Below are 115,343 nucleotides of genomic sequence, written 5' to 3' on the forward strand. Positions count from 1 at the left end.
TCGTACGAGGGATCGCGAGCGGCGAGCGCCTTGTGCCAGAGAATGCGATCGGGGAAGCCCGAGTCCGCGAGGTTCTTCCACGTGACGTCATGAAACGCCTTGGATCGATTCGCCGTGCCCATGCCGTCGATCTGCACGACGATGAAGCCGAGGTCGGCCTGTGCCTGCATGCCGATCGCTTTGTCGCCGCCGGAATGGAAGTCGAACGGCCAGAAGCTCTTGGGCACGAAGCTGTCGTGCGGGCCGGCGTAGATGTTTTCGAGCACGGGATATTTCTTCGCCGGATCGTAGTCGCGAGGACGCACGATCAGGCCCCAGATGTCAGTTGAGCCATCGCGTCCTTTGGCCACGAACGGCTCGGGCGCCTTCCAGCCAGCGGCGGTCAAGCGTGAGATGTCGCCGCGCTCGAGCGTCGTAATCAGCGTGCCGTCGGCGCGGCGAAGCTCGGACACCGTCGGCAAGTCCACGCGCGAATAGGTATCGACATAGACGGACAGGTCCGGCGCAAAGCGCACCTCGTGAGTGGCGTCTGCCGTGGTCAGTCGGGTGAGATTGGCGCCGTCGAAGTCGATGCGGAACACGTGTTTGAAGTATGGATCCTTGCCAGCATCCATGCCGCTCGCCGAGAACCAGATGTGTCGCTTGGCGTCGTCCACTTTGAGCACATCGCGCACGATCCAGGGGCCGCGAGTGATCTGCTTCAGCGTGCCCGTCGCAGTATCCGCGAGATACAAGTGCCGCCAGCCATCGCGCTCGGAGATCCAAACGATTTCTCGAGCGTCGTCGCCGACATCGTGTCGATAGCGACGGTCCGCATAAACAAAGGTTGTGGCGTCTTCGGTGATTGCAGCCCTCGGTACGCCGCTGCGAGCGTCCACCTCGATGACTCGTGCCTGGCTGTGCCCGCGTCGTTCGTAGTCGAAGACGAAAGTGCGACCATCCTTGCGCCACTCAGGCTTGGACATCTCATAGGGATTGGGAAACAGCGCGTTGTCGATCTCGATCCGGCGGCGTTCGGCGACATGAAACAAGACCGGTTGTTCGACGTCGACCGGATCGCCGGGCTTGGGATAGAGCTGCGTGCGCAACGCCGGTTGCAGTTGATTCGACGGCGCCGCTTCGACCCGAGTCACGATGCGGTGAAAGCCCGGTCGCACACGATAGGCGATGAGTCGGGTCGAATCGGGTGACCAGGCGAGCGTTTCAGGATCATAGAAGTCGCCGGGCGTTCCGTCGGTGCTGAGCGCGGTCGCATCCTTCGAGCCCACGGCACGGACCACGACATTGTCATCTTCGACAAATGCTTCCCACTTTTCGTCGGGCGACTTGTGCGGACGATTGTCGGCTGGCACGTCCAGATCGCGGACCACGCCGAATGCGCGCGGGCGATTGGTGTCCGCGGGTTCGGCCTTGTGGCAGGCATAGCTCACGATGCCGCACGTCCAACGCTCCTCTCCAATCGTTACAGTGATCGCGCGGTTCTCATCGGCGTATTCGAAGCTGTCGAACGGCAGGCGCAATGGTTGATAGCTCTGCTTGGTTGCGTCGCTCAGCGCGACCGCCAGCTTGCCCGCGTCGAAAGGTGCGCGCCGTTTCTGCGTGCGTGCATCGATTTCAACGAAAGCGAAACCGCCCTCGACCGTCTTGCGATAGTGAAACCGCTTGCCCTCATGCGACCACTCGGCGGGATCGGCGAGGTCACGAGTGAGATACATCCAATCGTCGCGAAGCGAGAGCGAGCGATGAAGCGCCGAGGGGTCGGATGCGGCGATCAGCGGTGTGGCTAGCACAGCGGCGAGCGAGACGATGACGAGGGTTCTCATGGATGTATATCGTATACTATTGCCCCGGCCGGCGTGCGATGTGTGAAGATCCTTCGACATTCATTTCGGGACGATCGAATGCGCGCATCGATGAATAGGCGGACCTTCGTGGCGGGGACGGGCGCGGTTGCCCTGGTTGCTTCAGGCAAAATCCCTGCGGCCACGAGCTCCGGTGAAGCCTGGGAGCGAGCCGCCGACATCGCTCGGAACGTGAAACCGCCGACCTTTCCCGATCGCGTCTTCGATATCACCCGATTTGGCGCCGTCGCCGATGGCACGACCTTGAACACCGCAATGATCGCAAAGGCGATCGAGGCCTGTGTCGCGGCCGGTGGTGGACGGGTGCTCGTGCCGGCGGGCAAATTTCTCACTGGTGCGATTCATCTCGAGAGCAACGTCGAGTTGCATGTCGCCGAGGGCGCGACGCTGAGTTTCGACACGAACCCGGCGAGTTATCCGCTCGTGTTCACGCGCTGGGAGGGCATGGAGCTCATGAACTATTCCCCGCTCATCTATGCCTTCGAGCAGAACAACATCGGCATCACCGGTAAAGGCACTCTGGACGGCCAGGGAAGCGCCAGGCATTGGTGGCCGTGGAAAGGGAAGTGGGGTGGCACCCTCGATCATGGCTGGGTCGATGGCATGCCCACGCAGCTCGAAGCGCGCGCCCGCCTCTTCAACATGGCTGAGGCCGGCGTGCCGCCGGAGAAGCGCGTGTTCGGCGAGGGCGGTTATCTGCGTCCGCCGTTCATCCAGCCCTATCGGTGTCGGAACGTGCTCATCGAAGGCGTTCGTTTGCGCAACTCGCCGTTCTGGAACATTCATCCCGTGCTGTGCCGGAACGTGACGGTGCGAGGCGTGGATGTCTTCGGGCACGGACCCAACAATGACGGCATGGATCCCGAGTCGGTGGATCACATGCTCATCGAGGATTGTTCGTTCGATACCGGCGACGACTGCATCGCTGTGAATTCAGGGCGTAACGCGGATGGGCGACGTCTCGACGTGCCATCGCAGAACATCCTGATCCGTAATTGCCGGATGAAGGCAGGGCACGGCGGCGTGGTGGTCGGCAGCCAGATCTCGGGCGGCGCGCGCTGGGTGTTCGCCGAGCAGTGTCACATGGACAGCCCCGATCTCTGGTACGCGATCCGGTTCAAGAACAACGCGCTGCGTGGCGGGCTGCTGGAGAATTTCTATTATCGTGACATCGACGTGGGGCAGGTCGGTCGCGCGGCAATCACCTGTGACTTCAATTATGAAGAGGGCGCGAATGGCGCGTTCACCCCGCAGCTGCGCAACGTCGTGGTGGAGCGGATGCGGGTCGCGAAAGCCGGACGAGTGCTGGACTCACAAGGCTTGCCCAAGGCCCCGGTGGACGACATCACTCTCAGAGAGTGTGAGTTCAACCAGGTGACCCAGCCCAGCACCATCAAATACACGCGCAGCGTGCGGCTGGAAAACGTCCGGGTGAACGGCGCATTGGTGAAGTCGCTCGGCTAGGGCCTGTTAACACTCATTGGATGGGCTGCGACGAGCTATTGCGGTTCAGGGCTAGGCGGGACGACCGCCGTGTACTCTCTGTACATAAGGGAGGAGCAACGACGGCCTGAACCGCAATAGCTCGTCCCATCAAATGTATTTATTCATTATATGGGTTGCGCCTCGAATCGCCCACAGCCGCGTTACAAAGCTTGCCCATATCGACATATGGGCTGCGCTTTGCGCCTTGCTGCAGGCGATTGGAGGCGCAACGCAGCCCATCCAATGAGTGTTAACAGGCCCTAGTTCACGGCGGCAGTTTCAGTTGCCGCCGGTGGTTCTTCGCCTTGCCGCCACAGCGTGTTTATTTCTTCGATCAAGCCATCGATCATCGAGTCCGAGTAGCCCCGATGGATCGATGAGATTTTGCCGTCGCGACCGATGATCACCATGTGCGGAATGGCCTTGACCTCGTACTGCGCGCCGATGTCGCCCAAGGAGTCACTGAGCAACGTCAGGCTCACGTCCTTCAAGTTGCGCTGAAGCCGCCGGAATCGAGCAGCGGGTTCTTTCCAGTTGATCGAGAACACACGGACCTTGTCGGCGCCCGCGGTTTTCTGAAGCGCGTCGAGAACGGGCAGTTCTTTTCGGCAGGGCGGGCACCACGCGGCCCAGAACGAGACGATGACGATCTTGCCGCGATGTTCGCTGATGCGAACCGGTGTGCCATTCGCGTCCTTACCCAGAGAGTCCGGCGGCTCCATGCCGGCTTCCAGCTTGCCCGCGAAGGCGGGCATGCCGAATATGACCAGGCTCAGCAGGAGAAGCAGGTGGCGTCCGATCCGTGGGCGGTTCATCTGAATGTCCTGAGCTTGTCGATGAGTGCAGTATAGGCCGCCGCCCGCTCGGCTGGCCCGTTCCATCCCAGCCATTCGAAAGCCGGCGACCGCAAGCCCCTCTCGCCACGGCAATTCCTGCCGTGGTTGCGCTAACAAGCGCTCCGGTCGCACAGGATTTAGAGGCTGGGTGTTGTCTCAAAGACACCCCATCGACGACAAATACATGACTGAAATCGATTGCGGATGATTGATTGCCTCCATACCTCGTGTTAAAAATCGCATCGCTGATCGATAACGATCAATGCCAATAAGATTTGATCACGAGCTACACCGGGGGGTTCGATGCAAGCTCAGTCACTGTCTTCACTGGCCGGTCGGCCAGTGCTCGCCGCCGTTCGTCCGCAATCCGCGCTACGCCTGGCCATCGTCGCGGCGCTGGGCTTGGGCGCGTCCATCGCGTCGGCGCAGGAGAAAGCGCCCAGCACCAACGAGCTGGAAGAGATTCTGGTTACCGGCACGTTGATCCGGGGCGCCGCGCCGACCGGGTCGGATCTGGTCACTGTCTCGCGCGATGTCATTGAAGCTACAGGTGTAACGACGACGGCGGAGTTGTTGGCAACCGTGCCGCAGGTGACATCGTTCAACACGATGCCGGTCGGTACTTCCGATTTCTCGCAACCGATCACGCCGCCGAATCTGCGCGGCATCGGTCTCGGCGCGACGGCGACACTCGTGCTGGTCAACGGCCATCGCATGGTCGGCGCTGGCGTCTTGCAGACCATTCCCGATCCATCGGCGATTCCCACGTCGGCCATCGAGCGGGTCGAAATCATCGCCGACGGTGCTTCGGCGACCTACGGTTCCGATGCGGTCGGCGGCGTCATCAATATGATCCTGCGCAAGGACTTCGACGGCTTCGAGACCACCGCGCAATACGGTTATGGCGATGGCTTCGACACCATGGACTTCAACACGGTGTTCGGTACCACCTGGGGCAGCGGCTCGATGATGATCGCGTATGAATACGCCGGTCGTAACAATCTGCAAGGCCGCGAACGAGACTACGTGACCAACGATCTCACGTCGCAGGGCGGCGCCGACAGCCGGAGCACGCTGTGCTACCCGGGCAATGTCACTTATAACAATGTGAACTACACGTTTCCGGGCCTCACGCCCGGTCTGAACCGCTGCGACAACACGCAGTACACCGACTATCTCTCCGCTGAACATCGCAATAGCGTGTACGCGACGCTACGGCAGGACGTGACCGATAACGTCGAGTTCTTCAGCGAGGCATATTACTCGCAGCGTAAGTCGACACCCCTGAACGCGCAGCCCGGCGCGACGTTCGTCATTCCCATCACCAATCCGTACTTCGTCGCGCCGCCGGGCGGTGGGTTCGCGCCGTTCGAGGTGGTGCAGTATTCGTTCGTGCGCGAGTTCGGGCCCAACGTCGAGAATCCGCAGGAGCTGACCGCGGGCGGTCTGGTGGCCGGCGTGAATGTGAAATTGCCGGGCGACTGGGCGATGGAACTGCTCGCCAACTATGGAATCGGCACCACCGAAACCACCGATCGTTCCCTGAACGCAGCGGCGCTGAACGCGGCTGCGGCCGGCACGACGCTGGATACGGCGCTCGATCCATTCGGCGGGCGGACCAATCCCGCGGTGCTGGCGGCAATCCGCTCCGGCGGCACCTACAACGACGCCGATCAGGAGCTGCGCGAGATTTCGCTGAAGTTCGACGGCCCGCTGGTGTCCCTGCCTGGCGGCGCGCTGCGCATGGCGGTGGGCGCGCAATATCATTACGAAGAGATCGATGCGAAGACGTTTTATATCCAGCCCAACAACCGGCTGGATCTGGTCGCTCCGTCGTACGGCGATCGCTCGGTCCGCTCGGCATTCGCGGAATTGAATCTGCCCCTCGTGGGCAGCGGCAACGCGTTCACCGGCGTGCGGGCGCTGACGCTGTCCGCCTCGACGCGCTATGACGATTACAGCGACTTCGGCGATACCACCAATCCGAAGTTCGGCCTCAACTGGACCGTGGTCGATGGTTTCTCGCTGCGTGCGAGCAGCGGCAAATCGTTCCATGCGCCGAGCCTGGCGGATTCGAATGTTGCGACGGTGGATTCGCGCCTGCAGATCCTGCCCTTCTTTCCGTTCTTCCCGCCGGGCGCGCTGCCGGGACCGGCCGTGGTCATTGCCGGCGGCCAGCCGAATCTGAAACCGGAAAAGGCCGATACCTGGTCGGTGGGCTTCGATTTCAATCCGGCCGCGCTCGACAGCCTCAACGTCAGTGCCACGCTGTACAACATCGACTTCCGCGACGTGCTGGGCATTCCGTTCTGGACCATCGGTCTGTTCACCAATCCGGCGCTGTCCCAGTACTACACCTATCGTCCGAGCGCTCAGCAGCTCGATGCACTGTTGAACTCAGGCATTCGCATCGACGGCACGCTGACACCGGCGCTGCGTGCGGCCATCATCGGCGGCGGCGAGATTCTCGATCTGCGTCGTCGCAATCTCGCGCGACAGGAAGTGCAGGGCGTGGACTTCAACGTCAACTACAGCTGGAACACCAGCTCGGGGCTGTTCTTCGCGGGTCTCGCCGGCCAGCGCGAGTTGAAGTTCGACCTCACCGCGGCGCCTGGGGCGGCCGCCGTGGATCAGACCGAACGCGGTCGCGTGAAATGGCGCGCCCGAGGTACATTCAACTGGATCGGCGCGCAGTGGAGTACGGGTGCCTTCATCAACTACACCGGCAAGTACAACAATCCCAATCTGCTGACCCAGGAAGTGGATGCGTTCGTGACCGTCGATGCCCATGTGACTTACCGGCCGAAGGCCACCGGCTGGCTCGAGGGTACGCAGGTCAGCCTGCTGGCCGACAATGTGCTCGACGAGGAGCCGCCGATGTATCTATCGTCACCGGGCTTCGATTCCGCGAACTCCTCGGCGCTCGGCCGGGTGGTGTCGATCAACGTACGCAAGTCATGGTGAGCATGAACTATCGTTGCGCGTCGAACTGGTTTGGTCTCGCGCCGTGCTCGATGGCAGCGCGGCTGCGGGTTCTATGCTTGATCGCAGCCGCGTCGTTCACGACGCAGGCGTTCGCAGCGACACCGCAGGAAGTTGCAATCTGGCCCGGCGTCGCGCCGGGCTCGGAGAAGGCGGAGCAGAAGGAACAGGTCTCGCCGTTTCCCGGCGGCAAGTTCAATGTCGTGCGCAACGTGACCAGGCCGACGCTCACGGTCTATCTGCCGGACCCGTCGAAGGCGACGGGTACCGGCGTGATCGTCGCGCCGGGTGGCGCGTTCCGCATGTTGACCATTGACGCGGAAGGCAACGATGTCGCTCGCTGGCTGGTGGAGCGGGGCATTGCCGCCTTCGTGCTCAAGTATCGTTTGATAGAAACACCCGGCAGCGATGCGTTGATGTGGACGCAGTTCATGGCTCGCATGGCTGCCGCGAAAATGTCGGGCACAGCTTCCTTCGCCGACGATGCGAAGCTCGGGATCGCCGATGGTATTCAGGCAGTGAAGGTCGTGCGCGCTCACGCCGATGAATGGAACATTGCACCCGATCGCATCGGTTTCGTCGGCTTCTCCGCCGGTGGCATGGTCGCGAGCTTCGCCATGCTGACGCCCGCCGAAGCCGCCCGCCCCGATTTTGTCGCGCCCATCTACGGCGCGCCGCTGGGTGAGATACCGAAGATCCCGTCGAAACTGCCGCCGGTGTTTCTTGCCTACGCAAGCGACGACGGTCTGATCGCCGAGCGCGTCGATGCCTTCCACGGCGCGCTACGCAAGGCCGGACATCATCCCGAGCTGCACATCTATCGCAAAGGCGGTCACGGCTTCGGCATGAACCAGCAAGGGCTCAGCAGCGACTACTGGATCGAGGATCTGTATCACTGGATGGAGTCGCTGGGCTATACGCGTGCGACGACCGAGTGAGAGAACATCGATGGGGCGAACATTGAGGTCCGGGACCAGATTCGACGCCAGTTCGACATTGCCTTCGGTTGTCAGCAAGCGCCGCAGCTCGAGCATGCCCTGGCTCGGCGCGATCGCTGGCCGACGAAAGGCTTCACGTGGCTGGCGTGCCGGCGCTCTCGCTGCCTTGGCAGTGCTCGGAGTGACGGCAGCGCGCATGGCGCCATCTCTCGCCAGCACCTCGGCGTCGACACCCCATTCCCTGAAAACCGAATATGCCGGCGAGTTGCTGGGCACCGACGTGGAACGGCCCCGGTTGTCCTGGCTTTTACCGGCAGGCTTCAACGGTGCGCAGACTGCATATCAGATCCGCGTCGCCGCCTCTCGCGATCAATTGACCGCGCCGCTGTGGGACAGCGGCAAAGTGAAGTCGTCGTCCATTCATCACATCGAGTACACCGGCCCGGCGCTGCAATCGCGCCAGCGCTATTACTGGCAGGTACAGGCTTGGGACAGCCGCGATCGCGCGACGGGGTGGAGTGAGCCGTCGTGGTGGGAGATGGGCCTGTTGAGTGCAAGCGACTGGCAGGCCCGCTGGATCGGCGGACGACAGGCCGTCGATCACGACTGGAGTGATGCCAGCGTCAGCTATCAATTCAGCTTGCTGGGCTCGACCGTGGACTTTCTGTTCCGTGCCCGCCCGGTCGGCAAGACTTATGGCGAAGCCTACGCGTGGCGGCTCACCATCGAAGGCGAGCAGGCCGTGCTCATTCCACAAGTGCGTCGCTACACCGGCCAGTTTCCGCGTCTGGTCGAGACGACCGTACTCAAGAAAGTGCCGCTGTCGATGACCGAGGCGCAACTGCGAGCCAAGTCGCATCGTCTGACGATCGAATATCGCGGCAATACCATCACCACTTCGCTCGACGGTCGCAAGGTCGACACGCTGACCGACGGCGTGCAGACGTCGGGAACCATCGGCGTCAGTGCCGGCGGCACTCAGGCGGCGGTCTTGCACGAGGTCACTGTCGACGCCGGCACCAATTCGTTCCAAACAAAGTTCGAGCGTAACGACAATCCATTCACCGGCGGCAGCGTTCGCGCCGACGGTTTGCTGGTGGCAGCCGGCGTGCCGAATAAAGATATCGTCCTGCCCATCGGTGCTCCCGCGCCGCTGCTGAGGAAGAGCTTCAGCGTCGATGCGACCGTGCGGTCGGCTCGCATCTACGTGGCCGCGGGCGGCTTCCCGAAAGTGAGTTTGAATGGCGAGACGATCAACTCAGCCATCGCCGACGGCGTGACCGCCTACGACAAGCGGGTGCTCTATCGCGCGCTCGATGTCACCAAGGCCGTGCGCCAGGGAGCCAATGCCATTGGCGTCGAGCTGGGCCGCGGCTGGTATGGGTTGACCGAGCCGAACGAGTGGTACTGGCATGCCGCGCCCTGGCGGGCTGCGCCCACCGTCAAGTTGCAGCTCGAAATCACCTTCGCCGATGGACGCCGGCAGCTGGTCGCCAGCGACGACAGCTGGCGAACGATCGACGGACCGACGCTGCATGATTCGATCTATTCCGGCGAACGTTACGACGCGCGTCGCCTGCCGAAGCATTGGAACACGGCGAGCTTCGACGCCTCGCAGTGGGCGACGGCCAGTGTCGTCGAGGGACCCAGGGGCGTGCTCGACGCGGCCGAGCAAGAGCCGATCGCAGTCGTCGATACGTTGAAGCCGCGCTCTGTGCGCGAAGTGCAGCCGGGCGTGCATGTGTTCGACTTCGGCCGCATCTTCGCCGGCCGGCTCAGCCTGCGGGTCAACGGCCCCGCCGGCCAGACGGTCTCGCTGATTCAAACCGAAAAGCTCAACAAGGACGGCACGGTTCAGATCGCTAGCGGCCTGGTCGACACCCAACTGCAAACGGATCGCTACACGTTGGCGGGCGGCGGCGAGGAAACCTGGTCGCCGTCGTTTGGCTACAAAGGCTTTCGCTATGTACAAGTGGAAGGCTATCCGGGCACGCCGACGCTTGAGACACTGACGGGGGAGATATTGCACTCCACAGTCGCATCGCTCGGTTCGTTCGAAAGCGCCGAGCCACTGGTGAACTCGATTCATGCCGCGGCTCGCAACACCATCCTCAACAATCTGCACGGCATGCAAACGGATACGCCGACCTACGAGAAGAACGGCTGGACGGGCGACGCGCACGCGTCGTCGCTGGCGGCGGCAGTGAATTTCGATGTCGCGCGCGTGTGGACCAAGTGGCTCGGCGACTATCGCGACGCGCAGTCCCCGAAGGGAGAGATTCCCGAAATCGTCCCGTCGACGCCGCTCTATGGTTACGAGGGCACGCCGGGTTGGAACATGGTTCGTGGCCCGATCCCCTCGTGGGATGCGGCAACGTCGGTCCTGCCTTGGGATCTCTACGATGAAACCGGCGACCTGCGGCTGCTCGCACAAATGTATGAGACGCAGCGGAAGCTGGTCGACTACACCGGGACCTTCTTCACGCCGGGCACTCACATCTATGCGAACCCTGACAACCCCTTGCTGGCGGAGTACGCGCTGCCCATGCCGGAAGGCCCGTTCGTCATGCCCGCGTGGGCGCGTCCGGATTTCGTGCCGCCGCCACCCGGACCCAGCGACAACGACTCCGTGGCGAGCGCGTATTACTACTTGATGATCGATCTGCTCGCGAACAGCGCGACTCTGCTGGATAAGAAGGACGACGCAACGAAGTATCGAGCGCTGGCCGATCAGGTGCGCGCTGCTTACAACGAGCGCTACTACGATGCGGCCAGGAAGATCTACCGCACGCCGGCTGCGGACGGTCAGACGAAGTATCTGCAGTATCAGAACGTGCTGCCGGTGGTGTTCGGGCTTGCACCGGCCGCGGACCGCGCGGCCATCGTCCGTGCCCTCAACGATGACCTGGTCGCGAACAAATATCACCTGTCGAGCACCGGTGTGTTCTCCGGCCGTTATCTGCCGCTGTTACTCAGCGACTTCGGCTATGGCGAGACGGTTTACAAGCTGGTCACGCAGACCAGCGCGCCGAGCTGGGGCCATTGGATTCAGAACGATCTGCAGACCATGCTGGAGAACTGGTCGTTGCAGACGCGCTCCTACGATCACCATTACTGGGGCTCGATCAGTTCCTGGTTCTATCAAGGGCTCGCCGGCATCCGGCCGGCCGCGCCGGGCTATCGCTCGATCGTCATTCGTCCGATCACCCCGGCGGGGCTCGAGTGGGCACGCGGCAGCGTCGATACGATCGTGGGCCGCGTCGAATCGAAGTGGCAGCGCTCGGGCGAGAAGCTGTCGCTGGATATCACCATCCCGCCGGGAGCAACTGCGGAAGTGTGGTGTGCCGGTCCGCGACGTTCGGTGCCCGCGGGGGCCACCTTCGTGCGGGAAGAGCAGGGTCATGCGATCTATCGCGTCGAGGCGGGCCAGCGCCGGCTCGAATGCTCGGCGTCGAACTGACAGACGAATGGGCGAGAGGACGACAATGAAGCGGGATGCTGTTTCAACACCTGAATCACAACTCGGGCTGCGCGACTCGAAGCAGGGCGCGGTGGGATTCGCTCGTAACGATGGGCAACCAGCGGCCCGGCAATTGCCGGTTGCCGCGCTGTTGGCTCTCTCCGCAATATTGTTGCCGCTCACGAGTTACGCGGCGACTTGCGAAAGTCTGAAGTCGCTGGCGATCGCCGATACCACCATCGATTCCAGCGCCGCAGTCGCTGCGGGTTCATTCAAAGATCCTGCCGTGCCATGGGCACCGCCCGCTCAGTTGCCCGAGCACTGCCGCGTCATCGGCACCATCAAGCCCACGCCGGATTCGAATATTCGTTTCGAAGTCTGGTTGCCGCAGCCGGGCAACTGGAACGGCAAACTTCAGGGCGCGGGCAACGGTGGGTTCGCGGGCTCCATCAACTATCACGGCGGGCTGGTGGAAGCCGTGCAGCGTGGCTATGCCGGCGTCAGCACCGATACCGGTCACACGGCCGCCAACAATAACAATGAAGATGTTTCCTGGGCGAAAGGTCATCCCGAGAAGCTGGTCGACTTCGGCCATCGCGCCATTCATCTGATGACGGTCAACGCCAAGGCCATCATCCAGGCCTATTACGGCGCCGGCCCGAAACGTTCCTATTTCGCGTCCTGTTCCAACGGCGGCCGGCAGGCGCTGATGATCGCGCAGCGCTATCCCGACGATTACGACGGCATCGTCGCCGGCGCGCCCGCCAACGACTGGACCGGACTGATGCTCGGCTTCCTGTGGAACTCCCAAGCGATGCTGAAGCCGGATGCATACGTAACACCCGCTCACTCCCCGGCGTTGGAGGCGGAGGTCAATGCACAGTGCGACACACTCGATGGTGTGAAGGATCAGATCGTCGGCGTGCCGCGAGCATGTAACTTTCAGCCGCAGAAGCTGCGCTGTTCCGACAAGGTTTCAAAATGGTGTTTGACCGATCCGCAGATCGGCGCGTTGCAGGCCATCTACCAGGGGCCGCGCACCGCATCGGGTACGCAGCTGTTTCCAGGGTTCACCCCTGGCGCTGAAGTGGGCAGCGTGCCCGGTCTGGGTTGGGACGGCTGGATCTTCGGCCCCAAGGCGGCCGGCGGCACGCAAGGCCGCTTCGTTGCCAACTTCATGCGCAGCGTCGCGGTGGGCGATGACAACTGGCAGCCCGGTTCGTTCGATTTCACTCGCGAGGCACCGGCGTTCATCGAGCGATATGCACCCATCCTCAACGCCACCGATCCCGACCTTTCTCGTTTCGCGGCGCGCGGCGGCAAGGTGATCTTGTTTCATGGCTGGGCCGACGCGGCCGTGCCGCCGTTGAACACCATTAAATATTTCGACGCGGTCGGCGAGAAGATGGGCGCGCAACGCGAGCAGGTCGTCAGGCTGTTCATGGTGCCGGGCATGCAGCACTGCCTGGCGGGTCCCGGGCCCAGCACGTTCGGTGGCTTGAGCGCCGCCGTGCAGCCGTCGAATCCAACGATCGATCTTTCATCGGCGCTGGAGCAGTGGGTGGAGAAGGGTGTCGCGCCGGAGACCGTCAAAGCCGTGCGGCCCAAGAATCTGCTGGCCGCGCTCTACGATCCGACGCAGGGTGGTGTCGATCGCAGTGCTTTGCTATGCGCGTACCCAAAGCAGGCCAGGTTCAAGGGTGGCGATCAGAACGACGCCGCCAGTTACGTTTGCGAGATGCCGGGTGAGTGACATGGATCGAGATATGAGAACGTTCGTCACGTCGTCTGCGAATGCGCCGTCTGGCCGGCCAACCCGCTATAAGAACGCTGCCACCACGACCGTGTTCGCATCCGTCGTAGCAACTGTGTTGCCTATGCCAGTCTTCGCGTCCGAACCTGCGGCGGCTCGCGACATCGAGCAGCGCGTCGAATCTCTGCTCGGGCAGATGACGCCGGAGGAGAAAATCGACCTGCTCGGCGGCGTCAATCTGTTCGACGTCCGCGGCGTTCCTCGAATCGGCGTGCCTCCCATGGCGACCGGTGACGGCTTCTTCGGCGTGCGTCGCTGGTCGCGCGCCAACGTCATGCCCGGCGGTATCGCGCTTGCGGCCACGTGGAATCCGCAGCTCGCGAATAGCTTCGGCACTCAGATGGGGCGGGACGCTCGTGCGCGCGGCGTGCATTTCTATCTCGCCCCTGGCGTGAACATGTATCGCTCGCCTCTGAACGGACGCAACTTCGAGTATCTCGGTGAAGACCCCTTCCTGGCCACACGTATTGCCGTGCCGTTCATCCAGGGCGTGCAAAGCCAGGGTGTGGCTGCCACCGTCAAACATTTCTTCGGCAACAACTCCGAGTTCGCGCGACACGCGACCGATTCGGTCATCGATGAACGCACCGCGCGGGAGATCTATCTGCCCGTGTTTGAAGCGGCGGTGAAAGAAGCGAACGTGGCTGCGGTCATGGGCAGCTACGGCCTCGTGAACGGCGAGCACATGTCGCAGAGCCGGTACTACAACATCGACGTCCTCAAGCGCGAATGGGGCTTCAACGGCGTGCTGATGTCCGACTGGGATGCCACCTACGACACGCTCGGTGCGGCCAATGGCGGGCTCGATCTGGAAATGCCGTCGGGGAAGTTCATGAATCGCTCGGCGCTGCTGCCTTTGATCAAGGAAGGCAAGGTTGAGCAGGGCACGATCGACGACAAAGTCCGTCGCATTCTGCGCACGGCCGCGCAACTGGGCTGGCTGGATCGGCCGCAGCTCGATCCCACCATTCCTCGCTACAACGCGGCGGGTCGCGAAGTCGCGTTGCAGACTGCACGCGAAGGCATCGTGCTCTTGAAGAACCAGAACGACGTGCTGCCTTTCGACCGGACCAGGATTCGTTCCATCGCCGTCATCGGTCCGACCGGTTATCCCAATGTACTCCACGGCGGCGGCAGCGTGACCGTGGTGCCGTTCGATTCGACCAGTCTGTTCGAGGGCCTGTCCAAAGAGCTCGGCACGCAAGTCGACGTGCACTATCTGCGCGGCATCGTCGACTACTCGCGCGCCGCGAATGCCACGAAGTTCCAAACCGCCGCGTCCGGTGGCAAGGCCGGCGTGAACGTCGAGGTGTTCGACAACATCGAGCTGAATGGAACGCCCTCGGTCACTCGTATCGATCGCGCCATCAATCAAGGCGCGCCGCTGGATTTCACGCCGTTCGCCACCGGCGAAGCCGAGATCGATTTCATGGCGATGGCCGTATCGAAACGACTCTCGGCGCGCTGGACTGGATACTTCACGCCTGCGCAGGCGGGCCCGTACGATTTGTTCGTTCAACTCGGCGGCTTCGCACGCATCTACGGCAGTCGTCTGTACATCGACGACAAGTTGGTCGCCGACCACTGGGACAGCAAACATGTCGCCATCGATCAGCACCGGCTCGAGCTGGAAGCGCGGCCCTATAAGATCGTGCTGGAACATCGCACCCAGACTGGCGGCCTCGACGGGCCCACGCCGTTCGTGCGGCTCGGTATCGTGCAGGCCGGGAAGTGGGTCGATCCAACGGCAACGCAGCTGGCGGCGAAAGTGGATGCGGTGGTGATCGCGGCCGGTTTCGACAGCAGCAGCGAGACCGAGGATTGGGATCGCAGCTTCGCGCTGCCGCCGGGGCAGAACGAATTGATCCAGGCCGTCGCGGGCGCCAATGCCAAGACCGTCGTCGCAATCACCGCCGGCGGCGCCGTCGACATGCAACCCTGGTTCGAGCGCGTGCCCGGGCTGGTGCAGGCCTGGTATCTCGGTCAGGAAGGCGGTCATGCGCTGGCGGATGTCCTGCTCGGCAACGTCAATCCATCGGGTCATCTGCCCGCGACGTTCGAGCGTCGTTGGCAGGACAATCCAACCTTCAACAGCTACTACCCCGCCGCGGGCAAGCACGATGCGCGCTACTCAGAAGGCGTGTTCGTCGGTTACCGAGGCTACGACAAGCAGGGCACTCAACCGCAATTCGCCTTCGGTCACGGCCTGTCTTACACCACGTTCAAGTTCGACGGCCTGACCGTGAAGCCCGGTACGGAAGACGACCAGCTGTGCGATGTTTCTTTCACGGTGACGAATACAGGCAAGCGCGCTGGCGCCGTGGTGTCGCAACTCTATATCGGCGATCCGAAGGCCAGCGTGCCGCGGCCGGCGAAAGAGTTGAAGGGTTTCGCGAAGGTCAGCCTGCAGCCCGGCGAATCGCGCTCTGTCACGATACCGCTGGACGCGCGCTCGTTTGCGTTCTATGACGTCGCCAGGAAACAATGGCGTGCTGAAGCTGGTACGTTCCAGATCATGGTCGGCAATGCATCCGACAACATCGCGCTGCGCGGGGAATGGCGACTGCCGCGCGACGTGACGGTCCGCTGACAGGGGGAAGCGACATGAGACCATGGCAATGTTTGATCGCCGGCGCGATCGTGAGCATGACTTTGTCCGCGCAGGCCAGTACGAAAGCCGGTTCGGTGCGCATCGATAGCGGCGAGTTGGAAGGCGTCGTCGCGGGCGACATCGTCTCGTTCAAAGGCATTCCCTACGCAGCGCCTCCCGTAGGGCAATTACGCTGGCGCGCGCCTCAGCCGGTTGCGGCATGGAGCGGCGTACGCAAGGCGGATCAGGTCGGTGCTCTATGCATGCAAAAGATCAACCCGACCGACAACGGCGTCGGTCCGCCGCCCGCGAGCGAGGACTGCCTGACGTTGAACGTGTTTGCTCCGGCCGCGAAGCCGGCCAAGCCGTTGCCGGTGATGTTCTGGATTCATGGCGGCGGATTCTCGAACGGCTCCGGCACGGCGGCGCTTTACGACGGCACGGAGCTGGCCAGGCAAGGGGTCGTGGTCGTCACCATCAACTATCGGTTGGGCCGATTTGGATTCTTCGCGCATCCGGCGCTGCTGAGGGACGCGCCAACCGAGCCGCAGGGTAACTACGCGCTGCTCGATATGATTTCGGCGCTCCAATGGGTGAAGCGCAATATCGGCGCGTTCGGCGGTGACGCTGGCAATGTGACGATCTTCGGCGAGTCGGCCGGCGGCGCGGCGGTGAATACATTGATGATCGCGCCACCTGCGCGGGGCTTGTTCCATAAAGCCATCTCACAATCGGGGCTCGGTCGCGAGCGTCGCGTGCTGCTCGATCGCAAGTCACCGGAGGGCCGTCCATCGGCTTTGGACGAGGGCGTTCAATTCGCCGAGCGCCTCGGCGTCGCCAATGGTGACGCGGCGGCGCTCCGTGCGCTTTCGGCGGAAGCTATCTTGAACGGGACCGAGCCGTTCGCCGACACCAGCCCGATCATCGATGGCAAGGTGCTGCCCGAGCATATCGACGTCGCGTTCGCCGCCGGGCGGCAGGCGCCGGTGCCTTACATCGCCGGTAGCAACGCGCTGGAATTTCCGTTCTATGCGGACTCGATGCCGGGGGCGATCGGTGAGGCGATGCGCTTCACGCCCGAACAGCGCGCTCGGCTGATCGCTGCCTATGGCAGCGAGGACAACTTCAAGACCAACGTGTTGAGCGATGTGCTGTTCACCGAGCCGGCGCGAGCGCTGACCCGGTTGCATGTGAAATCGAAACATCCGGCGTATTTGTATCGGTTCTCGGTGCTCTCGGCCCACGCGCCACCCACCACCAAGGCCACCCCGCACGCGCAGGAGCGGCAGCATGTGTTCAAGACGTTGGACACCTCGCCGTGGAAAACGGATGCCAACGACGAGCGCGCGGCGGATCTGATGAGCGCCTACTGGGTCGCGTTCGCCAAGACGGGCGATCCGAATGGCGGCGGCCGGCCGACGTGGCCGCTCGCAACGCCGGACGCTCGCGTGTTCGAGTTCACCAACGACGGTCCGGTCGTCAGCCAGCAGCCAAATACAGCGGCGCTGGATGCGATAGCGGCCCGGTACTGAGCGGCCCGCAGGTAATGACGACCTGAGCGGACGTTTCTGCGGAAACGCGGCGGCGCATTTGCCGGCCGCCGTTTCGTGTCGTAGGAATTTTCAGCGCTGCGATGAAGCGCCCCGCCAGTGCGACGAGTGACGAACCGACTCGTCACGACCGTCCGCTGTCCGTCCCGCGAGCCGTCGTGTCATCACATTTTTCTGGGCGGCGCGCGCTCGCCTGATTATTCGAGGCTCACCTGATGGAGGAGGTGAGTCTCATGATCCCGACCAAGCGCTGCTACGTGACATTTGTCTTACTGAGCATCGGCGTTGCCGGCTGCACGCCCGCCAACTTCATTCAGAGGGTTCGGCCGGCGCCGCCCTGCGATGTGCGGATCTGCACGATCCTGGGGGCAGGTCAGGCGCGCTGTAATTGCCAGACGCACGAGCAAGTAAAGAGACAAATCCGGGAGACGTACGGGCGGCCAGCCGAGTGAGCGGGCCTGCCGCATCCCCAAAAGAAGGGCGGCAGCTCAGGTGAGCCGCCGCCGAGGGGGAATTCAGGAGCCGATCGACAGCAACTTCGCGTTGCCGCCGGTCGCGACGGTGTTCACCGTCAGCGTGCGCTCGGTCGCGAAGCGGAACAGGTAGTGCGGGCCGCCGGCCTTCGGGCCAGTGCCTGACAGACCTTCGCCGCCGAACGGTTGTACACCGACGACCGCGCCGATGATGTTGCGATTGATGTAGATGTTGCCGACCGCGGCCTCGGCGACGATTTCCTGCCACACGCTTTCGATGCGAGTGTGGACGCCGAGCGTCAGGCCATAACCGGCTTCGCGAATCGATGCGAGTACGTCGCTATGCAAGTTCTCGCGCTTGTAGCGGACCACGTGCAGGATCGGGCCGAACTCTTCGCTGGTCAGCTCGCGTGCGTTGTTGAGCTCCAGCATGCGCGGCGCGAAGTAGCTGCCCTCGGTGCGCACCTGATTCAGGTCGCACTGCTTGAGCAACTTCACGCCTCGCTGCGCGACCTTCTTGCTGTAGTCCTCGAGCTTCGACGCGGCACCCTTGTTGATGACCGGGCCGACGTCAGTGGACGGCTGCGCCGGATCGCCGATGTGCAGCTCGTTCATGCCGCCGGCGATCAGTTCGATCAGACGGTCCGCGATCTCTTCCTGCACGAACAGCAAACGCAGCGCCGAGCAGCGCTGGCCAGCGGACGTGAAGGCCGAGGTGAGCACGTCGTCGGCAACCTGCTCGAGCAGCGCCGAGGAGTCGACGATCATTGCGTTGATACCGCCGGTTTCGGCGATCAACGGCACGATCGCGCCATCGCGGGCGGCCAGCGCACGATTGATGAACTGAGCCGTCGAGGTCGAGCCGGTGAAGCACACGCCGCCCAGCGCCGGATGCTTGAGCGCGACTTCGCCGAACAGCTTGCCGGCCGCCGGAACGAAATGCAGAACGTCATGCGGCACACCCGCTTCGTGCAGCAGTCGCACGGCCAACGCAGCGACCAGCGGCGTCGCTTCGGCAGGCTTCGCAACGACGCTGTTGCCAGCGACCAGCGCAGCGGTCACCTGACCCAGGAAGATCGCGAGCGGGAAGTTCCAAGGGCTGATGCACGCGAACACACCGCGACCGCGCAGGCTCAGCTTGTTCTCTTCACCCGTCGGGCCGGGCAGTGCGGTCGGCTCGGCGAAATGCGCGCGAGCTTCGGCTGCGTAGTAACGACAGAAATCTTCGGCTTCGCGGACTTCGGCGATCGCATCCGGCAGCGTCTTGCCCGCTTCCTTCACGAGCAGTCTCACCAGCTCGGTGCGATGTGCGCGCAACTTGTCCGCCGCGGCAACCAAACAAACCGCACGATGCGTGGCGCCGGCGTCGTCCCACGCCTTGCGGGCTTGAGCAGCCTTGTCGAAAGCCAGTGCGATGTCTTCCTTGGTGCCGACGCTCACGTAACCGACCAGCTCGGCGAGGTTCGCCGGATTGCGTACTTCGTGTGGCGCTTGAGCCCCGCCGGCCAGCGTCGACGGCACGGCACGCGGCAGCTCGCCGGAGTTTTGCAGCGAGGCGATCTGCTCGGCCAGCTGCTGAGGATTGCCCCAGTCCACGCCGGAGGAATTTTCACGGGATGCGCCGTACAAGTTGTTGGGCAAGGGAATATGCGGGTTGGTCATGCTGTCTGCCGCTTGCAGGGCTGCAATCGGATCCTCCACTACGGTGTCGACGGGGACGCTTTCATTCATGAATCGGTTGACGAACGAGCTGTTCGCGCCGTTCTCCAGCAAGCGGCGCACGAGGTAGGACAACAGGTCCTCGTGGGGGCCGACCGGCGCGTAGGCGCGAACGCGCGGGAAACCTTCGATCTGACGCTTGGCTTCGGCGTGCAACAGCGCGCCCATGCCGTGCAGACGCTGGAACTCGAACTTCGCTCCGGGCGGACGCAGCTCCAGCACGGCGGCGATGGTGTGCGCGTTGTGAGTCGCGAACATCGGATAGATCACGTCGCGATGTTTGAACAGGCGCTCGGTGCAGGCGAGATAGGAGATATCGGTGGACATCTTTCGAGTGAACACCGGATAGGACGTGAGGCCGCGCTCCTGAGCGCGCTTGACCTCGGCGTCCCAATACGCGCCCTTCACCAGGCGAATGCAGATACGACGGCCCGTCTCACGCGCCAGCGCGGCGACCCACTCGATCACATAGGGGGCGCGCTTGCCGTAAGCCTGGATGACGATGCCCAGGCCTTGCCACTTCAGCGTCTGTGGGTCGCGAGCCAGCGCTTCGAACACATTCAAGGACAGGTCGAGACGATCGGCCTCTTCGGCGTCGATGGTGAAGCCCACATCGGCCGCGGCCGCGCGACGGGCCAGATCGGTCACGATCGGTGCCAGGCGTTGCATGACCAGGCCTTGGTGCATCAAGTCGTACTTGGGCTCGAGCGCGGACAGCTTTACCGACAGATTGGAGCGGTCGTCGATGGGCGTGCCTTTACGCTGCGTGCCGATGGCGTCCAGCGCTTGCTCATACGACTTGCGATACTTCTCGGCATCCGCCCAGCTGCGCGCGCCTTCGCCCAACATGTCGAACGAACACAGCGACAGCTCGTCCGTCTTGGCCGAGCGCTCCAGTGCTTCCTGAATCGTGCGACCGACCACGAATTCGCCACCGATGATGCGCATGGCCTGACGGAACGCGGTACGCAGCACCGGCGCGCTGATCCGGCGCGACAGGCCCTGCAGCCAGTTGCTCGTCTCCTCGCGGGCCTGCTTCGGCGGTTCGATCAGCTTGCCGGTGAGCATCAGGCCCCAGGTCGACGCATTCACCCAGGTCGAATGCGACTGGCCGGCATGTGCGCCCCAGTTGCCCGACGCGATCTTGTCGGCGATCAGGCGGTCGGCGGTCTCGTCGTCGGGAATACGCAGCAGGCCCTCCGCCAGACACATCAGCGCGACGCCTTCCTCATTGGACAGCGCGAACTGTTGCAGGAAGGAGTCGAGCAGCGGCCGTTCCTTTGACCGGGCGCGGGCACCGGCCACCAGCTGGGCCGCCCGGTTCTTGGCGCGGGCCCGCGCATCGAGCGACAGGGTCGAGCTCTTCAGCAGGGCCTTGATGCAAGTGGCCTCGTCTTGCAGCGTCGCGCTCCGCATCTGTTCACGGAGCTGTTCGAGCGACGGGGTCGAGGGGATGGCGGAGGATTGGGCGACCATGTAGGTTGTCGTAACTGGGGCGAAAGCACTATTTTATTGAGCTGTGAGCCGTCGAAACGACCTGAAAATGGGGTGTAATCCGTGAAATCAACTGGCTCGAATGCGGTAACCGTCCTGGACAAGATCGACCAGCGCATCCTGGTCCGGCTGCAGGAGGACGGGCGGGTGTCGATGGCGCAGCTCGCCCGGGAGCTGCACATCAGCGTCACGCCGTGTGTGGAACGGGTGCGCCGGCTGGAAAAGCAGGGCTACATTGTCGGCTATCGCGCCGACCTGTCGCCGACGCAACTGGGGCAGAACCTGCTGGCGTATGTGCAAGTGGCACTCGATCGCACCACGCCCGAGGTGTTCGATCGTTTTCGCACGGCGATGGAAGTGCTGGACTTCGTGCAGGAAGCCAACATGGTGGCGGGCGGCTTCGATTATCTATTGAAGATCCGCGTGCGCGACATGAAGGAATATCGCAGCGTGCTGAGCTCGCACATCGCCTGTATCAAAGGTGTGCAGCAGACGCATACCTACTTCGTGATGGAAGAGGTCAAGAGCTCGAGCAAGGTACGGGTGCAGGCCCGCTAGCGTGAGATCCGAATCAGGAATTGGCTGGACTGGCTCGCAGCAAGGGTGGTGTCGTTGGTAATGATCAATGAGTAGTCGCCAGGCGCAATACGCGGACTGTCGAGGTAGATCCTGACCATGCCATCGCTGTTTGCCGTCAGATCTTTGATCTCGGCGAGCTGCTCTTTCCTGTTGTTGGCGTCGATTCGCGCCAAGGCGATTCGATAGTGCGAGTTGGGTGCGGCGAACTCCGGCAGCACTCGCAGCTCGATGGCGTCGGCAGCGGCGGGCAACGTGACTTCCGCGTCGAAGAGGCTGCCGCGACGGCGCAGTACAACGTGTGAGCTGGCGACTGTCGTCGGCCCGACGAGCGCGGACAAGTTCGCGGCGATCAACGGCGGTGTGGGTGTGCGGATGTAGAACGCGGCAGCGATAATGATGATGACGATCGCCGCCACCGCCAGATAGCGCCCTCGTGCATACCAGGGCGTCGGCTTCATCAACGCGGCCAGCTCACCGCTGGCTTGCAGTTGCGCCAGGCCGGCCTTGAAGCGCGCCGTCGCGTCGATTTCCCGCAGGATTTCGGGATGTTCGAGATAGTAAGCCTCGAACGCTGCCCGCTCGGTGTCGGTCAGCTGATCCGCGAGATATCTCGGAACGATGTGGTTATCGTCGATGTACTGTCGGTCCATTGCTCAGCCCGCGATGCAACTGGTACGCCGGCGCTCCGTCCCCCCAATCCCTTCCAGTCTAACCTGTCATCGGCGTCTCGCTTCTCTCAGACTTGCCCTAGTGCAACAGGCTGAGCAGCACGCTGAAGAAGTCGGACTTGTCGAATCCCTTCGCTGCCATCAGCAGGCGCATGCGCTGGCGGGCACGAAAGATCACTCGATCGAAGTGCAGGGGGGTCAATCCCAGCGACTGGCAGATCTGGTCCTTGTCTTCCTCATCGAGATAGAAACGCTTCACGATCTCGCGATCGCGCGCGGTGGGCAGCGACTCGATGATGGACACGACGTGCCGCATGACGCTGCCATCCATCGTAGCTTCGTCGCTGACGCGTTGCGCCGGCAGCTGATCGACGTCTTCATCGGTGGCGTGCACGCCAGGACGATTCGCATACTCACGACGATAGTTGCGATACAGATTCAGCGCGACGCGATAGACATAGCCGCCCAACCGCTTCGGATCCGACACACGCCCGGCCCGGCTGTGCGCGATCGCCGTTGCCACGGCCTCCTGCAATATTTCTTGCGTGATATTCGGATCGCGGATGTGGCGGTGTAACAGGTGGTAGAGACCCGCGTAGTGCTGCTTTATGAATTCATTTGAGATCGCGTCCTCGACCACGGATCTTGTTCCAGACCTTTTTTGCTGCCCTCGGCGCAGAATAGCGGCGAATCGCAGCGGCGTCATCCCGATCGCAACGCGAATTTCTTTCTTACAGAGCGTGCCGATCGAAACCACGATTCGATGATGCGAGCGCCACGCCGGCCCAATAGTACGGATCGGCAAAACGGCTCGATGCAATCAATTCGCGCTGCGCAACTTGCAAGGCCGTCGAGCTGCCGGCGCCTCGCTGCAGATTGCGATAGAACTCATCCATGAGCGCGGCAGTGGCGGCGTCGGAAACACTCCACAACGTGCCGATGACTGAACCGGCGCCTTGGCTGATGAATCCATCCGCCAGACTGCGCACTCCCCAGCCGGTGTAGTCCTTGCCCCGCAGGGTCTCGCAGCCGCTGATGATCACGAGCCGTGCCGAGAACGGCGCGCTGAACAACTCGGTGAAGCCAAGGAAGCCGTCGTCGGGCCTGCCCTCGCCGCGTCGGCTCGATGTCACGAGCCCGACCACGTCCGGCGTGGTCTTGCTGAAATATCCGTGCGTCGCGATGTGCAACACCTTCGCGGCCCGCACTTCGGGTGAGAGCAATACATCGCTGGTTGCATCCGCGCCGGCGTATGTGATCACGCGAGTCGTAAAAATCCTGGCAATGCTCTCGGCTTCGGTTCGCGAACTTGGCAGAGCGCTGGTCACGACCCGTGGCTGCACCCGTTCCGGCGATTGGGTACCGAGCACCGGATCGGCGAACACGACAATGTCGCCGCTCCTGGCTGCCGTATTCGAGAGTGCGGGCCGCGACTCGTAGTAGCCGGACAAAGATCTCGCGCGCACGACCTCGAACTGTGCAATCAGCGGTGAGTAAGCCTGCAGCCGATCGTCGAGATCGATGGCAGCGAACGGCACCGGCTGCATGACGTCGTCAGGAACAATCACCAGTCGTGTCGCCTCGCCGTGGGCGCGAATGAAATCACGCGGCAGCAACTGTGCGAGCGACGACAGCGTCGCTTCAGCCTGTGCGGCTCGACCGGGAGCGCTCAGCAGGTCCAACGAGCGACGCACGAGCGTCTGGACCGTCGAGCGAGGCGGCAGGTCGAAGTAACGAACCTCGTTGCCTGCGAGCGCGATGCCGAAGCTGACGTTCTCCTGGATGAAGTAACGGATGAAGATGTCCGTTGCCGGCACCGGCCGAGGTTGAAACGTCGCCGCGGGAGCTGTGCTCACAGGTGGCGCCCGATACATTGTGAGATAGGCATCGCGCGCTCGATCCCACTCGCGCAATGCCTGGTCGAGGCGGGATTTTGCCTCGCGCCGACGGCTGACGTCAGTTGTGTCCGGATGCAGCCGGTCGAGCTCAGTGGTGGCATCGACGAGCATTCGTTGAGCCGCCCGGTAGCGCTCGAACAGTTCGACGGCTTCCGCTTCATACGCTCGGCCAACCACACCGGAGTGACGCAACTCCGCTGGCGCGATCTGCTGAGCGTAGTATGTCTCGAGGAGCGGCAACACTTGCGTGCGGTCCAGCTCATACAGCGCCTTCACGTACTCATTGAACATCGGCTGAGCCGCGGTCATCCAGGCCAGGCTGTCGTCGTGCGTGGCGCGCAGATCGCTTGCGACTCGTCGTGTCAGCCGTACCGCTGCCTGACCCTGCGCTCGCACGTTCGTCAGATCGCGGTTCAATGCGTAGTACCGGATCGCTTGCTCGGCGAATTGCAGCTGATGGGTAGGGCGCGCCAGTTCGGACTTCTGTCGCGTCGAAGAACCGTGAATGAGTGTTTCGATGTCGCGCACCAGCTTGCTTGCACGCGCCTGATCCCGTTGATCGTTGGCAAGGCGCAATAGCAGCACCGACGCGTCGATGCGCTGTTCCGGCAAGGCCCGAGGATCGTCGAGTGCGAGTTGCGCATAGTTCCGTGCCAGCGTCAGCTCGCCTTGGGTCGCATAGTCGCGAGCCAGCTCGATGTAAGTCACCAGTTCCCGATAGTCGTGCTCATCGACGAACACTTGCAGCGCTTGCTCGTGCCGGCCGATCGCCTCTCGATAATCGCCGCCATCGCGGGCCAGGCTGCCGAGCTTCAGCTTGGAGATGCTGATCTTCAGCGTATCGCCCGAGGCCTGGTCGAGCTCATGAGCGGCTTCGAAGTAACGCTGCGCGACCAGACGCTCGCCAGTCTTGCGATAGGCATCGCCCAAGCTGTAGTAAAGCTCGGCGAGCAATGGGCGATTGTTGTATTGGGTGGCGCTCACGATCGCACGCCGTAAAAGCTCCTTGGCCCGGGCGACTTCGCCGAGCAGGATCAGCGAGTAGGAAAGGTTGCAGGTGACCCGGTCGATGTGCGAGGCGTCGGCGCGCGCGCCGATCAGAAGTTGCAGTGACCGTTCCAGCGCCCGCCGGGCCTGGGCATGATCGTCATTGAGCAGATGATATTCCCAGAGCGCTTCGAGCCATTGGGCCTGCTGCAGCGGCTCATCGCGAGAGCCGGCGAGCCCGCGCTGAATCCGCTCATGGGCCTGAGGTAGATAAATCGAACGTCGCCCGGACTCATTTTGCGAGCGTCGTAACAGCTCGGTGGCCTCGCGCCGAGCTTCCTGCTGCGCGGTCGAATCGACGGCGCCGGCCTGCGCTCCCCACGGGAACAGGCCGACGCCGATGAGATAAACCCAGGCGATCTGCCAATCAGCGCGAACCCTTCGACAGGATGGCCCCTTCATTCGCCGGTTGTATCACAGCCGTGAGGTAAGGGCGCCAGGAGAACAGCGACACGACATTTTCTTCGCCGGCCTTGGCCCAGGTGATGAAGTCCTGATGTACCACGTCCAGGTTCGAGTCGCGCCCTTTGGCGACTTTCCAATGCACCACCTTCCAGCCGTGCATTTCGCCGGTGGGCTGATTGCCGATCTGATCGTCGATCAGCACCGCTCGACCCTTTTCCACGGTCGGATACAGCCGCAGCCGTTGCATCACATCGGCCATCTTCTCGTGCCAGTTGCCGGACAGCGAGTCGGCGCGCGCGAAATATCTATTGTTGTCGTCGCGACCGAGCACGTGCCGCAGCGCGTGCGTCAGGCCGCCGCCGAAGCCCGGATGGTAGAACGCCAGATCGTCGACGGCCGAGGGCGGGATGAAACTGGGGTGCACGACCAGCGTCGGTTGCTGTGCTTCGCTGGCGACCCACTCGACCAGCTCTGGGGGAATTTCCATTCACTGCTCCTTTAGTTGTTACGAAGAACCAGCTCGATGACATGCCGCAGGCAGAAAGTGCGATCGGTGTAGGCGGCATTGGCGAAAGCGCGGCGCTGTTCCTGCAGCTCCTCGCCCAGCTTGCCCAGCGAGGACAGCACTTCGTCCACCGGGCACCAGCGACCGCAATAGATGGAGTGCGACGCGCCGGCAATGGCGTTGGCCAGGCCTTCCGCGCAAATGAGGCTGCCGACGACGCCGAGATGTTTGCCTTCGCTGGCGTGCACCGCCTCGACCAGCAAGTAGGGCCACAACGGCAAGTTGTCGATCGTGATGCCACTCGTGGCCGGCAATCTTCCAGTGAGCGGGCCGAGATCGGGCAGCGGTTGCACGCCAAACGCGGCGGCGAGCTTCGCGCCATTCGGTCCCGCCAACAGTTGCTGTACATAAGCCTTGCCCGGTGGGAGCTGCGCGCCGGCGCGCAGATTCATTTCGGCGATGTTGATGGTGACGCCGGTGGGAATCGGCACCTGACGCATCTCACGCGTGATGAAGGGATCGATGGTCATCGCATCCTCGACCCGATTGTTCAGCACCGGCCAGCCGAACATCCGGCGGAAGTCGAGCTCGAGCCTCGGGTCCAGATTGCGATTCGTCTGGAACAGCTCGGGCAAGGTCACGTCCGGTTGGTTCGGAAACGATTCGTAGAACGGCCGCACCATCGAGTGGCCGAAACGAAAGGCCGCATGCGCGAACTCGCGGGCGATGGGGCGCGACGGCAGATTCAGCCAGCGTCGATCGAAACGAAACACGCTATCGAACACGGCGGGCGCGAGCACCTGGCGCAAATAGTCTTCGACGACGACCAACTGAAAGGTCAGGGTGCTCATCGCACGCGCCTGGCCGACATCGTTTGCGTAGCCACGTCGCAGGATCGTGTTGTGGAATCGCTGCCAGAACAGATGCAGCTGCGAGACGATCACATTGTCGTCGTTGCGCAGTTCGGGAATGTTCGGTACGCCGTTGGTGCGGGGCAGGTCTTCCGGTCCCTGCGGTGTCTGGCGTTTGATAGGAAACAAACCGTGCGCGTCCAGCAGCGTCGCGGTTTGCGCACCGCTGCCATAGACGCTGTCCATGTTGAGATAGGGCAGGACGTCGCGGGACTGGCCGGGAATGGGATTGGTCTGGGGCACGATGTCGTGCGCGATGAACTGGCCCAGATAGGTGTAGCCGACGTCGATGAAGCGCGAGACATGCGACGACTCGGTCATCACCTGCGCCAGCGTGGTGAGCTGTTGCTCTGTCAGCATGGAGGACTCCGGTGCTGGGGGCAGGGTTATCCTGTGGCTGACGCCGGAGATCTCTCAGCGACCAGCTACTTTTTGTTGTGTCTGTAGCAAGTAGATGTGCGCGTCGATCGTTCTATCTGATCGCCATCATGCGCAGCAAGTTATTCGTCCCCGGCGCGCGGCCAGAGTTGTTCGGCAAGGCATTGGCCTCGGCGGCCGATGCCATTTCCATTGACCTGGAAGATGCGGTCGTCGAGGCGCGCAAGGGCGAAGCGCGTGCCGCCGTAGCTGCGTTCTTGTGTTCGAGCGAGGCCCAGGCGTCGTCGAAGTCCATCATCGTGCGCGTGAATGCGCTTGCGACGGCGCACTTTTCCGCCGATGCGCGAGTCGTTGCTTCATTGAGTCTTGCGTTGGTGAACTTGCCCAAGGTCGAGTCGGCGCTCGAGGTCGATGCGGCGGTCGACATCATCGATCGTGCATTCGTGGATGTCGGGCTGCGTCCGACGCTGCGTGTGCTGGCGAATATCGAATCGCCCAAAGGGCTGCGCAACGTCGGGGGACGATGGAGGGCGAGGTCCAGCCTCGCGCCATCAATGATCATGACTCTCGCCGTCCGGATCAAGGCCAGCAATCCTGGCGTCGACTGCGTGAATCGAGCGCGCCGCTTCTTCGAGATCGATCTCGCGCTGGTCAACCCGAGCTGGACGGCTCACGAAGCATGGCCCGGCAGCGCCGATGAGCTCACGTCCGCGGTAGAACAGATCAACGCGCTCTTCATCACCGTACGCGACGGAGAAGGTCAGCCCGACCGCATCCTGCAATGGAAAGCAGGCGAAGGCTGGAAGGATCGAGGCACCGCTCCCGCTGCGTTGGTGCCCGGTTCAGCGAGTGCCCTGGGCCAAGCTCATGGGTCGATGGCGAGCCTCGTGACATCGGACGTGACTTCCGCTCCGGCGGCATCACCGGTTTGCATCCGACGCGTGAGGGATATCTGTACATCTCCGCGAACACGCCGCACTTCTGGCGAGCGCTGTGCGAGAAAGTGAATCTGCCCGAGCTGGCAGCGAACGAACGTTATGACAGCGTTCGCAAGCGCGCTCAGCACGCGGCCGAGATCGTGCCGAAGCTGCACGAAGCGCGGCGAGCACACCCGCGCAGTTCTCGAGGACGCGGGCTGTTCGGAGGCGGAGATCGAGCGCCTGCAGACGAAGCGCACCGCACAGTCTGGTTAGTCGAACGTAAATGAATCCGACACAGCGCCTGTCATCGAAAGGTGGCATTCGTTGCGCTCGCGACTTTTCCGCTTGTAACCCTCGCCCGAGCACATGACAATCCGGTGACGGCTTATGTGAAGAAGCCGCCCCGGATCGCCTCAGTATCGTCAAAGTAGCCGTCGAGCCTCGCCCGTCCGTGGCGCATACGCGAGAACCATGGTGTCCACGGTTGCAACTCAGTTGAATTTCAGTGTCGAGCAGTCGATTACTACAGCGGTAATGTCAGTTTCTCAGCCGGAGTGCCCGTCTGCCGCAATGGAGCGGCCGACCAGCTATTGTGTGTTTCAGGAGCCGTGGTGGCTCGATGCGGTGGCGCCCGGCGCGTGGCGGGAAATCACCGTGTCTTCGGGCGGCGTGTTGCGCGCTCGCTGGCCGATTTATCAGGAAAAGCGCGGCTTGTTCGATGTGATCACGCTGCCGCCGCTGACGCATCGGCTCGGCCCGTGGCTGGATCTGGGCGACGCCACCAAGAGCTCGCGCCGTTATGAGCTCGAGAAAGATCTCACCAACGCGCTGATCGAACAGCTGCCGGGCTACGACATCCTGCAGATCAATTGTCACAGCGGCATCACCAACATGTTGCCGTTTGTTTGGAAGGGCTTCGAGGAGATGGCGCGTTACACCTACGTCATCGATCTGGCGCAGAGCGAGGAAGAGCTGTGGGGCGCGCTGCGAGAAAACATTCGTCGCGAGAGTCGCAAGGCCCGCAAGCAGCTGACCATCGAGACCACGACCGACGTCGAAGCCTGTATCAATCTGATCGGCAAAACCTACGGGCGCCAGGGCAATCCGAATCCGTTCGATTGTCCGGCCATGCGCCGGCTCGACGCGGCGTGTGCTCAGCGCGGTCGGCGGGAGATTCTGGTGGCGCGCGACGAGAGCGGCGCGCTGCATGCCACGCTGTATCTCATCTGGGATAACAAGACCACGTATTACCTGGCCGGTGGCGCCGATCCGGAGCTTCGCACCAGTGGCGCGCACAGTTTGCTCGTGTGGGAGGCCATCGTGCGCTCGAAGGCGCGCAGTGTGGAGTTCGACATGACCGGCTCCATGGTCGAGAGCATCGAACGGTTCTTCCGCGCCTTCGGCGGACAGCAGCGCGTCTATTTCAGCTTGAACAAGATGAGCCGCCGCGCGCGCTTTGCCTGGCACGGCAAGAAGATGCTCCAGGCCTTGTTCAGTAGCTGACCGACGCCTTGCAGTACTGCTCGACGTACGCTTGATGCTTCGGTAGCTGCTGAACCGTCGTGTCGACGTGCGTTTTGATCTGATCCAGGAATCGCGACAGCTCCGCGTCTCCCATCAAGTCCGCGACCTGGTGATATTGCCTGGGCACGATGCCCTGGCCCAGCATCACTTGAATCCACGAGTTCTCGGTGAACAATTCGTTCTGGAAGCGGAACACGCGTCCGGTCTCGCGGAACAGCTCGATTCGGTGCTGCAGGGACGCGGGAATCGCCATGCTCCGGCAGGCGTTCCAGAAGGGCGTGTCCCGACGATCCGTGACGTGATAATGCAGCACGATGAAGTCGCGGATGTGTTCCAGCTCCGCCACCGTCTGCCGGTTGAATTCCTCGATGTCGGTCGGATTGATGCCCTCGCCCGGGAACATCTGTAGCAAACGGATGATGCTCCGGCCGATCAGATGAATGCTGGTCGACTCCAGCGGCTCGATGAAGCCGCTCGCGAGCCCGACGGCGACGCAGTTCTTCACCCAGGTCTGGCGACGCTGTCCCGGTTTGAACTTGATGACGCGGGGCTCGGTGCGCACCTTGCCCTCGACGTTGGCGAGCAAGGACTGCTTTGCTCGTTCGTCGCTGAGGTAACGACTGCAATAGACCATGCCGTTGCCGACGCGAGACTGCAGCGGAATGCGCCATTGCCAGCCGAACTCTCGTGCGATGGAGCGCGTGTACGGAACCGCTTCGCCCACCGACTCCGTTTGAACGGCGACGGCGCTATCGCACGGCAGCCAGTGTGACCAATCCTCGTACGGCTCGTGCAGAGTCTGACCGATCAGCAGCGCGCGGAAGCCGGTGCAATCGATGAACAGATCGCCTTCGATCTCGGCACCGGAGTCCAGGCGAATGGCTTTGATGAAGCCGGTGTCGTCGTGCGTGAGCACGTTGGTGATCTTGCCCTCGATGCGCTGGACGCCGTAGCCCTCGCTGAACCTGCGCAGGAATTTCGCGTAGAGACCGGCGTCGATGTGGAACGCGTAATTCATTCCGCCGCGCGGCAGGTGCGCGAACTTGTTCTCGAGCGCGGCCTTGAGCTCGACGCAGTAGTCGCCGTAGCTGCTCGCGAGATTGCGCTGACGGCCTTTGAGCCAGAAGTGTTGGAAGCCCGCGGTCCAATGATCCTTGCCGGTGGTGCCGAACGAGTGAATGTAATTCTTGTTCAAGTCGCGCCAGTTCTCGAAACCGATGCCCAGCTTGAATGTGCCTTGCGTGGCGGCCATGAACTCCTGCTCATTGATGTCGAGCAGGCGATGAAATGTCACCAGCGTGGGAATGGTCGCTTCGCCGACGCCGACAGTGCCGATCTCATCGGATTCCACCAGCTTGATATCGAGCGCCTTGCCCAAGGTGCGTGACAGACCGGCGGCGACCATCCAGCCCGCGGTGCCGCCGCCGGCGATGACGATCCTCTGGACGCGATTGCTGGCCATGCAAATCCCCCTAACGATTCAACCTTTGTAGCAGCCGCGCGCGGATGTCGCGGGCGATGTCCGCATCCATGGGCGACAAGGCGCGGCGGGCGTTTTCTGGAATGTGCGCGGCGGTTTGATCGTCCGCCTCGAACACGAAGTGACGAAACAGATTGAACCATGCGTCACGCTGCTCTTTCGGCAGGTCGCGCACGGTCATGATGGCGTACATCAACGCGCCGATCGGCGAGTCCATGAATGCCGGCGACTGGCGCCACCAGTAGTTCACCAGTACGTTCAGGCTGTCGAGCGCTTCGATGTGATGCCACCACATGCTCGGAATGAATAGCGCATCGCCCGGCCCGAGCTCGGCGACCTGCGCGTGGCGTGCGGCCTCGGCAAACTTTGGAAAGCGCTGCAGATCGGGCTTGGTGAGATCCACGAGGCTGATGGCTTGACCGGCGGGCGTGAAATCCAGCGGCCCGATATACAAATTCGGCAGCTGCTCGGGTGGAAACAGCGTGAAGCGCCGGTGTCCGACGACCACGCAGGCGATGTTGTCGGGCAGGTCGTGATGAGCGGCGATGCGCGTGCGGTTGCCGAGCCAGATGCTCACTAGCGGCTGGCGATCCCCAAAGCCCAGATCGTTCTCGGCACGAAATCCCGGCAGGCAAGTGTCTACTGTCGTCGAGCCGACATAGATGGCCGGCGGCTTCACGGCGTCTTTGTGCCGCTCGACTTCATCGAGCATCACATCCAGCTTCAGCTTCACTGCTTTGAAGTTGAAGCCGCTGAGGTCGTCGTTGTAGAAAAACCGGCCTTCGATATCGGGCGCGCCGAGCAGAGCGCCAACCGTCGCGTCCTGATAGAACTTGCGAATGTACGCGACCGCGGACTGATTCGATTCGAGCCCGGCGCGCACCATTGGCCAATCCGCGACCAGACCCTTGAGCACCACGGGCTGCGTCGACAGCAATACCTCGTCCGGCAGAGCGCGCGGATCGATGCCGGTGACCTCTCGGATTTTCTTAGCGGTCGCCAGCATTGAGCTTGTTCACTCGCTCGATCAACGCACGGAAGTGGGAAAGCGATGCAATCGCCATGTAGATGGCCTGCAAGTGACCGGCACGATTCAAACGTTCCAGTACCGCGCCGTTCAGATCGAGCAGCCGCTCTTCCTTGATGGTGTAGAAGCCGGCGAGCCGGTTCTGCGAGCCGTCGTTCAACTGGATATCGAGGACGAATGACTCCAGCAGCTCGTGCTGCAGGAGAGCGCCGATGAAGTGTTCGGTGGCGCCGAGGTTTTGATGGATGGCGAGCAGCAGCGAGCTCATCCGTTCCAGAAACTCGGTGTTGCCGCCGTGCTCGCGGAAGATCGGCTCGCCCTGCGTGCGGCTGACGCGCGGATGATCCAGGTCGATGTGCATCATCGGCTCGCGATCCGAGGAGAAACCGATCAGGAATGGCAGGCGCTCGATGGTCATCGGAAGATAGGTCGCGTCCCAACCTTGCCGGGTCAGAAATAGATTCTGGCCCTCCTTGAACCCGAGCAACGCCACCGGCTCGAACTGCCCCTGCGCATTCTTTCGAAACACGATGGGATAGTGCGCCTGCAGATTGCGGAACTCCGCAGGGAACGTGGCTGCCAGCATGACGTTGTCGCCGTACTCGGCGCTGCGCGTCGTGATCACGCGCAGATCCTTGTGGTCGACGTTATTCAGCAGAACGTGTTTGCTCATAGCGCGTTAAATTTTCGACAGGCCGTGCCGCTTGATGTGACCGATCAACGCTCGATTCGTGGGCAACGCGGCCAGCATCTTGCCGGTCAGCGCAGCAGCTTCGCGAAAGTATCCGTCGGCGCGGTCGGCGTCGTCGGTGCGCCGGGTCGCTTCCGAGCGCTCGGGGCGAAAGCCCATTCCGTACAGCACGTACTGATAACTCGCCGACGGAAACACTTCCTCGATGCGATGGAAATCGTAACGGGAGGGCGGCTGGTGACGCCACATCGTCAGCTGTTCCCGCAGGCGATCTGAAATGGCGGTGGGTTGGCGGTGGTCGAGCCAGAAATCCGAATCGGTCCGCTGGGTCAGCACGTAGTGCAGCTTGAGAAAGTCGATGACTCGCTCCCAACGGTACGTGAACGCATCGTTGCAGCGACGCGCGACGATGTCCATCGTTTCACGCGTTGCTGGCATCTGATCTCTCAGCATCGCGGCCGACAGCTCGACCAGCGCGAGCGCCGACGCTTCCAGCGGCTCGATGAATCCCGCCGAGAGCCCGATCGCCACGCAGTTCCGATGCCAGAACTTCTCGCGATACCCCGGATTGAACGTCAGCTTGCGGGGCGATGGCATGCCTGTCGGTCCGCCCGTGCGCTCGATGTATGCACGCAGCTCTCGTTCAGCCGCCTCATCCGATGTATGCGCACTCGAATACACGTGACCGATGCCACGACGGGTCGGCAGACCGATGTCCCAGATCCAGCCGTTGCTTTGCGCGGTCGAAATCGTGTGTGACGCGATCGGGCTGTCATCGTCGTGATAAGGCACCTGCATCGCCAGCGCCGAGTCGTTGAACAGCACGTGCTTCTGGGACTTGAACGGCACGTCGTAGTGCTGGCCGAGCAACAGCGCATGCATGCCGCTGCAATCGACGAACAGATCGCCGGCAATCGCGCCGTTGTCTTTGGTCTGCACGGACGCGATATCGCCGTTGTCGTGCGTGTTGATGCCGATGACATGATCGAGGATGTGATGCACGCCGAGCTGCTCGACACAGTGCTTGCGCAGGAACAGGCCGAATTTGCCGGCGTCGAGATGATAGGCGTAGTTCGCGACCGCTGCGTATTCAGGGGTCGCGACCTGTTTGGGGGCTTTGCCTTGCGTGCATAGGTGCGGCTGAAAACTCACCAGGTCGGCGAACGGCACGTCGGCGTGTCGTTCCAGCCATCCCGCGACCAGATTGGTCTCGGTGTATCCATGGGGCAGGACGAAAGGATGAAAGTACTGATCGTCCTCCCGCGGGCTGACCCACTGCTGAAACTTCGAGCCTTGCTTGAAGGAGGCGTCGCACTCGCGGATGAAATCGGTCTCGGTCACGCCGATGTTTCTGAGCGTGTCGCGCATCGTCGGCCAGGTGCCTTCACCGACACCGATGGGGCCGATGTTCGGCGACTCCAGCAGCGTGATCCGCAACGTCGGTCCGGCGCGCGTGCGGTGCTCGGCCGCGAGCACGCCGGCGGTCAGCCATCCGGCCGACCCGCCCCCGACGATCACGATGTGTCGAATCTCCGCCATCGCTCAATGATGCCTCTAAAAAGAAAAAGCCGCTGGGGGAACAGCGGCTTTTCCCACCCGTGCAGCCGATATATCAATTGGCTACCCGGGTACAAGGATGCACCCCGCCGCCGCTGGCGGCGAGCGAGTGGCAAAAGTCACGCCCTTTGCCAGCTCGCACGAGGGTCGTGGCACGATGCCCGATCCCTCGTAATTAACGTGACTCTAATTGCCGAACTTGTAGCGCGCTCCGATCATGAAGCGCGGGCCGGTCTGCTGAACCATGATCACCTGATGGCTGGTGCGGCTGTGCTGACGATAGATCTCGTCGGTGAGGTTGATCGCCTCGGCCATCAAGGTCAGGTTCTCGTTCCAGTTGTAGCTGGCGTTCACGTCGAGCTGGCCGTAGGCCTCGGTGTAGATCGGGTTGGGCAGGCCGCCGCCATCGAAGCGTCTGGCGAGGAATTCGTCACGCCAGTTGTATGCCGCGCGCACCTGGAATTTTTCGTTCTCGTAGAACGCCACCAGGTTGGCCGCGTCGCTCAAGCCTTCCAATGCGAACTGCTGACCGCGGTTGTAGTTGTCGTAGGTGAGGCCGGAGTCGACCAGCGTGTAGTTGGCCGACACGCCGAAGCCGGTCTCCCAGAACATGTGCTGAATGTTGAATTCCCAGCCATCCAGCGACGCGGAGCGCTGGTTCGCCGGCACGGTGATGTTGAAGGTCGCGATCGGATCGCCGGGCAGGCCGGCGATCCTGCCAGTGCGGGCCGCGGTCGGATCGGCCGGATTGATCGGATCCGCGACCACGCCGGGATCGCCATCGTGGTTGTTGAAAATGAAGTTGCGGATACAGGTGAGATCCCGGTCCGAGCAGCCGCTCGCAACCGCTTCCTGGAAGTACGCGCCCTGGCCCGGATGGGCCAGATCGAATGGACTCTGCGTGACCACCGTCGTGCCGATGTAGTTGTCGATGTTCTTCTTGAAGTAACCCACCGACATGTAGCTCGAATTGCCGTAGTACCACTCGACCGAGAAGTCGATGTTTTGCGACTCCAGCGGTTTCAACTTCGGATTACCCTGCGTACCCGTACCCCCGTTGATGCGAACGAGTTGATCCAGCGTGCGGCCGCCCTGAATCTGATCCCACAGCGGTCGGCCGATGCTCTCGCCGTAGCTCGCACGGAACTTGATGGTGTCGGTCAGGTCGACCGCGAAGTCGAGGCTCGGCAGCACATAGCTGTAATCGCCTTCGAGCTTTTCGAAAGTCGCATCGCCGAGCTGCAGTGAGAACTCGTTGTTCGCGACCCAGACGATGCCGGTGGCCGTGGGCACGAGCGCGCGCGAAGTCACATCTGTCTTTTCATAGCGCAAACCGACTGCGCCCTGCATGGGCAGACCCCATTCCCAGCGCTGGCTGTATTGCACGAATGCGCTCTGCGATTCTTCCTCGACGCGGCGGTCGACCTGGAAGATCGGCGACGCGCGATAGTTCTGGTCACCGCCGAGCGACGCGGCGATGTTTCGCACCGTCTCGAAGTCGAAGGTGAAGAACTGATTGAACAGCGCCGGATTGCCGCTGCCGCCGATGTTGTCGAAGTAGTGACGGACCGTGTCGGCACGCCACACGCTGTCCGGATAAGCGCCCGCGTCGCCGTTGCTGGCCCAGGTGTCCTGTTGCACGTTCGAATAGGCGGAGCGGTTCTTCAGGTCGGTCAGGCCCACGCCGAAGTCGAGGCGTGAGTCTTCGAAGAACTCCAGATTGCCGTTCAGCTGCGCCTGCTGAATCTCGGTCTTCATGTAGCTGTTGCGGAAGCTCGAGCCCGTCACTTCGGTGCGCGACGGATCGATCGCGCTCATGCCGTTGGGCAACTGCACGCTGATGACCGGGAAATCACGAGAGAAGTCGGCCGTCGTCGTGCCACGGAAGAAGCCGGCAACCCCCAGCACCGCATTCGAGCCATACGGGCTGTCGGGGCCGGATTCGGCGCTCGAATTGTGGAAATCGAATTCCAGGCCGAACTTGTCGGTGGGCTTCCATTCGGTGTTGAAGCCGATCGACTTGTTCTGGTTCTTGGTCGCGAACTTGGCGCCGCCCATGGAGAGGTCCGACGGCGCGGAGTTGGCGTCGATGAACTCGGAGTAGATCAGCGGCGAGGACACCGGGCCATCGGTCCAGGTGCTGGCCGACGGACCGAAGTTGAACCACACCGACAGCTCGTTGCGCTGTTGCGCGATCTTGTTCTCGGAGTAGGTGTAGTCGAGCGTGGTCGTAATCGTGTCGGTCGGCGCATATTGCAATGTGAGCTGACCGTTGGTGCGCTTACGCTCCACGCCGTTGACGCTGTAACCGAGGTTCTGCGGGACCGAGTAAGTGTCGGTCGCGTCGGGACGATTCACGATGTTGGCCGCGGCCGGCGTGCCGGCCTGAGGAATCGTGCCCCAGTTGTTTTCATCGCCGGCAAAGGATTTCCAGCCGTTGCCCACCGAAGCCTGGTTGAAGCCGAAATCGCGCTCCTGATAGCTCGCGCTCAGCGAGATACCGAAACGGTCGTCGCCGAACGTCTGGCTATAGATGCCCGACACTTCCGGCGTGATGGAATCGCCCTGCAGGCTCTTGGGCAGATTGTCCACCGAGGTATCCATCACACCCTTGGCGCCGAAGCTGGTGTGCAGGCCGGGATTGTCGAGCGGTCGCGCGGTTTTGATGTTGATGGTCGCGCCGATGCCGCCGGTCGGGGTCGACGCGCGGCTGGTCTTGTATACCTCGATGGCCGCGATCGACTCGGATGCAAGGTTTGCAAAATCGAAAGCGCGCGAGGCGGAGGCGCCGGTTTCTTCCAGCTGGGACGCGGGCATTTGCCGCCCGTTCAACAGCACCAGGTTGAAGTCCGGACCGACGCCGCGGACCGTGACTTTCGAGCCTTCGCCGAGCGAGCGGTCGATGGAGACGCCGCTGACCCGTTGCATGGATTCGGCCAGGTTGGTGTCCGGGAACTTGCCGATATCTTCGGCCACGATGCCGTCCATCACACCCTGTGAATCGCGCTTCAACTCCATCGAGGAGTTGAGACTGCCGCGGATGCCGGTGACGACGACCTCTTCCAGCTCGGCGGTGGTTTCCGCCGAGAAGGCGGGTAGCGCGACCGCCGTTCCGAGAATCAAAGAGATAGCACGCGCTACTTTATTGCCCTTGAATGCGCGATCGCTCACGACTCGTACCCCCCGATGTCCATTCGTTGCCAATTTTTAGTTGCGCCCGGCGCTGCGGCAATAAGCCCGTAAACACCGGATGTAAGCGCTTACAAATTACGGTAGCATGCTCCCGAGCGTTCCGGCAAGCGTGCACTTGCACGCGCCGCTGGCGCAGTTCGGGGGAAGCGGTCATAGTTACCGTTAACAATGATCGCGTGATGCCAAATCACGTTTAAAAACATCAGCGAGTCACATGCTTCAGGGCAAATTGAACATCGCATTCGTGGCGCTCACGGTCGCGCTCGGGGGATTTCTGCTCGGCTTCGACGCCACGGTGATCTCGGGCGTGGTGCCGTTCATCAAGGAATATTTCTCGCTGGATGGCACCAGCGGCGATTTGAAACTGGGTTTCGCGGTCAGCAGCCTCGGCTGGGGCGCGATGGCGGGTAACGCGATCGCGGGTCCGTTGAGCGATCGTTTCGGGCGGCGGCGGGTTTTGCTCGGCACCGCGTTGTTATTCGTGATGTCTTCATTATTGGCCGCTTCAGCAACGTCCTTCCCGAGCTTCGTCGCCGCGCGCATCGTCGGTGGCCTGGCCGTCGGCGGCGCGATTTTGATTGCACCGGTTTATATCGCGGAGATCGCGCCGGCCGAGAAGCGCGGCAGCCTGGTGTCGTTGAATCAGTTGATGATCGTCATCGGCATCTCGGCGTCGTTCTTCTCGAACTACTTCCTGTTGAATCTGGGCGAGCACAACTGGCGCTACATGCTCGGCGTGCAGATGGTGCCGGCGCTGTTGTATTTCACTTTGCTGTGGTTCGTGCCCGAGAGCCCGCGCTGGCTGTTGCTGAAGGGCAAGGACGAGGCGGCACTGCTGGTGTTGCGCAGAGTCGCGGGCGAACGGCAGGCGCAGGAGAATCTGCAACAGATCCAGCGCAGCTTGACGACCAAAGCGGTGTCGCGTGGCTTTCGCGGTCTGTTCGATTCCCGCGTGCGGCCGATCATGATCATCGCGCTGGGGCTGGCGTTCTTTCAGCAGATCACCGGCATCAATGCGATCTTCTATTATCTGCCGACGATTTTCGCGCAGGCCGGCGGCGGTGTGAACGATGCCTTCCGGCAGGCCGTGATGGTCGGTGTCGTGAACGTGTTGATGACGTTCGTGGCGATCTGGCTGATCGACAAGCTGGGCCGCAAGCCGCTGCTGATCATGGGCATCGCCGGCATGGCGCTGTCCTTGTTCGCGATCAGCTGGGCGTTCAGTCAGGAAAGTTACAATGCGCGCCTGGTGCTGATCGCCATCATCGGCTTCGTCGCCTCGTTCGCGATTTCGCTCGGGCCGGTGATGTGGGTGCTGCTTTCGGAAATCTTTCCGAACGAACAGCGGGCCGCGGCCATCTCGGTAGCGGGATTCTGGAACGCGCTGACCAGCGCCACTGTCACAATGATCTTTCCCTGGGCGCTTGCCACGCTGAGCTCGGGCGGTACCTTCCTGGCATTCGGGCTGTTTGCCACGGCAGCGCTGCTGTTCGTGGTGCTGCTGGTGCCCGAGACCAAGGGCCGGACACTCGAGCAGCTGGAAAACGACCTGATGACCGCGAAGGCATGAGCCTCACTGCACGACGATGAGCAAGCGAGCCGCCGATAACAACGCCAGGAAGCGCGCCACGACCGCCTTGCCGGATTCCCCGCCCACGCTGGAAATGGTGGCGAAGGAGGCCGGCGTGTCGATCGCGACCGTGTCGCGCATCATCAATGGCACCGCGAAGGTGAGCGCCGATCGCAAGGACGCGGTCGAAGCCGCCATCGCGAAACTCAACTTCCGGCCGAACGCCGCTGCGCGCGGATTGGCGCTGGGCAAGTCCAACACCATTGGCGTGATTACGCAGGCCATCGACAGCCCGTTCTATGCGGAAGGCTTGCGAGGCATCGAGGACTATCTGCAGCAGCGTGGTTACACCGCGCTGTTCATGAGCGGCAATTGGAATGAAGCGGACGAAGAGCGCTGCATGTCCGAGCTGCTGTCCCGTCGCGTCGACGGCATCATCATTTTCTCGGGCCGTTTGCAGGATCGCCAGCTGGCGACCTATGCGAAACAAGTGCCGCTGGTGGTGAGCGGTCGCAGCCTGAAGGCACCCAACATTTTCAGCTTGCCTGTGGACGACGAGCGGGGCGCGTTGCTCGCCACCCGGCATCTGATCGAGCTCGGACACACGCGCATCGCGTTCATCGCCGGCATTCTGGATCACCCGGACGCGTCGTTGCGTTTCAAAGGGTATCGGCGCGCGCTGGCGGATGCCGGCATTGCGCATGATCCGAAGTTGGTCGTGCCCGGCGACTTCCACGAAGAAGGCGGCGTCGAGGCGACCATGCGGTTGCTGAAGTCGGGCCACAAGTTCACCGCGTTGTTCTGCGTGAACGATCAGACCGCCTATGGCGCGTGCCTCGCTTTGTATCGCGGCGGTCTGAATTGCCCGCGCGATATTTCGGTCGTCGGCTTCGACGACCTGCATTCCTCATCCTATCGAGTGCCGCCGCTCACCTCGGTGCGTCAGTCGATTCGCGTGCTGGGCGAGAGCTCGGGCGCGGCCATGCTCCAGATGTTGCAAGGTGAGCGGCCGGACATCTCCCTGCCGCAGGTCGAGCTCATCGTGCGCGAAAGCACGGCGGCGCCCAGGAAAGAATGATTGGCAGTTGACCCGATGACCCAGCAAATACCGGTAGCCGAGCTGCGTCGGCGCTTCCCCAGCGAGTTCGTCTGGGGTGTGGCCACCAGCGCGTTTCAGATCGAGGGCGCGGCGCGCGCCGACGGCAAAGGGCCGTCGATCTGGGATGAGTTCTGTCGCGTGCCCGGCGCTATCGCGGACGGCGGTACCGGCGACGTAGCTTGCGATCACTATCATCGGCTCGAAGCTGATCTGGACCTCATCGCCGACCTGGGTGTGACGGCGTATCGCTTTTCCATTTCCTGGCCGCGCGTGCAGCCTTCGGGATCGGGACCCTATAACGATCGCGGCGTGGCCTTTTACGAGCGCCTGGTCGACGGCTTGCTGGAAAGAAACATTCAGCCGTACGCGACGCTGTATCACTGGGACTTGCCGGCGGAGCTACAACATCACAGCGGCGGCTGGCTGGCTCGCGACACGGCGTATCGGTTCGCCGAGTACGCGCAGGTCGTGTCGCGTCGTCTGGGCGATCGCGTCGTTTCCATCGCGACTCACAATGAGCCGTGGGTTTCGGCAGTGCTCGGCTACGAGCGCGGTGTGTTTGCGCCAGGGGTGAAGGATCGTCGGGTCGCTTATCAGGCCAGTCACCATTTGTTATTGAGTCACGGGCTGGCGATGCAGGCGATTCGCGCCGCCGGGATCAAGGCGGAAGTGGGCATCGTGTTGAACATGTCGCCGGTGCGACCGGCCACGGATTCCGAGATCGATGCGCATCATGCAAGGCTCGAAGACGGGCGACTGGTCCGCTGGTACACGGATGCCCTGTTCAAAGGACAGTATCCGGCCGACATCATCGAGCATCTCGGTGCCGATGCGCCCCAGGTTCAAGCCGGCGATGCGGCTTCGATCGCTCAGCCGTGCGACTTCGTCGGCATCAACTACTACCACCCCACGGTGTCGAGCAGCTCGAACCCGGCATCCCCGGCGTCGACCGGCGCGGCCGTCACCGACATGGGATGGGAAGTGGCGCCGAACGCGCTTTCCGGCTTGTTGCTCCGATTGAAGCGCGACTACCAGCTTCCGCCGATCTACATCACCGAGAACGGCGCGGCGTATCGAGATCAGTTGGTGAACGGCCAGGTCGATGACGAGCAGCGACGGCACTACATCGAGTCGCATCTGGTCGCCGTGGCCGAGGCGATCGATCGCGGGGTCGATGTGCGCGGTTACTTCGTCTGGAGCTTGATGGATAACTTCGAGTGGGCCGAGGGCTATCGGAAGCGATTCGGCATCGTGCACGTCGACTACGCGACGTTGCGTCGGACTTTGAAACGGAGTGCGCTATGGTACCGCTCGTTACTGAGCGCCGTAGCATGAATGTCTGACGTTCAGCAGACGCCGACCGGCAGTATGAGCTGAGTAGCTTCGGGCTGCGAGGCGCGCCGGCGGGCGCGGCCCCTGTTGCTCCGGCCACGAGGGGCGGAATTCATGGCCGACAGCGTTTCGCGAGCCGCTTCCGTCGCATCGGTCGCGGACGCATAGCCCAGCATCCGAGTGAACAGGTCAACCATCGGTGTGTGCCGATAGCTGTGCAACTCGTAACTGAAACCTTCCTGGTCGTGAAAAATCCGGGCGTATCCGTGCTCGGTATGGAGTAGATCGACCAGCGTGCGCATTGCCTTCGCCAGCAGGGGGAAACGAGACTCGACCGATGCATCGAGGGCTGTCATGGGGCGGAGTATAAGAAGAGCAGGTTTCGGGAAAGAGGCGACCAGTCCGCAGCATCGAGATTTTAGGGGAACGCCTTATTCATTTTTTCCCAGGCCGGTCGGCGTTGACATGGCTATGGGCACCCCGCCGGCACCCTCGGGCATCCCGCCCGTCAGTCAATTATCAGGCAGGCGTGCGCATACTCCGGCGCCTTTCTCACGTGGAGGATGCGATGAGTTTACGTTCCCTGGCGATCGCCGGTGCCGTTGCCTTTGGCGCAACGGCTGCGGCCCAGGCCGGCGATGCCGGTTTGCTCTACAAGCTCGAAGCCACGGCCACCCTGCCCAGCACCGACAGCGGCTGGGACTACATCAAGATGCAGCCCGGCACCAGCCGCCTGTTCCTGGCGCGCGATGTCGACGGACTGACCGTGTTCGATGTGGACCAGAACAAGGCACTCGCCACGGTCGAGAACTCCAAGGGCGCCAACGGTCCGCTGCTGCTGCCCCAGTACAACCGCGGTTACATCGCGAACACCGACGGCTCGTTGTTGAGCATCGACCTGCAGACGCTGAAGCCCATCGAACGCCTGGCGCTCGACAAGGACGGCGGCCTGAACAGCGGCGTGCATGACCCGGCCACCAAGCAGGTGCACTTCATCACCGGCACCCGTAAAGAGAAGTCGACCTGGTACACGCTGGATGCCGCGACCGGCAAGCTGCTGAAGACCACGACCTTCCCGTTCCGGAAGATGGACGATCCGGCCATCGACGGCGCCGGCAACATCTACGCCCCGGCGCGCAAGGACAACCTGATCCTCAAGCTCGATTCCAAGACGCTGAAGGAAACCGCGCGCTGGCAGGCCCCGTGCAACGTGTCCAAGACGCGCTGGCAGGCGAGCACCAAGCGCATCATCGCGGCGTGCGTCGGCGAGAAGCCGCAGTTCTTCGTCGTCGATCCCTCGAACGGCAAGGTGACCGCGACGCTGCCGATCGGCCCCAGCATCGACGGCATCGGCATCGATGAGAAGCGCAAGCGCATCGTGACCTCGAGCAACGATGGCTTCATCACCGTGATTCAGCAGAAGGGCGCGGATCAGTACGAACTGCTCGGCACCGTCACGACGCGTCCCGACGCTCGCATGAGCTTCATGGATGAGCGCAACGGCAACCTGTATTTCGTCACCGCCGATTCGACCACCACGACGGACGCCAACGGCAAAGAGAACCAGGTTTATCACCCGAACAGCTTCGTGGTGCTGACCTACAAGGCGCTCTGAGCTCACCGCTCTCCCCTTCGGCCCTCCCTCGCTTAGCGCGGGAGGGCTTCTTTTCGTCTCGAGCGGGCCGCGTCAGGGATGTTGATGGTTCCGCGGCGTTGAAACGACTTAGTATCGGGTCCGTCTCTTATCGTCGCCGTGGGGTTCCAAGTTCCTATGCAAAATTTCCGTTGCCTCGCCGGCATCGTCGCCCTGGTGTTGTCGAGTGTGGCCGTGGCCGATGCGCCCTCGCCCAATTTCCCGGCGACCTATAAGTTCAAGCAGAACGCCGAAGCCAACGCGGTTTTCGCCAAGTTCGACAGCACCACTTCGCCCGGCTGCGCCGCCGCTGTCGCCAAAGACGGCAAGCTGATCTACTCGCGCGGCTATGGCATGGCGAACCTCGATCATGGCGTGCCGATCACGACCCAGACGCCGTTCCACGTCGCGTCGGTCTCGAAGCAATTCACGGCGGCGTCGGTCATCCTGCTCGCCCAGGACGGCAAGCTGTCGCTCGACGACGATGTCCGCAAGTATCTGCCCGAGGTGCCGGACTTCGGCGCGCCGATCACACTGCGGCAGATGATTCATCACACCAGCGGTCTGCGCGATCAATGGGATCTGCTGGGGCTGGCGGGCTGGCGCTATTCCAAGGACCGGATCAGCGACGACGACGTGCTGCGCCTGGTGGCGCGCCAGCGCCAGCTCAACTTCGAGCCGGGCTCGCAGTTTCTGTATTCCAACATGGGCTACACGCTGCTGGCGTTGGTGGTGAAGAAAGTCAGCGGTCAGTCGCTGCGCGAATTCACGACGGCGCGCATCTTCAAGCCGCTCGGCATGAACAACTCGCACTTCCGCGATGACCACGCGGAAATCATCACCGGCTTCGCGAACGGTTACGACCGGGCCGGCGATTCCTTCAAGACCAACGTCACCAACTTCGACACCACCGGCGCCACCAGTCTGATCACCACGCCCGAGGATCTGCTGTTGTGGGATGAGAATTTCTACACCGGCAAAGTCGGCGGCAAGGCGTTCATCGATCAGATGCTGGAGCGGGGCAAGTTGAACAGTGGCGAGACCATCACGTATGCGTCCGCAGTCGGGTATGGAGAGTATCGGGGGCTGACGACCGTGAGTCACGGTGGCTCGGACGCGGGCTATCGCTCGACCGTGCGACGCTATCCTCAGCAGCACGTCGGCATCGCTGTCACTTGTAACATTGCCGAAGCGCGCCCGGATGAATTGGCGAACGGCTTGTCCGATGTGTTTCTCTCCGCCGAGCTGAAGCCGAAGGACCAGGATCCCAAGGAATTCAAACCCAATGTGAAGTCGGTGCGCGCCAAGGCGGGTGTGTATCTGAATCCTGTGACGGGTCGCGTGCTGCGACTGGTCGAGAAGGAAGGCAAGTTGCAACGGGTCGACGATGACGGCTCGACGCAGCCGATGTTCGCGGTGAGCGAGAATCGCTTCAGCGCTGGACCGTCCTCGACGGTTGTGTTCGATTTCAGCGGCACGGGCGAGCAGCGCGTGATCACCAGCAAGTCCGGCGATGAGAAGCCTGGCGTGTTCCAGGTCGTGCCGGAATTCACGCCGTCGGCCGCTGAGTTGAATGGCTACACCGGCTCGTTCGCGAGCGACGAGCTCGATCTGCGTTATCGAGTCGAGCTCAAGGACGGCAAGCTGTACGTCGCCACCCTGAAGCAGAATCCGCTACCGCTGCTGCCTGTGACCAAGGATGTGTTCAGCAGCGACGAGCTCGACAACGTGACTTTCGTGCGCGATGCCGGCGGGGCCATCACCGGCCTCAAAGTGACCAGCAGCCGCGCCCGGAATAACGAGTTCGCGAAGCTCCAGTAGCTGGGAATCGCCATGCTCCGGCCGCGCCGGGCCGGGGCATGGACGCATAAGTTATGCGGCGCCTTGCTGGCAGTATGAGGCCCCCAGCTCACGGGTTTCCGTGGGTGTCCGCAGGGTCTCCAGCCAATGGTTTCGGGTCGCAAGATTACGCGCCTCGGCCTGCTCATCGGCGCATTGTGTATGCACGCCTGGGCAGTCGCGGCCACCGATGAATATTCGGTCATTTCCGCCAAAGAGAAAGTCGGCTCGCTGCTTGCGAACGTCGACGGCAGCACGGTCGATATCACTTATGAAGTCAGCAACAACGGCCGCGGCCCCAAGGTGCGCGAGCAGCTGACGCTGAACGACGCCGGCATTCCCACGCAATGGACCATCAAAGGTAAATCGCTGTTCGGCGGCGCAGTCGACGAGCAATTCACCTGGCAGCGCGGCGCGGCTCAATGGCGCGCTCAAGATGGTAAGGGCAGTGCGCGCATGTCGCAGCCGAAGCTCTACATCACCAACGATGGCAGCCCGTGGAGCTACGGTCTCTACGCTCGCATGCTGTTGAAGGCGAAGGACCGGACGCTCGACGTGGCGCCGTCCGGCTCGCTGCGGCTGGAAGAGTTGCAGAAGACTCACGTGGGCGACGTGCCGGTCACGGCCTATGCGATCACGGGTGCGAATCTCTCTCCGGAAATTCTGCTGCTCGCCGCGGACGGCAGTTTGTTTGCGAAGCTCGATTCGCGCGAAGTGCTGGTGCGTAAGGGCTTTGAATCCAAGGTCGAGCAGCTGCAAACGCTCGAGCGGAATCTGCGCGTCACTCGCCTCAAGGATATGCAGCAGCGGCTCGCGCATCGCTTCGATACGCCGCTTCGTATCCGCAACGTGCGCGTGTACGACCCGCAAGCGGAGCAGCTGAGCGATGTAGTTTCCGTCGTCGCGTATCGCAATCGGATCTCCAGCGTTTCAGTGGAGCCTGCGGGCGTCAAGGCGCCTGCCGATGAAGTGGTGATCGACGGTAACGGCGGCACGCTGCTCGCCGGCCTGCACGACATGCATTCTCACAACTCGGACGAGTCGGGGTTGTTCTATCTCGCCGCCGGCGTGACGACGGTTCGCGATCTCGGCAACGACAACGCCTTGTTGCTCGACCTGACTCAGCGCATCGACCGGGGAGAGCTGCCCGGGCCGCGCATCGTGCGTGCAGGTTTGATCGAAGGCCGCAGTTCCTACTCAGCTCGCATTGGTCGCATCCCCGAAACGTTACCGGAAGCGATCGAGATCGTGCGCTGGTATTCCGATCACGGCTACCGGCAGATGAAGATCTACAACTCCTTCAATCCCGACTGGGTCGCTCCGGTCGCGACCGAAGCGCATCGCCTGGGCATGCGCGTGAGCGGTCACGTGCCGGCGTTCATGTCGCCGGATCGCGCGATTCGCGATGGCTATGACGAGATCAATCACATCAACCAGCTCGTGCTCGGTTGGCTGATTGGTCCGCAGGAAGACACGCGCACGACGCTGCGGTTGACGGCGATGGGCGAACGCGCGGCGACGCTGGATCTGAACAGCGAGAAGGTGCGTAACACGATCGCGTTGATGAAGGAGCGCAAGACCGCGCTCGACACGACGATGGTCATTCTGGAGCGCTTGCTGGCGAGCCGCGCTGGCAAGGTGCAGGCAGGCGATGCGCCGTATCTGGATCACATGCCCATCGGCTATCAGCGTTATCGCAAGCGTTCGTTCGTCGATTTCAAGAATCACGCCGAGGACGAGGCGTATCTGATCTCGGTGGAGAAGCAGCTCGAGCTGATGAAGATGCTGTACGCCGAAGGCATTCAGATGCTGCCGGGTACGGACGACACCACCGGCTTCACTGTGCATCGTGAGCTGGAGCTGTATCAGAAGGCCGGCATTCCGGCGGCTCGCGTGCTGCGCATGGCTACTTACGATTGCGAGAAATATCTGGGCTTCGAGCAGAGCCTCGGCAGCATCCAGGCGGGCAAGCTGGCGGACTTCATTCTTCTGCCGGGCGATCCGACTAAGGATGTGTCCGCCGTGCGCCAGATCCGTCTGGTCATCAAGGATGGCCTGTTATATTTCCCGAGCGAGATCTATGAAGCGCTGGGCATCAAGCCGTTCGCCGCAGCGGCGGTGCTGAGCGGTCCGACCAGCTGATGCCTGGATAACGACCATTGCGCCTGATCCGAGGCGCACTGGCCACTGCCGACATCCGGCGCTTCTTATGAATGGCCGCGGCGTTTCATTCATCCGGCGAGCGCGCGATTTAAGTTCAGCCCCGGGTTGATGCACTTCCGGGCTTGGGTGCTGATACGCGGTCTGGGCTCGGCTGAAGAAGCGATTTAGCAAGAATTCCCGCCCCAGCGTCACTACACTGGCCGTTCACGTCGAGCTGAAGGACGGTACCCATGAAAGTGGTGATCACGGGCGGCACAGGATTCCTCGGTCAGCGCCTGGCGGCGCGCATTCTCGAACAGGGGTGGCTGTTCGCGCCCAATGGCGAGCGGCAGGACGTCAGCGAGATGATGCTCTTCGACAGCCGCATCCCGCGCGACCTGACCGTCACCGACAAGCGCATCAGTCTGGTCGAGGGCGATATCGCCAATCCTTCCATCGCGGCCCGTCTGATCGATCGCCGCGACATTGCGGTTTTTCATCTGGCCTCGGTAGTGAGCGCCGGCGCTGAGCAGGACTTCCAGCTGGCGATGCGCGTCAACCTGGACGGGCATCGCCATGTGCTCGACGCAATGGCTGCGCTCGGCTCACGACCGAGATACGTCTTCACCAGCTCACTCGCCGTCTACGGCGGCGACCCGGCACCGCGAGAGGTGGATGATCCGACGCGTCACGTTCCGCAGACGACGTATGGAATGACCAAAGCCATCGGCGAGCTGTTGATCAACGACTACACTCGCAAAGGTTTCATCGATGGGCGCAGCGCGCGACTGGGCATGGTGATCGTGCGGCCCGGCGCGCCCAATCGCGCGGCCTCCGGGTTCGCGAGCGGTGTATTGCGCGAGCCGTTGAACGGTGAGGACTACGTGTGCCCCGTTCCGTTCACGACGAAGGTGGCGGTGACTGGCTACCGCGCCGTCATCGAAGGATTGCTGGCCCTTCATAGGGTCGACGGCCACGAGTTGGGCGCGGATCGTGCGATCAATCTGCGTACGCGCACGGTGTCGGTCGGCGACATGATCGAAAGCCTGCGTCGAGTCGCGAGCGACCGGAAGCTCGGGGCGATCAGCGAGCAGCCCGATCCGTTCGTCATGAAGGTAATATCGGCGTGGCCCGAGCAGATGCTGGCCACACGAGCGGCGGCGCTCGGATTCCCGCTGGATGAGAGCGTCGACAGCATCATCCGCGAATACATCGCTGACTATTTGAAGTGAGCCACGACTCATGAGCCAGAAAAAGATCGCGGTCGTCACCGGCGCGGGCAGTGGCATCGGGCGCAACGCGGCGCTGGCGCTGGCGAAGAAGGATTTCGTGGTCGTGCTCGCCGGTCGTAACGAGCAAACGTTGAATGAAACGGCCGCGCTGGCCGGCGGTGCGCAGACGCTGGCGATAGCGACGGATGTGACACAGCCTGATTCGGTCGCGCAGCTGTTCGAGCAGGTCAAGGCTGCATTCGGGCGCGTCGATGTGGTGTTCAACAATGCGGGCACGAGTGCGCCGCCCGTGCCGTTCGAACAGCTCAGCGCCGAACAATGGAATGCCGTCGTCGCGGTGAACCTGACCGGCGCATTCCTGGTCGCTCAAGCCGCCTATCGAGTGATGAAAGATCAGTCGCCGCAAGGTGGCCGCATCATCAACAACGGTTCCATCTCCGCGCACGTGCCGCGACCGAACTCAGCGCCTTACACGGCGACCAAACATGCCATCACCGGACTGACCAGGTCGCTGTCGCTCGACGGTCGCAAGCACAACATTGCGTGCGGACAGATCGACATTGGCAATGCCGCGACCCCGATGGTGAACACGATTTCCACCGGCGTCGTTCAGGCCAATGGTTCGTTGCTGGCCGAGCCGACCATGCCGGTCGATCATGTGGGCGAGGCCATCGCCTATATGGCCGGTCTGCCGCTCGAGACCAATGTCCAGTTCATGACCGTGATGGCGACCGCCATGCCGTACATCGGCCGGGGCTGAGACCGTCCACGTCAGGCAGGACGGCTGAGCGCAATGGGCTCACGGACGTGCGGGAGCTGCCGCGGGGAAGACGGCCGTTCCATACGCGAGCGCCCGTCTCGACGCCGGGCGGGCGAGGTTGTATTTTCCTTCGCCGTGTCTTCCTCTCAGCGAGGCGTCGCACAGTCATGGGTCGAGCCAAGTACGCTGCCGTGATCATCGCACTGCTGGCGATGACGGCATGCAATAGCAACGAGCCGCAACCTCCCGTGTCGAGCAGCGACGAAGTGACGTACGAATTGGCAGGAACGCGCTGGGCGTTGATGTCGCTCGGCGACAAGCCGGTGACGGTCAGCGAAGGCAGCCGTGAAGCGTACATCGTGCTCAACTCCGCCGATGGCAGTGTGGTGGGGCACGCCGGCTGCAATCGCATCTCGACGAAATATAAACAAACCGGCGCGCAGCTCAGCTTCGGCGATGTGATCGCCACGCGGATGTTCTGCCCGGACATGCCCACCGAAACCGCGTTGCTGGAAGCGATGAAAGTGACGGCCGGCTGGCGTATCAATGGCTCGCAACTGGAGCTGCTGAACGCTCAGCAGAGGGTACTGGCGCGCTTCGAGGCCAGGAATCTATAAGCTCGCCGTGCGCCGCATGCCGCTCCTGGCCAGGCAGGCAGTCCGACGTTCTTTTCATGTTGCTGCTGATGGCAGCGCGCAGTATGTTGCGCTCATGACAGCCAAGGACGTAATTCAGAAGCTGCAGCTCGCTCCGCATCCCGAGGGCGGGTGGTATCGTGAAATCTACCGTTCCACGGATCGGGTTCAGCGTGGCACCGAATCGCGCAGCGCGACCACCGCGATCTATTATCTCCTCGAACAACAACAGTTGAGTCGCTGGCATGTCGTCGACGCCGACGAGATCTGGCATTTCTACGGCGGCGCGCCGCTCGAGTTGCTGGCTTACGATCCAAAATCCCGGCAACTGCAGCGCCATCTGCTCGCCGCCGAGTCGTTGCCGGTGGGAGTGATTCCTTCCGGGGTGTGGCAGGCGGCGCGCAGTCTCGGCGAGTATTCGCTGGTCGGCTGCACGGTCAGTCCGGGCTTCGAGTTCTCGGGATTCAAATTCATCGCCGACTTGCCCGATCACCGGGCGCACTTCGTCGGCGAATTGTCGCAATACGCGGCGTTGCTATAGCCGGCTGCCCGGCGGAGAGATATGACGCAATCGAAGTCGCTCCGCCGCCCGCTCAAATCGTCGCTGCGCTGGTGGGTTGTGCTGGGCCTCGTCCTCAGCTGGGCCAGTCACGCCGAGTCGTTGTGGATTCGCGCAGGCAAGGTGATCGATGTGGAGCGCGGTCGCGTGCTCAGCGATCAAATGATCCGCGTCGACGGCGAGCGCATCGTCTCGGTCGGCGACTACAAGGCGGATGCAAATGCCGGCGGTCAATGGCTGGACTGGTCCCGCTACACCGTGTTGCCCGGCTTGATGGACATGCACACTCACCTGGCGGACTTCGAGAGCTCCGCCGAGATCGCGGCGCCTTTGTATACGTCAGCGGCCGACGCCGCGCTTCAAGGCGTCGACAACGCGCGTCGAACGCTTCGAGCCGGATTCACGACAGTGCGCGATGTGGGCTGCTATCGCGCCTTCACCGACGTGGCGCTCCGCAATGCCATCAATCGCGGCATCATCGAAGGGCCGCGGATGTTTGTCGTTGGTGCATACATCACGGTCAGCGGCGGCGGAGGCGAGGTGACTGGTTTCGCGCCCGATGTCGTGGTGCCGGCGGAAATGCGCCGGGGCGTCGCGAACTCGGAGCTGGAAATCCGACAGCGCGTGCGCGAGCTGATCAGCGGGGGCGCGACTTTCATCAAGGTCATCGCAACCGGCGCCGTGTTGGCGGCCGGCACAACGCCAGGCGCGGCGGAGTATTCTGAATCCGAGATCCGTGCGGCGGTGGACGAAGCCGCTCAGTATGGAATCTTTGTCGCCGCTCACGCGCACGGCGCCGAAGGAATCAAACGAGCGGTGCGCGCGGGTGTTCGCTCCATCGAGCACGCTTCGTATCTCGATGACGAAGGCATCGCGCTCATGAAAAAACAGGGCACCTGGCTGGTCGCCGATATCTACAACGGCGACTACATCGCCGAGACCGGCCGGCGCGACCATTGGAGCGAAGAGATCCTGCGCAAAAACGACGAGACCACGCAGACTCAGCGCGACGGCTTCGCAAAAGCGGTCAAGGCGGGCGTGCGAATCGCGTACGGTACGGACAGCGGCGTCTATCCTCACGGCGACAACGCCCGCCAGTTTGCATACATGGTGCGTTATGGATTGACGCCGATGGATGCGATCCGCGCCGCGACTCTGAACTCGGCGCAACTGCTCGCCCAGGAAAAAAACCTGGGCGCCATCGCGACCGGCAAGTTCGCCGATCTGATCGCGGTGGAGGGCGATCCATTGGCGGATATAGACAAGCTTCGCCAGGTTCGCGGCGTCGTCAAAGCGGGCCGCCCGATCCGACTGGATTGAGCCATGAGCACCCCATCGCCACGCCGTCAGATGGGTTTCTGGATGTGCCTGGCGCTGGTGATCGGTAACGTGGTCGGCTCGGGGGTCTATTTATTACCCGCGTCGCTGGCGCCGTACGGGCTCAACAGCATCTTCGGCTGGCTCATCACGTCGGTCGGCGCGGTCGCGTTGGCGGCGGTGTTTGCCCGGCTGGCGAAGCTGTTTCCAAGGGCCGGCGGCCCGTACGTTTATGCGCGCGTCGCCTTCGGTGACCGGATCGGATTTCTCACCGCCTGGGGCTATTGGATCGGCGCATGGGTCGGCAATGCCGCCATCGCCATCGCGACCGTGGCGTATCTCGCCGAGTTGATTCCCTGGATCAAGCAGACGATCGGCGGACCCGCGATTGCATCGTGCGTGATCATCTGGGTGCTGACCTACGTGAACTGGCGGGGTGCCCGTGAAGCTGGCAGCGTGCAAATCGTCACGACGGTGCTGAAGTTGTTGCCGCTGGTCGCGATCGTCGCGTTGGGCGTCTGGCTGCTGATGAAAGGCGACACCTCGGTCATCAAGGCCGAGCCCACCGCATACTCCTGGCCCGCCATCAACGCGTCCGCCATCCTGACTCTATGGGCGTTTCTCGGGCTGGAATCGGCCACGGTGCCCTCGAGCAAGGTAGAGCATCCCGAACGAAACATTCCGCTCGCGACCTTCTGGGGCACGCTCGGCACCGCGGTGATCTACATCCTCACGTGCTCCATCGTCGTGTTGTTGCTGCCGGCCTCGCAACTCGCGGATTCGAGTGCGCCGCTGGCCGAGGTCATTCGAATGTTCTGGGGCGACGGCATCGCCAGCACGCTGGCCTTGTTCGCCTTCGTCAGTGGCTTCGGGGCGCTCAATGGCTGGATCCTGTTACAAGCGGAAATGCCCCGGGTGCTGGCCAACGAGGGCGTGTTTCCCAAAGTGTTCGCTCGCGAATCGAAACACGGCACGCCGGGCGCGTCGCTGGTGATCACCAGCCTGCTGCTCACCACGCTGGTGCTGATGAACTACAGTCGCTCGATGGTGCAGGTGTTCACCTTCATCATTCTGATCGCCACCTCGACGTATCTGGTCATGTATCTGTGCTGTGCCGTGGCCGCGCTCAAGCTGTGCTGGGACGGATTGCTGGGCTCGGCCGGGCGGCGGCTGTCGCCTTTCTTGCTAATAGCGATGCTGGCGTCCGTGTATTCGCTGTGGACGCTGTTCGGCGCCGGCGCCGAAGAGTTCTGGTGGAGCATGGCGCTGTTCGCGGCCGGATTGCCGGTCTACTGGTTGATGCAGCGGCCCGGCGCCGGGGCCCGGCCCGTACCCCGGATTATTGACTGACAATTCACTCGCCAGCGGGCCGGCCGGCGATGCATACTGGCGGCCAATGCAACCGGTTACACTCCGGAAACTAGCCATAGATTCTGAGCTGCCACGAGGGCGGCGCGAGGGGGTTGGATGAACGAGAACACCTACGACGCCATTGTCGTCGGCACGGGCATCAGTGGCGGCTGGGCGGCCAAGGAACTGACCGAAAAGGGTTTGAAGACGCTGGTCCTGGATCGCGGCCGCATGGTCCGGCACGTCCAGGACTATCCCACTGCGACCACCGACCTATGGGATTTCCCATACGCCGGGCGCGCCACCGCCGAGGAGTTGAGGCGTCACGAAACCGCGGCCCGCACGGGCTACGCGGTCACGCAGGCGTCCAAGCACTGGTGGGTGGACGACAACGACTTCCCGTACACCGAGAAGCAGCGCTTCGACTGGATCCGCGGCTATCACGTCGGCGGCCGTTCCATCATGTGGGGCCGGCAGAGCTATCGCTGGAGCCCGATGGACTTCGAGGCCAACGCCAAGGACGGAGTCGCGGTCGACTGGCCGATCCGCTACGACGACCTCGCGCCCTGGTACGACCACGTCGAACAGTTCATCGGCGTCAGCGGCCAGAACGAAGGCTTCGCGCAGCTCCCCGACGGCAAGTTCCTGCCGCCGATGGAAATGAATTGCGTCGAGAAACATTTCAAACAGGCAGTGGCCGAGAAGCTCGGTCGCCAGCTGACGATCGGCCGCGTCGCGCATCTGACCGCGCCGCTGGCGCACAGTCCGCAGCGTGGCACCTGCCAGTATCGAAACATGTGTATTCGCGGCTGCCCGTACGGTGCGTACTTCAGCAGTCAGTCGAGCACGCTGCCGGCGGCCGAGAAGACCGGCAACATGACACTGCGGCCGAATTCCATCGTTTACGAAATCATCTACGACGAGAAGCAGGAGCGAGCCACCGGCGTGCGCGTGCTCGACGCGGAGACGCGCGAGCAGACGGACTTCTTCGCCAAAGTGATTTTCCTGTGCGCGTCGACCTTCGGTTCGACGTACATCATGATGAACTCGATCTCCAAGCGCTTCCCGAACGGCTTCGGCAACGACAGCGGCGAGCTCGGCTGCAACATCATGGATCATCAGCTCGAGATCGGCGCGCGCGCCATGGTCGACGGCTTCGACGACAAGTACTACACCGGTCGCCGCCCGAACGGCATTTACATTCCCAGATACCGGAACGTCGGCAAGGACAAGCGCGATTATCTGCGCGGCTTCGGCTATCAAGGCGGTGCGTCGCGCGGCGGCTGGACCGGGCTGATGCTCGATACCAAGCTCGGTGAGAAGCTCAAGGAAAGCGCGGCGGAACCCGGGCCCTGGTACATGGGGCTGGGCGGTTTCGGCGAGATCCTGCCGTATCACGAGAATCGCGTGACCATGGATACTTCGAAGAAGGACAAATACGGCATGCCGGTGCTGTCGTTCGACGCGGTGCTCAGACAGAACGAGCTGGCCATGCGTAAAGACATGGCGAACGACGCGGCCGAAATGCTCGAAGCCGCGGGCTACCGCAATGTGCGCTCCTACGATCGCGAGATGGGTATCGGCCTGGGCATTCACGAGATGGGCACGGCGCGCATGGGGCGCGATCCCAAGACGTCCGTGCTCAATGGGCACAATCAGGTGCACGCGTGCAAGAACGTCTATGTCACGGACGGCTCGTGCATGACCTCGGCGGCGTGCCAGAACCCGTCCCTGACCTACATGGCTTTGACCGCGCGTGCCTGCAATCACGCGGTCGAAGAACTCAAGCGCATGAACGTCTGAGGTGTCGCTCATGATTGACGACAACATGAATATGAATCGTCGCCAGGTGTTGCAACGGGTCGCCTATTTGATGGGCGGCGCGGTCTCGGCGCCGGCGATCCTCGGCATGCTCAACGGCTGCGCGCCCAAAAAAGCAGAGTCGCTGTGGCAGCCGGTGTTCTTCAGCAAGGAACAAGGCGCGATCGTGGCTGAGGTCGCGGAGATCATCATTCCACGCACCAACACACCGGGCTCGAAAGATGTCGGCGTTCCTGGGTTCATCGACACCATGCTCAAGGATGTCTATGAGCAGGCGGATCGCGATCGGTATCTGGCCGGCTTGAAGGAATTCGACGATGCGGCTCGCCAGGCGCACAACAAGCCGTTCGTGGAGCTGAGCAAGGCGCAGCAGACCGAACAGGTGCAGAAGTTCAATGACGACGCCATCGCAACCGAGCTCGCCTACGATCCGCGCCCGAAGGATCTGAAGCGTCCTTTCATTCTCATGACCCGCGAGCTGACGCTGCTGGGCTTCTTCTGTTCGAAAGTCGGCGCCACGGAAGTCCTGCAATACGTCGCGGTGCCCGGCGGCTTCAAGGCCTGCGTACCCGTGGCGGAAGCCGGGAACGGCAAGGCGTGGGCGCAGGAAGCGATGGGACGTTTGTAATCTATCGACGCAGCAGCCGGCGGCGCACGAAGCCGCTGGCGCTGGTCGATTCGAACGTCAGCAACAGTCCCAGCGCGACCAGCAGCGGCAGGATTTCGAACACCGCACGATAGGCGAGCACCGCGCCAAGCAGTTTTGCCGGCGGGACCTGCGGCAACATCAATAACAACGCCGCTTCCAGCACGCCCAGCCCGGCCGGCACATTGCTGAGCTGACCGGCGACGAAGGCGATGCAGTAGATCGCGATGAAGGCGGGCCAGCTCATGTTCAGCTCCTCGGGCATGAACAGATACAGAATGCCCGTCATCAACGAGATCTGCACCAGGCCGATGATCAGTTGCAACGAGGTGTCACGAAATGTCGGCACCGGCAAGGTTTGTCCGCCGATGATGAGCGGTGTTTTGCGACGGATGACGAACGTCAGCCATGCGAGGTCTTTGGTTAGACCGAGGGCGCCGAGTAGCAGCACGGTGTCGGTGGAGAGGCGTAAGGCTTTCGCGGCGGTTTCGGCGTTGAGTAACAGTGACAAGTCGATGAGCCAGCCGACGCTGAAGAAATAAGGCATGGCGGCCAGCACGACGACGGCGGCGACTTCCCGGGCCGATAAGCCGACGGTCGCATACATTCGATAACGCAGAGCGCCGCCGCTCACCAGCGCGAGACCGATGGCGCGGCCGATCGGATTGGAGATGATGGCGGTGCGGAACGCGATGCCGAACATCTTCCGGCCACTGGCCATGCGGACGGCGATGCCTTCGTAGATTCCCACCAATGCGTACACACCGGTGCTGAACAGCAGGCCGAGCAGCATGGTGCCGAGCGGCTGCGCCAGGACCTGCTGCTTCACGTCGTGGAAATCGATGCTTTCCAGGCGGTCGGCCAGGACCCAGGCGGCCAGGGCCAGCATCGGAATCCAGAGCAAGGGAGCCCACTTCTTCATGTCGCTGGAATCATCTCAAAACCGGCGCTTCGCGCGGGGCGGTGGAGTCGATGCAATTCGTTCAGGTTGGCGCGCGTTCCGCGCTGGGCTAAATATGCCTGCCCTCACGCCCATTGGTTTGGCGCTGGCGCGCCGTGCTGCGTGCGGCTGAGGAAGGGCCGGATGGCCCGCAGCGCTAGTGGGGCGGCCGGGTGGACTCTACGCCGCGCAATGCTGACGAATGAAATCCAGATGCCTCGGCATGGCGCCAGCGCAGTTGGCGATGACCGAGCGAACCTGGAGCACCCGCCGCCGTGAGTCCTCAGCAGACAACGTGTCACAAATAGGATCGTAGCCCCGCGGCACGATCCCCTGTCCGATGAACACCGCGAACCAGCTGGTATCGGTGAACAGCTCGGTGTCCTGGCGGAAGATGCGGCCTCGGCTGCGAAACAACTCCATCCGCTGCCGCAGACTTTCCGGGATGCTCATGGTGCGGCACTGATTCCAGAACGGCGAGTCATCGCGCGTAGTCGCGTGATAGTGGAGGATCAGAAAGTCGCGAATGCGCTCGTACTCGAAGGCGCAGGCGCGGTTGTACTCCTCGATGTCCGCGGGTTCGAACTGGCGGTCGGGAAAGAGCGAGAGGAGCCGGGCGATGCCGCTTTGGATCAGGTGGATGCTGGTGGACTCGAGGGGTTCCATGAATCCGCTGGCGAGACCGATGGCCACGCAGTTGTTGATCCAGAAGCGCTTACGGCGCCCAGTCACAAACTTGAGCAGCCGCGGCTCGGCGAGCGGTCGTCCGTCGAGATTGGCGAGTAACGTCCGTGCCGCCTCGTCATCGCTCAGGTGGTTGCTCGAATACACGTAGCCATTGCCGGTGCGATGTTGCAACGGAATGCGCCACTGCCAGCCGGCGCCGCGTGCGGTGGAGCGCGTGTAGGGCAGGGGCTCGCCGACGTTTTCAGAAGGCACGGCCACGGCGCGGTCGCAGGGGAGCCAGTGGGTCCAATCCTCATAACCGCTCTTGAGCGCCTGCTCGATGAGCAGGCCGCGAAATCCCGAGCAGTCGATGAACAGGTCCGCCTCGATGCGCTCTCCGCTCGCGAGCTGCACCGATTGGATGAAGCCGTTCTCGCCGTTGAGCTGCACGTCCACTACCTTGCCTTCGGTGCGTACGACGCCGCGCTTCTCCGCATAGTTGCGCAGGTAGCGCGCATACAGCGCCGCATCGAAGTGAAATGCATAGGAGAGCGTTGCGAGCGGCGTGTTGCCGGTCTGCACCGGCCGCATGAACCGGCCGTTGCGTGCCGCGACCGCGGGCAGTGAATAGTCATCGAGGTCGGCCGGCTCGCCGAGCGAGCGCAGTTTCAGCCACCAGGCATGGAAGGAGACGCCCTTGATATCGGTGCCGAAAGGTCCGAAGGGGTGCAGGTAGCTGCGGCCGAGGGCGGCCCAGTCCACGAACTGGATGCCGAGCTTGAACGTGCCCTGGGTCTGGCGCACGAAGTCGTTCTCATCCAGACCGAGCAGCCGATTGAAGACCGAGATCATGGGAATGGTCGCTTCACCGACGCCCACGCTGCCGATTTCTTCGGACTCGACCACGCGGATCGCGCAGTAGTCGTTCTGCAGGACCTGCGAAAGCGCGGCAGCCGTCATCCAGCCGGCAGTGCCGCCTCCCACGATGAGCACGCTGCGAATTCGCATGGCGGACACGGTTTCTCCCCTGAACATTGCGCGCGGCCGGGTGCCGACGCACGTGCTGCTGTATCTAATGGACCACAAGGCCGTGCCACGAAGCGTACGGGCTCCTGGCCAAAAATGTCCAGCGATAGTCAACGCGAACAAGGACTTCAGATGGTGCCAGGACCGCATAATTAGCCAAAACCGTCAGGGCCGCGGTAGCGCGCAAGATGCGCGACTCAAAAATATTTGGACAGCGCTGTCATTCTGACCTTAGGATGCGTCCCCAACAGCGCAGTCAGGGAGCGCTCAGCCGCACAGTCCGGCGTGGGCTCCTGGCAACGCTCGTAGCAACCACGGAACAAAGTGCGAACAATCGGGGGATGACATGCGGAAGGTGCCTTTGGTACTGGGTGGGGTAGGCATGTGCCTCTCCATGTCGGCGGGCGTTCAGGCTGCCGAGACGGGGGAAGCTGGGCTGGAAACCGTCGTCGTGACCGCGACGCGCCGCGAGACGAATCTGCAGGAGACGCCGCTGGCGATCTCGGCCTTCAGTCAGCAGGCCCTGGATGAGAATCACGTCTCGACGCTGCTCGACATGCGCGGCCTCGTGCCCAATCTGCAATTCTTCTCGAACGGCGATCACGCCGTGCCGCTGGTTTTCATTCGCGGCCTCGGCACGCGCAATCAGACGGAAGCCGGCGATCAGGGCATCGCGTTCTACACGGACGGCGTGTTCTCGGCCCGTTCCCAGGGCACGACGGTGATGATGTACGACCTCGATGGCGTCGAGGTGCTGCGCGGTCCGCAGGGCACGCTGTTCGGACGCAACTCGACCGGCGGCGCCGTCTCGCTCCGTTCGGCGAAACCCCGTCTGGATGGCTTCGATGCTTCGGGCGAGATCGCCGCGGGCAGCTACTCGATGCTGCAGCTCCGTGGCATGGCCAATGTGCCCATCACGGACAAGTGGGCCATCCGCGTCGCTGGCGCCAAGGATGAGCAGGAAGGTCAGACCGACTACGCGCCGGGCAATCCGTTTGCCTCCTCGCGCAAGTACGGCACGATCGATCTCAGCTCGTTCCGAGTCAGCTCGCTGTTCAAACCGTCCGACGACGTGAGCTGGCACCTCGTTTACGAGAATTTCCGCAATCGGGGTACCGGCGACGTCGCCAGCCAGGATTTCAAACATCGGGTCAACAACGCGACCGCGGCTGGCAACCTGGACTTGGATTCCGACAGTCTCCGCACGCGTCTCGATGTCGGCTTCGGCGAGGGCTACACGCTGAGCTACATCGGCGGCTACGCCGAATTCAGCCAGGCCCAGATGTACGGCAACGAGCCGCAAGGCGACACGCGCAACACGGTGGACTCGAGCTACAAGGGCACGCAGCACGAGCTGCAGCTCACGAATCCGACCGAAGCGCGCTTCAACTACACCGCGGGCCTCTACTACTTCGAAGAAGAAAACAGCATCCGCTTCGATATGCTGCACGGGAGCTGGGGCTTCACACCGCAGGACCAGTCCACGGTGCTGTCGACGTTCATACAGCCAGCGCGCTCCCTGGAAACTCAGAGCGCGTATGCGCAGGGCACGTTCAAGGTTACCGACGCGCTACGGCTGACCGCGGGCGCTCGCTACATCGACGATACACGTGAGGATAAGGGCGGTCGTTCGATCGACTGCACCTTCGCTCTGCGCGGCGCTCTGCCGAATAATCTCGTCCGTAACGCGGCTGCGTTGAACGGTGCGCAGGGTTGTTACTACCGCCAGTACAACGACATGAAAGGCGACTGGAGCAAGACGACGTGGATGGCGCGCGGCGAATATGACCTGACCGACACGGTCATGATGTATCTGTCGTACGAGACCGGCTGGAAATCGGGCGTCCTGCAGGATGGTAAGGGCTACGACGATCTCGTGACGCCCAGTGGCTCGCTCGATTTCTCGCGCAACAACTCTCTGCTGCAGAAGCCTGAAGAGGTCGACAGCATCGAGCTGGGCGTCAAGACGGATTTCAGGGACTGGCGGCTGAGTGCCAACGTGTTCTACATGGACTTCTCGGACATGCAGGTGACGGGAGCAGTCATCGATCCGGTCACCGGCCAGTCGACGCTGACCAACACCAACGCCGGCGGCGCGACCATCAAGGGTCTGGAGCTGGAGGCGTCGGCGGGATTGTTCGACGGCAGAGGGCAGCTCGCCGCGACCTTTGCGTATCTGGATGCGAAGTATGACGAGTTCTTCGGCAACGAACAGAACTTCGGCGACGCGCGCGGCCGCATTTGGAACAACTGCGCCTTCGGTGTCGAGGCGAGCGGCGCCTGCGTCGGCAACGTGTTCAACTTCGCGGGCAACAACCTGCCGTATGCGCCGGAATATCAGCTGACGGTGCAGTATTCGCATGAGTTCCCGCTGCCAGGTGGCGCAGCGGTGGTGCCGCGCATTCGCGCCAGCTACTACGACGACATGTTCCTCGGCTGGGAGAATCGCACCGACCGGCCTGAGGGTACGTTGAGCCCGACCGACCCGGGCGAAAAGGACTTCGGCCTTCAGCCCGCCTATACCATGGTGGATGCGGCTATCGCGTACCGTTCGAGCACGGATCAGTGGACTGCGGAGGCGTTTGTCACCAACGCGCTCGATGAGGAGGTCAAGACCGAAGCGTTCTACGGAACGCCGCGGACGTTCTATAGCTGGGGCCAGCGTCGCGAGGTCGGCGTGCGTCTGAAGTACAAGTACAAGTAATCCGCCAATCGATTGCTCATTGGCAGGAGGAAGGCACCTCCCGCTTCATCCTGCACTAGGCAGGGCCCAAGGAAGGGCCCTGCCATTTTCTTTTGGGCGGTGTGAGTCGTTCCCGAGTCCGGTTGCAACTTTGAACCGTGTCATCGCGTTACGCTACGTGCGCGAGCAGTGAAGAAGTAACCAGGACCTGTTGACGCGGGGTGCGCACAGCGCGGCCGCTATGTCGTGAGTCATGACGCTATTGGCCGTGATCGTCGAGACATCTTCCAAAGTCGCGTCCACTTCGGCGCGGCTGGCGAAGGTGCGCGAGCTGGCGGCGTGCTTGCGACAGTTCACGGCGGACGAGATTGTCATTGGTGTCGCTTATCTTTCAGGCGAGACGCCGCAGGGGAAGTTCGGCATCGGTTATGCGGTGTTGAAGACCGCGAGCGCGGAGTCGCCCGCCAGCGAACCTGTGCTTTCCGTGCTGGAAGTCGATCAGCGCTTGACCGAGATCGCCAGCATTCGCGGCGCGGGATCGACAACGCGTCGCGCGGACGCCTTGCGTGAATTGTTCGTGCGGGCGACGGAGGCCGAACAACATTTCCTGATGCGCCTGCTGATTGGCGAGCTACGCCAAGGCGCGTTGGCTGGCGTGATGGTGGATGCAATTGCGTCTGCCGCTCAGATTCCGGTCGACAAAGTCCGACGCGCAGCGATGTATGCGAAGAGCCTCGGTGCCGTAGCACACGCGGCGCTGGTCGAAGGCGAGAGTGCGCTGGCTAACTTTCAGTTGGAGCTGCTTTCGCCGGTCGCGCCCATGCTGGCGCAAACTGCGGCCGATGTGGGCGAAGCGCTCGAGCAATTGGGCGACGACGCGGTGTTTGAATGGAAGATGGATGGTGCGCGCATCCAGGTGCATAAGAGTGGCGACTCCGTGCACATCTATACGCGCAGTCTCAACGAGGTGACTGCCGCCGTGCCGGAGATTGCGACGTTGGTGAAGGAGTTGCCGGCGCGCGAAGTCATTCTCGACGGGGAGGCGATCGCCTTTACCGCGGCGGGCCGGCCGCATCCCTTCCAGATCACCATGCGTCGGTTCGGTCGTAAGCTCGATGTCGAGAAGCTGCAGGCCGAGCTGCCGATGCGGGCGTACTTCTTCGATTGTTTGCGGCTTGGGGAAGAGAGTCTCGCGGATCGACCGACACGTGATCGTTATGAGGCACTGGCACTGGCAGTGCCGGCTGAGTTCATCATTCCAAGGCTCGTGACTGCGTCCGAAGCAGAGGCGAGTGGGTTCTACGACGCTGCGATTGCCGCCGGTCACGAAGGCATCATGGCGAAATCGTTGTCGGCGCCGTACGAGGCGGGCAATCGAGGCGCGAGCTGGCTCAAGATCAAACGGGCTCACACATTGGACTTGATTGTGCTTGCCGCGGAGTGGGGGCATGGGCGGCGTACGGGGAAGTTGTCGAATCTGCATCTGGGCGCGCTCGATCCGGCGACGGGCGAGTACGTGATGCTCGGGAAGACGTTCAAGGGTCTCACGGATGCGATGCTCGAGTGGCAGACGAAGGAGTTTCTGTCTCGCGAGACCCGGCGCGATGACTGGACGGTGTATGTGCGGCCGGAACTGGTGGTGGAGATTGCGTTCAGCGACTTGCAGGCGAGCCCGCGGTATCCCGGCGGTCTGGCGTTACGGCTGGCGAGAGTGAAACGATATCGGGATGACAAGCGGCCGGAGGAGGCCGATACGATGGCGTCGGTAAGGAAGATATTTGAGGCGCAGGGCGGGGAGTCTACGTCTTGATCCTTACCGTGAGCGGAAGACCCACCCCCAACCCCCTGCCGTTGTACAGCCGTGAACGGGAGGGGGAGCTTACTTTTTAAAAAATACTCTTTCTCTCAGAGACGGCGCCTTGCGCGGATTACTTCACCGCGGCCACATTCAGACGCTAGGTCGGAGCCGACACCTGCGTGGTTGCCGCCGGGGCACGGCGCAGCGGTTGCCACCGCCAATAGGTCGCTGATCGCCACAACCATTCCGCCGGTCCGTAGCGGAAGTGCTGCAGCCACAGCGGGCTCCAGATCAGCTGTATCGCCCAGATCGCGATGACGACGAAGTACAGCTCATGTCTTGCGAGCTGGCCGTACAGCGCGAGGCCGGCGCCGGTGAAGATCAGCAGGCACAACAAACTCTGGGTCAGGTAATTCGTCAACGCCATCTGTCCGACGGCGGCAAACACCCGCGATGCATTCGTCAGCCACGGTGTGCGGCAGAGGAGCGCGATCAGGCCGAGGTGGCCGATCGTCATGGGAATCCGGCCGAGATCGTAGGTGAGCAGAACATCCATCAGGGCTTGGGGCGAAAAGTCTGCCCCTTCCAAGTGACGGACCTCGGCAACATTCACGATCAGCCCGATGGTGTAGCCGATGACGATCATCGCCAGATACGTCCGAGTCGAGCTGGCGCCGGTGAGCACGCCCAGCTTCAACAGCGCCATGCCCAACAGCATCATGCCGAAACATTCGACGATGCCGTGTCGAAAAAAGAACTCGGTCTGCATGAACCACGTATCGCCTCGGAGCACGCCAAAGGCCGAGGCGTAGCTGTCGCGCACATTGGCGACATAGGCTTCCAGATTCTCCTGTTCCGGGCGGAACTCGGCCTGCAGAGCGGTGTAGTTCTCGATGGCTTCCTGATCGCCGTCGGCCAACGGTTCGCCCGCGGCCTGACGTGCGGACGCCGCCTGCGCGAGTGCCTGCGTCTCGCGGAAGTCGAGCCATTCGCCCACCGAGATCATCGTTTGCAGAGACATGAAGATGGCGGCGAGGATCAGCAGGCGGCGCGGCGAGAGATTGCGGAACACGAACAGCGCCAGGCCGGCGAAACCGTAATAAAACAGCACGTCGCCGCTCCAGAGCAGCGCGTAACCGTTGAACAGGCCGAAGACGATCAGCCACAAGGTACGACGAAAATACAGATCGGCGGGCCGCAGGTCGTTGGCGTTCGCGGTATGACGCTGCAGGAACAACAAGGCGCTGGCACCAAAAAGGAGCGTGAACAGGCCGCGCATCGTGCCTTCGAAGAACAGCGCCATGAAGCGCCATACAGCTAAATCGGCAGCGGACTCATCGCCCCACACGGTGGGATTGTCATAGGAATACGGCAGCCCGAAGCCCGTGATGTTCATCATCAGGATGCCGAGCACGGCGATACCGCGCGTGGTGTCGAGCATGCCGATGCGGTCGTCGCCGGGTGCCGGTGGGGCGGACATTTGACGGCTACAGTAATCCCGTGAGGTCCCGCCATAAAGCAGCTTTTGCAAGATTGAGCCGCGCCCGTGTCGGACGATTCCGGCACAATAGCGAGTCGGCTCCCCTTGTCTGTCAGGAACCCAACCCCGTGAGCTTGCAGCTGTCCCCTGCGCTGATCGTTTTCATCGTCACCATCGCCACCAGTCTGATCGGCCTGTTCGGCAATCCCAAGCTCATCGATCGCTGCCTGTTCCGGCCCTATTGGTTCCTGCGCCGGCGCCAGTACGACACCATCGTGTCCAGCGCCCTGGTGCATGCCGACCTGATGCACTTGATCTTCAACATGATGACGTTCTACTTCTTCGGCTTCCTGCTGGAGCAGGCCATCGGCTCGACCCACTTCATGGTGTTGTATATCGCCGGTCTGCTGATCAGTCATCTCGGCACCTATCTCAAACAAAAGAACAATCCCGAGTACGCCTGTCTCGGTGCGTCGGGTGCGATCTCGGCGGTGCTGTTCGCGGCCATCGTATTCTTTCCCGATCAGTCGCTGTACATCATTCCGATTCCAGTGCCGATCCCGGCGCCGCTGTTCGGTATCGGGTATCTCGCCTACACGTGGTACGCCGCGCGGAATCCGCAGGGCCGGATCAATCACGATGCTCACTTGGGGGGTGCGATTACCGGCCTGGTCTACGTCGCGCTGATCGAGCCCAGTGCCTACCGCTATTTGTTTGCTAATTTGTTCTAGTTGTATACGAGCAAATCATTGCGCTGCACTAGCGAGTGATGCGAAAAAGCGGCAGCCAGAAAGTATGCAATCGGTGGCGATGTATGCCGGTATCGACGTTCAGTATATAGACGTATTGGCCGCGCACTGATCGGTGCTACGTTCCGACCTCATCCCAGCGGAGGTCGCCGATCATGGCAACAAGAAAGATCGATCGTTGGCGTGCCCGTCGGTTGTCTGCAACGGCGGGCCTGTGTGTCGCTCAGACAACACTCATGATTTGCTGCTCGGCCGCATCGGGTGCGGAAAACCAGCCTGAAGAAGTCATCGTCACCGGCTCCAGAATTCGCCAGAACCCGGTTGACGCAGTCGCGCCGCTGCAGACGGCTTCCGCAGCGGACATTGCCCGCAGTGGCGAAGTATCGGTCGGGGATTATCTGCAGCGCATGCCCATCTCGGGCTCCGCCATCAATCGTTCCAACAACGCCAGCGGCAATCTCGGCTTTCCGCCCGATGGTGGCGGCATCGGCGCGGGCGCGGCCGAAATCGATCTGCGATATCTCACTTCCAAGCGCGTGCTGGTGCTGGTCGACGGCAAACGTTGGGTGCGCGGTTCGTCGGCGAGCGGCGTGTCCGGTGCGGTCGATCTCAACACGGTACCGACCGCGGCGATCGAACGAATCGAAGTCCTGCAGGATGGCGCGTCACCGATTTACGGATCGGACGCCATCGCCGGCGTGGTCAACATCATCACCCGTTCCGACTTCAGCGGCGCCAATTTCGAAACCAATCAAGCGATGTTCGATGAGGGCGATGGTTACACGCAGGACTACAGCTTCTCATTCGGCTCCGGGGGTGAGCGCAGTCGCGCTTTCTTCGCTGCCAGCTACACGCGGCAGGACGCCGTGTACTCGAGCGATCGCGCGCTGTCTCGTGAAGTCGTTTACGGTGCGCCTCCGGGCGTCGGCGCCAGCGGCAATACGCCGCAGGGGCGTTTCATCTTTCTGGATCCACGCGGCGACTTCGATGGCGATGGTTCGCCCGATGTCATCGATATCACGCTCAACAACGGCGTGCTCAACGATGGCGTCACGCTGCCCCTCTACAATCCCAACGATCCGGCGAGCGGCGATTTCCATGCGTTCGGCACGGCGGATCGATTCAACTATCGGCCCTACAACTATCTGATCACGCCGACCCGGCGGGTCAATCTGTTCGGCAAGGCGGAGTACGACATCGCCGATAACGTCGTGTTCAAGTTCACGGCGGCGTATACGAATCGCAAGTCCAGCAATCAAGCGGCGCCGAATCCGCTGCCCATGGGGTCGGATGCCGGTGCCGGTTTCTATCTGGACAACATCTTCATTCCGGCCGATCAGCGCTACAACCCGTTCGGCATCGATCTGGACGGCCGGACCAATCTGATCACCATCGGCCGGCGCCCGCTGGAAGCCGGGCCGCGCATCTTCGAACAGACCGTCGATACCTGGCTGGTGTCCGGCACGTTGAGCGGCGATCTGCATCTGGGCAAGCGCCCGATGTTCTGGGATGTGAGCCTGAACTGGGGACAGAACAATGCCTCGCAGCTCGGCCACAACATTTTCAACTCACGCAAGCTGGCGCTGGCGCTTGGGCCGGAGGCGGCGTGTCTGGCGGTCCCCAGCTGCGTGCCCTTCAACATCTTCGGCGGTCAAGGCCCGAACGGCGAAGGCAGCATCACCCAGGCCATGCTCGACTGGGCCACGTTCACGCAGAGCGACCAGAGCGCGCAGGAGTTGAACGACATCATCGCCAACCTCAGCGGCGACATCTTCGATCTGCCGGCCGGTCCGTTCGCGTACGCATTGGGTTTCGAATATCGCAAGGAGACCGGTTCGTTCACGCCGGACGCCACGGTGCAGGCGGGTGAGACGGCCGACGTTCCGGCGCTGCCGACGGCAGGCGAGACGCGGGTGCGCGAGGCTTATCTGGAATTGCGCGCGCCGATCCTCGGCGATCTGCCGGCGATCAAACGGTTGGAGTTGTCGGCGGCGGTGCGCTACTCCGACTACGACAACATCGGCAGCGACAATGTCTTGAAAGGCGGCATCTACTGGCGCGTGGTGGACGATCTGGCGGTGCGCGCCAACTATGCCGAAGGCTTCCGCGCGCCAAACATCGGCGAGCTGTTCAACACCGGCTCGCGCTTCGACAGCAACATCAACGATCCTTGTTCCAACTATCTGGTGAACGGGTCGGCGACGGTGCAGGCGAACTGCGCGGCGTTGGGCGTGCCGACGACGTTCACTCAGCTCAATCAGCAGATCAGCGTACAGACCGGTGGCAACGAGAATCTGCAGCCGGAGACGTCGAAGACCTGGACTGTCGGTTTCACCTACAACCCGTCGTGGGCCGACAACGCGTCCTGGATCAGCGATCTGACATTCGACGTCAACTACTACAACATCAAGCTCGAGGATGCGATTCAGGCGCTGTCCGCGCAGATTCAGCTGACCAATTGCGTGAACACACTGTCACCTTTGTTCTGCGATGGCATCGTCCGTGGCCCGGGCGGTTCCATCACCGCGTTCGCCAATCAGCTCACCAACATCGGTCGTATCGAAACCGACGGCTTCGACTGGACGGTGATATTGGCGACGCCGGAGCAGAATTGGGGCGGGCTGCGATTCCAGTGGGCCAACACCTATCTCGGCGGCTACAAGGAATTCACGCTCGGCACCAACGGGCTGGTGGGGACGGAGCGCGCCGGCATCGAGGTGGGTTCGCCGACGCGCGGCTACGTACGTTACAAATCGACACTTGCCGTCGACTGGCTGCTGCATGACTTCGTCACATCGCTGACGCTGCGCTATCTGAGTGAGCTCACCGAGACCTGCCCGGGCTCGGTGGTCGACGCCGGGCTGGCCGCCAGCCTGTGTTCCGATCCGGTGAATCTGACCAACAAGATGGACAGCCGGTTCTACACCGATCTGCAGCTGAGCTGGACGCCGTCGGCGTTCGATCATCAATTGCAGGTGGCGATCGGCATCAACAACATCCTCGACGAAGATCCTCCGCCGTGTCTGAGCTGCGATCTGAATAACTACGACGGCACGCTCTATCCCGTGCCCGGCCGATATATCCACGCCCGAGCCGCGCTCAAGTTCTGAGCGCGGCGTCATCAGCAATCTGGGAGGATCCAATGAGCAAGCACAACGCCGTGATCTTGGTCGCGATCGCTTCTGCAATGGGATTGGCCACGCCGCGCAGCGCGGCAGCCGCAACACCGCCGGCACAGGAAGATATTCTGGCGACGATCGTCGTCACCGCGCAGAAGCGCGAATCGGCTCTGCAGGATGTGCCGTTCTCAGTCGCGGCCGCGAGTGAGAGTCAGATCCGCAACTCGGGCTCCGACAACATCGTCGATCTGTCGCGCAATTTCGCGGGTTTGACCATCACCGATCTCGGCCCCGGCCAGAGCCAGGTCGCCATCCGCGGCATCAGCGCCGGACAAGTGGTGCGCGATCAGCCTGGCGTGAAGGAGTCGGTGGGCGTGTATCTGGACGAGTCGGCGATTTCGGTGGCGCTGTTCACGCCCGATCTGGATCTGTTCGATCTGGAACGTTTCGAAGTCCTGCGGGGTCCGCAGGGCACGTTGTTTGGCGCAGGGTCTTCGGCGGGCACGGTGCGTTACATCACACGGCAGCCGAAGTTGGGGGAGATGGAAGGCGCCGTCGAGGTCGGCGGCTACACAGGCACCGACACCGACTGGGGCGGCGATATCAAAGGCATGATCAACTTGCCGATGGGACAGATCACGGCGTTGCGCGTGGTCGGTTATTACAACGAGCTGGCCGGCTTCATCGATTCATATTATCCGGGCCGCGCCGTGAAAGAAGATGTCAACAGCGGCGAGAAGAGCGGCGCCCGCGTGGCGCTGCTCATTCAGCCCAGCGATCGTGTTTCCATTACGCCGCGCATCGTCTATCAGAAGCTGAAGACCGACGGTTATCCGCGCATCGATGCGTACAACATTCTGGGCAATCCCTACACCACCACCGAGCCGCCGGTGAATCCAGGCGAACGGGGACAGGTCACGCAGTTGCGCGAAGGCATCGACGATGAGATCAAGCTGGCCGATCTGAAAATGGAATTCGGTTTCGGCGGCGTGACCCTGACTTCCGTCAGTTCCTACACCGATCGCGATCTGACCGTGCTGCGCGATGCGAGTCAACTCACAGGCAGCGTCACGTTGTCATTGAGTGGTACTAGTGGAATCGCAACCTCGGCGGACGTGCGTCTGAACTCGCCTCTGTACGACAGGACGTCGCTCAAGGCGTTCAGTCAGGAGTTGCGCCTCGCCTCCGACGGCGGCGGCGTCTTCGAATGGCTGGTCGGCGCGTTCTATCAGGATATCGATCGCGACTACGGCCAGGATCTGCCCACGCCAGGCTACGATGCCTTGCTCGTGCGCTTGGGATTTCCGACCAGCGCGGGCTTCAACGCGCCGCCCGACACGCCGTATTACTCGAAGGTGCCCTATACCTTTCAACAGTACGCGGCGTTCGGTGAAGGCACGCTGCATTTCAACGAGCAGTGGAGCTTGACCGGAGGCCTGCGCTATTACGATTTCAAAGAGGATCGACACCTGACCTTCGCCGGTGTGTTCGCCGATATGGGCTATACCAACGTGCCCGGCTCGACCGACTCGGACGGTTTTTCGCCACGAGTGATTCTTGCTTTCAAACCGGATAGCGATGTGCTGCTGACGGCGCAAGTGGCGCGAGGCTTTCGTCTCGGCGGCATCAACGATCCGCTCAACGTCACGCTCTGCACTCCGGAGGATCGCGTGACTTACGGCGGACAGCCGACATTCCAGGACGAGAAAGTGCTGAACTACGAGCTGGGTGCGAAGACCCTGCTGGCCGACCGGCGCGTCACGTTGAATGCCTCGGTGTTCTATTCGGACATCGACGATCTGCAAGTGATCGCCGACGCGGGTTCGTGCTCCTCGCGCATCGTGCTGAACGCGAAGGCCGAGGCCATCGGTGCGGAGGTGGAATTGTTCGCGCGGCCCGACGAGCACTGGGACCTCGGAGTGTCGGCGACCTATGTACAGGCCGAGATCACCGAATCGCGTCTGAACGCCGCCGGCGCGCCGATCGCCGGCATTCGCGACGGCAACCGGCTGCCCACCTCGCCGGAATTCCAGGCGGCGGCCAGCGCCACCTACAACTGGCAGTTCTCGCCGTCGCTGGATGGCTTCGTGAACCTCACTTATCAACACGTGGGCTCGTCCTACACTCAGCTGGCCGATCAGGAACCGCCGACCGGTTGCGTGGGGTGTGCCGGGGCGCCGGGATTCTTCGCGTTCGGCGCGCCGACCATCTCGCAGTTCACGTTCCAGCCGGAGCTGCCCAGCTACGATTTGGGCAATCTGCGCTTCGGCGTGAAGTCGGAGGTGTGGGAGGCGGCCTTGTATGTGAACAATCTGTGGGACGAGCGGGCGTTCCTGTCGCTGGATCGTGAGCGCGGATTTCGCGCCCGCGTCGGCTATCTCACCAACCTGCCGCGCAACTATGGCGTGTCGTTACGGATGAATTTCTGAACCCATCGTAAAAAATGCCCAGCGGACGCCGGCTGCGGCCGGTGTCCCCCCGGCTGGCGCCGAGCGGTTATCATCGGCGCTTACCTTTTGCCGAGGGTTGGGAATGGCAGGTCTACGTCGCACTCTGTGCGTCATCACGGTGCTGGCCGTACTGGCCGGATGCGATCGCTCGTCACCGCCGGTCGATGCAACGACCGGTCGAGCCACCGCGACGCCCGAGCCGGTCGTCAATGTCGAATGGTCCAAGTATGTCGACGAATTCGTCGACAGCTATTTTCGCACTCACCCCAGCTTCGCGGTGGTCAGCGGCAAGCACGAGTTCGACGGCCAGCTGCCGGACTGGAGCGCCGAGGGCCTCAAGAAAGAAATTGCGCGGCTGGAGCAGATGCGCACCCGGGCGGTCGACTTCAAGGACGACGGTCTGATGCCGGAGGAGCGGTTCCAGCGCGACTACGTCGTGAGCCGCATCGACAACGATCTGTTCGCGCTGCGCGAGGCGCGCCAGCCGTTCACCAACCCGGCCTGGTATTTCGATAACGGCCTGGATCCGAGCACCTATGTGACGACGCCCTATGCGCCGGTGGATCAGCGCGCTCGCGCGTTCATTGCCTATGTGAAGCAGGTGCCGACGGTGTTGGGGCAGATCAAAGGCAACCTGCAACTGCCGCTGCCGCGAACCTTCATCGATTACGGTGTCGCAAGCTTCGGCGGCTTCGTGGATTTCTATCGCAACGACGTGCCGCAGGCGTTCGCGGGAATTCCCGATGACCTGAAGAAAGAACTGACCGCGGCCATCGAGCCGGCCGCCGTGGCCATGGAGGACTTCAGCAAGTGGCTGGAGTCTCAGCGTGCCACCGCCAACGACAACTATGCGCTCGGCGCCGAACGCTTCTCCGCCATGTTGCGAATGACGGAGAACGTGGACGTGCCGCTGCAGAAGCTCGAAGACATCGGGCGCGCCGATCTGGAGCGCAATCTGTCCGCGCTCAATGAAGCGTGCAAGGCCTTCGCGCCCGGCACGAAGATCGAGGAGTGCGTCGCTCGCATGAACGCGGACAAGCCCGAAGGCGGCGCGGTCGCCGGCGCGCGCACCCAGCTCGAGACCCTGAAGAAATTCATTCTGGATCACGACATCGTCAGTATTCCGGGCACCGAGGAAGCGAAAGTGGAGGAGGCGCCTGCCTATCGGCGCCAGAATTTCGCGTACATCAATATTCCCGGGCCGTTCGAAAAGGAGCTGCCGTCGATCTATTACATCGCGCCGCCGGATCCGAAATGGTCCAAGGCCGAGCAGGACGCGTACGTGCCGGGCAAGGCCGATCTGCTATTCACTTCCGTTCATGAAGTGTGGCCGGGCCATTTCCTGCAGTTCCTGCATTCCAATCGCTCGCCGTGGCGCTTCGGTCAGCTGTTCGTCGGTTATGCCTTTGCTGAAGGCTGGGCTCACTACGGCGAGGAGCTGATGATCGAGCACGGCATCGCGGCCACCGAGCCCGAGAAGCACATCGGTCAGTTGCTGAACGCGCTGTTACGGAATGTGCGCTACATGTGTGCGATCGGTCTGCACACTCAGGGCATGACCGTCGATCAATGCGAGCAGATGTTCAAGGAGAAGGCGTTTCAGGATGCCGGCAATGCTCGACAGCAGGCAGCGCGCGGCACGTACGATCCTGGTTATCTGAACTACACGCTGGGCAAGCTGATGATTCGCAAGTTGCGCGACGACTGGGCCAGCAGTCGCGGCGGCCGGCAGGCATGGAAGCTGTTCAACGACGAATTCCTGTCCTACGGCGGTCCGCCGATTCCGCTGGTGCGCTCGCAGATGATGCCGGGGCCGGCCGGCGATCTGTTTTGAAGCGACCTATTTGGAAGTAGATAACGCGCGCAGATCTCTGGACATCTTGATCGCGTCTTCGAGCCCGCTGTAGTAGCCGTCGACGCGATCGGTCTCGCGATAGCCCAGCCGGGCGTAAAAATGGCGCGCCTCTCGCTTGCTGGCGCGCACTTCCAGCCGTACCAGGAACAGGCCGGCGACCATCGCCGTCTCCTCCACCCACTGCACCAGGCGCCGGCCGATGCCCTGCCGGCGATATTCGTTCGCGATGCCCAGCAACGCGATGTGCGCCGACTCGTCGCCATACTGGGCAAGGATGAAGCCGGCGAGGCGATTCTGGTCGCGCGCGATCACAGCGGCGCTTTCACGCTGGCGCATCAGGCCGGCGACGCGGCGGGGCGTCCAGCTCCAGGGCAGCTCGGCTTCGATCAAATCGCGCGACAGGTGGGCAATGGCAGGTGCATCGCCCATACGCGCTGGGCCAAGGGTGATCGTGCTCATCGGCGTCGATAGTAACCAAATCCGGCGCGGCTGGAACCGGGCGCCGCTCTCAATTGGGGGTTCCTGACGGGTGTTCGCGTTCAGGGGGGTGGGTGGTTTCGGCGGCGTGACCTGGGCCGCGGCGGATCAAGAAATATTTGCTCTATGATGCGACCCATGTCGCATCTCGTTAAGACTGGGTCGCTGTTGCTCGCGACCATTCTGCTCACGCTCGTCAGTGGCTTGGTGCGGGCTGAACCGCTGCAGGATGGGCCCTATGTCCTGCGCGCCGCCGATGGCAGCTGGCATTCACGATGGATCGAAGAAAAAAGCGAAGGGCCACAGGTGCGCGATCGGACCGCCGAGATCGGCGATGTCGTCAGCGTCGCGGCTATCGGAACGTTGCCGGCATTCGAGGTGAAGCTGCGGGGCCCGGCCCAACCGGCACGCGACGAAATTCAGATCAACGCGCGCACGCCGCTGTTCGTGATGGCCGATACGCACGGCGAATTCGAGATCGCCGCGCAGCTCTTGCAGCGGCATGGAGTCATCGACCATCGCTTGCGCTGGTCCTTTGGCAAAGGACATCTGGCCGTGCTCGGCGACGTCTTCGATCGCGGCCCGAACCATACCGAATTGCTGTGGTTGATTTACAAGCTCGAAGCGGAAGCTGCACGCGCGGGCGGCGGTGTGCATCTGGCACTCGGCAATCATGAAACGATGGTGATGACGGGCGACGATCGATATCTGAATCCAAAATATCCGCGCGTCGCGTCGCTGCTCGGCGTCGAACGATACGCATCGCTCTGGAGTGAGCAATCGTTACTTGGCCAGTGGCTGCGTAGCAAAGCCGCGGTGTTCCGGCTCGGTCAGTATCTGTGTCTGCATGGCGGTGTCTCGCGTGAATTGATGGATCGTGGACTGACTTTGTCGGCAGTCAATCAAACGGTGCGCTCTGCGCTGACAGAACAAACCGCGCCTCGCGGCGAACAGGCCGAGTTCGTGATGGGACAGGAAGGGCCGCTGTGGTATCGCGGATATTTTAGAGAGGCGGCACTCAAAGGCGGCTTCAAGCTCGCCGAGCAGAGTGATATCGAGTTGATTCGCGCGCGCTTCGGCGTGCAAGCGATTCTGGTCGGTCACACGATCGTGCCGACTGTGACTGCTTTGTATGGCGGTCACGTGATTGCGGTACAGGTGTATCCGCATCGGGATGAGCAGACTCATGCGCCGGTGATGGAAGCGCTGTCCATCGGCAAGGACGGTCGGATGTTCCGGGCCCGTGTCGACGGCACCCGCGAGTTGTTGCCCCGCCCTTGATGCAACCGCTTATTCGCGGTGCAATTGCCGTTACTTCGTAGAATATTTTTCTGGCGCCCAGGGTTCATTGCCGAGCGCTACCGGATCTATACCATCAAGCAGCTCATTCGAAACTGCGAGTCCGCTCCCGGGTCCGATGTGATCGTGCTGGTCTCATATCAATCTGTGAGCCTGCCTGTGAGCGGTCGAGGCGAGTAAGGTTTTGCGAGTTGGCCCGTTGTTGTCTAGGCCATCGGTGTCCTCCTGCAGGCCACGGCACAACGATCTCTCAATGCTGTCGCCGCGATCGTTCACAGGCTTCTGTTCGGGCTCCTGAGTGGAGCCCCCAGGCCCTGAGATTCGTTCCTTACGCCCACGTGCTGCGCTTCGGCCGTGACTTGATCCACGCGCCGAGAATCAATCCAAGCAATACCAGCGCGCCGCCCGACAGCAGCCAGCGCAACATCACATTGCGCTTCAAGTCGCGCACTTCCTCGGTCAGCTGTGTGACCTGAGTCTGTAACGAAGCGTTGCTGCTCTTTAATTGTTTGTTTTCTTCGAACTGGGTGATGGCGGTGGCCGACACGCGGCGGATCTCCGCGAGCTCAGTCTGCAGCTTCTGATTTTCTTTCGTGAGCTCGCTCGCCTTGCCTTCGATCTCGGTGCGCGCGCCACGCACGTCCTGATAATTCTCGCGCGTCGATTTCAATTGCGCTTCGAGCGTCTCGACCCGCTTGGTCGCGGCGGCCAGCCGGTCCTTCGCGACGGGTTGACTCACCAGGTACTGAGTGGGCAACCATCCCTCGATGCCATTGGGCGTGCGCACCTGAGTGAAGCCGGCGGCATTGTCTTCGCCGAGCACTTCCAGCGCCAGCCCGCTCGGCAGCGCGGCGTTGATGATCTTGTGGCCGTTGGACGGGCCGCGACGCAGTGGGACAGTCAGCTCATCGGAGATATACATCGTCGCGGCGAAGGCGGACACCGGTCCTAGCACCAGCAGCAGCGCTAGCAGCACCTTTCTCAACATCAGCACGAATCCTTATAGGTCTAGTTGCTGCCGATCGGTCGGCAGACGCGCACTATAGCGAAACTTGATGCCAATGACGGCACGTTCGCCAAATGGCGACAACTAACCTGTAAGTATTTTCACAGCGCTGAAATCACGGCCTTGTAAGAGTTGCGCGCGGCGAGCTGACGAAAAATTAATCGCGATCTTCTAATGTGAGATCTGACGGCGACTGGTCTTGCGCTCGCGCTCGGGGAAATTGATCAGACAACCGACGCCATCCGCGTACGGTGTTGCCACGGGCTTGCCGGCAAGCACGGCGTCGAGCGCATCCACCAGATAATGATTCTTCGCCGGACGCTGGCGCTCATAGGAGAGCCGGTCGTCCATCGGGCCGCGATACTTCAATTGCCAGCCCTTGGGATCGATGACGAACACTTCGGAGGTGCGCACCACGCCGAGCGCCGCGCCGATGCGCTGAGATTCATCGAGCAGGATGGGGAATTCGATGTTGAAGTCGTTCGCCTCCTTGGCGACCAGCTCGCGCGTGTCCTGCAGGTTCGAGTTGAGCAACAGGAACTCGACGCCCTCGGCTTGATACTTCGCGCGCACCTCGGCGAGTGCGGGCAGCGCCTGGCGCACGATGGGGCAGCCGTTCCCCTGGACCATCAGCACCACGGCCTTGCGGTTCGAGAGCGAATGGAGCTCGTGCGATTGGCCTTGCTGGTCGAGCAGGCGGAAGTTGTCGACGACCTGGCCGGGCTCGATGGCCAGCGCATTCGTGGCCACACCGAGCGCGATGGTCAGCGCGGCCCAGGCCCGATTCGCTGAGTTCTTCATGACAACTCCCAAACGTCCAGCTATGGACAACATTGTCAGCGAGAGCGAGGCGGTGGGCAGCCCGGCTCGCGGCAAAGAATTGTCAGATCACCCGCTCGGCAGGATGTCCGCTCCCGAGGGACCTCGGCGGCGGGCGGGTCAGTATCGGATCACGGTCCGCGCCGGCTGGCTTTCCCAACGGAAGTCCTTGATCAGACTGAGATCGATCAGCACGCCAAGGGCGTCGACCTGATAGCCGGCAACCAGACACAGGTCGGCCGCCGCAGCCAGGGTGCCACCCGTGGCGAGCACGTCGTCGATCAACAGCAACCGGCCGCTGCCTTGCTGCATTTCCAGCACGCCTTCGCCGTACTCGAGCTGATACGGGATGCTGACGACGGGGGGCGGCAGCTTGCCTTTCTTGCGGATCGGGACGAACCCCTTGCCGTGCTTGAGGGCCAGGGCCGAGCCGAGCATGAAGCCGCGGGATTCGATGCCTGCCACGGCGTCGATCCGTCGCCATTCCCCGGCGCTCAGCAGCCCGCTCATGGCGTCGATGGTGGGGCCGAAGTGACTGCGCAGTAATGGGGCAATGTCGCGAAAAATGATGCCAGGCTGCGGGAAATCGGCGACATCCCGGATGAATTGCTTCAGATCGGTCATGAGGTCGAGGTCGGTTGAGGGCACGCTTCAGGTAAACTCCGCACCACCCATTGTCTCCGAACCCGCATTTTTTCGCTGCAGACCCGGCGGGTCTGCCCATTCATTTTCACAGTCCACCAGTTGTAATCCATGTCGACCATGTTTCCTTCCGCTTTCCGTGCCCACCCCTGGCATGGCGTCGAAATCGGCGCCGACGCCCCGTCCCGCGTGACCGCCTATATCGAGATCGTGCCCACCGACACGGTGAAATATGAGCTCGACAAGGCCACCGGCCTGCTCAAGATCGACCGGCCGCAGCGCTTCTCGAACATCTGCCCGTCGCTGTATGGGTTCCTGCCACGCACGCTGTGCGCCGAGCGCGTCGCTGCGTATTGCGAAGAGCGCACCGGCAAGACCGGCATCAAGGGCGATGGCGACCCGATGGATATCTGCGTGCTGACCGAGAAATCCATCGGCCACGGCGATCTGCTGGTGCAAGCCATCCCGATCGGCGGCCTGCGCATGATCGATGACAACGAAGCGGACGATAAAATCATCGCGGTGATGCGCGATGACGCGATGTACGGGCACATGACCGATATTTCGCAGTGTCCGAAGTCGGTGATCGAGCGCGTTCGTCACTACTTCCTCACGTACAAGCACGCGCCGGGTTCGCCGGATCACGCGGTCGAGATCACCCATGTGTATGGCCGCGACGATGCGTACGAAGCGATTCGTCGCAGCCAGGCGGATTACACGTCGGCCTTCATGGGCGTGCGATAACACCTCCAGTACTGGCGTTCTCGCCCTCAAGGCGTGCGACACCCACACCCCCAACCCCCTCGCCCTCAAGGGCGTGCGACTCCGCATCCTCAACCCCCTCACCCTCAAGGGCGAGGGGGCCTTGAAGCAATGGGATTTGCGCGCTGGCGCGCGCGACGGCGAAGAACGAGATCAGAAGCCGGTTTGCGGCCGCCTGGGTCGAGGACCAGCGAAGTCGCTCGTATCGTTGGCGCTGTTATCCGGGCCGAGGTTGCGTTGTAGGGGTTCGGCGTCTTGGTTGACGTCTTCGTTGACATACTATGTCAGCGTTTGAGGTTGTAATGCCGACATGCGCGCCGAACGACTCATTGCCATTCTCATGGCCCTGCAGAGGGCCCAGGCACTCACCGCCGGTGAGCTCGCTCAACGTCTGAGCGTTTCGGTTCGCACCATCTTCCGTGACATCGACGCCCTGTCGACCATGGGCGTGCCGGTGTATACCGAGCAGGGGCGCGGCGGTGGCATTCGACTCATCGAAGGTTACACCTCCGATCTGACCGGCCTTTCTTCCGGCGAAGCCGAAGCTCTCGCTCTTATTGCGAGTCCCGCCGGCATCGGCGTTCACGATCTCGCGGCCCCCACTCGTACCGCGCTCGACAAGCTCGCGGCCGCCGTGCCGACGATGCATCAGCTGCGCGCTCAGCATGCTCGCGGGCGATTGCTGTTCGATACCAAGCCGTGGTTTCGCTCGTATTCCGTCTCGCCTTATCTGGACACGCTGCGTGCGGCGATCTGGAAGGACGAATGCATCAGCATCAACTATCGCCGCAGTAACGGCGAAGAAAAAGACTATCTGGTCGAGCCGTACGCGCTGGTCGTCAAGGTCGATACCTGGTATCTGATCGGCCGGGTGAAGCGCGAGACGCGCGTGTTCAGAATCTCGCGCATGTTGTCATTGCAGACCACCGGCACGACCTTCACGCGCGATGCCGATTTCGATCTGCACAAGTTCTGGAACGTCTGGTGCGAGAAGTTCGAGAAGAATCCACCGGTCAGTTTCCCGGTGGAGCTGAACATCTCGGCCAGGGGCAAACAGCAGCTGCTCGACAGTTTCGGTAACTGGTTTCGCTCGCGGCTCGAGCCGCTCGGTGAAAACTTCAAGGGCCGCAAACCCGTGACGCTGGATTTCGAGCGCGAGGAAGCGGCGCTGCGCATCCTGTTCGACATCGTGTTCGAGGCCGATATCGTCCAGCCCACCGAGCTGCGCCGGAAGCTGCGCAATCAAGCCAAGAGAGTGGTCGCGGCGACCACCTGATCATTTTTTCCCGAGCAGCACCGCGATCAGGCACGCGATGATCAGCACGCTGTATTCCATGCCGTTGCGGCCCAGTCCGACCACGAACCAGCCCGCTTTCCAATGCACCCACCAGATGCCGAGCGCGGTCTGGAAAATGAAATAAGCCGCGAGCGGGGCGGTGTAGCGGCCCAGCGCCAGCAGGATGCCGCCGACGATTTCGATGAGGGTGACTGCCCACGCCCAGGCGAGCCCGAACGGCAAGCCCTGCGATTCGAGCAACGGGCCGAATGGAGTCACGGCGTTTGCGACGATCCGCATGACGCCGTGAATGACGAACATGGCCGCGACCGCGACGCGCACCACCATGATTGAAGAGATCTTCATGATCTACCAGCCATCCTTAAATAAAAGCGCGCGATCATAAGGGAGCGCGCCGGTGATTGCAGCATTAGCGCCATTTCGATCACCAGACTGATGACCGCATCACGTCTAAAAGCGACTGGTGAGATGCCTACGGAACGCGCAATACTTCCGCGCCTCATGAGCACATCCACCGCATCCCAGTCCAACGTCTCCGCCGGCACGGTCGGACTCATTCTCGCGGCGGCGGCCATCCTGCTCATCACGATGGGCGTGCGGCAAACGACCGGTCTGTTCCTGTTGCCGATCACCCAGAGCACGGGCATTTCCATCGTCGCCTTCAGCTTCGCGCTCGCCATCGGTCAATTCGTGTTCGGCGCGGCTCAGCCCGTGTTCGGTGCCATCGCCGATAAATACGGCGCGCCCAAAGTCATCATCGCCGGCGCGCTGTTGCTGGCATTCGGTGGGGCGCTCACGCCGTTCATGACGACCAGCTCGGGGTTCCTGCTCAGCATGGGTGTGATCGCGGCGGCCGGCGCGGCGGCAGGCAGCTTCTCGATTCTGATCGGCATCGCCTCGCAGCGCTTGCCGGCGGAAAAGCGTTCGATGGCCGCGGGCATCATCAATGCCGGCGGTTCGATCGGTCAGTTCGTGTTCGCGCCGCTCGTGCAATTCATCATTGGCGCGGCTGGGTGGGCGACCGCGATGTTTGCTACGGCCTTCGCGGCGCTGCTGACGATTCCGTTGGTGCTGCCGCTGATTCGTTCGGCGTCGAGCGCAGCGAGCACTGCGGCTCATGCAGTTGCCGCGGGTCACATTACACTGAGCAATCAGTTGCGCGAGGCGATGGGCAATCCGAGTTACCTGTTGCTGCACGCCGGTTTCTTCACCTGCGGCTTTCACATCGCGTTCCTGGTCACGCATTTCCCCAGCGACTTGCAGCTCTGCGGATTGACGCCGAATGTCGCGGCGAACTCGCTCGCTTTGATCGGCTTGTTCAACGTCGTCGGCAGCCTGGGCATCGGCTGGCTGGGGCAGCGTTACCGCATGAAGTATCTGCTCGCGTGGGTATATGCGAGCCGCGCGCTCATGATCGCGATCTATCTGGTGATGCCGAAGACGGCACTCAACATTTACATCTTCGCCGCTGCGCTCGGTGTGACCTGGCTTGCGACCGTACCGCCGACGGCGGGGCTGGTCGGCAAGCTGTTTGGTACACGCTACCTCGCGACGCTGTTCGGGCTCACGCTGCTATCGCATCAGATCGGCGGATTCCTCGGCGCGTGGCTCGGCGGCCTGGTGCTGTCGCAGACCAGCTCCTATCAATGGATGTGGTACGCCGACATCGGGCTCGCGCTGTTGGCGGCAATTGCGAATTTGCCGATTCGCGAGCAGAGATTGCACGCGCAGCCGGCCACGGCTTGAAACCTGCCGTATGACCGGCGGCTAGCCGCAATTCGCCGGCACACCCCTGACGTCCCACCGCTCGGGCAGTTACACTGCCGCGCCTTCAATAGCCGAGCGGATCCGTGCCATGACTGCACTCGTGACCCTGCGCAATGTCACCAAGAGCTATGTTCGCGGCAAGCAAAAGGTCGAGGTCCTGCACGGGATCGATCTGACCATCGAGCCCGGCGAATTCCTGGCGCTGATGGGGCCGTCCGGCTCGGGCAAGACCACGTTGTTGAATCTGGTCGCGGGCCTGGATCAGCCCACCACCGGCGAAGTGCTGGTCGCGGGCGATCGTATCGATCAGCTCTCGCGCGGCAGCCTGTCGGACTGGCGCGCCCGGCACATCGGCTTCATCTTCCAGTTCTATAACCTGCTGCCGGTGTTGACCGCCGAGGCCAACGTCGAAGTGCCGTTGCTGCTGACCAATCTTTCCAAATCCGAGCGCCGCCGGCGGGTGCAGGTCGCGCTGGAGCTGGTCGGTCTCGCGGAACGCGCCCGTCACAAGCCGAACGAGTTGTCGGGCGGCCAGCAGCAGCGCGTCGCTATCGCGCGCGCCATCGTCTCCGATCCCACGCTGCTGGTTTGCGACGAGCCCACGGGCGACCTCGACCGGCAGAGTGCCGAAGAGATCATGAATCTGCTGACGGCACTGAACCGCAGCCACAAGAAGACCATCGTCATGGTGACGCACGATCCGAAGGCCGCCGAGTACGCGTCGCGCGAGCTGCATCTGGACAAGGGCCTGCTCACCAACGATACGAGGCGCGCGGCGTGAAATATTTCAGCCTCGTCTGGGCTGGGCTGTGGCGCAAGAAAACGCGCACCGTGTTCACGATGATCTCCATCGTGGTCGCGTTCCTGCTGTTCGGTTTGCTCCAGGGAATCAACCAGGGCTTCAGCGTCGCCATGCGGACGCTGGACGTGGATCGGCTCTATGTATCGGCACGCACCGGCATGACCGACGGCATGCCGATTTCATATCTGCAACGCATCCGGAATCTGCCCGGCGTGCGCGCGGTGTCTCTGTGGGCGTATTTCGGCGGCTATTACCAGGACGCTCGCAAGGTCGTTCCGGCGTTCGCCACCGATGCGGCCGAGCTGTTCAAGGTCTACAAGGAAATCAAGATCAAGCCCGAATACCTGGCCGCCATGGAGAAGACGCGCACGGGCGTGCTGATCCGTGACACGCTCGCCACTCAGTACGGCTGGAAGGTGGGCGACCGCATTCCCATCGGCACGTCGATCTGGACCAACAAGGCCGGCAGCAACACCTGGGAGTTCGACATCGTCGGGACGTTCGATGCCAGCGCCTACGGCATGGGCTTTCCGGCGTTCTATCTGAACTACAGCTACTTCGACGAAGCGCGTTCGTTCGGCACCGGCCAGGTCCATTACTACATCGTGTCCATCCAGGATCCGAAACAGGCGGACCGGATCTCCAGGGAGATCGACGCGATGTTTGCCAATTCCTCGGTCGAGACGCGGACCCAGACCGAGTTCGCGCTGGCTCAGTCGCAGCTCAAGCAGTTGGGTGACATCAATTTCATCGCCAATGCGATCGTCGGGGCGGTGCTGTTCACGCTCCTGTTCCTGACCGCGAATACGATGATGCAGTCGGTGCGCGAGCGCACGTCGGAGCTGGCGGTGTTGAAGACGCTCGGCTACTCGGATACGAAAGTGTTGCTGCTCGTGATGACCGAGTCGCTGCTGCTCTGCCTGTTTGCAGCCGCGCTCGGCATCGGGCTGGCCGCGGTGGTGTTCCAGTCGCCGGCGCTGCAGAAGCTGTTCGGAAATTTCTCGATGCCGACCCTGGTCATGATGATGGGCGCGGGTATCGCGGTGGCGGTCGCGTTCGTCAGCGGCTTCCCGCCGGCGTGGCGGGCCCGTCAGTTGAACATTGTGGATGCCTTAGCGGGACGCTGATCAGGGTCGCTTCATGAAAATGTTCCGTCAGATCGGCGCGGTCACCGCGATGAACTTTCGCAGCCTGCCGCAGCGGGTGAGCACCTCGCTGGTGGTCGTCATCGGTATCGCCGGTGTCGTGGCCGTGCTGGTGTCGGTGCTCGCCATGTCGACCGGCCTGATTCGCACGATGGAAAACACCGGTCGTGACGATCGCGCCATCGTCCTGCGCAGCGGCTCCATGGCCGAGACGTCGAGCGCGCTGGATCGCAACTCCGCGAAGTTGATCGTCGATGGCGCGGGCATCAAGCACGACGCGAACGGCGACCCGATTACGTCCGCCGAGACCATGCGCATTCTGAGCCTGCACAAAAAAGACGACGACTCCGAGATCAATGTCATCCTGCGCGGCGTCGGCCCCAGGATGCTGGAAGTGCGGCCCGAGCTGAAGATCGTCGAAGGCCGGATGTTCGAGCCGGCGGTGACCGAGGTGATCGTCGGCAAGTCCGCGCATTCGCAGTTCAAAGGCCTGAACGTCGGCGACGTAGTGCACTCACGTGGTGCGAACTGGACCGTCGTCGGCGTGTTCGAGACGGGCGGCGACTCGCACGAGTCTTCGCTGATGACCTACGCGGAGACCTTGATCTCCATCGATCAGCGCGGCTCGTTCCAGAGCGTGACGGCATTGCTCGATTCGCCATCGTCGTTTCAGGCGTTCAAGGATTCGCTGAGTTCCAACCCGGCGCTGGCCGTGGATGTAGTGCGCGAGCGCGAGTATTACCAGCAGCAGTCGAAGAACATGAGCACCATCATCTCCATCATCGCCTATGTGGTCGGCGGAATCATGGCGGTGGGTGCGGTGTTCGCGGCGCTCAACACGATGTACTCGGCGGTGAGCGCCCGGCTACAGGAGATCGCCACGCTGCGTGCGTTGGGGTTTGGCTCGGCGGCCATGGTGGCGTCGGTGCTGGCCGAAGCGTTGATCCTCGCGCTGATCGGCGGTGTGATCGGCGCCTTGCTCGCCTGGATGTTCTTCAACGGCAACACCGTGAGTACGTCGGGCGGCGGCATGGGGCAGATGGTGTTCGAGTTGGCCGTCAGCCCGCAGCTGATGATTCTCGGCGTCGTCTGGGCCTGTGTCATCGGCGTGCTGGGCGGTTTATTTCCTGCCATGCGGGCCGCGCGTCTGCCGGTGGCTATGGCCTTGCGGGCGGTTTGAACCGCCGCCGCCTCGCGACGGTATACATTTTGTTATTCTGGGGGCGGATTGGGCGCCCCCATGCAACAAACGATTCGATTCATCAAATCCGCGGACGGCACGCGTCTGGCGGTCGCCACTTCAGGGCAGGGACCGCCGCTGGTGAAGTCGGCGAACTGGCTGTCGCATCTGGAGTTCGACTGGCAGAGCCCGGTGTGGCGCCACTGGTTCCGTTTTCTGTCGGCCGGGCGCCAGCTGATTCGGTTCGATCCTCGTGGCTGCGGCCTGTCGGACTGGGATGTCGCCGATCTTTCGCACGCCGCTCAAGTCGCGGATCTCGAAGCGCTCATCGAAGCGTCGGATCTGGAAACATTCCCGCTGCTCGGCATCTCTCAAGGCGGTGCCGCCTGTATCGAGTACGCCGTCCGTCATCCCGAGCGCGTCACGAAGCTGTTCCTGTACGGTTGTTATGCGGAAGGCTGGGCGCAGCGGGGCGACGATTCGCGGCGGCACGGGGAGGCGCTGGTCGAGCTGATTCGTCAGGGGTGGGGCCAGGAGAATCCCGCGTTCCGTCTGTTGTTCGCCTCCTTGTTCATCCCGGACGCGACTACCGAGCAGGTGCGCTGGTTCTCGGATCTCATGCGCACCACGACCCAGCCGGAAATCGCCGCGCGCATCATCGAAGCGTTCGGCCAGATCAATGTGCGATCGCTGTTGTCCCAAGTGAAAGTGCCGACCATCGTGGTGCATGCCCGGGGCGACGCACGCATTCCTTTCGATCAGGGCCGGTTGCTGGCGGCGGAGATTCCCAACGCGACGTTCGTGACGTTGGAAGGCCGCAATCACATTCTTACCGAGGGCGAGCCGGCCTGGGCTCGGTTCTGCGAGACATTCAATGAGTACATGGGCGTTGCCGGGTCGAGCGCCGCTCGCCAATCCGCGCCAGTGGACTTGTCGGAGCTCACCGCCCGTGAGAATGCGATCCTGAGACTGGTTGCGCAGGGGGCCGCGAACGGGGAAATCGCCCGCCGTTTGTTCATCAGCGAGAAAACGGTGCGCAATCATCTGACGAACATTTTCGAGAAGCTGGGCGTGGACTCGCGCGCCCGGGCCATCGTCGTCGCCCGCGACCGGGGCGTCGCGTAGTCCTATTGGACACGGGTACAGGATGTACCCGCGCCGCTGAAGGCGGCGAGCGAGGAGCAAAAGTCACGCCTTTTGCGAGTCGCACGAGGGGCGCGGCAGGATGCCCGATCCCGAGTTATTTAATTAGGACATATGTCCCGGGGATGGCGCTTTCGAATGAGCCTTCTGCCTCATGCGCCGCTTGCCATAAAACTGCAACATGCGCGCACTTTGAAAAACCGCCCGCGAGTCAAACGTATGAGTGCCGCAGCCGCCATGGTGGTGTCTCCCGCCGCCGAGAAGATGTTCCAGGAAAACTCCGACCGCGCCCGCTATGCCCGCTGCATCAAGGCGTCCAAAAGAGTGCGTTGGGATATCGATGCCGATGTGTTTCGCGGCCGGGCGTTCGACTTCCGCCGCAAGTTCCTGCCCGACGGCCTGACCAAGGTGAACGATCTGGCGTTTCTGATGCCGGACGAGAAGCGCGCCATGAGTCACGTGCAGGGCCGCAGCTACGCCACTCTCTTCGGATTGGTGGAGCGGTTCATCAGTGCCAAGACTCTGGAGCTCGCCGGCAAACAGGTGTTGGGCGATCAGGTCGCGCTCGAAGGGCTGGTGCGCTTCAGCGATGAGGAGCTGAAACATCAGGAACTGTTCCGCCGGATCGAAGCGGCGATTGCTACGCGCATGCCCGGCGGTTACGCGGTGATCGTCGACGCCAACGAAGTGGCGCGCAACGTATTGAACAAGTCGACGTGGGCGGTGCTGGCGCTGACCTGTCACATCGAGCTGTTCACTCAGGTTCACTATCGGGAAAGCATCGAGCGTGACGACGACCTCTCGGATCTCTATCGCGATGTGTTCCGTTTCCACTGGCTGGAGGAGTGCCAGCACGCGGTCATGGATGAGATCGAATGGCATCGGGAGGATCGCAACCTCTCGGCGGGCGAGCGTGACATCGCGGTCGATGATTTCATTTCGCTGCTCCGGTTGCTCGATGAGATTGTGAGCGCGCAGTCGTCGGCGGACGCGGGATATTTCATGCGGGTATGTGAACGCAGCTTCTCGCCGGCCGAGCAGCAGCAGATCCGTGACACCATGCAACGGGCCTACCGTTGGCAATACATCGCATCGGGTGCCCAACATCCCCACTTTGTAAAAATGCTCGGCGGCATGGTGAGTCGTCAGCAGCTGCAGCGGGTGCAAACGTCGTTGGCACAGATTGGACGCTAAGCTGTCATTAAAGCGTCATACATCGAAACAAGAATAGCTCCCGTATAAGCCGGGCACGGATTTGCCGCCTCACGGACGAGGCGCCGGCACGGCATTCAAACAACACCCCGCAATCCGGAGCTTTCATGTCCAGAGCGTCTCGTTCCTGCGTGGCCGCGGCCGTCGCAGTCGCCCTCTTCAATTGTGCTTTGCCGGCCGGCGCCGGCGAATCCGTTCAACATGCCGATGAGGGGAGCCTGAAGCTCACGCCGGTCGGAACTTACGATGCCGGCGACGCGGGCTCGGCGGAAATCGTCGCGTTCGATGCTGCGAGCAAGCGCCTGTTCCTGGTGAATGCCCAGACCTCGACCGTCGATATTCTCGATGTGAGCAACCCGTCGAGCCCGGCCAAGGTCACGACCATCGATACCGCCAGCCTCGGCTCGCCGAACAGCGTAGCGGTGCGCGACGGTGTGGTCGCGGTCGCCATCCAGAGCGATCCGAAGACCGCTCCGGGCCACGTTGCGTTCTATGACACCAACGGCAATCTGATCAAAGCCGTGACGGTCGGTGCGTTGCCCGACATGATCACGTTTACTCCGGACGGCAGCAGCGTGCTGACCGCCAACGAAGGCGAGCCGAGCGGCTACGGCCCTGGCTTCGTCGATCCGGAAGGCTCCGTGAGCATCGTGCCAGTGCCGCACAATTCTAAGGATTGGAAGAAGCTGAGCGACAGCGATGTTCGCACGGTGACGTTCCAGGAGTTCAACGGTAAGGACGCGAAGCTGCGCGCCCAGGGCATCCGCATCTACGGACCCGGTGCCAGCGTCGCGCAGGATCTCGAGCCTGAATACATCACCGTTACCGAAGATTCGAAGACCGCGTATGTGACGCTCCAGGAAAACAATGCCATCGCCGAGATCGATCTCAAGAGCGGCACGGTGACCAATCTGCTGGCGCTGGGCTACAAGGATTACAGCGAGCTGCCGTTCACCGCTGCCACTTATGAGTGGAACAAGCTGCCGGTGATCGGCACGACGGTCGGCGGTCAGACCCTGCACCTCGGCGGCTTCTCGGGCCTGGCGTTCGAAGGCACGACCAGCGACGGCAAGCTGAAGTTCATCACTCACACCGATCGCGGTCCGAACGGCGAGCCGACCGGTGCCCTGCGTCCGTTCCTGTTGCCCGAATTCACGCCGCGCCTGGTCCGCTTCACGCTCGATCCAGCCACCGGCAATTTCGAGCTGTTGGAACAGATCCTGTTGCAACAGGCGAATGGTCAGCTGCTCACCGGGCTGCCGAACATCGTGCTGTCGAACGACACCAACCTGCCGTACAACGACGAAGTCGGCGTGGATTTGTTGGGTCAGCCGACCGCGCTGGATGCGCTGGGCGCGGACCTCGAAGGCATCGCCATCGACCGGGACGGTTCGTTCTGGATGTGCGACGAATATCGCCCGGCGATCTATCACTTCAGCAGCGATGGCAAGCTGATCGAGCGTCTGATTCCGATCGGCACGCACGCGGCCGCTGGCAAGCCGGTGCCGGCGCCTGGCCAGGCGGGCGAGTACGGCGTCGAAGCGCTGCCGGCGGTGATCGCGCAGCGTCGCCAGAATCGCGGCATGGAAGGCATCGCAATTCAGAACGGCAAGATCTATGGGTTCGTGCAGAGCCCGGCTCGCAATCCCACGACGGTGACCAACGCACAGCTGAACGCGATGAAGAATGTGCGCGTCGTCGAATACGATCCCAACACGCGCGCCACTCGTCAGTTCCTGTACATCATGGACAACCCGGCGTCGGTGAGCGCCGATGACACGCGCGCCGACAAGATCGGCGACGTTGCGGCGGTTCCGGGCGGCGGCTTCCTGGTCGTGGAGCGTGACGACGATGCCCTGCCGGCGGATCCGATCGAGACCATCACCAAGAAGATCTACGCGGCCAGGCTCGATGGCGCCACGGATATCTCTTCGCTCGGCTTGTTCACCGTCGGCGGTGTGCAGAAGAGCGTCGATCAGATGACCGAAGCCGAGCTCACGTCGGTGGGCGTCGTGCCGGTCAAGAAGACGTTGCACGTCGATCTGCCGTCGGCGGGTTACGCGTCGGTGCAGAAGATCGAGGGCCTGGCCGTGATGAACAACGGTCAGCTCGCCGTGATCAACGACAACGACTTCGGCGTCGCCGGCATCGTCATCGACAATGCCACGGGCACGTACACCATCGCGCCGGGATATGTCCCGGAGAAGCCGACGCTCGGCTTGTTGAAGGTGCCGGGCCTGGATGCTTCGGATCGCGACAGCGCCATCAACATCCGCTCTTGGCCGGTGTTCGGCATGTACCAGCCGGACTCGATCGCTTCGTTCAACATCGGCAAGATCACTTATCTGGTCACCGCCAACGAAGGCGATGCCCGCGATTGGCCCGGCTTCGCCGAAGAATCGCGCGTGAGCGCCCTGACGCTGGACCCGGTCGCGTTCCCGAACGCCGCGGACCTGCAGAAGGCCGGCAATCTCGGTCGCTTGAATGTCACCAAGACGCTGGGCGATGCGAACGGCGATGGCTCGTACGAGAAGCTCTACACGCTGGGGGGCCGGTCGTTCTCGATCTGGAAAGCCAACGGCATCCAGGTGTTCGACAGTGGCAGCGACTTTGAGCGCATCACCGCGGCCAGCAATCCGGCGTTCTTCAACGCCAGCAACGACGACCGCACGTTCGACAGCCGTTCGGACAACAAAGGTCCGGAGCCGGAAGGCCTGGCGGTGGGCACGGTCGGCGAGCGGCGTTACGCGTTCATCGGTCTGGAGCGCATGGGCGGCGTGATGACTTACGACATCACCAACCCGCATGTGCCGGTGTTCGTGGGCTACACGAACAATCGTGACTTCTCGGTCGATCCGTACAACGCGCCGGCCGCCGGTGACCTGGGTCCCGAAGGCCTGCTGTTCATCGACGCGACGAACAGCCCGACGGGCGCCCCGATGCTGGTGGTCGCGAACGAGATCAGCGGCACCGTGACGCTGTACAAGCTCGAACGCGAGTAATAAAAAAAGGGGCCGGCCCGGACAGCCGGCCCCCGTTTCTGTAGCGAAGCTCAGACCTGCGGCACGGGTCCCAGGAAATCCTGCTTGCCGATTTCCACGCCGCCATGACGCAACAGTGCGTACGCGGTCGTCATGTGAAAGAAGAAGTTCGCCAGCGCCCAGTGGCGCACGAAATTCACCGCCGTGAAGTTCAACGAGACGCGCGGCGTTTTGATCGAGATGGTGCGATTGTCGTCACCCTCGAACTGCTCCGGCTTGAAGCCATCCAGATAGTCGATGGTCTTGCTCACGCGCGCGATCAAGTCGGCCATCGTGGTCTCGTTGTCCTCGAACTTCGGCGGCTCGGTGCCGCTCAGACGCGCGGCCGCTCCCTTCGCGGAGTCACTGGCGATCTGGATCTGCCGTGCGAACGGCAACATGTCCGGATACAGCCGCATCGAAAGGAATACGTTTGGATCGAACTTGCGTGCCTCGGCGTGCGCCACTGCCTTCTCCAGGATGGCTTTCAGGGCGCGCAGCGAATGCAGAAACGTGGGAATGGAAGCGTCGTACAGTGACAGACTCATGGCGATTCTCCGGCCCCCTGGGCTCATTAGGTGTAAGCGGGGCGGATTATAGGCGGCGGTGACATTCCGGTCGCCGGCCGTTGGGCGGAAGATTCAGCGGTTCCGAGCACGAGTCTGTTGCCCGGGCCAGGGTGGCGGGCGCGCCGCTCGTCTGCGCCGTCCGCTACGATCGAGCGAGCACCAACGTGTCGGCCTCTCGTCCAAGATCGACGACGCGCAGGCGTCCTTTGTCGTTGCTCATTACGGTTATCGAGGCGTGATCCGGACGGAAGCACACCACATCATCGCTTTTCTGCGCGGCGCCGACGGCGGCGTTGATCGCGACGAAATGAGTGTAGATGACGCAGTCGTGTTTGATGGCCAGCAACGACGCGACCAGCTCGTTGCGCCATTGCAGATAATCGATGGATCCGGCCGGCGCGTTCTGGTGCAGTTGTTTCCAAGTGCCGCGCATGGCCGCGATCAGCCAGTCGCGGCGGGCGGCAAAAGGAATGGGAGGCGAGGGGATTTCGGCGACCGACAGCATCGGCTCCGCCTCGCAAAACCACATTTGCGTGAGCGGCTCGGCGGTCTCACGGCAGCGGCGCATCGGGCTCGAGTAGACCGGCAGCCGCGACGACGTGCGCGTCAGCTCTTCGGCTGTCGCGAGCGCTTGAGCCAGGCCGGTATCGTCGAGCCCGGGGTCGGGATCCTCGCCCCAGGACGCGGCCGGCTTGGCGTGTCTGACCAGATACAAACGTGGCATGGCGCCAGTCTGTTATTTCTCCGGCGGCTTGTACACGTCGACGGACAGCGTGACGGTCCTGCCCTCATTCACGTTGAGCGCGCCGACGCCGACGATCTTGCGTTCCACTTCCTCGCCGCGGTCATTGCGGACCGAGATGACGATCGAATACTCCCACGGCTCGCCCTCCGCCGGATGACGGAAAGCGCCCTCGACCCGCAAGGCCGAGAACGTGGCTTTCGCCCGCTGTTCCGCGACAGCCTTGGGATCGAAGCGCAAGTGGTGCTTGCACGCGGGACAGATGCTCGCGCTTTCGAGAATGGTCGACTTGCAGTGCGGGCAGACGCGCGTCTTGCCGTAAGCAGTCGCGCGTCCCGGACTTATCGAGGGCACGTGTTACTTGCCGCCCTTCTCGTCCCAGCCGAATTCGGCACGGCCGCGCATGCGCGAGCCCGCGGCAACGGTCAGCGAGCCTGCCTTCAGGTCGCCGTTCAGCACGCCGGTCTGCAACAGCTCGACGCGCGTTGCCGCATCGATGTTGCCTTCCAGCTCGCCGCCGATGACGACGGTGTTGGCGCGGACACTGCCCGTGATCTTGGCGCCCTGCTCGATGGTCAGGTTGCCCTGCACATGCACATCGCCCTTGAAATTACCTGCAACCCGAACGTTGCCGGAGCCTTCGATCTTGCCTTCGATGGTCAGGCCGGCGGCCAGCACTGATTCCTTGGCATCTGAAGCGGCCGCAGGACGAGCCGCCGGCGCCGGGGTACGAGGCGTGTCGACACTGGCGACCGTCGCGACGGTTTTTTCCGGGGCGGGGTCGGGGGTGTTCTGTTCCCTGCCGTACTGATCTTTCCACAACGCCATATCGGCACACTCCTCAAGTTGAACGAGCTGCGGTTAATGACACAGCCTGCTAAAACGTGTCAAACATTCCGACATGAAGCGTCGCGGGCCAACGACACCGAATGTCTGTGAGCCTGTTCGTTCAGCCATGACATTCAGTTGCGGCTTTTGCGGTGCAGAATACGGAGTGTGAAATCGTTCTCGCCCAGCCTATATTTGAACAGTACAACTCTAAGCCGGTGAGGATTTCTACATGATTAAGCTCACGGTCAATGGTCAGCCACGCGACGTGGAAGTGGCGGGGGATACGCCACTGCTCTGGGTGCTCAGGGATTCGCTGGGTTTAACCGGGACGAAATATGGTTGCGGCATGTCCCTGTGCGGGGCCTGCACCGTCCATGTCGATGGGGCGCCGACCCGCTCCTGTATCACGCCGGTCGAGAGTGTCGCCGGCAAGGCCATCACTACCATCGAGGGACTGTCGCCCGATCGCAGTCATCCGGTGCAGAAGGCCTGGATGGAAATCGATGTGCCTCAATGCGGTTACTGCCAGTCCGGCCAGATCATGTCGGCGGTGGCGCTGCTCAAACAGAATCCGAAACCTTCCGATGCCGACATCGATGCGGCCATGAGCGGCAACATCTGTCGCTGTGGTACGTATCCGCGCATTCGCAAGGCGATTCACAAAGCCGCGGCGGGCGCGTCCAGTCAAACCGGTACGGAGGCTGGCTGATATGGCTACCTCACCTCGTTCAGTTATCGGCGATCTCTCACGCCGCGGGTTCATGAAATCCACCGCGGCGGTCGCGGGTGGCTTGGTCATCGCTTGTTACTTGCCCGGCTGTAGCAAACCGGAAGAAGTCGCGAAGCAATCCGGTCCGCCGAAGATGATCAAAGCCAACGCCTGGCTGCAGATCGGCACCGACGGCTCGATCACCATGTTCTGTGACAAATCGGAAATGGGGCAGGGGGTGTACACCGCGTTGCCGACGCTGCTCGCCGAAGAGCTCGGCGTCGATCCCACCACCATCAAAGTCGAATTCGCCCCGCCCGGCAACGAATACGTGAACAAGCTGCTCGGCGCGCAAGCGACCGGCGGCAGCACGAGCGTGCGCGAGGCCTGGGACAAGATTCGCATGGCCGGCGCCGAAGCCCGCACCCGATTGATCGCGGCCGCCGCGAAGGAATGGAAAGCGCCGCCGCAGTCGTGCTCGGTTGAGGATGGCTATGTTCTGTTCACCAATCGTCGTTTGTCGTTCGGCGAACTGGTGGAAGCCGCCGCGGCCCTGCCGCCGCCGGAGCACGTTCAGGTCAAAGGACACAACGAGTTCAAATACGTCGGCAAGGTTCTGCCGCGATTCGACACGCCGTCGAAGGTGGATGGCAGCGCGCAGTACGGCATCGACATGCGCTTGCCCGGCATGTTGTACGCAGCGCTCGCGCAGCCGCCTGAGTTGGGCGCCAGCGTGAAGAGCTTCAACGCGGATAAGGCGAAGGCGCTGCCGGGCGTGCGCGACGTGTTGCAAACGTCGTCAGGCGTGGCGGTCGTTGCGGACACCTGGTGGCAGGCGAAGACGGCGCGCGACGCGTTGGATATTCAGTGGGCTGCCGGCCCGGCGGCGAAGCTCACCAATGCTTCCATCTACGCAGGATTGAAGACGGCGTCGGGCGGCCAGGGTCTCGATGTTCGCAAGGAAGGCGACGTCGCTGCGGGGTGGAAAGAAAACACCCGGCACGTCGAGGCGACCTATGAATTGCCGCTGCTCGCGCACGCGACGTTGGAGCCGCAGAATTGCACGGTCGAGTTTCGCGACGACGGTTGCCATGTATATGCGCCCACTCAGGTGCAACAGATGGCACAGTCCGCGGCGATGAAAGCTTCCGGGCTGCCGGCGGAAAAGGTGTTCGTGCATACGACGTTCCTGGGCGGCGGCTTCGGTCGTCGACTCGATGTCGATTTCGTTCCTGCCGCCGTCGAATGCGCGAAGGCGATGAACAAGCCGGTGAAGCTGCTGTGGACCCGTGAGGACGATACGACTCATGACAAATATCGTCCGCCTGCGCGCAACACTCTGTCCGGTGCGTTCGATGGCAATGGCAAGTTGAATACGGTGAAGGTGCATTTGGTGGCGCCGTCCATCACTTCACGCTGGGCGCCGGGCGCCGTGCCCCAGGGAACACCCGATCCATTCGCGATCGAAGCCGCTCACAACTTCCCGTACGACGTGCCGAACCTGCACATCGATTATTTGCAACACGAAGTCGGACTGGAGGTGGGCTACTGGCGCTCGGTGAGTCATGCGCTCAACTGCTTCACCGTCGAGAGCTTCATGGATGAGCTGGCCGCCGAGGCCAAGATGGATCCAGTCGAGTTTCGTCGCTCGCTGTTGGGCAAGCAGCCGCGCTGGCTGTCGGTGCTCGACGCCGCCGCTCACAAGGCGAATTGGGGACAGCCGCCGGCCGGACGCTATCAAGGCGTGGCGCTGATGTCGGGCTACGACACCTATCTCGCGCAGGTGGCTGAGATTTCACTCGACGGCGACAAGCTCAAAGTCCATCGCATCGTCTGCGCCATCGACTGTGGCCAGATGGTCAACCCCGGCATCGTTCAAGCCCAGGCCGAAGGCGGCATCATCTTCGGCTTGACCGCGGCGTTGTTCAGCGAGATCAACGTAGTGAACGGCAAGGTGCAGGAGACGAATTTCGACAAGTATCGACTGCTGCGGATCAACGAGGCACCGAGCATCGAGATTCATCTGCTGAACAGCGACGAGAAACCCGGCGGCATGGGCGAACCCACCGTCGCGCTGGTCGCGCCGGCGGTTTGTAATGCGATCTACGCGGCGACCGGGAAGCGGTTGAGGAAATTGCCGATCGCGAAGCAGGGGTTTTTGATCTGACCGCAGCGGGCGTCGAGGCCACTGATCGAGATCTCGACGCCCGCCGACCGTACTATCGGACGGTAATGCTCGACTTTGCTTCGGCGATGAGCGCTTCCAGAATCACCAGTGGAACATCGCCAAAGGTTTCCACAAAGAACTGACCCGTGGCATCCCAAAAGAGAACCGTTGCAACACGATCTTCTCTGCCCTCGCGAAGACGCCGCAGCTCATAGCCTCCAAATCCTTGCTCTTGATCCTCTACGGGAGAAGAGGTGTATTGCGCGTCGCCGTATGCTTGTTTCATCCGATCACCTGCCTCAGTACTGACTTACAGTTCGACCTGTCGCGCGCTCAATCGCCTCCACGATGGACGGCCGCAGCTCAGGTGGCACCAGGTACGCTGGCCCGCGATTCAATGTGCGGGAAACCCAGGTCACCGCCAGACTCCCATCGGCCTGTATGATCACGGCGAATCCAGCATGATTGGCAGTGCCTCCGAGAGTCGCGCTCACAGCACCATGACCGCCCGCTCGGGCCGCCCAGCCAGGTGGAAGTGGGGTTGCCGATGTGCTGGGGCGAAGCAGAAGTTGTCCCGCGCCCGTGTCGTAAACACCGGTGAAGCCCTGTCCCGCGGCGTGGCCTTCGAGCATCCTAGCAAATGGTGCAGTACCCAGAGCCGCTCGAGTGCCCCCAATGCCGACGGACATTTCCATCGCCGTCTTCGTCCCGGTAAACATCGGATTCTCGCGAAGGTACTGACTCGTGGCTTCCGGGCCCATGTCGCGGGCGACCATCAGTCCGGCCCCCCACGCGTCAATCTCCGCATCTGTTCGAAAGAATCCGCTTCTCACGAAATTGACGACACGCTGGCTCATCAGATCGACTACGCCACTCGTCTCACCCGCGGCGCTGGTCGCGGAGCCGGCTGGAATCGTGCCCGCTGGCGGGCCAGAGGGCACATTGCTGGAGGTGTCGACCGGTCCACGGTCCGAAGGCGGAATTGCGACGTGCGATCCAATCGCGTTCTGGGAGTATTCGGAATAGAACAGGCTTTCGGGTTCGCGACTACCGGAGGTCCACAGGAAGTCGCTGACATTGCCCGTGATCGCCGAGTTGCCCAGCCATCCCCACAGCGGGCTGCTCGAGTCGGTTTGTCCGCCTGTGTCTGCCCAACCGCCGAGGCCGGGGCCCATCTCCCATCGCAGGGTCTCATTGCCGAATCCGCTCGGATCGGTATAGCTCAATGGATTGTTGAACGCGTAGCTGTAGCGGTTCAGGCTCTGACTGAAATACGGCGCCTGAATGAACGGATCCGCCGACGTGAAGCGCCCGATGACCGGGTCGTAGACGCGGCCATTCATGTGAACCAAAGAAAGGTCGTCCAACTGCTCGTGGAAGGTGAAGCCACGAGCGGTGAAGTTCTTATAAGCCGTCTGATCCGCGGCCGTCGGCGCACTGATGCCGTCGGCGCCTTTGCGCTCGCCGAAGGCATTGAAGCTCATGTTCACAGTCTGGCTTCCCGCCGTGCTGGTCATCACGTCGGTGCTGCCCAGATGGTCGGTGGTGAGATAGCCCGTCGAGGACGCCGTGCCTGCTTGATTGCGCTTGTAAACAGCCACCGGGCCGTTGGGGCCGTAGACGTAATGACGAAACTCGTTGACGTTGGCCGTGACCAGCCGTTCGAGAGCCGGACCGACATAGGTCCACGTTCCGGTACCGCTGCTATTGGTCCTGACCTGCTTCCATCGATCGCGGTTGGGGCCGTAAAAGAATTCGGAGGAAACGCCTGAGCCATTGATCACGCGCGGCAAATTGTAGCTATACCAGGTCGTCGTGAAGCCATTGCGCGACGTCATGTTGCCGTTGTTGTCATAACCGTACGTGTTGTTGAGCGTGCCAGAGGTGGACGCGACGGCGTGTTTCTTGGTCGTGTGGTAGGTGTAATTGCCGACGCCGGTCTTACTGGTGATGTTGCCGATGGCGTCGTAGCCGACACTGAGTGCCAGGCTGCCATTGCGGTTCGATGAGTACATGCGGTCGAGCGCGTCGTAGGAGAACGTTTCCGTCACGCTGGTGCGCGAATCCTGACGTTGGGTGAGATTGTCATTCTCGTCCCACTGGTAGCTCAGGTTCTGGATGGTTGTTCCCCCGCTGGGGCCAGTCGTCTTCGCGAGCAGCATGCCTGTAATTCGATCGAACAAGGCCGAGGTGCTGAGACCGTTGCCGTAGTCCTCCAAGAGGAACTGACCTCGGGCGTTCATTCCTTGCCCGCGCCAATAGGTAGCGCCCAGCACGTCGCCGACATAGTTATTGATCGAAGTGAGCAGACCGTATTCATAGCCGTAGCGGAGTTTGAACCGGTAGCCGCTGCTGCTGGTGGGATAGGTCAGGGTCTCGAGCTGGCCGGTGGCTGTGCTGTAACTATAGTTGTAGCTGTAGGTGCTGCTGTCGGCGGTAATGTTGGTCTGTGCCGGCCGACCCAGGGAGTCGTAGAGGTAACTTTCGGAGTAACCGCCGGGCGAGCTCGCAGTGGCGGTCTTGCCCACGCCCTTCGTGCCGGTGTCGTAGGTGAAGGTCGTCGTGCCCTCGGCCTCGACGCGAGTCAGCAGGCGCGACAGCAAATCGTAAGTAAACGTGGTCGTTTGGCTCTTGGCGTCCGTCTGCGTCTTCAACTCGCCCACCGGATAGTAGTTGTACGACCAGCTGCCCATATCGGGGTCGGCGGACGTCATCCGCATGCCGCGGACGTTGTACGTCAACGTGATCTCGTTGCCGTAGAAGTCTCGCGTTTTGAGCAAATTGCCGAACGCGTCGTACTCGTAATCGGTATCGGAGTTACCGCTGTCGATAGTTTGGACGACGGCCCCGATCGCGCTGCGCACTTCGCGGTTGGTGTAGTTCCTCGCATTGGTTATGGTCGTGCGCAGACCCTCATAAGAGAAGGTCGTGTCGTGGTTCGCCGTGTTCGATTCCTGTTTGGGTCGACGAATCAAGGTGGGCCGGCCGAGAATGTCGTAGTAGGTCGTGGTGTACCACACCGCGTCGGTCGGCAGCCACGGCGTGCTGACCTGAGACACGCGTCCCAGCGCATCGTAGATCGTGCGCGTGGTCGAGTCCGCGCCGGACTGAACCTTGGTCATGGTCCAGACTTCGCGATCGAGCATGTCGAAGTAGTGGCGAGATCGAGTGATCTCGACGTTGCTCGTGTCGCGTTCGATCTGCGCGATCTGTGTCCGCTGCGTCGTATCGACCCCTTGACAGCCGGCAGTGTTACACCAGCTCAGGGTGAAGTCGGTGGCGGTGCCGTCGGGTCGGGTGACACGGTTGACGCGACCGAACTCATCGAGCTGCGAGGTCGTGTACAGCGGGCTCGGATCGGTGGCCTCTCGCAAGTCCGAGACGCTGGTGCGAACGCCCAGCGAGAAGTCGTAGCCGAACGTCTGGATCTGCGACTTGGGATTGGTCACGGTCATCGGGAATTGCCCGGTCGCACCCCAATTGATCGTCGTCGTCCGGTTCGTCTGTCCCTGACCGGAGGCCGGCTGTACCAATACCGAGTTGATGTTGCCGAAGCCGTCATAACCGTAGTCAGTGGCCACCTGCCACTGCGTGTTGCCGGGCTCGATCGCCACCTGCGAAGGCCGGCATGCCAGGCCGTTCCAAGTGATATTGGCGGTGCGAGTGACCGGACTGCCGCCCGGCAGCGTGTGACTGTTGATCTGCTGAGTCGTGGCAGGCCGGCCGAAACACCAATTGCCGAAGTCGTCGAACAATGCCGAGTGATAGGTACGGGTGGTGTGACTCTGACCGGCATACAGGCCGTTCGCGTTGTTTCCTTCGACCACGGTGGTGGTCGAGTCCGTAGTCGTTCCCGAAGCGCTGCTGACCGTGTTGGTCGTGGTTGCGGTACGCAGCAACTGGCCGTTATAAGCGCCGCCCACCTCGTAATCCCGAGCGACGCTTTGGGAAATGTAGGGCAGCATGCGCGCGCCGGAGCCGTAGGAATGCGACGCCGGTGTGTTGGTGACATCTTCGATCGCAGTGCCCGCCGGTTGGCTCCTCAAGTGGTAGGTCGTCATGCCGACATACGGGAAGTCCTGCGAGTAGGTTGCGGAGTTGCCGATGTTGTCGCGATTGTCGCGCCACTGTCTCCGCCCGAACCCGAGGAAGCCACGCCCGAGCTGGTCCCGATTGGCGTTGTAGTAGTTGTATGTAACCGTGTAGGTGCCGCCGATACCATTGCTGGCATCGAGTGTACATACGGTGTAGATCGCGCCGGTGTGACGACGCTTCGGGTACGTCGGCGCGGCGCCCTCGCGAGCGTGACAAGCACCGGTGCTCGCAGTGGACTGATAATTGAAATCGGCGAATACGCCGAAGCCGTCGGTCGCCCGGTCGAGCAGGTCGGGATAAACGCCTTGATGCAAGCGTGAAGCCCACGCGCCACCGGAATTCGTGCGGGCTATGTCGTCCAGCCCGTCGCCGTTCACATCGCCGATCGATATGAGATTGCCTGCGGTGGTCGAGACTCCGGTACTGGCAAACGCGCTCAACGATTGACCGTTGGAACGACTCACCATCAAGGTCGAGCCGGAGTCGATCAGGATGTCGTCCAGGCCGTCGCCGTCCCAATCCGCGATGGCCAGTGAAGCGTTCGTCATGCCGCTGATGCTGGGCCCGGCCACCGCATTTACCCAGCCGCCCCTGCTGTAGAGCACGTACAAGGTGTTGGTGCTGTTGCGAATGTAGACGAGGTCGCTCAGGCCATCGCCGTTCAGGTCGCCCGTGGCCCAGATGGGCACGGGAGTCGGTGACCCCAGCGTGTAGCTGTCGGTGTAGAGGAAGCCGGCCCCGCCTGCTCCAGAAATAATGCCGAAAGAGAACTCGGAAATCGGGAATTCCGAGTCGTAGGTGTAGCCTCTCGCCTGATACACCATGTCCTCGCGCCCGTCGCCATTGAAGTCCGGCTGCTTGTTCGAGGAGCGGAACCGGTTCTGCAGCGTGCCGAATGCTCCGGGAAATAGAGTGTTCTGTTCCTGGCCGTAGACCGTGGCGAGCAGCGTCTCGGCGCCGAAGGCGCCGCCCTGTTGCAAGCGAACTTTGACTTCGATGTACGAAAGCATCTCGTTGCCGTGGACAAGATCGCCCCGGCCGTCACCGTTCGTGTCCGCGACCCACCACCTTTCGGATGCAAACCAGGCGACGCCGGTATTCGAGGGTGAATCGAAGCCGCTGCCGTTGGCGCGTATCACCCACCAGGTGCTGCCGTTATAGGGCACGAGCAGATCCCAGGAGCCGTCGCCGTCCCACTCGATCGGCAGCGCCGAGGAAAAATTGGCGTTGGAGATGCCGGTGGACACGGGCGCGTTGAAGCCGGAGCCATTGGACAGCATGTAGTACCAATACCCGCCGCCGGAGGTCGTGCTCGAGGAATAGACGACGTCGTCACGACCATCGCCGTTGATATCCATGAACATCGCGGCGGCCGCCGGCACGCTCTGTCCCGTGCTGACTTCCGCGTTCCAGCTGGCGGTGCCATCGAGCCAGGTGAACGTGGTTGCCGGAAAACACTGCGTGCCGCCGACGCCGCACTCCTGGATGGACTGTAGACGTGACTTTCCGCCCGCGCCGGCGGTGCCGTAGCTCACATCGTAACGACGCACCAGTGTGGAGTTGTAATAAACATCGATGTAGTCGGCGCGCCGCAGCTCGACGATGCGCCCGTCGACGACATAACGGTCGCCATACTGATAACCCGTGAGCGGATCCGGGCGCTGCGAAGTTTCGTACGAGAACACGACCCGGTAAGGCGCGGTGGTGATGCCCTGATTGGCGTTCGTCGTCCACCGGATCTCGCTCGGACGGTACGAGCCATTGGTGGTGTCTTCTATGTAGACGAAGCTGATCGTATTGCCGGAGCGATCGCGCACGCTGCTGATCGCCCATTCGCGAACGCTCGCTACCTGACCGCCGCCCACCGCCAATGATTCGATCCGGGAGTCGCCGGTGGCTCCGAACGCATAGATGAGCCCGTCCTTGCCATAGGCCTCCCAGGATGATGGGCCGTTGCCGGCGGCGCCCACCGCGGTCACCCGGGTGAACGTTTCCAACTCGGTTTGATAGGTCGACCCAGCGCCACCGTAAGTGCCGCCCGTGAGTCGCAGGCGATTGCCGTTGAGGCAGTACCCGTCGCCGATGGCCAGGAAGGCTTTGCTGGCCACCGAGTCCTGCGCGATTGTTTTGTTACAGCGGGTGATCGTGGACAGCCCGCTCAGGTTGAAGCCGACGCCGAATAAACCGTCCCCGGCGCGACTGTCATACACCAGCGCCAGATCTGGTGTCAGGCCGTTCGTGCCCTTCGGCACAGTGATTGGAATCGAATAGTTCGCGGCGCCCGTTGCGCTGACACCAGCGTTGGCCGTTGTCCGGCCAACGGCTTGCGAATGGGCCGCCGCGCCGAGGAGTGTGCTAGCTAAGACGGAAATGACACAGGGGAAGAGCCATGATGGTTTCAACATGGAGGGCCGCTGTCCTTGAGAAATTGTTTGTTTTCACCCTTCGTCCTGAAGTAAAGCGACAGCGGCTATGAAGTGCCCTCACACCAAACAGCGGATCCAGCGGATGTAGGTTAGAGCTCCGATGTTTGATCGATGCGGACGCGCAGTTATGGTGCAGCCGGCGGGGATGCTCAGCGCCGACGGAGCGGCGACGAACAATCCGGCTGGCTCAATCCAGCCGCGTCAACCCCAGGCCGCGCTGGAGCATCGCCTGATACTGCTCCTCCGGCACCATGCTGCCCCCCGTGGTCCAGACGATATGGGTGGCGGCTTCGATTTGTTTGCGCGCGGCGTCGGTATTGGCCAACGACCACACGTGTTGAAGCGCGCCTGGGAAGCCCGCGGCGGCGGAGGGTTCGAGGCGCAGGCCTTCTTCTCGATGGGCGCGGGCGACCCAGCGGAACATTTCGTCGTCGGCGACGGTGAAGGCGCCTTTGACGTGTTCGCCGACGGCGGCGACGACGAGTTCGGAGGCGCGGCCCACGGCGAGGCCGTCGGCTTCGGTGCGGTTGTCGAGGCCGATGTCGTAGACGGAGGCCTCCGGCGGGAGATGTGACATCAGCCGCATCAGCATGCAGGCCGACGCGGTCGGCTCCGCGAAGAAGCCCCAGACGTTGTCACCAAACACGGCGCGCAATCCAAACAATACGCCGCCGGGGGCGCCGCCGACGCCGCACGGAAGATAGACGCACAGCGGGCGCTGCGCGCTGACTTCAATGTTGAGCTTCTTGAGCTGGTCGGCTACGCGAAGCCCGGCCACCGAATAGCCGAGAAACAATTCGAGCGATTGCTCGTCGTCGACGAAGTGCGCGTTGTCCGCGGCTTCAGCCTCGGCGCGCGCGGCTGCGACGGCGCTGGTGTAATCGGCAGAGTGTTCGATAACGATGGCGCCGAGCTTGCGCAGGCGATCCTTCTTCCAGGTCTTGGCATCGCTCGACATGTGAACGGTGGTTTCGAATCCCAGCGCGCGGCCCATCGTGCCGACGGCGAACCCAAGATTGCCGGTGCTCGCAACGAGCAACCGATAGCGCGCGAACTTCTCACGCGCCGTGGGAGAGGCGAGTTTGGCGTAGTCGTCCTGATAGTCGCCGATTACTTTCTCGGCGAGCGCGACGCGCTCAGCCAGGCACAGCACTTCATAGATGCCGCCACGCGCCTTGACGCTGCCCGCGACCGGCAACGCGTGATCGGCCTTCACGAAAACGTGGGAGCTCGACTGCCGATGCTCATCGGGCAGAAAGCGCGCCGCCAGTTTGGGCACCGGGATCAGCGGCGACTCGATGATGCCGTCCGGGATCTGGTCCGGAAACAGCGCTTTCAGCAGCGGTGCGAAACGTTCCCAACGAGCGCGAGCGTCTTCAACGTCGCGCAAGCCGATGTTCGGCGGAGTTTCGTGAGGGATGGGGCGGCCGGTGTTCAGCCAGAAAGTCGGCTCACCGCGCGACAAACGATTCCAGGTCCAAGTATCGGCATTGATTTCGGTCACGATGTGTCGGCCCACGTAAAAGACCGTGCATCATAACAATGCAGGGCCAACGCAGTCCTGGCACAGATACCGGCTATCTTTGCGATTCAGTATTTCTACGGTGACAGATCACGACCGCTGATGAGTCAGCAGCAGCGCGACACGCCGGTCCATTTGCTCTGCTGCTGCTTCATATAGAACGCGCGACGGCTCATCGGTGCCACGCCGGCGTGTGCGTGGGCATGATGCGCGAGATATTTGTCGTAAGCGTCGTCAGTGGCGAGCGACCGGATCATGCTCCAGGCCAGGCCCAAGAATGATGTCAGTCGTTGCATGCTCATGCCGCCTCTGCGCCGAGTTTGACGCTACCGATATCGACGTGGGGCGCTTCGGAGTTCGGAGGCACCGGTTGGCCACGCATGACACGCAGGCTAACACGCACCATATCGGCGATGACAACCCAGAGAATCGCCGACAGCATGACCGCGAGCACGGCGTCGAGGCGCTGGTTGAAGATCAGTTGAGGCGCGACCGCGGCCTGTTCAGGCGGCATGGCGCCGGAAGCAAGCTTGGCGGCCATCTGATTCGCCGCCGCGAGGAAGCCGATGCGCGGGTCGCTGGACACGACCTTTTCCCAAGTCGCCACGGTGGTGACGATCGCCAGCCACAGTAGTGGCGCCCCGGTGACCCAGCTATACCGCAGCTTGCCCTGCTTGATCAGGATGCCGGTGGCGACGCTCAGCGCGATGCCCGCCAGCAGCTGATTGGCGATGCCGAACAAGGGCCAGAGAATGTTGATGCCGCCGTTGGGATCGACCACGCCGATGTACAGGAAGTAGCCCCAGCCGGCGACCACCAGGCCGCTGGCGATCAGCACCGACGGATACCAGGAGGTCTCGCCCATGGGCTTCCACACATGGCTCAGCGCATCCTGCAACATGAAGCGGCCGACGCGCGTGCCGGCGTCGAGCGTGGTGAGGATGAACACCGCCTCGAACATGATGGCGAAGTGGTACCAGATGGCCAGCATGCTCTCGCCGAACGCGCTCGAGAAAATGCTCGCCATGCCCACGGCCAGCGACGGCGCGCCGCCGGTGCGGGCGAACAGCGTCGACTCGCCCATCTCCCTGGCGAGGAAGGCCATCTGATCGACGGTTACCGGGAAGCCCCAGCTCGTAATCGTGGCGACGGCCGCTTCGGCGGTGGCGCCGACGATGCCGGGCGCGCTATTGATTGCGAAGTACACGCCTGGCTGCAGCAAGGTCGCGGCGATCATCGCCATGATGGCGACCACCGATTCCAGCATCATGCTGCCGTAACCGATCAGGCGTACGTCGCCCTCGTTACCGATGAGCTTGGGGGTCGTGCCACTGGCAACCAGCGCGTGGAAGCCGGAAATCGCGCCACAGGCGATGGTGATGAACACGAACGGGAATAACGCGCCACCGAAGATCGGGCCGCTGCCATCGATGAACTGCGTCACCGCCGGCATGTGGATTTCGGGCCGCATCAGGATGACGGCCACGATCAGCAGCAGCACGGTGCCGAGCTTCAGGAACGTGGACAGGTAGTCGCGAGGCGCGAGCAACAGCCACACGGGCAAAACCGCGGCGATGAAGCCGTAGCCGATGACGAACCACGCCAGCGGCTTGCCTTGCAGATTGAACAGCTCACGCAGCGCCGGGTGCGAATCGACCCAACCGCCGCCGACCACTGCCAGTAACAGCAGGGCCAGACCAAGCAGCGACCCTTCCAGCACGCGGCCCGGCCGGATGTTGCGTAGATACAGACCGACCAGTACCGCGATCGGGATGGTCGCAAACACAGTCGAGGTCGCCCACGGGCTGTGTTTCATGGCGTTCACGACGACCAGGCCGAGCACCGCGATCAGGATGATCATGATGGTCAGCGTGCCGAGCATGGCCGCGAAGCCGCCGACCGGGCCCAGCTCGTCGCGTGCCATCTGGCCGAGGCTGCGGCCGTTGCGTCGCGTGGACAGGAACAGGATGGTCATATCCTGTACACAACCGCCGAGCACGCCGCCGACCAGAATCCACAACGTGCCGGGCAGATAACCGAACTGCGCCGCCAGGGTCGGACCGATCAACGGGCCGGGGCCGGCGATGGCCGCGAAGTGATGACCGAACACGATCCAGCGATGGGTGGGGACGAAGTCGCGGCCGTTGTTCAGGCGCAGAGCCGGCGTGGCGCGCGACGGATCGACACTCAGTACCGAGGCTGCGATCCACGCACTGTAAAAACGATAGCCCAGGCTATAGATGCACAACGCGGCCACCACGATCCACATGGCGTTGATGGTCTCGCCACGATGGAGTGCGATCCCGCCGACCGCGCCGGCGCCGACCAGCGCCACCACTATCCAGAACGCTTTTCTCAACATGCTATTTCGCGTCGGCCCCGTGCCCCCGTCCGAGGCGGGCGATGGTAGCCTCAGCCATCCCCCGAATCGAAGTTTTATTCGCCGAACTGGCTGGCCGCGACGCCGGCCCAGTCGGTGCAGAACAGGCGGCTGTCGCGCAGCTCGGTCTTGATGATGCCGGTGTTCGGCAACGGATGGCGCAGGGCGAAATCGGCCGGCACGTTGCTGGCCAGCACCGGCACCATGAACCCCAGGGTCGCGCTGTGCGCGACGATCACGACGATGCCCGAGTCGAGCGCGTGTCGGTTCATTATTTCCCGCACAAAGGGCAGGAAGCGGCGCTGCACTTCGGCGAAGCTTTCGCCGCTGCCGTTGCGCGCGTCGAGGTCTTTTTCGATGAACCACTTACGGGTCAGCTCGCCGTACACCGCGCGGCTGTCCTGCGTCGACTCGGGGCCGACGCCCAGGTCGATCTCGACCGCTTCAGGGGCCAGCGACAGTGTCAGCAGATGGTCGAACGCCACGGCATCCGCTGTCTGAATGGCACGCAGATGAGTGCTGCTGTAGATCTTGGTGATGGGGGCCGCCCGCAGCGATTCAGCCAGCGCGCGCGCCTGTTCCATGCCCTTGCGCGTCAATGGATAACTCACCCCGGCGTCCGGCACGGTGCGCGGATTGCCGGGAACATTGAGCTCGCTCTCGCCGTGGCGGATGAACCAGATCTGCAGCGGTGTGTCGGCCGCCGTCGAAGGCAGCGAGGTGACGATCGCCAATGCGCCGACGAGGCCCACGAATGCACGACGATTGAGCCGCGCCTGCCGCGTCGTGATCCGTCGCGTGATGCTCATGAGATCCGGTGTGTTGCTGCGATGAGGGTGGGATTCCTGGCGTGCTGTTGTACCTCATCGTCATTTTTTGGCAAGTGCATGCAATGTGAGATGTCGAGCGAGCGTTGACTACTTTTGCGGCAACGAGCGGAGTATGCTCAGCCGCCAACGAACGTCACTTGCTTCGAGCAGCTACCTGACAAAGTTTCTTTTGAGGGAGATCGCGATGGCAGATCAGAGTGTCCGTGGACGATTCGTCTGGCATGAGCTGGTGACGCCGGATGCCAACGCCGCCCATGCGTTCTACGGCAAGGCGATCGGCTGGAAACCCCAGCCCTGGGACGAGGATGCTTCTTACGTAATGTTCGCCGCGGCACGCGGTCCCATCGGTGCCACGGTCGCCGGCAACGGTTCCGCTCCGCACTGGTTGCCATATATCGGCACCGGTGATATCGAAGCGACCATCGAGCTGGCGAAGCAGAAAGGCGGCTCGGTCGTGAAGGACGTGGACACGCTGTCCAGCGGCAGCCGGCACGCGGTGCTGCAGGATCCGTATGGCGCGAAGTTCGGCGTGTATGAATCCGCCGAGGACTACGGCAAGATCACGCCTCCGCAGCCAGGCGAGCATTCCTGGCACGAGCTGATCAGCAGCGATCACGAAGGCGCGTTCGAGTTCTACTCCGCGCTGTTCGGTTGGGAGAAACAGGTCGAACACGACATGGGGCCGATGGGCAAGTACCTGATCTATGGCTTCGGCTCCGTGCCGTTCGGCGGCATGATGACCGTGAAGGCCGGGCCCGGCCCGGCCTGGCTGAGTTATGTGCACGTGAAGGATGTGAACCAGACCGCCAGGAAACTGAAGTCCGCCGGCGGTCAGGTGATCAATGGCCCGATGGAAGTGCCGGGCGGTGATTGGATCGTGCAAGCGACCGACCCGCAGGGCGCGATGTTCGCGGCCCACGCGACGGCGGCGAACATGAAGAAATCAGAAAAGAAGGAGAAGAAGGTGAAGCCTGAACAGTTGAAACTGGATACCGAAACGCCGCCGCCGGTCGTGCAGGATCCGGAGACGCCGGCTGAAGAGCAGGCGCCACCGGTTGAAACGCCGCCCGCCGCTCCGGCCGAAAAACCTGCCAAGAAGCGCGCGCCTGCCAAGAAGGCTCCGCCGAAGGAAGCACCGCCGGCTGAAGCTCCCGCTCCTGTCGTGGAAGCGCCCGCCAAGCAGGCGCCTGCGAAGAAGAAGGCACCCGCCAAGAAGAAGGCTCCGGCCAAGAAGGCACCTGCCAAGAAGGCGCCGGCGAAGCCTGCCAAGAAGTCTGGCGGCAAGAAGTCAGGCGGAACGCCTGCCAAGAAAAAGTCCAGCAAGAAGTCGGTGGGTAAGTCCGCCGGCAGCAAGAAGACAGCGGCCAGGAAAGCCTCGAAGAAAGGCGCGGCCAAGACCAAGACACGCTCGGGGGGAAAGAAGAAGTCGGCGAAAAAGCCGCGTAAGGGGAAGTGATCAAACACGCCCAGGGAAGGGACTAGTAGTTAGCTAGCTATCGATAACTGTGTAGCGCGGGGTCGTCGATCGGAGATCGACGGCCCCGACTTCTACCGGACTTCCACCCGCATCGAGCCGATACCGCCGATACCGGTATCGATGATGTCTCCCGCGACCACCGGGCCGACGCCAGGCGGCGTGCCGGTGAGAATGATGTCACCCGGATACAGCGTGAAAAATGACGACGCGTATTCGATCAGGCGCGGCAGGTCGTTCAGCAAATTCCGAGTATTGCCCCGCTGGCGCGGCTGGCGATTCACCTGCAGCCACAGGCCCAGCGTTCCAGGATCCGCGATTTCGTCGCGAGTGATGAGCCACGGGCCCAGCACCGTGTGACCGTCCACTGATTTGCGCAGGCTGCGTTCTTCGCTGCCTGTTACGGTCATATCCAGCGCCACCGTATAGCCGACGACATGATCCATGGCGCGCTCGCGACTGACATTGCGACACCAGGAGCCGATGACGACGGCCAGTTCCACCTCGTGATCGTGCTGCCGGCCGGGCAGGGTGAGCTCGATGCCGTCGGACGGGCCGATGACCGACGTGCTCGCCTTCAGGAACAGACCGTCGCGATCCAGTGTGCTGACCGGATAGTCCGCATCGTCGGCGGGCTCGTGATAATTCTTCAGCGCGCCCAGGATTTTGCTGGGATTGGCGATCGGGCTCTTCAGCGCGCAGTCGGCCAGGTGGCGGGGCACGCCGCCCAATGCCGTCTGATCGATCAGGCCGCGCAGCCGGTCGAAATTGGCGATCAGCAGGTCACCCGGATCGAGTGGCCAGCGCGCGGCGGGGATGGAGTCCAGGACGGAGGTCACATCGACGACCATGTCGCCGCGCAGGACCCCGAGTCTGTCGGTATCGAATCTACATAGACGCATGCGGCCGGCAGCTTCCCTTACGGCGCCTGGCCGTGCAAGAGCCGGCGCATTCGTGTAGAAAGACCGCCTCGCACATGTGGCGCTGACGCGCAGTAGTTACATAAAGATGAAGAAGGTCACCGGGAAAACCTTTGACGGGCAGCGAGTGGTCCTCGACGGCAAGGCGTTCGTCGATTGCCACTTCAAGGACAGCAATCTGATCATCGAGGGCAACGGCCTCTTCGAAATGCAGAACTGCAAGATCGAAGAAGATTGCCGGCTGGCCGTGGAAGGGCCGGGCCAGGTGCTGCTGCACACGTTGAAGATGATGCTGTACTCCGGCGGCTGGATGTCCCGTGTCGCGGACAACGTCCTGCACGCCGTGAAGCAGCCGCCGAAGGCCAGGAAGAAAGCGGCGGGAGGCTGAAAGGCAGCGCGCCTGGGTTAGCGCGGCCGCAGTCATCCCCCGGGATTAACCCGCCTCGCGCATCTTTCCCTCGATCATTTTCGTCAGCGCGTACAGAGTCTCCAGGATCGGCGTGCTGACGCCATGCTTCCGGGCGGCACGCACCGTGTTGCCCAGGATTGCCTCGATTTCCATGGGCCGGCCGTGCTTGTAATCCAGTGCCATGCTGGTGAAGTACGGCTGCATGGTCTTGGTGCTGCTGATGAACTGCTCGACCGCCTTCGGATGCACCGGGTGGCCGGCGGCCGCGGCCACCGCGCAAACCTCATCCATCGCTCGTCGCACGAACGCAGTCGATTCGGGCGTACCGAGTATGACCGCGGTGTCGAGCATGCCGCCGGTGATGGAAATCGGATTGAACGTGGCGTTCCACACCGCCTTCGTCCAGCGCGCGCTCACCACGTTATCGGTCACTTTGCAGCCGATGCCCGCGCCGTTGAGCAGGGATGCCAGCAGTTCGCCCGCCGGTGAGTTGCCGCTGGGGTAGCGCCCCAGGTTCAGCGAACCCATGGTCTGGTGATTCACCATGCCCGGGGCGCTGCGGCCCACGCCGACAATCGCCAGGCCGCTCAGAATCTCGTTCTCCGGAAACGCGCTGGCGATCTCCGCCTCGATATCCACGCCGTTCTGGATCAGTACGATGACCGTCTTCGGTCCGACGGCCGGGCGGATCAGGGCGGTGCGATCCACGCCTTCCAGCACCTTGGTCGTCAGAATCAGGAAGTCCGGCGGGACCTTGCACTCGGCCACGTCCTTGAACACGGCGTGGGGATAGAACCGATGGTTGCCGAGCAGCGGGCTGGTAATGTCATAACCTTCCCGCGAGACGACGTCGTAATCCGACCGACAGACCACCGAGACCTGCGCCCCCTGGCGGGCCAGCGCCGAACCGAACAGGGCACCGATCGCACCGGCGCCGACAATGAGGATGGATGTCATGGGGTCAGAATAGCCGCTAAGATCCGCAGCCGCGAAATTTACCCCAACTGGCCGCATCGGCCCGACTCTCAAGCCACCCATGCCCAACCTGACGACAGCCGATTTGACAACTTTGGGCGCCAACGACCTGCGCGCCGTCCACGAAGACATCCGCCGCCGCTACCAGGCTTTTGCCGAGCGCAAGCTGAAACTGAATCTGACTCGTGGCAAACCGTCGTCGCAACAGCTGGACCTGAGCAACGAGCTGCTCGGCCTGCCGGGCGCCGACTACATGGCCGGCGGTGTGGACACTCGCAACTACGGCGAGCTGCAGGGTCTGCCGGAGCTGCGTGCACAGCTGGCGCCGATCTTCGGTGTCAGTCCGGACCGCGTGATCCTCGGCGACAACGCCAGCCTCTCGCTGATGCACGACGCGGTCGTGTATTCGATGCTGAAAGGCACGGTCGATAGCGACCAGCCGTGGTCGCGAGAGTCCCGTGTGGCTTTCATTTGCCCGGTGCCGGGCTACGACCGTCACTTCTCCATCTGCGCGCAGTTCGGCATCGAGATGATTCCGGTGCCCATGCTGGAGACCGGTCCGGACATGGACGCGGTGGAAAAGCTGGTCGCCGCCGATCCGCAGATCAAGGGCATGTGGTGCGTGCCGAAATACAGCAATCCGTGCGGCACGGTGTATTCCAACGAAACCGTCGAGCGCCTGGCGAAGATGAAGACCGCGGCGCGCGACTTTCGTTTGTTCTGGGATAACGCCTACGCCGTGCATCACCTCACCGCGGAAGCCGTCGAAATTGCAAACATCGATGAGCTCTGCGCGCGTCATGGCAATCCGAATCGCGCCTTCATCTTCGGCTCGACCTCCAAGATCACGTTCGCCGGCGCCGGTGTCGCGCTGTTCGCCAGCTCCAAGGACAACTCGGCCTGGTACCTGAAGAACATGAGCATGCGGACCATCGGTGGCGACAAGGTGAATCAGCTGCGTCACATCCGCTTGCTCAACAGCAACGGCGGCGTGGCGGCGCTGATGAATCGTCATCGCGCCAGCCTCGCGCCCAAGTTCGAGCAGGTGCTGAACACGTTCGACAAGGAGCTCGCCGCCTCGGGCGTGGCGAAGTGGACCCGTCCCAAGGGCGGTTATTTCATTTCGCTCGAAGTGCTCGACGGTTGCGCGAAACGCGTCGTGCAGCTCGCGAAAGAAGCCGGCGTGGAGCTGACGCCTGCCGGTGCCACGCATCCGCTCGGCAAAGATCCGCACGATCGTTTCATCCGCATCGCGCCGAGCTTCCCGGAACTGGCGGAAGTGACGGAAGCGGTCCAGGGTGTGGCCGTGTGCGTGCTGCTCGCCGCCACTGAGAAGTTGCTCCAATCGCATGCCGGCTGATCGCAGCGACGCGGCGCTCGAAACGCTCTTCGTACCCTTCAGCGAAGGCCGCCTGTCATGGCCGACAGACAATGGGCCCGCAGGCGGCGCAATGTTTCTTCGCGCACGAGACGGGTGGCCGCTGCGGGAGCAGCCGCTGCCCGGGCTCGTTTGTGAGCAAAGCTTCAAGCCCGAGGCGGATGCGTTGTCGCAGGCGGGTTTCGCCGTCAATGTTCCCGACGCAGCGAAAACCTACGAGCTGGTGTTGATACTGCCGCCTCGTCAACGCGACGAGGCACGTGCGTTGATGGCGCGTGCGGTGTCGATGACCAAACCGGGCGGTCGCATCATCGTCAGTCAGAGCAATGACGAGGGGGCGCGCTCGAGTGAGTCCGATCTGGCGCAGCTCGCCGGCGATGTCGAGTCGATGAGCAAGAACAAATGCCGCGTGTTCTGGACGGCCTCGCTGGCGCGACTCAACGTTTCTTTGATCGCGCACTGGCAACAGCTCGATGCGCCTCGGCCCATCGCCGAGGGGCGTTTCACGAGCCGGCCGGGAATCTTCGCGTGGGATCGCATCGATGTGGCGTCGGAATTGCTCGCGGAACACTTGCCGACGAACCTGACGGGGCGTGCCGCCGATCTCGGAGCAGGCTTCGGTTACCTGTCGGCCGAGTTGTTGACGCGCTGTGCCGGCATCACGGCGCTCGATGTCTATGAAGCGGAGAATCGCGCGCTGGAACTGGCGCGTGAGAATCTGAAGAGCTTCGAGGCGCGCACGCCTATCAATTATCGCTGGCACGATGTCGCGGCGGGTTTGCCGGATACCTATGACGTCATCGTCACCAATCCGCCGTTTCATGCGCAGCGTGCGATCGATCGGCCGGACATCGGTCGACGTTTCATCGTGGTCGCGGCCGATGCACTTCGTCCCGGCGGCAAGCTCTGGCTGGTTGCGAATCGTCACTTGCCGTACGAAAACGTATTGAGCGAAAGATTCAGCACGGTGCGCACGGTCGTGCAACAGCACGGGTACAAGATTATTGAAGCCGTGCGTGCCCGAGCTTCGGCGAAGTCGAAGTCCGCCAGGGGCGCGCGATGAACGAGATCACGCGCGCCACGTCCGCGGAGGTTGGGCGATGAAACTGCTCAAGCTCATCGCCAATCTCGGCTACGGCAGTCGCAAGGAAGTGCTTGCGATCTTTCGCGACGGACGCATCACAGACATCGACGGCGAAGTGCTGTACTCCGACGACAAGGTCGATCACTCGCGCGTCCTCATCGATGGTCAGCCGCTCGATCCCGCGCCCGGGTTGCTGCTCATGATGAACAAGCCGGTCGGCATCACCTGCTCGACCAGCGATCCCGGCCAGATCGTTTATGACTTGTTGCCCGAACGGTTTCGTCATCGCGATCCGATCGTGGCGACGATCGGCCGGCTCGATCGCGACACCACCGGTTTGCTGTTGATGACGGACGATGGCAAATTGCTCCATAAGATCGTGTCGCCGAAATCCAAGCTGCCGAAAATTTACGAAGCGACGCTCGCGCGCGATCTGCGAGGCGACGAAGTGAAAATATTCGCGAGTGGCAAGATGATGCTCGAGTCCGAGCGCGAGCCGCTCGCACCGGCGAAGCTCGAAGTGCTCGGGCCGAGACAGGCGCGGCTCACGCTGACTGAAGGCCGTTATCATCAAGCGCGCCGGATGTTCGCGGCGGTCGGCAATCACGTCGAGAAGTTGCACCGGAGTCAGGTGGGTGGCCTGGATCTGGGCGAGCTTCCCGAGGGCCGCTGGCGTCCGCTCAACGACGCCGATCGCGAGCGCCTGTTCTCGGTGACCGCTGACTGACCCGACGGCGACGTGCGGTCCCCGCCCACCTGCGGGTTACCGCGGCGTGCGATGACCGCGCTGTCCGATTCCCGCGGCGTGCGATGACCGCAGCGTCTGATTTCCGCGGCGTGCGATTACCGCACCGTCCGATTACCGAGGCGTGCGGGTCACCGAGGCGTGCGGGTTACCGCGGCCTGCCGGTTACTGACTCCGTTCCGAGCCGTACGGCGATTGAGGGCTTCCGGTCTGGTCCTATCCGATTCCTCGCTCATTCTTGCCTGATCCTGCAAGGTCGCGCATCCGCGCAGGACGTCGGCGCTGAACTATGTTGATAATCAGGCGGTCGAAATAGCCTGATCGTCGTAGCGAGGGCAGCCATGAGCGCCGCCATTCCCATCCCGAATCCGCCCGTCACCGAGCTTCCCAACCTGGACGAGCAGCAGGCCGAGCTGGCCGCCCTGGTCACCCGGTTGACGCCGCAGGAGGGCATTTATCCGTCCGCCGTGCCGGGCCTGACCGTGATTCGCGCCAACGCGCCGTCGATGCCGACGCCGTCGGTGTACGACCCGAGTCTGTGCATCGTCGTGCAAGGGCGTAAGCGCGCGGTGCTCGGTGACGATGTCTATTACTACGATGCGTTGAATTACCTCACCGTGTCGGTCACGTTGCCGGCGATCGGTCATGTGCTCGAAGCGACGCCGGAGAAGCCTTATCTGTGCATGCGTCTCGAGCTGGACGCACGCACGATCGGCGAGCTGCTGTTGCAAGTTGGCCGCAGCGCCGTGCCGCCGTCGACCGATCGTGGCTTGTATGTCGCACGCACCAGCCCGCAATTGCTCGATGCCGTCGTGCGGCTGACCCGATTGCTGGACCAGCCCCGAGACGCGGCGATCCTTGCGCCTCTGGTGCTCAGAGAGATCCATTACCGAGTGCTCACGGGCGAGTTGGGGCATCGGTTGCGCGAGTTGTGTGTGGTCGACAGCCAGGTGAATCGCGTGGCGCGCGCGATCGAGCTGTTGCGCAAGCGATTCACCGAGTCGTTGCGGATCGAGGATCTGGCGGCGGCCGCGCACATGAGCGAATCCTCATTGCATCATCGTTTCAAAGCGGTGACGGCCATGTCCCCCATGCAATTTCAGAAGCACCTGCGTCTGCACGAGGCGCGCCGCCTGATGCTCACCGAGGGCCTGGAAGCCGCCGCAGCCGCGCATCGAGTGGGTTATGAAAGCCCGTCGCAATTCAGCCGTGAGTATCGGCGTCTGTTCGGCGCCCCGCCGCGGCGGGAAATCGAGACCGTGCGCGGCGGCGGATTGCAGCCAGCCTGACTTTTCGCACTCCCGATCACGGGCGGCTTGGGTAAAATGGCGCCGTCCCCCAAGGAGTCCGTGCGGAGCCCTTCCGATGAGCATGTCATTGCGCGATCAGCTGCTGGCCGCCGGCCTGGGCACCAAGAAGCAGGCGCGCCAGGTCGATCAACAGCAGAAGCAGCAGCAACATCAGCAGGCCAAGAATCGCCAGCTGCGTGAAGAGCAGGAAAAGCGGGCCGCCGAGGCGCGCGCCAAGGCGCAGGCCGAAAAGGCCGCGCGCGATGCTGAGCTGAACCGCAAACGCCAGGAAAATCAGGATCGCAAGGAGCGCTGGGCGCAGATCAAGCAGCTCATCGAGCAGCATCGGCTGCCCAAGCCGGAGAGCGAGGAGTACTTCAACTTCATCGATCGCGGCAAGGTGCGCCGGATCGTCGCCGACAATGCCTTACGCGAAAAGCTGGTCGCCGGCACGATCGTGATTGTCCGTTGCGAGGGTAAGTACGACCTGGTGCTGCCGGAAGTCGCCGATCGCATCCGTGAGCGAGACGAGCGCGCGGTCGTGAAGCTGAATGCCGAGGAAGGCAAGCCGGCTGAGGACGATCCGTATAAGGACTTCGTCGTTCCCGACGATCTGATGTGGTAATGACTTAATCCAGAACCTTGCGCGCGCGCTCCTGATATCGCTGCGCCGACAGACGCATGTTGTTGTCTTCGACATGGAACGGCGTCTGGGCGATATACGCCAGCGCGCGCGGCACGCCGAATTGATCGATCAGCGGGCCGATTAACAGAATCCCGCCATAACGCTGCACATCCAGGAAGCGCTGATCGCCCTTGTTCCACAGACTGCGCCGGAAGCCGGCGAAGTCTTCCGGCCAGATCATGTCGAGCCGGTTGGCATTGAAGATCGGCGTGCGCACTTCCTTCAGATGCTCGTTGATGCCTTCGACCAGCATTTCGCACGGCAGGCGCGTGCCCAGATCGCTCGACTTGCAGTCCTTGTGCGGCCAGGACAGGCCGCGGCGCTTGGCGGCTTCCTGCAGGAACGCGGTCCAGATCAGCTGATCGATGGTTTCCACGACCGGGAATGCGTTCCGATACTGCTCATTTTCGTAGAACGGCCAGTAGTAAGCGGCCGCTCGAATCGGATTGGGCACCTTGGCGCTGAGCAGGCGCCTGGGAAAGATCAGTGTGTGATGCTCGGCGTCGTATGTTTCCTTGCCATCGCTGTCGGCCAGCTCCTTGCTGCCGACGAATTTCACATCGAGCTCCGGCGGCAAGGTACCGAGCAGATCGCCGAAGGCGCTGGTGATGGCTTCGGTCCGGTAATTGACCAGCGCTTCGAAGCGCTGCTTGCACTGCTCGCGATTGACGCTTTCGCAGCTGAGGCCCAAGACAGGGAAGAGAAGAGTGATACACGCGAGTCCGAGACGCATCATCATTGCAGCTCCCGTCCACCGACATTGGTCAAGTCTGGTTGGCCAACAGACTTGCAGAAACCATGCCGAGAATAAGCAAGCAACGACACGCACGCACGGAAGTTCCATGCGGAAAAAGGCG

At 62.4% G+C, this 115,343-nt stretch carries 83 protein-coding genes and 2 pseudogenes (1 of these 85 only partly in view); 50 read left to right on the forward strand and 35 right to left on the reverse strand.

The genetic code is table 11. The features are described from left to right. Positions 1-1,823, reverse strand: partial view of a S9 family peptidase gene (locus tag EKO19_RS08275; protein WP_129775850.1) — the 5' portion only. Its footprint begins 463 nt before the window's first position; 1,823 of the gene's 2,286 nt are visible here — the first part of the coding sequence; the start codon lies at positions 1,821-1,823; the stop codon falls past the left edge of the window. A 90-nt stretch (positions 1,824-1,913) separates the two neighbouring features. Here EKO19_RS08275 and EKO19_RS08280 point away from each other — a divergent pair, with 90 nt between their 5' ends. After that, positions 1,914-3,326, forward strand: coding sequence for a glycoside hydrolase family 28 protein (locus EKO19_RS08280; RefSeq protein WP_217705180.1), 1,413 nt, complete (start codon positions 1,914-1,916; stop codon positions 3,324-3,326). Positions 3,327-3,607: 281 nt separating this feature from the next. Here the strand turns inward: EKO19_RS08280 and EKO19_RS08285 are convergent, their stop codons facing one another. Then, on the reverse strand, positions 3,608-4,162 hold the full coding sequence (locus tag EKO19_RS08285) for a TlpA family protein disulfide reductase (RefSeq protein ID WP_157995166.1): 555 nt from the start codon (positions 4,160-4,162) through the stop codon (positions 3,608-3,610). 324 nt (positions 4,163-4,486) lie between these two features. Between EKO19_RS08285 and EKO19_RS08290 the strand changes: the two genes are divergently transcribed. The 6 genes from EKO19_RS08290 to EKO19_RS08315 all read left to right on the forward strand — a co-directional run bounded on the left by EKO19_RS08290 (position 4,487) and on the right by EKO19_RS08315 (position 17,498). Continuing rightward, positions 4,487-7,147 (forward strand): TonB-dependent receptor plug domain-containing protein, encoded by a 2,661-nt coding sequence (locus EKO19_RS08290; protein ID WP_129775853.1) that lies wholly within the window; start codon positions 4,487-4,489, stop codon positions 7,145-7,147. A gap of 2 nt (positions 7,148-7,149) precedes the next feature. Further along, complete coding sequence (locus EKO19_RS08295) at positions 7,150-8,103, forward strand: alpha/beta hydrolase (RefSeq protein ID WP_157995167.1); 954 nt, start codon at positions 7,150-7,152, stop codon at positions 8,101-8,103. A gap of 196 nt (positions 8,104-8,299) precedes the next feature. Next, positions 8,300-11,563, forward strand: a complete 3,264-nt coding sequence (locus tag EKO19_RS08300) for an alpha-L-rhamnosidase (protein ID WP_175596987.1) — start codon at positions 8,300-8,302, stop codon at positions 11,561-11,563. Between the two features lie 25 nt (positions 11,564-11,588). After that, positions 11,589-13,316, forward strand: a complete 1,728-nt coding sequence (locus EKO19_RS08305; protein ID WP_157995168.1) for a tannase/feruloyl esterase family alpha/beta hydrolase — start codon at positions 11,589-11,591, stop codon at positions 13,314-13,316. 13 nt (positions 13,317-13,329) lie between these two features. Continuing rightward, complete coding sequence (locus tag EKO19_RS08310) at positions 13,330-15,966, forward strand: glycoside hydrolase family 3 protein (RefSeq protein ID WP_175596988.1); 2,637 nt, start codon at positions 13,330-13,332, stop codon at positions 15,964-15,966. 14 nt (positions 15,967-15,980) lie between these two features. Next, on the forward strand, positions 15,981-17,498 hold the full coding sequence (locus EKO19_RS08315) for a carboxylesterase/lipase family protein (protein WP_157995169.1): 1,518 nt from the start codon (positions 15,981-15,983) through the stop codon (positions 17,496-17,498). Between the two features lie 533 nt (positions 17,499-18,031). On the opposite strand, the gene putA is transcribed toward EKO19_RS08315, so the two are convergent. Next, positions 18,032-21,184, reverse strand: a complete 3,153-nt coding sequence (gene putA / locus EKO19_RS08320; protein ID WP_129775859.1) for a bifunctional proline dehydrogenase/L-glutamate gamma-semialdehyde dehydrogenase PutA — start codon at positions 21,182-21,184, stop codon at positions 18,032-18,034. Between the two features lie 81 nt (positions 21,185-21,265). Between putA and EKO19_RS08325 the strand changes: the two genes are divergently transcribed. After that, on the forward strand, positions 21,266-21,760 hold the full coding sequence (locus EKO19_RS08325) for an Lrp/AsnC ligand binding domain-containing protein (RefSeq protein WP_217705181.1): 495 nt from the start codon (positions 21,266-21,268) through the stop codon (positions 21,758-21,760). Here the strand turns inward: EKO19_RS08325 and EKO19_RS08330 are convergent. The 5 genes from EKO19_RS08330 to EKO19_RS08350 all read right to left on the reverse strand — a co-directional run bounded on the left by EKO19_RS08330 (position 21,757) and on the right by EKO19_RS08350 (position 27,575). After that, complete coding sequence (locus tag EKO19_RS08330; RefSeq protein WP_129775860.1) at positions 21,757-22,431, reverse strand: hypothetical protein; 675 nt, start codon at positions 22,429-22,431, stop codon at positions 21,757-21,759. The two genes, EKO19_RS08325 and EKO19_RS08330, sit on opposite strands and share 4 nt — an antisense overlap. A gap of 97 nt (positions 22,432-22,528) precedes the next feature. After that, positions 22,529-23,089: an RNA polymerase sigma factor gene (locus tag EKO19_RS08335; protein WP_157995170.1), complete on the reverse strand. Its 561-nt coding sequence runs from the start codon at positions 23,087-23,089 to the stop codon at positions 22,529-22,531. Between the two features lie 91 nt (positions 23,090-23,180). Continuing rightward, the gene (locus EKO19_RS08340) at positions 23,181-25,796 is read right to left on the reverse strand and encodes a CHAT domain-containing tetratricopeptide repeat protein (protein ID WP_129775862.1); all 2,616 of its coding nucleotides are present in this window, start codon (positions 25,794-25,796) and stop codon (positions 23,181-23,183) included. Next, positions 25,762-26,286, reverse strand: a complete 525-nt coding sequence (locus EKO19_RS08345) for a hypothetical protein (protein WP_129775863.1) — start codon at positions 26,284-26,286, stop codon at positions 25,762-25,764. The genes EKO19_RS08340 and EKO19_RS08345 overlap by 35 nt, the downstream gene beginning before the upstream one ends. Positions 26,287-26,297: 11 nt before the next feature. Continuing rightward, the gene (locus EKO19_RS08350) at positions 26,298-27,575 is read right to left on the reverse strand and encodes a peroxidase family protein (RefSeq protein WP_129775864.1); all 1,278 of its coding nucleotides are present in this window, start codon (positions 27,573-27,575) and stop codon (positions 26,298-26,300) included. Between the two features lie 128 nt (positions 27,576-27,703). Here EKO19_RS08350 and EKO19_RS39780 point away from each other — a divergent pair. The 3 genes and pseudogenes from EKO19_RS39780 to EKO19_RS08365 all read left to right on the forward strand — a co-directional run. Continuing rightward, positions 27,704-28,096: pseudogene (locus tag EKO19_RS39780) on the forward strand (aldolase/citrate lyase family protein); the annotation flags it as partial. 365 nt (positions 28,097-28,461) lie between these two features. Continuing rightward, a pseudogene (locus EKO19_RS39785) lies at positions 28,462-28,701 on the forward strand (CoA transferase); the annotation flags it as partial. Positions 28,702-28,984: 283 nt separating this feature from the next. Further along, positions 28,985-30,016, forward strand: coding sequence for a GNAT family N-acetyltransferase (locus tag EKO19_RS08365; protein WP_129775865.1), 1,032 nt, complete (start codon positions 28,985-28,987; stop codon positions 30,014-30,016). On the opposite strand, the gene EKO19_RS08370 is transcribed toward EKO19_RS08365, so the two are convergent. From EKO19_RS08370 to EKO19_RS08390, 5 genes are all read right to left on the reverse strand, one after another. Next, the gene (locus EKO19_RS08370; RefSeq protein WP_129775866.1) at positions 30,006-31,499 is read right to left on the reverse strand and encodes a tryptophan halogenase family protein; all 1,494 of its coding nucleotides are present in this window, start codon (positions 31,497-31,499) and stop codon (positions 30,006-30,008) included. The genes EKO19_RS08365 and EKO19_RS08370 overlap by 11 nt on opposite strands. Before the next feature lie 10 nt (positions 31,500-31,509). Further along, a complete protein-coding gene (locus EKO19_RS08375) occupies positions 31,510-32,523 on the reverse strand; it encodes a cupin-like domain-containing protein (protein WP_129775867.1) in 1,014 nt (337 codons plus the stop codon). Beyond that, the gene (locus EKO19_RS08380) at positions 32,507-33,217 is read right to left on the reverse strand and encodes a SapC family protein (RefSeq protein WP_129775868.1); all 711 of its coding nucleotides are present in this window, start codon (positions 33,215-33,217) and stop codon (positions 32,507-32,509) included. The genes EKO19_RS08375 and EKO19_RS08380 overlap by 17 nt, the downstream gene beginning before the upstream one ends. Before the next feature lie 6 nt (positions 33,218-33,223). Continuing rightward, positions 33,224-34,774 carry a tryptophan halogenase family protein gene (locus tag EKO19_RS08385; protein ID WP_129775869.1) on the reverse strand — a complete coding sequence of 517 codons (1,551 nt, stop codon included), beginning with the start codon at positions 34,772-34,774 and terminating at the stop codon, positions 33,224-33,226. A gap of 204 nt (positions 34,775-34,978) precedes the next feature. Then, complete coding sequence (locus EKO19_RS08390; RefSeq protein WP_129776047.1) at positions 34,979-37,921, reverse strand: TonB-dependent receptor; 2,943 nt, start codon at positions 37,919-37,921, stop codon at positions 34,979-34,981. A gap of 277 nt (positions 37,922-38,198) precedes the next feature. On the opposite strand from EKO19_RS08390, the gene EKO19_RS08395 reads away from it, so the two are divergent. The 3 genes from EKO19_RS08395 to EKO19_RS08405 are packed head-to-tail and all read left to right on the forward strand — an operon-like array spanning position 38,199 to position 41,988. Continuing rightward, entirely contained in the window at positions 38,199-39,554 is a 1,356-nt protein-coding gene (locus EKO19_RS08395) for a sugar porter family MFS transporter (RefSeq protein WP_129775870.1), read from the forward strand. 16 nt (positions 39,555-39,570) lie between these two features. Beyond that, positions 39,571-40,632, forward strand: a complete 1,062-nt coding sequence (locus EKO19_RS08400; protein ID WP_129775871.1) for a LacI family DNA-binding transcriptional regulator — start codon at positions 39,571-39,573, stop codon at positions 40,630-40,632. Positions 40,633-40,647: 15 nt separating this feature from the next. Further along, positions 40,648-41,988, forward strand: coding sequence for a GH1 family beta-glucosidase (locus EKO19_RS08405; RefSeq protein ID WP_129775872.1), 1,341 nt, complete (start codon positions 40,648-40,650; stop codon positions 41,986-41,988). Between the two features lie 11 nt (positions 41,989-41,999). Here the strand turns inward: EKO19_RS08405 and EKO19_RS08410 are convergent, their stop codons facing one another. After that, entirely contained in the window at positions 42,000-42,341 is a 342-nt protein-coding gene (locus tag EKO19_RS08410) for a hypothetical protein (RefSeq protein WP_129775873.1), read from the reverse strand. 212 nt (positions 42,342-42,553) lie between these two features. On the opposite strand from EKO19_RS08410, the gene EKO19_RS08415 reads away from it, so the two are divergent. The 11 genes from EKO19_RS08415 (at position 42,554) to EKO19_RS08465 (ending at position 55,901) form a co-directional block, all read left to right on the forward strand. Further along, positions 42,554-43,600 carry a YncE family protein gene (locus EKO19_RS08415; RefSeq protein ID WP_129775874.1) on the forward strand — a complete coding sequence of 349 codons (1,047 nt, stop codon included), beginning with the start codon at positions 42,554-42,556 and terminating at the stop codon, positions 43,598-43,600. Between the two features lie 156 nt (positions 43,601-43,756). Continuing rightward, positions 43,757-45,439: a serine hydrolase domain-containing protein gene (locus EKO19_RS08420; RefSeq protein ID WP_129775875.1), complete on the forward strand. Its 1,683-nt coding sequence runs from the start codon at positions 43,757-43,759 to the stop codon at positions 45,437-45,439. Positions 45,440-45,565: 126 nt separating this feature from the next. Next, positions 45,566-47,599, forward strand: a complete 2,034-nt coding sequence (locus EKO19_RS08425) for an amidohydrolase family protein (RefSeq protein ID WP_129775876.1) — start codon at positions 45,566-45,568, stop codon at positions 47,597-47,599. 251 nt (positions 47,600-47,850) lie between these two features. Next, positions 47,851-48,831 (forward strand): D-erythronate dehydrogenase, encoded by a 981-nt coding sequence (gene denD, locus EKO19_RS08430; protein ID WP_129775877.1) that lies wholly within the window; start codon positions 47,851-47,853, stop codon positions 48,829-48,831. A 10-nt stretch (positions 48,832-48,841) separates the two neighbouring features. Further along, complete coding sequence (locus tag EKO19_RS08435; protein WP_129775878.1) at positions 48,842-49,591, forward strand: SDR family oxidoreductase; 750 nt, start codon at positions 48,842-48,844, stop codon at positions 49,589-49,591. Positions 49,592-49,758: 167 nt separating this feature from the next. Beyond that, positions 49,759-50,208, forward strand: a complete 450-nt coding sequence (locus EKO19_RS08440) for an META domain-containing protein (RefSeq protein ID WP_129775879.1) — start codon at positions 49,759-49,761, stop codon at positions 50,206-50,208. A gap of 94 nt (positions 50,209-50,302) precedes the next feature. Continuing rightward, positions 50,303-50,767, forward strand: coding sequence for a cupin domain-containing protein (locus EKO19_RS08445; protein ID WP_129775880.1), 465 nt, complete (start codon positions 50,303-50,305; stop codon positions 50,765-50,767). 21 nt (positions 50,768-50,788) lie between these two features. Continuing rightward, on the forward strand, positions 50,789-52,105 hold the full coding sequence (locus EKO19_RS08450) for a Xaa-Pro dipeptidase (RefSeq protein WP_129775881.1): 1,317 nt from the start codon (positions 50,789-50,791) through the stop codon (positions 52,103-52,105). A 3-nt stretch (positions 52,106-52,108) separates the two neighbouring features. Continuing rightward, positions 52,109-53,452 (forward strand): amino acid permease, encoded by a 1,344-nt coding sequence (locus EKO19_RS08455; protein WP_129775882.1) that lies wholly within the window; start codon positions 52,109-52,111, stop codon positions 53,450-53,452. Between the two features lie 117 nt (positions 53,453-53,569). Continuing rightward, positions 53,570-55,255 (forward strand): GMC oxidoreductase, encoded by a 1,686-nt coding sequence (locus EKO19_RS08460; RefSeq protein WP_129775883.1) that lies wholly within the window; start codon positions 53,570-53,572, stop codon positions 55,253-55,255. A 10-nt stretch (positions 55,256-55,265) separates the two neighbouring features. Further along, complete coding sequence (locus EKO19_RS08465) at positions 55,266-55,901, forward strand: gluconate 2-dehydrogenase subunit 3 family protein (protein ID WP_217705184.1); 636 nt, start codon at positions 55,266-55,268, stop codon at positions 55,899-55,901. 1 nt (position 55,902) lies between these two features. Here the strand turns inward: EKO19_RS08465 and EKO19_RS08470 are convergent, their stop codons facing one another. Together EKO19_RS08470 and EKO19_RS08475 are read right to left on the reverse strand one after the other, a co-directional pair. Continuing rightward, positions 55,903-56,841: a lysylphosphatidylglycerol synthase transmembrane domain-containing protein gene (locus tag EKO19_RS08470; RefSeq protein WP_129775884.1), complete on the reverse strand. Its 939-nt coding sequence runs from the start codon at positions 56,839-56,841 to the stop codon at positions 55,903-55,905. Positions 56,842-57,039: 198 nt separating this feature from the next. Further along, the gene (locus EKO19_RS08475; protein ID WP_175596990.1) at positions 57,040-58,560 is read right to left on the reverse strand and encodes a tryptophan halogenase family protein; all 1,521 of its coding nucleotides are present in this window, start codon (positions 58,558-58,560) and stop codon (positions 57,040-57,042) included. Positions 58,561-58,897: 337 nt separating this feature from the next. Here EKO19_RS08475 and EKO19_RS08480 point away from each other — a divergent pair, with 337 nt between their 5' ends. Then, positions 58,898-61,255: a TonB-dependent receptor gene (locus EKO19_RS08480; RefSeq protein WP_129775885.1), complete on the forward strand. Its 2,358-nt coding sequence runs from the start codon at positions 58,898-58,900 to the stop codon at positions 61,253-61,255. 232 nt (positions 61,256-61,487) lie between these two features. Continuing rightward, positions 61,488-63,044 (forward strand): ATP-dependent DNA ligase, encoded by a 1,557-nt coding sequence (locus EKO19_RS08485; protein WP_129775886.1) that lies wholly within the window; start codon positions 61,488-61,490, stop codon positions 63,042-63,044. A gap of 145 nt (positions 63,045-63,189) precedes the next feature. Here the strand turns inward: EKO19_RS08485 and EKO19_RS08490 are convergent, their stop codons facing one another. Then, complete coding sequence (locus tag EKO19_RS08490) at positions 63,190-64,512, reverse strand: DUF418 domain-containing protein (protein WP_129775887.1); 1,323 nt, start codon at positions 64,510-64,512, stop codon at positions 63,190-63,192. Positions 64,513-64,640: 128 nt separating this feature from the next. Between EKO19_RS08490 and EKO19_RS08495 the strand changes: the two genes are divergently transcribed. From EKO19_RS08495 to EKO19_RS08510, 4 genes are all read left to right on the forward strand, one after another. Then, complete coding sequence (locus EKO19_RS08495) at positions 64,641-65,243, forward strand: rhomboid family intramembrane serine protease (protein WP_157995171.1); 603 nt, start codon at positions 64,641-64,643, stop codon at positions 65,241-65,243. Positions 65,244-65,416: 173 nt separating this feature from the next. Beyond that, a complete protein-coding gene (locus EKO19_RS08500) occupies positions 65,417-68,371 on the forward strand; it encodes a TonB-dependent receptor plug domain-containing protein (RefSeq protein ID WP_129775889.1) in 2,955 nt (984 codons plus the stop codon). A gap of 32 nt (positions 68,372-68,403) precedes the next feature. After that, complete coding sequence (locus EKO19_RS08505) at positions 68,404-70,809, forward strand: TonB-dependent receptor (protein ID WP_129775890.1); 2,406 nt, start codon at positions 68,404-68,406, stop codon at positions 70,807-70,809. Between the two features lie 103 nt (positions 70,810-70,912). Next, positions 70,913-72,664 carry a DUF885 domain-containing protein gene (locus EKO19_RS08510; protein WP_129775891.1) on the forward strand — a complete coding sequence of 584 codons (1,752 nt, stop codon included), beginning with the start codon at positions 70,913-70,915 and terminating at the stop codon, positions 72,662-72,664. A 6-nt stretch (positions 72,665-72,670) separates the two neighbouring features. On the opposite strand, the gene EKO19_RS08515 is transcribed toward EKO19_RS08510, so the two are convergent. After that, complete coding sequence (locus EKO19_RS08515) at positions 72,671-73,114, reverse strand: GNAT family N-acetyltransferase (protein ID WP_157995172.1); 444 nt, start codon at positions 73,112-73,114, stop codon at positions 72,671-72,673. A 186-nt stretch (positions 73,115-73,300) separates the two neighbouring features. Between EKO19_RS08515 and EKO19_RS08520 the strand changes: the two genes are divergently transcribed. Further along, complete coding sequence (locus EKO19_RS08520) at positions 73,301-74,443, forward strand: metallophosphoesterase (RefSeq protein WP_157995173.1); 1,143 nt, start codon at positions 73,301-73,303, stop codon at positions 74,441-74,443. Between the two features lie 346 nt (positions 74,444-74,789). On the opposite strand, the gene EKO19_RS08525 is transcribed toward EKO19_RS08520, so the two are convergent. The 3 genes from EKO19_RS08525 to EKO19_RS08535 all read right to left on the reverse strand — a co-directional run bounded on the left by EKO19_RS08525 (position 74,790) and on the right by EKO19_RS08535 (position 76,910). Continuing rightward, positions 74,790-75,449 carry a TIGR04211 family SH3 domain-containing protein gene (locus EKO19_RS08525; RefSeq protein WP_129775894.1) on the reverse strand — a complete coding sequence of 220 codons (660 nt, stop codon included), beginning with the start codon at positions 75,447-75,449 and terminating at the stop codon, positions 74,790-74,792. Between the two features lie 189 nt (positions 75,450-75,638). After that, positions 75,639-76,268, reverse strand: coding sequence for a redoxin domain-containing protein (locus EKO19_RS08530; protein WP_157995174.1), 630 nt, complete (start codon positions 76,266-76,268; stop codon positions 75,639-75,641). Between the two features lie 138 nt (positions 76,269-76,406). Continuing rightward, entirely contained in the window at positions 76,407-76,910 is a 504-nt protein-coding gene (locus EKO19_RS08535; RefSeq protein WP_129775896.1) for an adenine phosphoribosyltransferase, read from the reverse strand. Positions 76,911-77,048: 138 nt separating this feature from the next. On the opposite strand from EKO19_RS08535, the gene EKO19_RS08540 reads away from it, so the two are divergent. Continuing rightward, positions 77,049-77,672, forward strand: coding sequence for an inorganic pyrophosphatase (locus tag EKO19_RS08540; protein ID WP_217705186.1), 624 nt, complete (start codon positions 77,049-77,051; stop codon positions 77,670-77,672). Positions 77,673-78,000: 328 nt separating this feature from the next. Continuing rightward, positions 78,001-78,966, forward strand: coding sequence for a helix-turn-helix transcriptional regulator (locus EKO19_RS08545; protein ID WP_129775898.1), 966 nt, complete (start codon positions 78,001-78,003; stop codon positions 78,964-78,966). Here EKO19_RS08545 and EKO19_RS08550 read toward each other — a convergent pair whose 3' ends face one another. Continuing rightward, the gene (locus EKO19_RS08550; protein ID WP_129775899.1) at positions 78,967-79,332 is read right to left on the reverse strand and encodes a DoxX family protein; all 366 of its coding nucleotides are present in this window, start codon (positions 79,330-79,332) and stop codon (positions 78,967-78,969) included. A 156-nt stretch (positions 79,333-79,488) separates the two neighbouring features. Between EKO19_RS08550 and EKO19_RS08555 the strand changes: the two genes are divergently transcribed. From EKO19_RS08555 to EKO19_RS08585, 7 genes are all read left to right on the forward strand, one after another. After that, positions 79,489-80,733 carry an MFS transporter gene (locus tag EKO19_RS08555; protein ID WP_129775900.1) on the forward strand — a complete coding sequence of 415 codons (1,245 nt, stop codon included), beginning with the start codon at positions 79,489-79,491 and terminating at the stop codon, positions 80,731-80,733. 109 nt (positions 80,734-80,842) lie between these two features. Then, positions 80,843-81,535 carry an ABC transporter ATP-binding protein gene (locus EKO19_RS08560; RefSeq protein WP_129775901.1) on the forward strand — a complete coding sequence of 231 codons (693 nt, stop codon included), beginning with the start codon at positions 80,843-80,845 and terminating at the stop codon, positions 81,533-81,535. Further along, positions 81,532-82,683 (forward strand): ABC transporter permease, encoded by a 1,152-nt coding sequence (locus EKO19_RS08565; RefSeq protein WP_129775902.1) that lies wholly within the window; start codon positions 81,532-81,534, stop codon positions 82,681-82,683. The genes EKO19_RS08560 and EKO19_RS08565 overlap by 4 nt, the downstream gene beginning before the upstream one ends. Before the next feature lie 13 nt (positions 82,684-82,696). After that, a complete protein-coding gene (locus EKO19_RS08570; protein ID WP_246038840.1) occupies positions 82,697-83,881 on the forward strand; it encodes an ABC transporter permease in 1,185 nt (394 codons plus the stop codon). 60 nt (positions 83,882-83,941) lie between these two features. Next, positions 83,942-85,006 carry an alpha/beta fold hydrolase gene (locus EKO19_RS08575; protein WP_129775903.1) on the forward strand — a complete coding sequence of 355 codons (1,065 nt, stop codon included), beginning with the start codon at positions 83,942-83,944 and terminating at the stop codon, positions 85,004-85,006. Positions 85,007-85,243: 237 nt separating this feature from the next. After that, a complete protein-coding gene (locus EKO19_RS08580) occupies positions 85,244-86,218 on the forward strand; it encodes a hypothetical protein (protein ID WP_217705188.1) in 975 nt (324 codons plus the stop codon). A 125-nt stretch (positions 86,219-86,343) separates the two neighbouring features. After that, a complete protein-coding gene (locus tag EKO19_RS08585; RefSeq protein ID WP_129775904.1) occupies positions 86,344-89,238 on the forward strand; it encodes a choice-of-anchor I family protein in 2,895 nt (964 codons plus the stop codon). 50 nt (positions 89,239-89,288) lie between these two features. Here EKO19_RS08585 and EKO19_RS08590 read toward each other — a convergent pair whose 3' ends face one another. The 4 genes from EKO19_RS08590 to EKO19_RS08605 all read right to left on the reverse strand — a co-directional run bounded on the left by EKO19_RS08590 (position 89,289) and on the right by EKO19_RS08605 (position 91,395). Continuing rightward, entirely contained in the window at positions 89,289-89,804 is a 516-nt protein-coding gene (locus EKO19_RS08590) for a DUF1993 domain-containing protein (protein ID WP_129775905.1), read from the reverse strand. 163 nt (positions 89,805-89,967) lie between these two features. Next, positions 89,968-90,549: a histidine phosphatase family protein gene (locus EKO19_RS08595; RefSeq protein WP_129775906.1), complete on the reverse strand. Its 582-nt coding sequence runs from the start codon at positions 90,547-90,549 to the stop codon at positions 89,968-89,970. Between the two features lie 12 nt (positions 90,550-90,561). After that, entirely contained in the window at positions 90,562-90,912 is a 351-nt protein-coding gene (locus tag EKO19_RS08600) for a hypothetical protein (protein WP_129776052.1), read from the reverse strand. A gap of 12 nt (positions 90,913-90,924) precedes the next feature. Beyond that, complete coding sequence (locus EKO19_RS08605; protein ID WP_129775907.1) at positions 90,925-91,395, reverse strand: bactofilin family protein; 471 nt, start codon at positions 91,393-91,395, stop codon at positions 90,925-90,927. 232 nt (positions 91,396-91,627) lie between these two features. On the opposite strand from EKO19_RS08605, the gene EKO19_RS08610 reads away from it, so the two are divergent. After that, positions 91,628-92,107 (forward strand): (2Fe-2S)-binding protein, encoded by a 480-nt coding sequence (locus tag EKO19_RS08610; RefSeq protein ID WP_129775908.1) that lies wholly within the window; start codon positions 91,628-91,630, stop codon positions 92,105-92,107. A 1-nt stretch (position 92,108) separates the two neighbouring features. Continuing rightward, the gene (locus tag EKO19_RS08615; RefSeq protein ID WP_129775909.1) at positions 92,109-94,274 is read left to right on the forward strand and encodes a xanthine dehydrogenase family protein molybdopterin-binding subunit; all 2,166 of its coding nucleotides are present in this window, start codon (positions 92,109-92,111) and stop codon (positions 94,272-94,274) included. Between the two features lie 52 nt (positions 94,275-94,326). Here EKO19_RS08615 and EKO19_RS08620 read toward each other — a convergent pair whose 3' ends face one another. The 6 genes from EKO19_RS08620 to EKO19_RS08645 all read right to left on the reverse strand — a co-directional run bounded on the left by EKO19_RS08620 (position 94,327) and on the right by EKO19_RS08645 (position 105,449). Further along, positions 94,327-94,560, reverse strand: a complete 234-nt coding sequence (locus EKO19_RS08620) for a hypothetical protein (RefSeq protein WP_129775910.1) — start codon at positions 94,558-94,560, stop codon at positions 94,327-94,329. Positions 94,561-94,573: 13 nt separating this feature from the next. Then, positions 94,574-100,774 carry an FG-GAP-like repeat-containing protein gene (locus tag EKO19_RS08625; protein ID WP_129775911.1) on the reverse strand — a complete coding sequence of 2,067 codons (6,201 nt, stop codon included), beginning with the start codon at positions 100,772-100,774 and terminating at the stop codon, positions 94,574-94,576. Positions 100,775-100,982: 208 nt separating this feature from the next. Then, positions 100,983-102,299, reverse strand: a complete 1,317-nt coding sequence (locus EKO19_RS08630) for a D-serine ammonia-lyase (protein WP_157995175.1) — start codon at positions 102,297-102,299, stop codon at positions 100,983-100,985. A 125-nt stretch (positions 102,300-102,424) separates the two neighbouring features. Then, on the reverse strand, positions 102,425-102,619 hold the full coding sequence (locus EKO19_RS08635) for a CstA-like transporter-associated (seleno)protein (RefSeq protein ID WP_217705191.1): 195 nt from the start codon (positions 102,617-102,619) through the stop codon (positions 102,425-102,427). Further along, the gene (locus tag EKO19_RS08640; RefSeq protein ID WP_129775913.1) at positions 102,616-104,679 is read right to left on the reverse strand and encodes a carbon starvation CstA family protein; all 2,064 of its coding nucleotides are present in this window, start codon (positions 104,677-104,679) and stop codon (positions 102,616-102,618) included. The genes EKO19_RS08635 and EKO19_RS08640 overlap by 4 nt, the downstream gene beginning before the upstream one ends. A 74-nt stretch (positions 104,680-104,753) precedes the next feature. Beyond that, the gene (locus tag EKO19_RS08645; RefSeq protein WP_157995176.1) at positions 104,754-105,449 is read right to left on the reverse strand and encodes a histidine phosphatase family protein; all 696 of its coding nucleotides are present in this window, start codon (positions 105,447-105,449) and stop codon (positions 104,754-104,756) included. A gap of 262 nt (positions 105,450-105,711) precedes the next feature. On the opposite strand from EKO19_RS08645, the gene EKO19_RS38210 reads away from it, so the two are divergent. Continuing rightward, positions 105,712-106,983 (forward strand): VOC family protein, encoded by a 1,272-nt coding sequence (locus EKO19_RS38210; RefSeq protein ID WP_175596992.1) that lies wholly within the window; start codon positions 105,712-105,714, stop codon positions 106,981-106,983. Positions 106,984-107,075: 92 nt separating this feature from the next. Here the strand turns inward: EKO19_RS38210 and EKO19_RS08655 are convergent, their stop codons facing one another. Further along, positions 107,076-107,903, reverse strand: a complete 828-nt coding sequence (locus EKO19_RS08655) for a fumarylacetoacetate hydrolase family protein (protein WP_129775915.1) — start codon at positions 107,901-107,903, stop codon at positions 107,076-107,078. A gap of 106 nt (positions 107,904-108,009) precedes the next feature. Here EKO19_RS08655 and EKO19_RS08660 point away from each other — a divergent pair, with 106 nt between their 5' ends. Further along, entirely contained in the window at positions 108,010-108,309 is a 300-nt protein-coding gene (locus EKO19_RS08660) for a hypothetical protein (protein WP_129775916.1), read from the forward strand. A 45-nt stretch (positions 108,310-108,354) separates the two neighbouring features. Here EKO19_RS08660 and EKO19_RS08665 read toward each other — a convergent pair whose 3' ends face one another. Beyond that, positions 108,355-109,287, reverse strand: a complete 933-nt coding sequence (locus EKO19_RS08665; RefSeq protein ID WP_129775917.1) for a ketopantoate reductase family protein — start codon at positions 109,285-109,287, stop codon at positions 108,355-108,357. Between the two features lie 103 nt (positions 109,288-109,390). On the opposite strand from EKO19_RS08665, the gene EKO19_RS08670 reads away from it, so the two are divergent. The 5 genes from EKO19_RS08670 to EKO19_RS08690 all read left to right on the forward strand — a co-directional run bounded on the left by EKO19_RS08670 (position 109,391) and on the right by EKO19_RS08690 (position 114,426). Beyond that, positions 109,391-110,665, forward strand: a complete 1,275-nt coding sequence (locus tag EKO19_RS08670; RefSeq protein ID WP_217705192.1) for an aminotransferase class I/II-fold pyridoxal phosphate-dependent enzyme — start codon at positions 109,391-109,393, stop codon at positions 110,663-110,665. After that, a complete protein-coding gene (locus EKO19_RS08675) occupies positions 110,655-111,746 on the forward strand; it encodes a class I SAM-dependent methyltransferase (RefSeq protein ID WP_129775919.1) in 1,092 nt (363 codons plus the stop codon). The genes EKO19_RS08670 and EKO19_RS08675 overlap by 11 nt, the downstream gene beginning before the upstream one ends. Before the next feature lie 37 nt (positions 111,747-111,783). Next, entirely contained in the window at positions 111,784-112,494 is a 711-nt protein-coding gene (locus EKO19_RS08680) for a pseudouridine synthase (RefSeq protein ID WP_129775920.1), read from the forward strand. A 359-nt stretch (positions 112,495-112,853) separates the two neighbouring features. After that, on the forward strand, positions 112,854-113,801 hold the full coding sequence (locus EKO19_RS08685) for an AraC family transcriptional regulator (RefSeq protein WP_129775921.1): 948 nt from the start codon (positions 112,854-112,856) through the stop codon (positions 113,799-113,801). A gap of 76 nt (positions 113,802-113,877) precedes the next feature. Next, complete coding sequence (locus tag EKO19_RS08690; RefSeq protein ID WP_129775922.1) at positions 113,878-114,426, forward strand: DUF2058 domain-containing protein; 549 nt, start codon at positions 113,878-113,880, stop codon at positions 114,424-114,426. Positions 114,427-114,430: 4 nt separating this feature from the next. Here EKO19_RS08690 and EKO19_RS08695 read toward each other — a convergent pair whose 3' ends face one another. Beyond that, positions 114,431-115,225: a hypothetical protein gene (locus tag EKO19_RS08695; protein ID WP_129775923.1), complete on the reverse strand. Its 795-nt coding sequence runs from the start codon at positions 115,223-115,225 to the stop codon at positions 114,431-114,433. Positions 115,226-115,343 lie beyond the last annotated feature (118 nt).

The sequence above is a fragment of the Peristeroidobacter soli genome, from assembly GCF_004138485.1.
GTDB classification, from domain to species: domain Bacteria; phylum Pseudomonadota; class Gammaproteobacteria; order Steroidobacterales; family Steroidobacteraceae; genus Steroidobacter; species Steroidobacter soli.

Excerpts from the sequence above, each read along its gene's own strand:
- EKO19_RS08415 (WP_129775874.1), top strand. The coding sequence starts at position 42,554 with ATGAGTTTACGTTCCCTGGCGATCGCCGGTGCCGTTGCCTTTGGCGCA.
- EKO19_RS08625 (WP_129775911.1), bottom strand. The coding sequence starts at position 100,774 with ATGTTGAAACCATCATGGCTCTTCCCCTGTGTCATTTCCGTCTTAGCT.
- EKO19_RS08475 (WP_175596990.1), bottom strand. The coding sequence starts at position 58,560 with ATGTTCAGGGGAGAAACCGTGTCCGCCATGCGAATTCGCAGCGTGCTC.
- EKO19_RS08550 (WP_129775899.1), bottom strand. The coding sequence starts at position 79,332 with ATGAAGATCTCTTCAATCATGGTGGTGCGCGTCGCGGTCGCGGCCATG.
- EKO19_RS08420 (WP_129775875.1), top strand. The coding sequence starts at position 43,757 with ATGCAAAATTTCCGTTGCCTCGCCGGCATCGTCGCCCTGGTGTTGTCG.
- EKO19_RS08530 (WP_157995174.1), bottom strand. The coding sequence starts at position 76,268 with ATGAAGAACTCAGCGAATCGGGCCTGGGCCGCGCTGACCATCGCGCTC.
- EKO19_RS08560 (WP_129775901.1), top strand. The coding sequence starts at position 80,843 with ATGACTGCACTCGTGACCCTGCGCAATGTCACCAAGAGCTATGTTCGC.
- putA (WP_129775859.1), bottom strand. The coding sequence starts at position 21,184 with ATGGTCGCCCAATCCTCCGCCATCCCCTCGACCCCGTCGCTCGAACAG.
- EKO19_RS08540 (WP_217705186.1), top strand. The coding sequence starts at position 77,049 with ATGTTTCCTTCCGCTTTCCGTGCCCACCCCTGGCATGGCGTCGAAATC.
- EKO19_RS08450 (WP_129775881.1), top strand. The coding sequence starts at position 50,789 with ATGACGCAATCGAAGTCGCTCCGCCGCCCGCTCAAATCGTCGCTGCGC.
- EKO19_RS08545 (WP_129775898.1), top strand. The coding sequence starts at position 78,001 with ATGCGCGCCGAACGACTCATTGCCATTCTCATGGCCCTGCAGAGGGCC.
- EKO19_RS08400 (WP_129775871.1), top strand. The coding sequence starts at position 39,571 with ATGAGCAAGCGAGCCGCCGATAACAACGCCAGGAAGCGCGCCACGACC.
- EKO19_RS08580 (WP_217705188.1), top strand. The coding sequence starts at position 85,244 with ATGAGTGCCGCAGCCGCCATGGTGGTGTCTCCCGCCGCCGAGAAGATG.
- EKO19_RS08315 (WP_157995169.1), top strand. The coding sequence starts at position 15,981 with ATGAGACCATGGCAATGTTTGATCGCCGGCGCGATCGTGAGCATGACT.
- EKO19_RS38210 (WP_175596992.1), top strand. The coding sequence starts at position 105,712 with ATGGCAGATCAGAGTGTCCGTGGACGATTCGTCTGGCATGAGCTGGTG.
- EKO19_RS08340 (WP_129775862.1), bottom strand. The coding sequence starts at position 25,796 with ATGAAGGGGCCATCCTGTCGAAGGGTTCGCGCTGATTGGCAGATCGCC.
- EKO19_RS08295 (WP_157995167.1), top strand. The coding sequence starts at position 7,150 with ATGAACTATCGTTGCGCGTCGAACTGGTTTGGTCTCGCGCCGTGCTCG.
- EKO19_RS08555 (WP_129775900.1), top strand. The coding sequence starts at position 79,489 with ATGAGCACATCCACCGCATCCCAGTCCAACGTCTCCGCCGGCACGGTC.
- EKO19_RS08695 (WP_129775923.1), bottom strand. The coding sequence starts at position 115,225 with ATGATGATGCGTCTCGGACTCGCGTGTATCACTCTTCTCTTCCCTGTC.
- EKO19_RS08570 (WP_246038840.1), top strand. The coding sequence starts at position 82,697 with ATGAAAATGTTCCGTCAGATCGGCGCGGTCACCGCGATGAACTTTCGC.
- EKO19_RS08635 (WP_217705191.1), bottom strand. The coding sequence starts at position 102,619 with ATGAGCATGCAACGACTGACATCATTCTTGGGCCTGGCCTGGAGCATG.
- EKO19_RS08525 (WP_129775894.1), bottom strand. The coding sequence starts at position 75,449 with ATGTTGAGAAAGGTGCTGCTAGCGCTGCTGCTGGTGCTAGGACCGGTG.
- EKO19_RS08615 (WP_129775909.1), top strand. The coding sequence starts at position 92,109 with ATGGCTACCTCACCTCGTTCAGTTATCGGCGATCTCTCACGCCGCGGG.
- EKO19_RS08310 (WP_175596988.1), top strand. The coding sequence starts at position 13,330 with ATGAGAACGTTCGTCACGTCGTCTGCGAATGCGCCGTCTGGCCGGCCA.
- EKO19_RS08655 (WP_129775915.1), bottom strand. The coding sequence starts at position 107,903 with ATGCGTCTATGTAGATTCGATACCGACAGACTCGGGGTCCTGCGCGGC.
- EKO19_RS08535 (WP_129775896.1), bottom strand. The coding sequence starts at position 76,910 with ATGACCGATCTGAAGCAATTCATCCGGGATGTCGCCGATTTCCCGCAG.
- EKO19_RS08680 (WP_129775920.1), top strand. The coding sequence starts at position 111,784 with ATGAAACTGCTCAAGCTCATCGCCAATCTCGGCTACGGCAGTCGCAAG.
- EKO19_RS08500 (WP_129775889.1), top strand. The coding sequence starts at position 65,417 with ATGGCAACAAGAAAGATCGATCGTTGGCGTGCCCGTCGGTTGTCTGCA.
- EKO19_RS08640 (WP_129775913.1), bottom strand. The coding sequence starts at position 104,679 with ATGTTGAGAAAAGCGTTCTGGATAGTGGTGGCGCTGGTCGGCGCCGGC.
- EKO19_RS08685 (WP_129775921.1), top strand. The coding sequence starts at position 112,854 with ATGAGCGCCGCCATTCCCATCCCGAATCCGCCCGTCACCGAGCTTCCC.
- EKO19_RS08575 (WP_129775903.1), top strand. The coding sequence starts at position 83,942 with ATGCAACAAACGATTCGATTCATCAAATCCGCGGACGGCACGCGTCTG.
- denD (WP_129775877.1), top strand. The coding sequence starts at position 47,851 with ATGAAAGTGGTGATCACGGGCGGCACAGGATTCCTCGGTCAGCGCCTG.
- EKO19_RS08280 (WP_217705180.1), top strand. The coding sequence starts at position 1,914 with ATGAATAGGCGGACCTTCGTGGCGGGGACGGGCGCGGTTGCCCTGGTT.
- EKO19_RS08510 (WP_129775891.1), top strand. The coding sequence starts at position 70,913 with ATGGCAGGTCTACGTCGCACTCTGTGCGTCATCACGGTGCTGGCCGTA.
- EKO19_RS08505 (WP_129775890.1), top strand. The coding sequence starts at position 68,404 with ATGAGCAAGCACAACGCCGTGATCTTGGTCGCGATCGCTTCTGCAATG.
- EKO19_RS08385 (WP_129775869.1), bottom strand. The coding sequence starts at position 34,774 with ATGGCGGAGATTCGACACATCGTGATCGTCGGGGGCGGGTCGGCCGGA.
- EKO19_RS08605 (WP_129775907.1), bottom strand. The coding sequence starts at position 91,395 with ATGGCGTTGTGGAAAGATCAGTACGGCAGGGAACAGAACACCCCCGAC.
- EKO19_RS08665 (WP_129775917.1), bottom strand. The coding sequence starts at position 109,287 with ATGACATCCATCCTCATTGTCGGCGCCGGTGCGATCGGTGCCCTGTTC.
- EKO19_RS08330 (WP_129775860.1), bottom strand. The coding sequence starts at position 22,431 with ATGGACCGACAGTACATCGACGATAACCACATCGTTCCGAGATATCTC.
- EKO19_RS08380 (WP_129775868.1), bottom strand. The coding sequence starts at position 33,217 with ATGAGCAAACACGTTCTGCTGAATAACGTCGACCACAAGGATCTGCGC.
- EKO19_RS08445 (WP_129775880.1), top strand. The coding sequence starts at position 50,303 with ATGACAGCCAAGGACGTAATTCAGAAGCTGCAGCTCGCTCCGCATCCC.
- EKO19_RS08375 (WP_129775867.1), bottom strand. The coding sequence starts at position 32,523 with ATGCTGGCGACCGCTAAGAAAATCCGAGAGGTCACCGGCATCGATCCG.
- EKO19_RS08520 (WP_157995173.1), top strand. The coding sequence starts at position 73,301 with ATGTCGCATCTCGTTAAGACTGGGTCGCTGTTGCTCGCGACCATTCTG.
- EKO19_RS08480 (WP_129775885.1), top strand. The coding sequence starts at position 58,898 with ATGCGGAAGGTGCCTTTGGTACTGGGTGGGGTAGGCATGTGCCTCTCC.
- EKO19_RS08350 (WP_129775864.1), bottom strand. The coding sequence starts at position 27,575 with ATGCTGACAGAGCAACAGCTCACCACGCTGGCGCAGGTGATGACCGAG.
- EKO19_RS08410 (WP_129775873.1), bottom strand. The coding sequence starts at position 42,341 with ATGACAGCCCTCGATGCATCGGTCGAGTCTCGTTTCCCCCTGCTGGCG.
- EKO19_RS08395 (WP_129775870.1), top strand. The coding sequence starts at position 38,199 with ATGCTTCAGGGCAAATTGAACATCGCATTCGTGGCGCTCACGGTCGCG.
- EKO19_RS08290 (WP_129775853.1), top strand. The coding sequence starts at position 4,487 with ATGCAAGCTCAGTCACTGTCTTCACTGGCCGGTCGGCCAGTGCTCGCC.
- EKO19_RS08300 (WP_175596987.1), top strand. The coding sequence starts at position 8,300 with ATGGCGCCATCTCTCGCCAGCACCTCGGCGTCGACACCCCATTCCCTG.
- EKO19_RS08490 (WP_129775887.1), bottom strand. The coding sequence starts at position 64,512 with ATGTCCGCCCCACCGGCACCCGGCGACGACCGCATCGGCATGCTCGAC.
- EKO19_RS08465 (WP_217705184.1), top strand. The coding sequence starts at position 55,266 with ATGATTGACGACAACATGAATATGAATCGTCGCCAGGTGTTGCAACGG.
- EKO19_RS08460 (WP_129775883.1), top strand. The coding sequence starts at position 53,570 with ATGAACGAGAACACCTACGACGCCATTGTCGTCGGCACGGGCATCAGT.
- EKO19_RS08620 (WP_129775910.1), bottom strand. The coding sequence starts at position 94,560 with ATGAAACAAGCATACGGCGACGCGCAATACACCTCTTCTCCCGTAGAG.
- EKO19_RS08590 (WP_129775905.1), bottom strand. The coding sequence starts at position 89,804 with ATGAGTCTGTCACTGTACGACGCTTCCATTCCCACGTTTCTGCATTCG.
- EKO19_RS08595 (WP_129775906.1), bottom strand. The coding sequence starts at position 90,549 with ATGCCACGTTTGTATCTGGTCAGACACGCCAAGCCGGCCGCGTCCTGG.
- EKO19_RS08660 (WP_129775916.1), top strand. The coding sequence starts at position 108,010 with ATGAAGAAGGTCACCGGGAAAACCTTTGACGGGCAGCGAGTGGTCCTC.
- EKO19_RS08675 (WP_129775919.1), top strand. The coding sequence starts at position 110,655 with ATGCCGGCTGATCGCAGCGACGCGGCGCTCGAAACGCTCTTCGTACCC.
- EKO19_RS08365 (WP_129775865.1), top strand. The coding sequence starts at position 28,985 with ATGGTGTCCACGGTTGCAACTCAGTTGAATTTCAGTGTCGAGCAGTCG.
- EKO19_RS08440 (WP_129775879.1), top strand. The coding sequence starts at position 49,759 with ATGGGTCGAGCCAAGTACGCTGCCGTGATCATCGCACTGCTGGCGATG.
- EKO19_RS08455 (WP_129775882.1), top strand. The coding sequence starts at position 52,109 with ATGAGCACCCCATCGCCACGCCGTCAGATGGGTTTCTGGATGTGCCTG.
- EKO19_RS08610 (WP_129775908.1), top strand. The coding sequence starts at position 91,628 with ATGATTAAGCTCACGGTCAATGGTCAGCCACGCGACGTGGAAGTGGCG.
- EKO19_RS08470 (WP_129775884.1), bottom strand. The coding sequence starts at position 56,841 with ATGAAGAAGTGGGCTCCCTTGCTCTGGATTCCGATGCTGGCCCTGGCC.
- EKO19_RS08690 (WP_129775922.1), top strand. The coding sequence starts at position 113,878 with ATGAGCATGTCATTGCGCGATCAGCTGCTGGCCGCCGGCCTGGGCACC.
- EKO19_RS08425 (WP_129775876.1), top strand. The coding sequence starts at position 45,566 with ATGGTTTCGGGTCGCAAGATTACGCGCCTCGGCCTGCTCATCGGCGCA.
- EKO19_RS08405 (WP_129775872.1), top strand. The coding sequence starts at position 40,648 with ATGACCCAGCAAATACCGGTAGCCGAGCTGCGTCGGCGCTTCCCCAGC.
- EKO19_RS08485 (WP_129775886.1), top strand. The coding sequence starts at position 61,488 with ATGACGCTATTGGCCGTGATCGTCGAGACATCTTCCAAAGTCGCGTCC.
- EKO19_RS08345 (WP_129775863.1), bottom strand. The coding sequence starts at position 26,286 with ATGGAAATTCCCCCAGAGCTGGTCGAGTGGGTCGCCAGCGAAGCACAG.
- EKO19_RS08585 (WP_129775904.1), top strand. The coding sequence starts at position 86,344 with ATGTCCAGAGCGTCTCGTTCCTGCGTGGCCGCGGCCGTCGCAGTCGCC.
- EKO19_RS08515 (WP_157995172.1), bottom strand. The coding sequence starts at position 73,114 with ATGGGCGATGCACCTGCCATTGCCCACCTGTCGCGCGATTTGATCGAA.
- EKO19_RS08370 (WP_129775866.1), bottom strand. The coding sequence starts at position 31,499 with ATGGCCAGCAATCGCGTCCAGAGGATCGTCATCGCCGGCGGCGGCACC.
- EKO19_RS08435 (WP_129775878.1), top strand. The coding sequence starts at position 48,842 with ATGAGCCAGAAAAAGATCGCGGTCGTCACCGGCGCGGGCAGTGGCATC.
- EKO19_RS08305 (WP_157995168.1), top strand. The coding sequence starts at position 11,589 with ATGAAGCGGGATGCTGTTTCAACACCTGAATCACAACTCGGGCTGCGC.
- EKO19_RS08285 (WP_157995166.1), bottom strand. The coding sequence starts at position 4,162 with ATGAACCGCCCACGGATCGGACGCCACCTGCTTCTCCTGCTGAGCCTG.